Annotated in this window: 118 protein-coding genes and 1 pseudogene (2 of these 119 only partly in view); 44 read left to right on the top strand and 75 right to left on the bottom strand. The window is 64.5% G+C overall.

All coding sequences use genetic code 11. The annotated features are described in order from the left end of the window. From SLT36_RS04940 to SLT36_RS04930, 3 genes are all read right to left on the bottom strand, one after another. Positions 1-234 carry the 5' portion of a hypothetical protein gene (locus SLT36_RS04940; protein WP_067956188.1) on the bottom strand. The gene continues 168 nt to the left of window position 1, outside the view, so 234 of the gene's 402 nt are visible here — the first part of the coding sequence; its start codon is at positions 232-234; the stop codon falls past the left edge of the window. A 5-nt stretch (positions 235-239) separates the two neighbouring features. Next, positions 240-1,250, bottom strand: coding sequence for a glycosyltransferase family 2 protein (locus SLT36_RS04935; protein ID WP_432286135.1), 1,011 nt, complete (start codon positions 1,248-1,250; stop codon positions 240-242). Positions 1,251-1,551: 301 nt separating this feature from the next. Then, positions 1,552-1,821, bottom strand: a complete 270-nt coding sequence (locus SLT36_RS04930) for an exopolysaccharide production repressor protein (protein WP_432286134.1) — start codon at positions 1,819-1,821, stop codon at positions 1,552-1,554. Positions 1,822-2,434: 613 nt separating this feature from the next. On the opposite strand from SLT36_RS04930, the gene SLT36_RS04925 reads away from it, so the two are divergent. From SLT36_RS04925 to SLT36_RS04895, 7 genes are all read left to right on the top strand, one after another. Beyond that, positions 2,435-3,109 (top strand): sugar transferase, encoded by a 675-nt coding sequence (locus tag SLT36_RS04925; protein ID WP_432286133.1) that lies wholly within the window; start codon positions 2,435-2,437, stop codon positions 3,107-3,109. An 89-nt stretch (positions 3,110-3,198) separates the two neighbouring features. Continuing rightward, complete coding sequence (locus tag SLT36_RS04920; protein ID WP_432286132.1) at positions 3,199-4,449, top strand: polysaccharide biosynthesis/export family protein; 1,251 nt, start codon at positions 3,199-3,201, stop codon at positions 4,447-4,449. 18 nt (positions 4,450-4,467) lie between these two features. Beyond that, complete coding sequence (locus SLT36_RS04915) at positions 4,468-5,763, top strand: O-antigen ligase family protein (RefSeq protein ID WP_432286131.1); 1,296 nt, start codon at positions 4,468-4,470, stop codon at positions 5,761-5,763. A gap of 45 nt (positions 5,764-5,808) precedes the next feature. Further along, on the top strand, positions 5,809-6,015 hold the full coding sequence (locus SLT36_RS04910) for a hypothetical protein (protein ID WP_432286130.1): 207 nt from the start codon (positions 5,809-5,811) through the stop codon (positions 6,013-6,015). Between the two features lie 346 nt (positions 6,016-6,361). Continuing rightward, positions 6,362-6,793 (top strand): hypothetical protein, encoded by a 432-nt coding sequence (locus SLT36_RS04905; RefSeq protein ID WP_432286129.1) that lies wholly within the window; start codon positions 6,362-6,364, stop codon positions 6,791-6,793. Between the two features lie 188 nt (positions 6,794-6,981). After that, a complete protein-coding gene (locus SLT36_RS04900) occupies positions 6,982-8,223 on the top strand; it encodes an MFS transporter (RefSeq protein WP_432286127.1) in 1,242 nt (413 codons plus the stop codon). A gap of 144 nt (positions 8,224-8,367) precedes the next feature. Next, entirely contained in the window at positions 8,368-8,829 is a 462-nt protein-coding gene (locus SLT36_RS04895) for an SgcJ/EcaC family oxidoreductase (RefSeq protein ID WP_432286126.1), read from the top strand. Positions 8,830-8,832: 3 nt separating this feature from the next. Here the strand turns inward: SLT36_RS04895 and SLT36_RS04890 are convergent, their stop codons facing one another. From SLT36_RS04890 to hemC, 6 genes are all read right to left on the bottom strand, one after another. Further along, positions 8,833-9,543, bottom strand: coding sequence for a glutamine amidotransferase (locus tag SLT36_RS04890; RefSeq protein ID WP_432286125.1), 711 nt, complete (start codon positions 9,541-9,543; stop codon positions 8,833-8,835). A 6-nt stretch (positions 9,544-9,549) separates the two neighbouring features. After that, positions 9,550-10,029 carry a TerB family tellurite resistance protein gene (locus SLT36_RS04885; protein WP_192313220.1) on the bottom strand — a complete coding sequence of 160 codons (480 nt, stop codon included), beginning with the start codon at positions 10,027-10,029 and terminating at the stop codon, positions 9,550-9,552. Positions 10,030-10,076: 47 nt separating this feature from the next. Continuing rightward, on the bottom strand, positions 10,077-11,657 hold the full coding sequence (locus SLT36_RS04880) for a heme biosynthesis protein HemY (RefSeq protein ID WP_432286124.1): 1,581 nt from the start codon (positions 11,655-11,657) through the stop codon (positions 10,077-10,079). Positions 11,658-11,667: 10 nt separating this feature from the next. Continuing rightward, complete coding sequence (locus tag SLT36_RS04875) at positions 11,668-13,038, bottom strand: COG4223 family protein (protein ID WP_432286123.1); 1,371 nt, start codon at positions 13,036-13,038, stop codon at positions 11,668-11,670. A 121-nt stretch (positions 13,039-13,159) separates the two neighbouring features. Continuing rightward, positions 13,160-13,876, bottom strand: a complete 717-nt coding sequence (locus SLT36_RS04870; protein ID WP_432286122.1) for a uroporphyrinogen-III synthase — start codon at positions 13,874-13,876, stop codon at positions 13,160-13,162. Beyond that, the gene (gene hemC, locus SLT36_RS04865) at positions 13,877-14,806 is read right to left on the bottom strand and encodes a hydroxymethylbilane synthase (RefSeq protein ID WP_192313208.1); all 930 of its coding nucleotides are present in this window, start codon (positions 14,804-14,806) and stop codon (positions 13,877-13,879) included. 98 nt (positions 14,807-14,904) lie between these two features. Here hemC and tsaD point away from each other — a divergent pair, with 98 nt between their 5' ends. The 5 genes from tsaD to SLT36_RS04840 are packed head-to-tail and all read left to right on the top strand — an operon-like array spanning position 14,905 to position 18,415. After that, on the top strand, positions 14,905-15,990 hold the full coding sequence (gene tsaD / locus SLT36_RS04860; protein WP_432288243.1) for a tRNA (adenosine(37)-N6)-threonylcarbamoyltransferase complex transferase subunit TsaD: 1,086 nt from the start codon (positions 14,905-14,907) through the stop codon (positions 15,988-15,990). Further along, the gene (locus SLT36_RS04855; protein WP_432286121.1) at positions 15,987-16,970 is read left to right on the top strand and encodes an NAD(P)H-dependent glycerol-3-phosphate dehydrogenase; all 984 of its coding nucleotides are present in this window, start codon (positions 15,987-15,989) and stop codon (positions 16,968-16,970) included. The genes tsaD and SLT36_RS04855 overlap by 4 nt, the downstream gene beginning before the upstream one ends. Before the next feature lie 23 nt (positions 16,971-16,993). Further along, positions 16,994-17,290 carry a YciI-like protein gene (locus SLT36_RS04850; protein ID WP_432286120.1) on the top strand — a complete coding sequence of 99 codons (297 nt, stop codon included), beginning with the start codon at positions 16,994-16,996 and terminating at the stop codon, positions 17,288-17,290. A 22-nt stretch (positions 17,291-17,312) separates the two neighbouring features. Continuing rightward, positions 17,313-17,747, top strand: coding sequence for an EVE domain-containing protein (locus SLT36_RS04845; protein WP_432286119.1), 435 nt, complete (start codon positions 17,313-17,315; stop codon positions 17,745-17,747). Then, positions 17,702-18,415, top strand: coding sequence for a class I SAM-dependent methyltransferase (locus SLT36_RS04840; RefSeq protein WP_432286118.1), 714 nt, complete (start codon positions 17,702-17,704; stop codon positions 18,413-18,415). Before SLT36_RS04845 ends, SLT36_RS04840 begins: the two co-directional genes overlap by 46 nt. A 90-nt stretch (positions 18,416-18,505) precedes the next feature. Here the strand turns inward: SLT36_RS04840 and gcvA are convergent, their stop codons facing one another. Beyond that, positions 18,506-19,423 carry a transcriptional regulator GcvA gene (gene gcvA / locus SLT36_RS04835; RefSeq protein ID WP_432286117.1) on the bottom strand — a complete coding sequence of 306 codons (918 nt, stop codon included), beginning with the start codon at positions 19,421-19,423 and terminating at the stop codon, positions 18,506-18,508. A gap of 134 nt (positions 19,424-19,557) precedes the next feature. Here gcvA and SLT36_RS04830 point away from each other — a divergent pair, with 134 nt between their 5' ends. After that, on the top strand, positions 19,558-19,809 hold the full coding sequence (locus tag SLT36_RS04830) for a hypothetical protein (RefSeq protein ID WP_432286115.1): 252 nt from the start codon (positions 19,558-19,560) through the stop codon (positions 19,807-19,809). An 82-nt stretch (positions 19,810-19,891) separates the two neighbouring features. On the opposite strand, the gene SLT36_RS04825 is transcribed toward SLT36_RS04830, so the two are convergent. After that, positions 19,892-20,359: a L,D-transpeptidase family protein gene (locus SLT36_RS04825; protein ID WP_432288241.1), complete on the bottom strand. Its 468-nt coding sequence runs from the start codon at positions 20,357-20,359 to the stop codon at positions 19,892-19,894. Positions 20,360-20,570: 211 nt separating this feature from the next. Between SLT36_RS04825 and SLT36_RS04820 the strand changes: the two genes are divergently transcribed. Both SLT36_RS04820 and SLT36_RS04815 read left to right on the top strand, forming a co-directional pair. After that, the gene (locus SLT36_RS04820; RefSeq protein WP_067956144.1) at positions 20,571-21,254 is read left to right on the top strand and encodes a response regulator transcription factor; all 684 of its coding nucleotides are present in this window, start codon (positions 20,571-20,573) and stop codon (positions 21,252-21,254) included. A 126-nt stretch (positions 21,255-21,380) separates the two neighbouring features. Next, positions 21,381-21,836 (top strand): Crp/Fnr family transcriptional regulator, encoded by a 456-nt coding sequence (locus SLT36_RS04815; protein ID WP_432286114.1) that lies wholly within the window; start codon positions 21,381-21,383, stop codon positions 21,834-21,836. A gap of 169 nt (positions 21,837-22,005) precedes the next feature. Here SLT36_RS04815 and SLT36_RS04810 read toward each other — a convergent pair whose 3' ends face one another. From SLT36_RS04810 to SLT36_RS04800, 3 genes are all read right to left on the bottom strand, one after another. Beyond that, positions 22,006-22,812, bottom strand: coding sequence for an exodeoxyribonuclease III (locus SLT36_RS04810; RefSeq protein ID WP_432286113.1), 807 nt, complete (start codon positions 22,810-22,812; stop codon positions 22,006-22,008). 185 nt (positions 22,813-22,997) lie between these two features. Continuing rightward, a complete protein-coding gene (locus SLT36_RS04805; protein WP_432286112.1) occupies positions 22,998-23,654 on the bottom strand; it encodes an outer membrane lipoprotein carrier protein LolA in 657 nt (218 codons plus the stop codon). A gap of 118 nt (positions 23,655-23,772) precedes the next feature. Further along, on the bottom strand, positions 23,773-26,430 hold the full coding sequence (locus SLT36_RS04800; protein WP_432286111.1) for a DNA translocase FtsK: 2,658 nt from the start codon (positions 26,428-26,430) through the stop codon (positions 23,773-23,775). 253 nt (positions 26,431-26,683) lie between these two features. On the opposite strand from SLT36_RS04800, the gene SLT36_RS04795 reads away from it, so the two are divergent. The 3 genes from SLT36_RS04795 to SLT36_RS04785 all read left to right on the top strand — a co-directional run bounded on the left by SLT36_RS04795 (position 26,684) and on the right by SLT36_RS04785 (position 28,482). Next, positions 26,684-26,935 (top strand): DUF1344 domain-containing protein, encoded by a 252-nt coding sequence (locus tag SLT36_RS04795; RefSeq protein ID WP_432286110.1) that lies wholly within the window; start codon positions 26,684-26,686, stop codon positions 26,933-26,935. Positions 26,936-27,069: 134 nt separating this feature from the next. Continuing rightward, positions 27,070-27,489 carry a hypothetical protein gene (locus SLT36_RS04790; RefSeq protein ID WP_432286109.1) on the top strand — a complete coding sequence of 140 codons (420 nt, stop codon included), beginning with the start codon at positions 27,070-27,072 and terminating at the stop codon, positions 27,487-27,489. Positions 27,490-27,675: 186 nt separating this feature from the next. Continuing rightward, complete coding sequence (locus SLT36_RS04785; protein ID WP_432286108.1) at positions 27,676-28,482, top strand: sulfotransferase family 2 domain-containing protein; 807 nt, start codon at positions 27,676-27,678, stop codon at positions 28,480-28,482. A 163-nt stretch (positions 28,483-28,645) separates the two neighbouring features. Here the strand turns inward: SLT36_RS04785 and SLT36_RS04780 are convergent, their stop codons facing one another. From SLT36_RS04780 to SLT36_RS04770, 3 genes are all read right to left on the bottom strand, one after another. Next, the gene (locus SLT36_RS04780) at positions 28,646-30,028 is read right to left on the bottom strand and encodes an ammonium transporter (protein ID WP_154386726.1); all 1,383 of its coding nucleotides are present in this window, start codon (positions 30,026-30,028) and stop codon (positions 28,646-28,648) included. 30 nt (positions 30,029-30,058) lie between these two features. After that, positions 30,059-30,397: a P-II family nitrogen regulator gene (locus SLT36_RS04775; RefSeq protein ID WP_055975214.1), complete on the bottom strand. Its 339-nt coding sequence runs from the start codon at positions 30,395-30,397 to the stop codon at positions 30,059-30,061. 221 nt (positions 30,398-30,618) lie between these two features. Then, positions 30,619-31,491 (bottom strand): acyl-CoA thioesterase, encoded by an 873-nt coding sequence (locus tag SLT36_RS04770; protein WP_067956138.1) that lies wholly within the window; start codon positions 31,489-31,491, stop codon positions 30,619-30,621. Positions 31,492-31,584: 93 nt separating this feature from the next. Between SLT36_RS04770 and SLT36_RS04765 the strand changes: the two genes are divergently transcribed. Continuing rightward, a complete protein-coding gene (locus tag SLT36_RS04765; RefSeq protein ID WP_432286107.1) occupies positions 31,585-32,847 on the top strand; it encodes a ubiquinone biosynthesis hydroxylase in 1,263 nt (420 codons plus the stop codon). Positions 32,848-32,880: 33 nt separating this feature from the next. On the opposite strand, the gene SLT36_RS04760 is transcribed toward SLT36_RS04765, so the two are convergent. Continuing rightward, positions 32,881-33,237: a YciI family protein gene (locus tag SLT36_RS04760; RefSeq protein ID WP_432286106.1), complete on the bottom strand. Its 357-nt coding sequence runs from the start codon at positions 33,235-33,237 to the stop codon at positions 32,881-32,883. A gap of 190 nt (positions 33,238-33,427) precedes the next feature. Here SLT36_RS04760 and SLT36_RS04755 point away from each other — a divergent pair, with 190 nt between their 5' ends. Further along, positions 33,428-33,853 (top strand): OsmC family protein, encoded by a 426-nt coding sequence (locus SLT36_RS04755; protein ID WP_154386728.1) that lies wholly within the window; start codon positions 33,428-33,430, stop codon positions 33,851-33,853. Between the two features lie 43 nt (positions 33,854-33,896). Here the strand turns inward: SLT36_RS04755 and SLT36_RS04750 are convergent, their stop codons facing one another. Together SLT36_RS04750 and SLT36_RS04745 are read right to left on the bottom strand one after the other, a co-directional pair. Beyond that, on the bottom strand, positions 33,897-34,871 hold the full coding sequence (locus tag SLT36_RS04750) for an AraC family transcriptional regulator (protein ID WP_432286105.1): 975 nt from the start codon (positions 34,869-34,871) through the stop codon (positions 33,897-33,899). 488 nt (positions 34,872-35,359) lie between these two features. Continuing rightward, positions 35,360-36,283: pseudogene (locus tag SLT36_RS04745) on the bottom strand (IS481 family transposase); the annotation flags it as partial. A 227-nt stretch (positions 36,284-36,510) separates the two neighbouring features. Here SLT36_RS04745 and SLT36_RS04740 point away from each other — a divergent pair. Continuing rightward, positions 36,511-37,629, top strand: a complete 1,119-nt coding sequence (locus tag SLT36_RS04740; protein WP_432286104.1) for a Glu/Leu/Phe/Val family dehydrogenase — start codon at positions 36,511-36,513, stop codon at positions 37,627-37,629. 117 nt (positions 37,630-37,746) lie between these two features. Here the strand turns inward: SLT36_RS04740 and SLT36_RS04735 are convergent, their stop codons facing one another. From SLT36_RS04735 to sdhC, 7 genes are all read right to left on the bottom strand, one after another. Then, positions 37,747-38,388, bottom strand: a complete 642-nt coding sequence (locus tag SLT36_RS04735) for a YceH family protein (protein WP_432286103.1) — start codon at positions 38,386-38,388, stop codon at positions 37,747-37,749. 3 nt (positions 38,389-38,391) lie between these two features. Then, entirely contained in the window at positions 38,392-39,171 is a 780-nt protein-coding gene (locus SLT36_RS04730) for a succinate dehydrogenase iron-sulfur subunit (protein ID WP_067956123.1), read from the bottom strand. Positions 39,172-39,181: 10 nt separating this feature from the next. Continuing rightward, a complete protein-coding gene (locus SLT36_RS04725) occupies positions 39,182-39,634 on the bottom strand; it encodes a DUF3052 domain-containing protein (protein WP_432286102.1) in 453 nt (150 codons plus the stop codon). Beyond that, positions 39,631-40,482: a glycosyltransferase family 25 protein gene (locus SLT36_RS04720; protein WP_432286101.1), complete on the bottom strand. Its 852-nt coding sequence runs from the start codon at positions 40,480-40,482 to the stop codon at positions 39,631-39,633. Before SLT36_RS04720 ends, SLT36_RS04725 begins: the two co-directional genes overlap by 4 nt. A gap of 113 nt (positions 40,483-40,595) precedes the next feature. Further along, a complete protein-coding gene (gene sdhA / locus SLT36_RS04715; RefSeq protein WP_432286100.1) occupies positions 40,596-42,431 on the bottom strand; it encodes a succinate dehydrogenase flavoprotein subunit in 1,836 nt (611 codons plus the stop codon). A gap of 4 nt (positions 42,432-42,435) precedes the next feature. Continuing rightward, on the bottom strand, positions 42,436-42,831 hold the full coding sequence (gene sdhD, locus SLT36_RS04710; protein WP_432286099.1) for a succinate dehydrogenase, hydrophobic membrane anchor protein: 396 nt from the start codon (positions 42,829-42,831) through the stop codon (positions 42,436-42,438). A gap of 1 nt (position 42,832) precedes the next feature. After that, positions 42,833-43,249, bottom strand: a complete 417-nt coding sequence (gene sdhC / locus SLT36_RS04705) for a succinate dehydrogenase, cytochrome b556 subunit (protein WP_067956116.1) — start codon at positions 43,247-43,249, stop codon at positions 42,833-42,835. A gap of 413 nt (positions 43,250-43,662) precedes the next feature. Between sdhC and SLT36_RS04700 the strand changes: the two genes are divergently transcribed. Next, positions 43,663-44,013, top strand: a complete 351-nt coding sequence (locus tag SLT36_RS04700; protein WP_432286098.1) for a hypothetical protein — start codon at positions 43,663-43,665, stop codon at positions 44,011-44,013. Positions 44,014-44,030: 17 nt separating this feature from the next. On the opposite strand, the gene SLT36_RS04695 is transcribed toward SLT36_RS04700, so the two are convergent. From SLT36_RS04695 to SLT36_RS04685, 3 genes are all read right to left on the bottom strand, one after another. Continuing rightward, positions 44,031-45,248: a GGDEF domain-containing protein gene (locus tag SLT36_RS04695; RefSeq protein WP_432286096.1), complete on the bottom strand. Its 1,218-nt coding sequence runs from the start codon at positions 45,246-45,248 to the stop codon at positions 44,031-44,033. A 166-nt stretch (positions 45,249-45,414) separates the two neighbouring features. Next, entirely contained in the window at positions 45,415-46,824 is a 1,410-nt protein-coding gene (gene leuC, locus SLT36_RS04690; protein WP_432286095.1) for a 3-isopropylmalate dehydratase large subunit, read from the bottom strand. A 290-nt stretch (positions 46,825-47,114) separates the two neighbouring features. Next, positions 47,115-48,008, bottom strand: a complete 894-nt coding sequence (locus tag SLT36_RS04685; protein ID WP_432286093.1) for a haloalkane dehalogenase — start codon at positions 48,006-48,008, stop codon at positions 47,115-47,117. Positions 48,009-48,079: 71 nt separating this feature from the next. Here SLT36_RS04685 and SLT36_RS04680 point away from each other — a divergent pair, with 71 nt between their 5' ends. Continuing rightward, positions 48,080-48,559, top strand: coding sequence for a MarR family winged helix-turn-helix transcriptional regulator (locus SLT36_RS04680; protein WP_432286091.1), 480 nt, complete (start codon positions 48,080-48,082; stop codon positions 48,557-48,559). Here the strand turns inward: SLT36_RS04680 and SLT36_RS04675 are convergent. From SLT36_RS04675 to SLT36_RS04650, 6 genes are all read right to left on the bottom strand, one after another. Continuing rightward, the gene (locus SLT36_RS04675) at positions 48,556-49,101 is read right to left on the bottom strand and encodes an MgtC/SapB family protein (protein WP_432286089.1); all 546 of its coding nucleotides are present in this window, start codon (positions 49,099-49,101) and stop codon (positions 48,556-48,558) included. The two genes, SLT36_RS04680 and SLT36_RS04675, sit on opposite strands and share 4 nt — an antisense overlap. Before the next feature lie 75 nt (positions 49,102-49,176). Next, positions 49,177-49,593, bottom strand: a complete 417-nt coding sequence (locus SLT36_RS04670; RefSeq protein ID WP_067956108.1) for a CopD family protein — start codon at positions 49,591-49,593, stop codon at positions 49,177-49,179. Next, positions 49,590-49,919, bottom strand: a complete 330-nt coding sequence (locus SLT36_RS04665) for a DUF3817 domain-containing protein (protein ID WP_432286088.1) — start codon at positions 49,917-49,919, stop codon at positions 49,590-49,592. The genes SLT36_RS04670 and SLT36_RS04665 overlap by 4 nt, the downstream gene beginning before the upstream one ends. 75 nt (positions 49,920-49,994) lie before the next feature. Further along, on the bottom strand, positions 49,995-50,630 hold the full coding sequence (locus SLT36_RS04660) for a class I SAM-dependent DNA methyltransferase (RefSeq protein ID WP_432286087.1): 636 nt from the start codon (positions 50,628-50,630) through the stop codon (positions 49,995-49,997). Next, positions 50,627-51,436 (bottom strand): amino acid ABC transporter permease, encoded by an 810-nt coding sequence (locus tag SLT36_RS04655; RefSeq protein ID WP_154386737.1) that lies wholly within the window; start codon positions 51,434-51,436, stop codon positions 50,627-50,629. Before SLT36_RS04655 ends, SLT36_RS04660 begins: the two co-directional genes overlap by 4 nt. Continuing rightward, entirely contained in the window at positions 51,433-51,792 is a 360-nt protein-coding gene (locus tag SLT36_RS04650) for a winged helix-turn-helix transcriptional regulator (RefSeq protein ID WP_432286085.1), read from the bottom strand. The genes SLT36_RS04655 and SLT36_RS04650 overlap by 4 nt, the downstream gene beginning before the upstream one ends. A 76-nt stretch (positions 51,793-51,868) precedes the next feature. Between SLT36_RS04650 and SLT36_RS04645 the strand changes: the two genes are divergently transcribed. Further along, positions 51,869-52,318 carry a hypothetical protein gene (locus SLT36_RS04645; RefSeq protein ID WP_432286083.1) on the top strand — a complete coding sequence of 150 codons (450 nt, stop codon included), beginning with the start codon at positions 51,869-51,871 and terminating at the stop codon, positions 52,316-52,318. On the opposite strand, the gene SLT36_RS04640 is transcribed toward SLT36_RS04645, so the two are convergent. The 3 genes from SLT36_RS04640 to rplS all read right to left on the bottom strand — a co-directional run bounded on the left by SLT36_RS04640 (position 52,300) and on the right by rplS (position 54,377). Further along, positions 52,300-53,097, bottom strand: coding sequence for a basic amino acid ABC transporter substrate-binding protein (locus SLT36_RS04640; RefSeq protein ID WP_432286081.1), 798 nt, complete (start codon positions 53,095-53,097; stop codon positions 52,300-52,302). The genes SLT36_RS04645 and SLT36_RS04640 overlap by 19 nt on opposite strands. Before the next feature lie 157 nt (positions 53,098-53,254). After that, positions 53,255-53,773 carry a GNAT family N-acetyltransferase gene (locus tag SLT36_RS04635; RefSeq protein ID WP_432286080.1) on the bottom strand — a complete coding sequence of 173 codons (519 nt, stop codon included), beginning with the start codon at positions 53,771-53,773 and terminating at the stop codon, positions 53,255-53,257. Positions 53,774-53,840: 67 nt separating this feature from the next. Next, positions 53,841-54,377, bottom strand: coding sequence for a 50S ribosomal protein L19 (gene rplS / locus SLT36_RS04630; protein ID WP_192313151.1), 537 nt, complete (start codon positions 54,375-54,377; stop codon positions 53,841-53,843). A gap of 362 nt (positions 54,378-54,739) precedes the next feature. On the opposite strand from rplS, the gene SLT36_RS04625 reads away from it, so the two are divergent. Then, entirely contained in the window at positions 54,740-55,495 is a 756-nt protein-coding gene (locus SLT36_RS04625) for a sulfite exporter TauE/SafE family protein (RefSeq protein ID WP_432286079.1), read from the top strand. 75 nt (positions 55,496-55,570) lie between these two features. On the opposite strand, the gene trmD is transcribed toward SLT36_RS04625, so the two are convergent. Continuing rightward, positions 55,571-56,272 carry a tRNA (guanosine(37)-N1)-methyltransferase TrmD gene (gene trmD, locus SLT36_RS04620; RefSeq protein ID WP_192319786.1) on the bottom strand — a complete coding sequence of 234 codons (702 nt, stop codon included), beginning with the start codon at positions 56,270-56,272 and terminating at the stop codon, positions 55,571-55,573. Beyond that, the gene (rimM, locus tag SLT36_RS04615; protein ID WP_432286078.1) at positions 56,269-56,865 is read right to left on the bottom strand and encodes a ribosome maturation factor RimM; all 597 of its coding nucleotides are present in this window, start codon (positions 56,863-56,865) and stop codon (positions 56,269-56,271) included. The genes trmD and rimM overlap by 4 nt, the downstream gene beginning before the upstream one ends. Positions 56,866-56,934: 69 nt before the next feature. Between rimM and SLT36_RS04610 the strand changes: the two genes are divergently transcribed. Both SLT36_RS04610 and SLT36_RS04605 read left to right on the top strand, forming a co-directional pair. Further along, positions 56,935-57,873, top strand: coding sequence for a tyrosine recombinase XerC (locus SLT36_RS04610; protein ID WP_432286077.1), 939 nt, complete (start codon positions 56,935-56,937; stop codon positions 57,871-57,873). A gap of 122 nt (positions 57,874-57,995) precedes the next feature. Then, entirely contained in the window at positions 57,996-59,066 is a 1,071-nt protein-coding gene (locus tag SLT36_RS04605; protein ID WP_432286076.1) for a TraB/GumN family protein, read from the top strand. On the opposite strand, the gene SLT36_RS04600 is transcribed toward SLT36_RS04605, so the two are convergent. Then, complete coding sequence (locus tag SLT36_RS04600; protein WP_432286075.1) at positions 59,063-59,533, bottom strand: DUF2867 domain-containing protein; 471 nt, start codon at positions 59,531-59,533, stop codon at positions 59,063-59,065. The two genes, SLT36_RS04605 and SLT36_RS04600, sit on opposite strands and share 4 nt — an antisense overlap. 189 nt (positions 59,534-59,722) lie before the next feature. Between SLT36_RS04600 and SLT36_RS04595 the strand changes: the two genes are divergently transcribed. Further along, complete coding sequence (locus SLT36_RS04595) at positions 59,723-60,076, top strand: hypothetical protein (protein ID WP_083948376.1); 354 nt, start codon at positions 59,723-59,725, stop codon at positions 60,074-60,076. Positions 60,077-60,153: 77 nt separating this feature from the next. Here SLT36_RS04595 and lpdA read toward each other — a convergent pair whose 3' ends face one another. The 11 genes from lpdA to mdh all read right to left on the bottom strand — a co-directional run bounded on the left by lpdA (position 60,154) and on the right by mdh (position 71,992). Then, complete coding sequence (lpdA, locus tag SLT36_RS04590; RefSeq protein ID WP_432286074.1) at positions 60,154-61,560, bottom strand: dihydrolipoyl dehydrogenase; 1,407 nt, start codon at positions 61,558-61,560, stop codon at positions 60,154-60,156. A 26-nt stretch (positions 61,561-61,586) separates the two neighbouring features. Beyond that, a complete protein-coding gene (locus tag SLT36_RS04585; RefSeq protein ID WP_432286073.1) occupies positions 61,587-62,342 on the bottom strand; it encodes an SDR family oxidoreductase in 756 nt (251 codons plus the stop codon). After that, positions 62,339-62,833, bottom strand: a complete 495-nt coding sequence (locus tag SLT36_RS04580) for a hypothetical protein (RefSeq protein ID WP_432286071.1) — start codon at positions 62,831-62,833, stop codon at positions 62,339-62,341. The genes SLT36_RS04585 and SLT36_RS04580 overlap by 4 nt, the downstream gene beginning before the upstream one ends. Continuing rightward, a complete protein-coding gene (locus tag SLT36_RS04575) occupies positions 62,833-63,477 on the bottom strand; it encodes a LysE family transporter (protein WP_432286069.1) in 645 nt (214 codons plus the stop codon). Before SLT36_RS04575 ends, SLT36_RS04580 begins: the two co-directional genes overlap by 1 nt. Continuing rightward, positions 63,474-63,932, bottom strand: coding sequence for a VOC family protein (locus tag SLT36_RS04570; protein WP_432286067.1), 459 nt, complete (start codon positions 63,930-63,932; stop codon positions 63,474-63,476). The genes SLT36_RS04575 and SLT36_RS04570 overlap by 4 nt, the downstream gene beginning before the upstream one ends. Before the next feature lie 35 nt (positions 63,933-63,967). After that, entirely contained in the window at positions 63,968-64,381 is a 414-nt protein-coding gene (locus SLT36_RS04565) for an MAPEG family protein (protein ID WP_432286066.1), read from the bottom strand. Between the two features lie 126 nt (positions 64,382-64,507). Then, positions 64,508-65,779, bottom strand: a complete 1,272-nt coding sequence (odhB, locus tag SLT36_RS04560; RefSeq protein ID WP_067956082.1) for a 2-oxoglutarate dehydrogenase complex dihydrolipoyllysine-residue succinyltransferase — start codon at positions 65,777-65,779, stop codon at positions 64,508-64,510. A gap of 22 nt (positions 65,780-65,801) precedes the next feature. Next, a complete protein-coding gene (locus SLT36_RS04555) occupies positions 65,802-68,792 on the bottom strand; it encodes a 2-oxoglutarate dehydrogenase E1 component (protein WP_432286064.1) in 2,991 nt (996 codons plus the stop codon). Between the two features lie 121 nt (positions 68,793-68,913). Then, positions 68,914-69,810, bottom strand: coding sequence for a succinate--CoA ligase subunit alpha (gene sucD, locus SLT36_RS04550; protein WP_115730175.1), 897 nt, complete (start codon positions 69,808-69,810; stop codon positions 68,914-68,916). A gap of 4 nt (positions 69,811-69,814) precedes the next feature. Then, complete coding sequence (gene sucC, locus SLT36_RS04545) at positions 69,815-71,011, bottom strand: ADP-forming succinate--CoA ligase subunit beta (RefSeq protein WP_432286062.1); 1,197 nt, start codon at positions 71,009-71,011, stop codon at positions 69,815-69,817. 12 nt (positions 71,012-71,023) lie between these two features. Then, entirely contained in the window at positions 71,024-71,992 is a 969-nt protein-coding gene (gene mdh / locus SLT36_RS04540) for a malate dehydrogenase (RefSeq protein ID WP_115730173.1), read from the bottom strand. Between the two features lie 229 nt (positions 71,993-72,221). On the opposite strand from mdh, the gene SLT36_RS04535 reads away from it, so the two are divergent. Next, on the top strand, positions 72,222-72,680 hold the full coding sequence (locus SLT36_RS04535; protein WP_432286061.1) for a GNAT family N-acetyltransferase: 459 nt from the start codon (positions 72,222-72,224) through the stop codon (positions 72,678-72,680). Positions 72,681-73,071: 391 nt separating this feature from the next. Here the strand turns inward: SLT36_RS04535 and SLT36_RS04530 are convergent, their stop codons facing one another. Both SLT36_RS04530 and acnA read right to left on the bottom strand, forming a co-directional pair. Then, positions 73,072-73,746, bottom strand: coding sequence for an outer membrane protein (locus SLT36_RS04530; protein WP_432286060.1), 675 nt, complete (start codon positions 73,744-73,746; stop codon positions 73,072-73,074). A gap of 664 nt (positions 73,747-74,410) precedes the next feature. Further along, entirely contained in the window at positions 74,411-77,101 is a 2,691-nt protein-coding gene (gene acnA, locus SLT36_RS04525) for an aconitate hydratase AcnA (protein ID WP_432286058.1), read from the bottom strand. A gap of 284 nt (positions 77,102-77,385) precedes the next feature. On the opposite strand from acnA, the gene ccmA reads away from it, so the two are divergent. The 5 genes from ccmA (at position 77,386) to SLT36_RS04500 (ending at position 80,759) form a co-directional block, all read left to right on the top strand. Further along, positions 77,386-77,997 (top strand): heme ABC exporter ATP-binding protein CcmA, encoded by a 612-nt coding sequence (ccmA, locus tag SLT36_RS04520; protein WP_432286057.1) that lies wholly within the window; start codon positions 77,386-77,388, stop codon positions 77,995-77,997. Positions 77,998-78,219: 222 nt separating this feature from the next. Continuing rightward, positions 78,220-78,885, top strand: a complete 666-nt coding sequence (gene ccmB / locus SLT36_RS04515; protein WP_432286056.1) for a heme exporter protein CcmB — start codon at positions 78,220-78,222, stop codon at positions 78,883-78,885. 120 nt (positions 78,886-79,005) lie between these two features. Next, positions 79,006-79,170: a heme exporter protein CcmD gene (gene ccmD / locus SLT36_RS04510; protein WP_115730167.1), complete on the top strand. Its 165-nt coding sequence runs from the start codon at positions 79,006-79,008 to the stop codon at positions 79,168-79,170. Continuing rightward, positions 79,167-79,745, top strand: a complete 579-nt coding sequence (locus SLT36_RS04505) for a DsbE family thiol:disulfide interchange protein (protein WP_432286055.1) — start codon at positions 79,167-79,169, stop codon at positions 79,743-79,745. Before ccmD ends, SLT36_RS04505 begins: the two co-directional genes overlap by 4 nt. 123 nt (positions 79,746-79,868) lie before the next feature. Further along, positions 79,869-80,759, top strand: coding sequence for a bile acid:sodium symporter family protein (locus SLT36_RS04500; RefSeq protein WP_432286054.1), 891 nt, complete (start codon positions 79,869-79,871; stop codon positions 80,757-80,759). 121 nt (positions 80,760-80,880) lie between these two features. Here SLT36_RS04500 and SLT36_RS04495 read toward each other — a convergent pair whose 3' ends face one another. The 7 genes from SLT36_RS04495 to dapF form a co-directional block, all read right to left on the bottom strand. Next, on the bottom strand, positions 80,881-81,048 hold the full coding sequence (locus SLT36_RS04495) for a hypothetical protein (protein ID WP_432286052.1): 168 nt from the start codon (positions 81,046-81,048) through the stop codon (positions 80,881-80,883). Positions 81,049-81,179: 131 nt separating this feature from the next. Further along, complete coding sequence (locus SLT36_RS04490; RefSeq protein ID WP_432286050.1) at positions 81,180-81,713, bottom strand: NADPH-dependent FMN reductase; 534 nt, start codon at positions 81,711-81,713, stop codon at positions 81,180-81,182. Positions 81,714-81,755: 42 nt separating this feature from the next. Continuing rightward, positions 81,756-82,370, bottom strand: coding sequence for a pyridoxamine 5'-phosphate oxidase family protein (locus SLT36_RS04485; RefSeq protein WP_432286049.1), 615 nt, complete (start codon positions 82,368-82,370; stop codon positions 81,756-81,758). A 9-nt stretch (positions 82,371-82,379) separates the two neighbouring features. Further along, on the bottom strand, positions 82,380-83,027 hold the full coding sequence (locus SLT36_RS04480; RefSeq protein ID WP_432286048.1) for a septation protein A: 648 nt from the start codon (positions 83,025-83,027) through the stop codon (positions 82,380-82,382). Positions 83,028-83,030: 3 nt separating this feature from the next. Then, a complete protein-coding gene (gene ftsY / locus SLT36_RS04475; RefSeq protein WP_432286046.1) occupies positions 83,031-84,773 on the bottom strand; it encodes a signal recognition particle-docking protein FtsY in 1,743 nt (580 codons plus the stop codon). Positions 84,774-84,786: 13 nt separating this feature from the next. Further along, a complete protein-coding gene (mtaB, locus tag SLT36_RS04470; protein WP_432286044.1) occupies positions 84,787-86,070 on the bottom strand; it encodes a tRNA (N(6)-L-threonylcarbamoyladenosine(37)-C(2))-methylthiotransferase MtaB in 1,284 nt (427 codons plus the stop codon). After that, complete coding sequence (dapF, locus tag SLT36_RS04465) at positions 86,070-86,954, bottom strand: diaminopimelate epimerase (RefSeq protein WP_432286042.1); 885 nt, start codon at positions 86,952-86,954, stop codon at positions 86,070-86,072. The genes mtaB and dapF overlap by 1 nt, the downstream gene beginning before the upstream one ends. A 220-nt stretch (positions 86,955-87,174) precedes the next feature. On the opposite strand from dapF, the gene SLT36_RS04460 reads away from it, so the two are divergent. Further along, entirely contained in the window at positions 87,175-87,720 is a 546-nt protein-coding gene (locus SLT36_RS04460) for a protease inhibitor Inh/omp19 family protein (protein ID WP_067956044.1), read from the top strand. A 23-nt stretch (positions 87,721-87,743) separates the two neighbouring features. Then, positions 87,744-88,931 (top strand): cell division protein ZapE, encoded by a 1,188-nt coding sequence (zapE, locus tag SLT36_RS04455; protein WP_432286040.1) that lies wholly within the window; start codon positions 87,744-87,746, stop codon positions 88,929-88,931. Here the strand turns inward: zapE and SLT36_RS04450 are convergent. Further along, positions 88,917-89,642, bottom strand: a complete 726-nt coding sequence (locus SLT36_RS04450) for a ceramidase domain-containing protein (RefSeq protein ID WP_432286039.1) — start codon at positions 89,640-89,642, stop codon at positions 88,917-88,919. The genes zapE and SLT36_RS04450 overlap by 15 nt on opposite strands. 200 nt (positions 89,643-89,842) lie before the next feature. Between SLT36_RS04450 and SLT36_RS04445 the strand changes: the two genes are divergently transcribed. The 4 genes from SLT36_RS04445 (at position 89,843) to SLT36_RS04430 (ending at position 93,070) form a co-directional block, all read left to right on the top strand. Beyond that, entirely contained in the window at positions 89,843-90,619 is a 777-nt protein-coding gene (locus SLT36_RS04445) for a DUF1223 domain-containing protein (protein ID WP_432286038.1), read from the top strand. 373 nt (positions 90,620-90,992) lie between these two features. Continuing rightward, a complete protein-coding gene (locus SLT36_RS04440; protein ID WP_432286037.1) occupies positions 90,993-91,379 on the top strand; it encodes a DUF2794 domain-containing protein in 387 nt (128 codons plus the stop codon). Positions 91,380-91,529: 150 nt separating this feature from the next. Continuing rightward, the gene (locus SLT36_RS04435) at positions 91,530-92,048 is read left to right on the top strand and encodes a GNAT family N-acetyltransferase (protein ID WP_432286036.1); all 519 of its coding nucleotides are present in this window, start codon (positions 91,530-91,532) and stop codon (positions 92,046-92,048) included. Next, positions 92,045-93,070 (top strand): histone deacetylase family protein, encoded by a 1,026-nt coding sequence (locus SLT36_RS04430; protein ID WP_432286035.1) that lies wholly within the window; start codon positions 92,045-92,047, stop codon positions 93,068-93,070. Before SLT36_RS04435 ends, SLT36_RS04430 begins: the two co-directional genes overlap by 4 nt. Here the strand turns inward: SLT36_RS04430 and SLT36_RS04425 are convergent, their stop codons facing one another. Further along, positions 93,071-93,622, bottom strand: coding sequence for a DUF308 domain-containing protein (locus SLT36_RS04425; RefSeq protein ID WP_432286033.1), 552 nt, complete (start codon positions 93,620-93,622; stop codon positions 93,071-93,073). It abuts the gene before it with no gap. Positions 93,623-93,856: 234 nt separating this feature from the next. Here SLT36_RS04425 and SLT36_RS04420 point away from each other — a divergent pair, with 234 nt between their 5' ends. Then, positions 93,857-95,923 (top strand): putative bifunctional diguanylate cyclase/phosphodiesterase, encoded by a 2,067-nt coding sequence (locus tag SLT36_RS04420; protein ID WP_432286032.1) that lies wholly within the window; start codon positions 93,857-93,859, stop codon positions 95,921-95,923. Positions 95,924-95,936: 13 nt separating this feature from the next. Here SLT36_RS04420 and SLT36_RS04415 read toward each other — a convergent pair whose 3' ends face one another. From SLT36_RS04415 to SLT36_RS04390, 6 genes are all read right to left on the bottom strand, one after another. Beyond that, the gene (locus SLT36_RS04415) at positions 95,937-96,800 is read right to left on the bottom strand and encodes an SDR family NAD(P)-dependent oxidoreductase (protein ID WP_432286030.1); all 864 of its coding nucleotides are present in this window, start codon (positions 96,798-96,800) and stop codon (positions 95,937-95,939) included. 37 nt (positions 96,801-96,837) lie between these two features. Continuing rightward, the gene (locus SLT36_RS04410; protein WP_432286029.1) at positions 96,838-97,281 is read right to left on the bottom strand and encodes a nuclear transport factor 2 family protein; all 444 of its coding nucleotides are present in this window, start codon (positions 97,279-97,281) and stop codon (positions 96,838-96,840) included. Between the two features lie 21 nt (positions 97,282-97,302). Next, a complete protein-coding gene (locus tag SLT36_RS04405) occupies positions 97,303-98,208 on the bottom strand; it encodes an NAD-dependent epimerase/dehydratase family protein (RefSeq protein WP_432286027.1) in 906 nt (301 codons plus the stop codon). A gap of 77 nt (positions 98,209-98,285) precedes the next feature. Further along, positions 98,286-99,932 (bottom strand): copper resistance protein CopC, encoded by a 1,647-nt coding sequence (locus SLT36_RS04400; RefSeq protein WP_432286025.1) that lies wholly within the window; start codon positions 99,930-99,932, stop codon positions 98,286-98,288. Between the two features lie 4 nt (positions 99,933-99,936). Further along, positions 99,937-100,467, bottom strand: a complete 531-nt coding sequence (locus tag SLT36_RS04395) for a copper chaperone PCu(A)C (RefSeq protein ID WP_432286023.1) — start codon at positions 100,465-100,467, stop codon at positions 99,937-99,939. A 93-nt stretch (positions 100,468-100,560) separates the two neighbouring features. Then, positions 100,561-100,941, bottom strand: a complete 381-nt coding sequence (locus tag SLT36_RS04390) for a hypothetical protein (RefSeq protein ID WP_432286021.1) — start codon at positions 100,939-100,941, stop codon at positions 100,561-100,563. Positions 100,942-101,127: 186 nt separating this feature from the next. On the opposite strand from SLT36_RS04390, the gene SLT36_RS04385 reads away from it, so the two are divergent. Then, positions 101,128-102,072: a thioesterase family protein gene (locus SLT36_RS04385; protein WP_432286019.1), complete on the top strand. Its 945-nt coding sequence runs from the start codon at positions 101,128-101,130 to the stop codon at positions 102,070-102,072. Between the two features lie 97 nt (positions 102,073-102,169). Here SLT36_RS04385 and amaB read toward each other — a convergent pair whose 3' ends face one another. Next, complete coding sequence (amaB, locus tag SLT36_RS04380; protein WP_432286018.1) at positions 102,170-103,684, bottom strand: L-piperidine-6-carboxylate dehydrogenase; 1,515 nt, start codon at positions 103,682-103,684, stop codon at positions 102,170-102,172. Positions 103,685-104,241: 557 nt separating this feature from the next. Between amaB and SLT36_RS04375 the strand changes: the two genes are divergently transcribed. Next, the gene (locus SLT36_RS04375) at positions 104,242-104,880 is read left to right on the top strand and encodes a protein-L-isoaspartate(D-aspartate) O-methyltransferase (protein ID WP_432286017.1); all 639 of its coding nucleotides are present in this window, start codon (positions 104,242-104,244) and stop codon (positions 104,878-104,880) included. Positions 104,881-104,884: 4 nt separating this feature from the next. Here SLT36_RS04375 and SLT36_RS04370 read toward each other — a convergent pair whose 3' ends face one another. The 4 genes from SLT36_RS04370 to SLT36_RS04355 form a co-directional block, all read right to left on the bottom strand. Beyond that, positions 104,885-105,460, bottom strand: coding sequence for a GNAT family N-acetyltransferase (locus SLT36_RS04370; protein ID WP_432286015.1), 576 nt, complete (start codon positions 105,458-105,460; stop codon positions 104,885-104,887). Positions 105,461-105,610: 150 nt separating this feature from the next. Next, on the bottom strand, positions 105,611-106,390 hold the full coding sequence (locus tag SLT36_RS04365; protein ID WP_432286013.1) for a Bax inhibitor-1/YccA family protein: 780 nt from the start codon (positions 106,388-106,390) through the stop codon (positions 105,611-105,613). Positions 106,391-106,585: 195 nt separating this feature from the next. After that, entirely contained in the window at positions 106,586-109,129 is a 2,544-nt protein-coding gene (locus SLT36_RS04360; protein WP_432286012.1) for an ABC transporter permease, read from the bottom strand. Positions 109,130-109,352: 223 nt separating this feature from the next. Beyond that, on the bottom strand, positions 109,353-110,060 hold the full coding sequence (locus SLT36_RS04355) for an ABC transporter ATP-binding protein (protein ID WP_432286010.1): 708 nt from the start codon (positions 110,058-110,060) through the stop codon (positions 109,353-109,355). 64 nt (positions 110,061-110,124) lie between these two features. Here SLT36_RS04355 and SLT36_RS04350 point away from each other — a divergent pair, with 64 nt between their 5' ends. Further along, a protein-coding gene (locus SLT36_RS04350) for an arylesterase (RefSeq protein ID WP_432286009.1) crosses the window boundary here: on the top strand, positions 110,125-110,565 show its 5' portion. The gene runs 192 nt beyond the window's last position; 441 of the gene's 633 nt are visible here — the first part of the coding sequence; the start codon lies at positions 110,125-110,127; the stop codon falls past the right edge of the window.

The raw sequence follows: 110,565 nt of genomic DNA, 5'->3' as shown, positions 1-110,565 counted from the left end.
CATCTGGTCCATCTCACGCGCCCGCAGCACGGAAACCGCTGAATTTTCCATGGCTTCGACAAGGAAAGCAGCATTGGCCGAGACCGCCTCGTAGCGGTTGCGGATGCCGGTTCGTTCCGCCTCGATGCCGGCGGCGAGTTCGTCCAGAGCCCGCGACAGCTGGCCGAAGCGCGCCTCGTCGGTCTGCCGGTCGCGGTCGGGGCTGCGGGTGCGGAATGCAAAGATCGATGCCATGCGCCCTACCCCGCCTTCGCGGCCGAACCGGCCATCAGGTAACGTGGACGTGCAGCGCCACTTTCCATCGCCGACGGATTGCGACGGCGCAGCAGCTCGAGCTTGTCGGATGCCACCCCTTTGGTCACGGCCGACAGGTTCGTCGGCGAGGCGAAGGCAAAGCCCATGGCACCGGAAAGCCCGGCACTGGCCTTGAGATCGAGGAAATGTCGCAGCCGATATTTGTCGCGCACATGCCGCTCATGGCGGCGCAGGACACGTCGCTGTCCGGCTGTCAGACCGGCAAGCGCCAGAAGATCGAGATCGGCATCGGCCAGCCGCCTCAGGTCCTCGGTACGATGCTGGCCGCTCAGCGAATTGGACCGGACCACCGCGCAATAGCCGCAGGAGCGGATCAGTTTGAAGCAGGCACCGAAAGCCAGGGCCCGGGCATAGAGCGCATAATCCTCGCCGAGGCGCAGCTGCTCGTCATAATGCAGGCCGTGCTCTGTGAGCATGGCGCGCCGCATCACCGGCTTGAGAAAACCCAGCTCGCCGCGCCGGGCGCCGCGCTGGGAAATGTTGCCGGCGACGAAGCCGACAAGGTCGAGCTCGGTCGGATCGGCTGCGAACTGCTCGATGCTGCCCGACAGCACGTCGCGCACCGAGGCGTGTTCGGCAAAGACGATGTTGTCGGCGACGAGATCCCAGTCATCGCCGGCCACGAGTTTCGCGAACCGGCCCGGCAGGAAAAAATCGTCGGCGTCGAGGATGCTGATCAGCGGCGCCCTGGAGTGGCGTATTGCCATGTTACGGGCAAAGGACGGGCCGCGATTGACGTCGAGCCGCAGCACCAGCAGCCTGCCGCTGCCGTCATCGGCGGCGCGCGCCACCGCCTCGGTCGCATCGGTCGAAGCGTCGTCCACGACGACCACCTCGGCCACCTCCGGCTCCAGCAGAGCGGAGGCAATGGCCGTCGTGATCGTTTCGGCTGCGTTGCGCGCAGCAATGATGACACAGACGTCGGTTCCGCTCACGTCGGTTGCCTTTCGTCATAGCCCGCCGACGCAAGAGCTATATTGCACCTGCTAACAAGGGAACCCCAACTTTTATTACGGCGGTTCACGGGAGGCGCTACGGGCACCGGCAGCTGCCATCGGCAAGCCCCGGCTTTCCAAGGGCTGCAGGCCGCTTCGTCCGATCACATATGACGGTTTCATCACACCGAGGCCGCCAGGGCCGCCTTCGGATTGGCAGCGTCGCGTCTTGCTTACATATACGGGCTGGACGGCAACGATTCTGCCGGAACAGGCGGCAGCGCACGCCGATCTTGTCGGTCTAGTGCGCGCTGCCTTTCGGGGTCAGGTCGTCGGCTGGAACAGTGGCGGTACCATCAGGCGCGGTCTTCGACTTGCCGGTTTCCACCGGTTTCGGCCCGGCGCGCGCCACCATTGCCAGCACGACGAGAAAGTATCCGACCTGAAGAACAACCGCGCATATCACCGCGCGCAGCAAGATCGTGCCCCAGCCGGCAGCATCCATGTAGGACCACAGCGCCACGACAGCGATGACCATCGCCATGCCGAACACGAATTTGGGTAAAGTCATGTCAGCTGATCGTCAGGCCGGAGGCATCGGCACTGATTTCGTCGCCATGTTGCTTGCAACTCCCCTTGCCCTGAAAGCTTCCGCCCTTGTCCGTTCCTTCGTTTTATTTTGATGCCTGCGCGGCCCCAGCCGGTCGGCCCGAAGAACGTCATTCCACTATATTGGCCCGCCCAACTGTCAGCAAGCGGAGCCTCTTGGAGAGCGAGTCTAGACGGCAAAGATGAATGCTGCATTGCACCGTCCGGCGATGCCCCAAGTCGAAACGATTTTTGCCTTTGATGGCGTTATTTCAGAAATTTTGGCGATATCAGCCGCCTGAAACAATATGCTCGTATCTCGCGACGCACTTTGTTCGACTAAACAGCAGCACGACGAAGATATAATTTCAGGCATTTCCACCTGATGGACCGAATTGATTCTGCATACGCATTAATCTTGAGGACACAAAACTGTCGCAATGGACTCTTTTTGTGCACGCCATGCACGGTTCTTGGACATCTACTGGCGCAAATATTTCACGCGTCAAAAAAACGTGTGTTGCGGCGCAGCATAGCAATCCTATCCTGGCACGGGGCGATTCTGGGGCGATTTATCGACCAATTGGAGTTGCAGCATGAGGGATCTAGCCAAGTCGAGCAGCTTGGAGTTTCCACATATGGCCGCCGACCTTCCTCCGCTCGGTGGCGTGGCCAAGCGCGGATTCGACATCGCCGGTGCCGGTCTCGGCATCGTCGCGCTGAGCCCGTTGTTCCTGCTCATCGCACTACTGGTGAAAGTCTCCGACGGCGGCTCGGTCTTCTACGGCCATCGCCGCATCGGCCGCGGCGGCCGTATCTTCCAGTGCCTCAAGTTTCGCACCATGGTTCGAGACGGCGATGCAGTTCTGGCCGCTCATCTGCGCAACGATCCTGAGGCGCGGGCCGAGTGGGAGGCAACGCGCAAACTCAAGGACGACCCGCGCGTGACCCGCGTCGGCACCGTGCTGCGCAAGCTCAGCCTCGACGAGCTGCCGCAGATCATCAACATCCTGCTCGGCGACATGAGCATCGTCGGCCCGCGCCCGGTGGTCCGCGACGAGCTCGAATATTACGGCAAGGCCGTCGTCTTCTACCTCAAGTCGCGGCCGGGTCTCACAGGACTGTGGCAGGTCAGCGGCCGCAACGACGTCTCTTACGACAGCCGCGTGGCCTTCGATCGTCACTATGTCGAGAACTGGTCGCTCGTCGAAGATATCCGCATCATCCTGAAGACGGTTCCGGCCGTCTGCATGTCGCGCGGCAGCTACTGATCCTGCCGCAATCGGGCTGCGCCGGCGCGCGCGGCCACTCCCAGCCGCGCATCCCCGGAGATTTCGCGGCACAGGAATGGACGATACCGTTGAACACCATCAGCACTCCCAAGCGCGCAAAGCGCCTGCTCGGCATGGGCGGCGCGCTCTGTCTTGCCCTCGCTTTCGCGACAACCCTGGCCGCGGCCGAGGACTACAAGCTCGGCACCCAGGACAAGCTGACAATCCGCGTCGTCGAATGGCAGACCGTCGAAGGCGCCTTCCGCGACTGGTCCTCGGTCAGCGGCGACTACACGGTCGGCCCCTCCGGCAAGCTGTCGCTGCCGTTCGTCGGTGAGACCGAAGCCGCGGGCAAGACGACGGCCGAGATCGCCGAGACCATCGGCAAGACCCTGCAGGACAAGTTCGGCCTGTCCGATCGCCCCGAGGCTTCGGTCGAGGTCGCGCAGTTCCGCCCGTTCTACATCTCCGGCGACATCCAGAGCCCCGGTCAATATGCCTATGCGCCCGACCTCACCGTGCTCAAGGCGGTCAGCATCGCCGGCGGCATGCGTCGCGGCGCCGACGGCGCCCGCACCGAGCGCGACCTCATCAACGCCGAAGGCAGCCACGCCGTGCTGTCCGACGAGCAGCTCCGCCTGATGGTGACGCAGGCGCGCATCGACGCCGAACTCACCGGCAAGACCGAATTCGCCGCCCCAAAGGACATCGCCTCCTTGCCTCGGGTGGACGGCATGGTCGCCAACGAGACCGCCATCATGGCCTCGCGCCAGAACAAGCTCACGCTCCGGCTGCAGGCGCTCGACAACCTCAAGGGCCTGCTCGAAAGCGAGATCGTCTCGCTCGGCCAGAAGGCCGAGACGCAGAAACGCCAGGTCGAACTCGCCAGAAAGGAACTCAGCGGCATCGACACGCTGGCGCAGAAGGGGCTCGTCGTGAACACACGCGTGCTGTCGACCGAACGTTCGATCGCCGAGATGGAAGGCAAGATTCTCGACCTCGAGACCGCCACGCTGCGCGCCAAGCAGGACGTCAGCAAGGCCGAGCAGGAAGCGATCGATCTCAGGAACGACGCCGAATCCGAACTCGCCGTCGAGCGCCAGAAGACTGTCGGTGAGCTCAATGCGGTGACGCTCAAGCTCGGCATGCAGAAGGGCCTGATCGCTGAAGCCGGCGGCACGGCGTCTGCGGCAGCCGGCATCGAGCAGCCGACGTCCTTTGTCCTCGTCCGCAAGGGCAGCGATGGCAAGAGCAAGGAAATCACGGCTGCCGAAGACACGTCCATCCTGCCCGGCGACGTGATCAAGGTCGTGCGGTCGGGTAGCCCGCTCGTCCAGTAGCTGATCGGGTCAGGCACGATGCGGATCAGGAAGTCGTCACTGGTCGAACCCGGCAGCAACACGCTCTACGGCGCGTTCGCGGTCGCCGTCTCGTTCTTCGTCTTCGCCTATTCCTTCCGCATCGGCCAGATCTCGATCCTGATGTATTACGCGGTGTGGCTGCCGCTGGTGCTGGTCGACTACCGTTTCACGCTCGGCCGCCTTGCCCGGTCGCCCCAGCTCCTGGCCTTCGCGTTCTTGGCATGCCTGTCCTATTTTTGGTCAGACGCGCCTGACGTCACGTTGCGCGCAGCCCTCCAGTACCTCACACATGTCGTCTGCGCCGTTATCGCCGCCCGTGTCATCGATGCGCGCACCTTGTGCATCGGCGCCATCGCAGGCATCGCTGTCATTCTCGGTTATTCGATGCTGCAGGGCGGCTATGTCTACGACGCGCTCGACGGCAGCTACAGCTTCGTCGGCGCCTTCGGTTCCAAGAACCAGCTCGGCTTCTACGCCTCGCTGGGCGTGCTGCTGGGCTGCTATTTCGCGCTGTTCCTGACCCGCAGCCGCATCGCTCGCCTCCTTGCGCTCGGCGTCGTCGCCCTTTCGGCCGCGTCGCTGGTGCTGTCGCAATCGGCGACATCGATGCTCGCCACGCCCGCGGCCATCGCCATGGTCATCGCCATCGCCGGACTGGAGGCATTCTCGCCGACACATCGCCGGATCTTCTTCGCCGCCGGCCTCGCGCTTGCCGGCACGGCAGTGCTGGCCGCCCTCAATGTCGGCGCCGTCGACATGGTGCTCGGCGCCTTCGGCAAGGATTCGACACTGACGGGCCGCACCTATCTCTGGCAGCAGGGCATCGATGCGGCGGCCAACACGCCACTGCTCGGCGTCGGCTACGCCGCCTACTGGGTGCAGGGCTTTTCCGAGGCCGAGCGGCTGTGGAACGAGTTCTACATCCCCGCCCGCACCGGCTTCCACTTCCACAACACCTATATCGAGGCGCTGGTAGAAACAGGCTATGTAGGCGCGGTCATGATCGTGCTGCCGCTGCTCGCCATCCTCAGGCTCTGCATCGCGCGCCTTTTGTCCGACGGCGACTGGACCGAAGCCCTGCTGCAGACCGGCCTGCTCGCGCTCTTGGTCATTCGCTCGTTCTTCGAGGTGGATATCCTCCAGCCCTACGTCATCGGCTCGTTCCTGCTCTACTACTGCTGGGCCCGCGCCAAGGAACCGGCGGCGCTGCGACGGCCCAGTTCGGCAGCGGACTGGCGCCCGCCGTCGCCTTCGATACCGTCGAACGGCATCGGTCCAGGCATCCAGGCGTAACGCAGCCTGCCTGCACCAGCCTTCTGTCAAATCCTGGTCGACGTCATGGAACTGTCGGTCGTTTCGGGAATTGAATCAGCTGACATCGCTGGAGCCGACACCATGCCGACGCCACTTCAACCGCAACGCCCCGAAAAAGGCGAACAGCGCATAGAACTCTATTTCGTCGCGGCCACGATGCTGGCGATGGCAACAACGATGCTCCACACCAACGCCACTGCTTTTGTCCTGGTGCTGCATCTCTTGCAGTGACCAGCGTCGCCAGTTGTCGGCGTCCGGGCACCGAACCGGCCTTGCAATGCAACTACCGCCGAACACGCAGTATCGGCGGACGCGGTCGTTGCGTGGCACGCCCTATCTCAGGAGTCATCGATGGATTGGACAGACTGGTTCTATCTTGCCGTGGTGTTCGGGGCGTCGAGCGCGGTGCTGTGGATGATGGGCGCCTGATCGGCGACACCCGGCTTTACTCTCTGCCCGCACCTTTCGTCCGACGTCACCCGAAACGGCATTTTCGCGGAACGGAAACCGGCCCGGTCGGTTAGTCACCTGGGCGGCAGCCAGAAATTTGAGAGGCCGGAAATTTGAGAGGAAAGAGATGAAACATGCACAGGCTATCGCGATCCTGATCGCGTCGGCAACGCTGGCGGTACCCGCCGCCGCCGAGGACGCCGCCAAGCCGGCTGCGCAGCTGGATAGGTCCACGACGGCCAGTACCGGCGCAATGGCCGATCTCGCCACCGTCATGTCGGCCATCGAAGCCAGCCGGAGCACTGCAACGGCGATCCAGGCCATGACGACCGTCGGCAGCGTCCGTGTCGTCAAGGTTTCCGACATCGTCAGCCCCAGCGACAAGCAGGTACTGGACAAGGCCGTGTCGGACAACGAGGCCGATATCACCGGCGTGCAGGCCGCGATCATGGCCAACAGCGCTTTGAAAAGGCAGATCGACGCCAACACGGTCGACACCTCGGCCATCGTGGCCGCCAGAATCGCCGAAGATGGCGCGGTGACAGTCTTCGTCAGGTAGCAAAGCTGGCCGGGACCATGCGGCGTTGGCCCGGTGGCGTGATGTGCCGGGCCACGCTGGCCAGCCGACCCGGAAAAACTTGATCCAGCCGATTTTGTCCGCCCGCCCGTCCGCAAACTGCGCTATGCAGCGCGTGTCGGCTGGCGCGATCCGGACCGGCGCCGCAACAGGTGCATTCGCCCGCCCCGATGACATCCCAGACCGCCACGGCACCCGATCAGCGTTTCGCCGCCTTCCGCCATGGCGCGTTCTCGCGCTACTGGGTGGCGCGCTTCCTGGGCACGTTCTCGACCCAGATCATTTCGGTCGGCGTCGGCTGGCAGGTCTATGACCTGACCCGTGATCCCTTCGATCTCGGCCTCGTCGGCGTCATCCAGTTTGCCCCGGCGCTGCTTCTCGTCCTTGTCACCGGCGTCGTGGCCGACCGTTTCGGCCGCAGGCTGATCATGGGCCTGTCCGCCCTGGTCGAGGCCGCCTGTGCGGCGGCACTGCTGGCGCTGACCTACCACGGCCTTGCTAGCCCGTTGCCGATCTTCGCCGTGCTGGTCGTTTTCGGCATTGCGCGTGCCTTCTTCGGTCCGGCCTCGGCGTCGTTGGTCGCCAACCTCGTGCCATCAGAGGACTTCGCCAACGCGGTCGCCTGGAACTCGTCGGCCTGGCAGACCGCGACGATCGTCGGCCCGGTCGCCGGCGGCCTGCTCTACGGCCTGTCGCCCGAGATCGCCTATGGTGCGGCCGCCGTCCTGATGCTGGCATCGACGGCGTTGATCTTCTCCATCCCCAGGCCGGTCCAGCGCAGCGAGACCGACAAGCCGTCGGTCGAGACGCTGTTCGCCGGCTTCCGCTATATCTGGGGCGAAAAGGTCGTGCTCGGCGCCATCTCGCTCGACCTCTTCGCCGTGCTCCTGTCCGGCGCCGTGGCGTTGCTGCCGGTCTATGCGCGCGACATTCTCGACCTCGGGCCGTGGGGTCTCGGCCTGCTGCGCGCCGCCCCCGGCGTCGGCGCCATCATTGTCGCCGTCTGGCTCGCCGGGCACCCGATCCGCGACCATGCCGGCAAGGTCATGTTCGTCTTCGTGGCGCTGTTCGGCGTCGCCACGGCGATCTTCGGCATCTCGACGATCCCCTGGGTCTCCATATCGGCACTTGCGCTGCTCGGCGCCACCGACATGGTCAGCGTCTACATCAGGGAAACGCTGATCCAGTTGTGGACGCCCGACCATGTCCGTGGTCGCGTCAACGCGGTCAACGGCGTCTTCGTCGGCGCCTCCAACGAACTCGGCGAATTCCGCGCCGGCACCATGGCCGCTCTGATCGGCACCGCGCCCGCCGTGGTCTTCGGCGGCATCGGCGCCATTGCCGTTGCCGGCATCTGGGCCTGGACGTTCCCTGCCTTGCGCGAGGTCAGGCACCTCGACCGGCACGTCTGAACTTTCCATTGCCCGGTTGCTTTGCCGGCGTTGCAAATGTCGCAACGTGTTCATACATTCTTCTACATCGGTCAGGGGATCGCGATGCTTGCCCGGCCTGATCACCGCAAGAAGAACACTGCGCGAGCCTCAGAATAGTTCGGAATGACCATGGCCAATGTGGATGACAACGACCTCGCCTTGATCAACAAGCTGATCACCGAAGTCGAGCGCTCGCAGAACGAACGCTCGGCGGACGATTTCCTCGCCCTGTTCCGTCCCGACGCCGTCTGGGTCACCGCCTTTGGTCGGCGGTTCAGCAGCAAGGCCGAGATTTCCGACTTCGCCCGCAAGGTGTTGACGCCTGACCTGGGCGACCAGTATGCCCGCTACGACGTCGCTCATGTCACGATGCTGAGCCCCGACGTGGCCGCGGTGAATGTCCGCCAGCGCCCGATCCACAAGGACGGCACGCCTATCGAAGGCGAGCTCGAAGGTTCGCCGCTCTATGTGCTGGTCAAGGAGAACGGACGCTGGATGGTCGGCGCCGGCCAGAACACCAAGGTGCAGACAGCGGCAATCGACACCCAGCAGAGCGAAATCGACGCCCGCGAGGGCAAGAAGTAAGCCTCAGCCCTTGGCCGGTTCGCCGAAGATCCTGACCAGGAATTCGTCGAGCCAGCGCTTGAGGTGCATGTCCCAGATCAGCCGGCCGCCGAGATGGTCGCGGCCGGGCTGGGCGCCTGGCAAAACGAAGCGTTCGGCCCCGCGCACCACCCAGCGCTGCATCATCACGCGCGTCAGTTCGGCATGGAACTGGATGCCCCAGGCGTTGTCGCCATAACGGAAGGCCTGATTGGGATAACTCTCCGACGACGCCAGCAGCACGGCATCCCCAGGCAGCGAAAAGCCCTCGCGGTGGAACTGGTAGACCATCTCGGGCCAGTGCATCAGCTTGCGGCCTTCCTCGGTCGCCTTGATCGGATACCAGCCGATCTCGACAAGCCCCTCGCCATGCCCTTCGACCTTGCCGCCGAGGTGATTGACCAGCATCTGGGCGCCAAGGCAGATGCCGAGGAACGGACGGTTTTCCTTGAGCGGCACCGCCAGCCAGTCGGTCTCGCGTCGAACGAACTCATCCTGGTCGTTGGCGCTCATCGGGCCGCCGAAGACCACGGCGCCGGCATGCCCGTCGAGCGTGTCGGGCAAGGGATCGCCGAGCGGCGGCCGGCGGATGTCGAGATCGAAGCCACTCTCGATAAGCACATGGCCGACGCGGCCGGCACTCGAATGCTCCTGATGCAGCACCGCCAGGATCTTGGGTCGCGCCTTGCCCGGCATTTACGGCTACTCGTCCGCTTCGGGTCCGATCTGGCGCTGCGCCTTCTGAGCCGCCTTGCGCTTGGCCTCGACGCGGTCGCGGCTTTCCACGCCGATCAGTTCGGCGATGCGCCAGATGGTGTTGTCCTCCATCTCGTGCAGCTCGCCGTCGGCATAGACGATTTCCCACATCATGCCGATGAAGTCCTTGCGCGCCTGGTCGTCGAGGCTGCGCTTGAGCACGCTGGTGAAGGCATAGAGATCGATCGCTTCGTTGTCGGCCTGTTCGCCCGCCTTGACCAGCCGGTCGAGCTCGGCACCCGAAATGCCGTAGCTCTGGCTCAGCAACTGCTTGACCCGCTCCCATTCGACGTCCTGCCGGTCGCCGTCGGCGTCCATGACATGGTACATCAGCGCCGCCGCGGCAACGCGCGGATCGTCCTCGCGGCTCGCCTTGGACCCTGCCGCCGGCAGGTCCTTCAGAAACGAAATCATGCGTTCGAACATCGTCGGTTCCTGTTTGGGCCAAGCCTAGATCTAGGGTCGAGCTGACATCAAAACAAACGGAACCGCTTCTGGGCGTTTTCCCGCTCCACTTCCGGATCGACGCCGGGGTCGTCGGGCAAGCGGATCGGTTCGGCCATGTCATCCTCGTCGGTCAGGGTCGCGCCGTCGGTCGCCGGCGGCACCGCGCGCGGGGGCACGGGCTGCACTGCCGCAGTCTCCGGCACCACCTCGTCCTCGACGATCACGTCGACGATGTCGTCGCCGGCGGGCTGCGCTGCCGGAATGCTGGGGATCGACACCCGCTCTTTCGGCGCGTCGTCCTGCTCGATCAGGTGGCCGAGCCGCTCTTCCGGCGCCTTCCATTCGAAAGCGTCGAGCCGGCCGGTGACGGGTGAGAACGGCGCCCAGCGTTCGGAGACCACGCCGTCCGCCACCCAGGCCGGGTCGCGCGGCGCGCGCACGGCCCGCGACAGCCACTGTCGCACCTTGCCCTGGTCGCCACCCTGGGCTTCCTCGATGTCGGCGAGCAGGAGATAAGCACCCTCGCGCGGCTGCATCCGTGCGGCGGCCTCGGCCTCGGAGCGCGCCAGCTTGTAATCCTGTGCTTCCAGTGCCGCCCGCGCCACGGCGAGCGAGGATTCCGGATGGTTCTGCTTCAGCGATTGCAATTTCTTTGCCCGCGCCAGCCGGTCGAGCACGGCATCGCCTGGGCGACCATGGACGTAGAGCTCGGCGATGTCGGGCAGCGGTTCCGCCTTCCACGCCGTCTCCAGCACCTTCGAGCCCTTGCGCACGTCGTTCTGGCGGAACAGCGCCTTTGCGGCAATTGCAGCCGCCGGACCGAAACCGGGCCGCAGCCGATTGGCCTCAAGCGCTGCGGTCCGCGCCGCATTGAAATCGCCTTCGAACAGCGACATCGCCTTGGCGGTCAAAAGCACCGCGCGCTTGTTGTTGGCAACGTCGCGCTCGATCTGGCGCGTCGACTTCTGCGCGTTGATCAGCGCCAGCGCGCCGTCCCAATCGCCGCGTTCGCACTTTTCCTCGAGCGTCGAATCCGCCGCCCAGCCGAGCTGCGGCGCAAGGCCGGCGGCGCGGCCGGCATAGTGGCGTGCAGCGGCCCGGTCGCCGAGCCGTTCGGCTTCGAGATAGAGCCCGCGCAGGCCGAGCAGCCGCATCTCGGGATCGTCCAGCATCGCCTCGAACTTCTGCCGCGCCGTGTCGTGGTCGCCCTCCAGCAGCGATGCCTGGGCATCGAGCAGCAGGATCAGCGGCTCCTGGTCGGAGTTGATCAGCTTGGCGGCTTCCTTGTTCTTCTTGCGCGCAAGTGCGGCGTCGCCCGCTCCGGCGGCGATCATGCCGGTCGACAGCGCCTGATAGCCGCGGTCGCGCCGGCGAGCGCGAAAATGCCGGGCGATGGTGAAAGGGCTATTCCAAACCGCTTTGGTGAGCCACCAAGTCAACATCGTTGCCGCAACGATCGCGGTGATCGCCACCGCTGCCACCATCAGGCTGACCTTGTACTGGTAGCCGCTGAAGGTCACGACCATGTCGCCGGGACGGTCCGCCAGCCAGGCAAAGCCCAGCCCGAGCGCAAAAACGATGGCCAGATAGAACAGGATACGGATCATCTGGCGTCCCTCATGCCTTCATCGCGCCGGCGACAAGCTTGTCGACCAGCGTTTCGACATCGAGCCGCGCCTTGAGCTTGGCAACGAAGTCGGCGCCCGCAGCCTTCGCCGTCTCGGGCAGCGTGTCATATTCGGCCAGCGCCTTGGCGAAATCGCCTTGGTTGACCGCCACCTCCATGCGCGCCACCGTCTCCGGAACGCCGGTGCCCTCGACCGCCCCGATCGGCCGCACCTGAACCAGCTGCTCGGCGCTCGACACCAGCCGTTCGAGGATGCCGGCATCCTCGTTGACCGGCTTGGCTGCAGCGATCATCGCATTCGCCGCCGCATCGGTTTCGGTCACGATATCGGCGCGTGTCGGCACGCCCTTTTCGGCATGAGCCCTGAGGGCCGCCAGTTCCGGCGCCTCCGGGGAAATCGCGGCGAAAGTTTCGAGCTCGGCGCCGAAGCCCGCACCCCGGTCGACAGCCGCCTTCAACGCCGAAGCGGCGATCGCCAGCGCGATCTTGGGCTGCGACGCCTGTGCGTCGACCTTCGAGGTGAGCGCGGAGATGGACTGCTCCAGCGTCGCGATCTTGCCGTCATCGACCGTCGCTGCCTCGCCCGCCGACTTCAGCGCCGCGTCAAGGCCGCTGACGCGCTCGGTGAGTGCTGCGATCTCGCTCGAAGCGCCGTTGTTCTGGCTGAGCGAGGTCACGGCCGTTTCAACCTGCGCGATGCGGCCGTCGAGCGTGGCAAGGGCCTCATTCGACCCGGCCTGGCCGGCCGTTGCTTTCAGCGCCTCGATGTCCGACTTCACCTGCTGGACGGCAGCGGCGAGGCCGTCGACGTCACCCTTCAGCGCCGCACCGCCATTGGCGGCAGCACCGAGATCGGCCAGCTGCGACTTCAACGAGGCGATTTCGGCCTGCATCTGTCCATTGTCCCCGGTTCCGGGACCGGGGGCACCCAGCACGCCGGCATATTGCAGCCCACCGGCCACCAACAGCGCGATCACGCCGCCGGCCAGGCCCGGCAGCAGTCCGGATGCTGATTGACGATTCGATGATGCAGCCGAGGCTGCAGCACTTGTTGCCCGCGACCCAGCCGAACTCGACGAAGCAGCACGCGACAACGCCTCGGCCTTGGGCTTTTCGGCCGGCTTGTCGTTTTCGAAGCTGTAGTCATAGGAGGCATAGGCGCTGTCTGCCTTCGCCGCCGTCTCCTCTGGCGGCGTCTCTGCCGAGGTTAGGGCTTCTTCGCCGGCCGTCGCCGCGACCGCCTCCGTCTCAGCGTCAGGCTTGGCGGCCTCTTCGACGCGCGACACCGCGCCCGGCTCCAGTTCGATCGTCACCGGATCGCGATGCGTCTTCGAATGGCGCGTCTTCGGCGTCTTGACCATGCTGGGGGCTCCGCGATTTCGTTGGCATAAATCCCGCGGCAGATGCGGGTTCGAAGATCAAAAACCAGTAACACCCACCGTCCCGCGAAAAAAGGCCGGTTGATGGCAAGTAGCCTTTCCGTCAGTCGGGATCGCCGAGAAGCGCCAGCAGCGCATCCTCATTGGGATCGCGCGCGACCTCGACCCTGATACCGCCGACCAGCGCCGAAGCGATGCGGCCGGACAGGCAAAGGCAACGCGCGTTGCGCATCAGGAAATCCGCCTCGGCGTGCATTTCCATCAGCGAACCGAAGGCGGCTGCGGCACGCGCCGAGTAAACGAGCACGGCGTCGATTGGTTGCCCGCCAAGCTGCTGGCGCACGAAGGAAGGGGCCGGAGTGAGCGCGACAGTGTCATAAGTTTCGATCGGCACCACCCGCACCCCGTTGACGCCGAGGCGACGTTCGAAGTCCGGCATCCGTACCCGGCCGCACAGATAGGCAACCGTCGCCTTGCCGAGTTCGATTGCTATCATGTCGGCGAGCGCGGCAGCGTCGCCAGGACCTTCGTTGACGGAGTAGAAGCCGGCTTTGCGCGCGCTTTCCGCGGTCTTTGCGCCAACGGCGTGACAGGGCAGGCCCCGCAGTCGCTCGACAAGCCCGCTCGGCGCGTGTCGCAATGCGTTAGCGCTTGTCACCGCGATCGCCGTCGCGCCGGACGGGACGCTTTCACGCGCCACCGGCAGCGGTCGCGTTTCGGAAAGTGGCAAAAGCACAGGCTCGAAGCCGAGCGCCTCGAGGCGCCGCGCGGTGCGGGTTGCGCCGGGTTCCGGCCTCGTCACCAGCACCCGCTGTGCCATCTAGCTCCATCCCTCGAAGAATGTGGTGCCGGCCCGTGCCCGCACCTCGTCGCCGGCATTCCGGCCGATCTCAGCGGCATCCGCCGCCCGGCCGTCGGCCTTGGCTTCGTGCCACAGCGTACCATCCGGGGTCAGGATAAGCCCGGCAAAAGACAGCCTGTCGCCGTCGATCTCGGCATATCCGGCGATCGGCGTGCGGCAAGAGCCGTCGAGTGCGGCCAGAAACGCCCTTTCGCAGGCCAGAGCCTGCCCGGTCGGCTTGTGATCAATCGCCTGGAGCATGTTGGTGACAGCAGTATCGCCAATGCGGCTCTCGATGCAGATCGCACCCTGCCCGGGGGCCGGCGGGAAGGCGTCGAGCGCCATCAGATCGGTGATGACCTCTTCGAGCCCAAGCCGGCGCAGACCGGCATTGGCGAGGATCGTGCCCTCGGCCACCCCCTCGTCAAGCTTCCTCAGGCGGGTCTGCACGTTGCCGCGGAACATCACCACGTCGAGGTCGGGCCGCATGCGTCGGATCAGCGCCTGTCGCCTGAGCGACGAGGAGCCGACGACGGCACCTTGCGGCAGTTCCATGATGCTGGGTGCCGCGCGGCCGATGAACGCATCCCTTGGGTCCTCGCGCGGCAGGAACGCCGACAATTCGAGCCCGTCGGGCAGCTGCGTCGGCATGTCCTTGGACGAATGCACGGCGATGTCGATCTCGCCGGCATACATCGCCTCTTCCAGTTCCTTGGTGAACAGCCCCTTGCCGCCGGCGAGCGACAGTGGCCGGTCCTGGATGCGGTCGCCGCTGGTCGAAATCGTCACGATCTCGAATGCCTCTTCCGGCAGGCCGTGCGCTGCCATCAGCCGCGCACGCGTCTCGTGCGCCTGGGCGAGCGCCAGCAGGCTGCCGCGGGTTCCGATTCTCAAGGCTCTAGTTTGCATAGCGCTTGGTCCGTGATAACCCCGCGCTGGCGGGGCGGTCCCGTACCTCCTATCTAGGAAATTACCACCGGGCAATCATGCAGGGTAGCGACCAATTGATCCGTGTTCTTGGCATCGAGACAAGCTGCGACGAAACCGCGGCCAGCGTCGTTGCGCTCAAATCCGGGCAGCCGCCGCGCATCCTGTCGAACACGGTATTCAGCCAGATCGACGAGCACGCGGCCTTTGGCGGCGTCGTGCCGGAGATCGCCGCGCGCGCCCATGTCGAGGCTCTCGACGGCATCGTCGAGGCGGCGCTCAAGGATTCCGGCGTTGCCCTTGAAGACATCGACGCCATTGCCGCCACGGCCGGTCCCGGCCTCGTCGGCGGGCTGATCGTCGGGCTGATGACGGCCAAGGCGATTGCCGCTTCAGTGGGCAAGCCGCTGATCGCCATCAACCATCTCGAAGGCCACGCGCTGACGGCGCGGCTCACCGACGGCCTCGCATTTCCCTACCTCTTGCTGCTCGTCTCCGGCGGCCACACCCAGATCGTCCTGGTCAAGGGCGTCGGCGACTATCAGCGCTGGGCGACCACCATCGACGACGCGCTCGGCGAAGCCTTCGACAAGACCGCCAAGATGCTGGCCCTGCCTTATCCAGGTGGCCCCAATGTCGAAAAGGCAGCCCAGTCGGGCGACGCTTCACGCTTTGTCTTCCCGCGCCCGATGAAGGGTTCAGCCCAGCCTGATTTCTCCTTCTCCGGCCTCAAGACCTCGGTGCGCCAGGCAGCAACATCGGTGGCACCCCTCAGCGACCAGGACGTCGCCGACATCTGCGCCTCCTTTCAGGCAGCCGTCACTGATACACTCGGCGACCGCGTCAAGCGCGCGCTGGCCCGCTTCCGTGACGAGTTCCCCGACACCGCAGCTCCGGCCCTCGTCGTCGCCGGCGGGGTCGCCGCCAACAAACAGATCCGCGCCATGCTGGAAAAGCTCTGCGCCAAAAACGGTTTTGCCTTCATCGCGCCACCGATGGCGCTGTGCACCGACAATGCCGCAATGATCGCCTGGGCCGGCATCGAGCGCCTGCGCGCCGATCTCGTCGAACCCAACGCATTCGATTTTGTACCGCGCTCGCGCTGGCCGCTGGACAGCGTGTCAGCCCCGGTCGTCGGTTCCGGCAGGCGGGGAGCCAAGGCATGAGCGCATACAAGGTCACGGTTCTCGGTGGCGGCGCCTGGGGCACGGCACTTGCGCTCGCCATGCTGCGCGCCGGCCATGCCGTCACGCTCTGGGCCCGCGACACAGACAGCGTCACGGCGATCGCCACGGGCACCAACCCACGCTATCTCGCCGGCATCGTCTTCGAGACAGGAATCGCCGCCACAACCGACCTTGCCCAGGCGCTTGCCGGCACCGATTGCGTGCTGGTCGTCACCCCGGCACAGGCCCTGCGCAGCGTGCTGACCGAGGTCAAGCCGCATATCTCCGACGATGTTCCGCTGGTGCTCTGCGCCAAGGGTATCGAGCGCGACACCGGCCGCCTGCTGTCCGACATCTCCAGCGCAATCTTGCCCGACAACCCCGTGGCGGCACTGTCCGGCCCGAGTTTCGCCACCGACGTCTCGCGCGGACTCCCCACCGCCGTCGTCGTCGCTGCCGAAGACGAGGCGCTGGCCTCGGCTCTGGCGGTGCGCTTCTCGGCAGCCAACCTGCGCTGCTATTCCAGCGACGACCTGATCGGTGTCGAAATCGGCGGTGCGCTGAAAAACGTCTTTGCCATCGCCGCCGGTGCCGTCACCGGGGCCGGTCTCGGCGCCTCGGCCCAGGCAGCGCTGGTCACCCGTGGCTTCGTCGAACTGCGCCGCATCGGCGCCGCCTTCGGCGCCCGCCCCGAAACGCTGATGGGCCTGTCCGGCCTCGGCGACCTGATGCTGACCTGCTCGTCGGTGCAATCGCGCAATTTCGCTTATGGCGTGGCACTAGGCAAAGGCGAAGAGCTTGCCGGCCGCCCGCTCGCCGAAGGTGTCGCCACTGCCCACATCGCCGCCCGCATCGCCCGTGAACGTGGCCTCGACGCGCCGATTATCGAGGCGGTCGCTGCCCTGCTCGACAATGCCATTACCATCAACGAGGCCGTCGCCGGGCTGATGACCCGCCCGCTGCGCGCCGAAGCCGACTGAACGTCCAAATCGAGAGGGACAACATGCTTTTCGCACTGATCTGCAAGGACAAGCCGAACCATCTCCAGGTCCGCCTCGACGCACGGCCCGACCATGTCGCCTTCCTCAACGACCTCAACGCCAAGGGCGCGCTGAAATTCGCCGGCCCCTTCCTTGATGCCGACGGCAAGCCGGATGGTTCGCTCGTCGTCATCGAAGCCGCTGACGCGGAGGCTGCCCAGGCAATCGCCGGCACCGACCCCTACGCCAAGGCCGGCCTGTTCGAGAGCGTCCAGATCCGGCCGTGGAACTGGGTCTTCAACAACCCGGCCGGCGCCTGACCACAAGCCAAGAGGGGACGAGATGAGCGAGAAGAAATACTGGCTGTTCAAATCCGAGCCGTTCAAATTCTCCTTCGAGATGCTGAAGGCCAAGGGCAAGGAAGGCACGCAGTGGGACGGCGTGCGCAACTACCTCGCCCGCAACAACATGCGCGCCATGCAGATCGGCGACCTCGGCTTTTTCTACCACTCCAATGAGGGGCTCGAAGTCGTCGGCATCGCCGAGGTCTGCGCGCTCGCCCATCATGACACAACGACTGAAGACCCGCGTTGGGAGTGCGTCGACATCCGCTACCACAGCCCTGTCCCCAAGCCGGTGACCCTTGCCGACGTCAAGGCCAATCCGAAGCTCGAAAAGATGGCGCTCGTCACCTCGATGCGCCTGTCCGTCCAGCCGGTGACGCCTGACGAATGGCAGGAGGTCTGCCGCATGGCGGGCCTCGACAAGGCGCCGTGACCACGGTTTCCCCGACACGGCTGACATCAGAGGGGGCGGCAAGCTTCATCCGCGCCAACACGGCGCTGATGCGGCCGCCGCATGTGCCCGAGGTCGCGCTCCATCTCGCCGACGAAGCCCACGACCTCTGGCATCGCACCGAGGAAGAGCTGTCCGAGATCGGCCTGCCGCCGCCCTTCTGGGCCTTCGCCTGGGCCGGCGGCCAGGGTCTGGCCCGCTACGTGCTCGATCATCCCGAAACCGTGGCCGGCAAGCGCGTGCTCGACTTTGCCTCCGGCTCGGGTCTCGTCGCCATTGCTGCGATGAAGGCAGGTGCAGCACGTCTCACCGGCGCCGACATCGACCCGTTCTGCGAGGCGGCGATCCGCCTCAACGCCGAGGCCAATGCCGTCGAAGTCGGCTTCGTCGGTGCCGACCAGGTCGGGCGCGACGACGGCTGGGATGTCGTGCTCGCTGGCGACGTGTTCTACGAAAAGCCCTTCGCCGACCGGCTGGTGCCCTGGTTCGAAGCGCTTCGGACCCGCGGTGCCGACGTGCTCGTCGGCGACCCCGGCCGCTCCTACCTGCCCAAGGACCGGCTGCAAGAGCTCGCCACCTACGAGGTGCCGGTCACCCGCGCCCTCGAGGACGCCGAGGTCAAGCGCACCACCGTCTGGCGATTTGCCTGAACCGAGCTCCCCGCGATCGTCATCCCGGGCGGTTGGGTCGGGATAAGCTGCGCTGCGCTCCGGTTACCGGGATGACGTGCATCGACGCACTCAAATCTCCGTCTTCGCCGCCTCCTCGATGATCCAGTCTCGGAATGCTCCGATGCGCGGGTCGCCCTCCGAGGTCTTGGGATAGACCAGGAAATAGGCGAACTCGCGCGACACCCGGATGCCCAGGTCGAATGGCCGGACCAGCCGCCCCTCCGACAGGTCGTTGGCGACCATGGCGAAATCGGCAAGCGCCACGACGCTGCCGTCGATCGCCGCCTGTACCGCGTCCGACGAGGTGGTGAAGACGATGGCGCGGCTGTCGTCGAAATCGTCGACGCCGGCAGCTGCCATCCACATCCGCCAGTTCGGCCAGGTCACGCCCTGCTGCGACCACTCGATATGCACCAGTGTGTGGTGGAACAGGTCGCGCGGCACCTTGAGCGGCGGCCCGGATACCAGGAGCCGTGGGCTGCACACCGGGATGATCATGTTGTCGAACAGCCGGTCGGCGCGCAGGCCGGGATACTTGCCCATGCCGAAGCGGATCGCCACATCGACATCGTCGAGGTCGAAGTCGCGTACCTCGTAGCTGATGTCGAAACGCAGTTCGATGTCGGGATGCAGCTTGCGGAACCCGTCGATGCGCCGCATCAGCCATTTCGAGGCGAACTGCGCGTCGAGCGTCACCTTGAGCAGCGCCGTGCCGCGGCTGAGCTTGCGCGCACGAGACACCGCGCGGTTGAGCACGTCGAGCGCATCGACCGAAGCGTCGACCAGCGCCGATCCTGCCTCGGTCAGCCTGATGCTCCGACTGGTGCGGATGAACAGGGTGACGCCGAGCTGGTCCTCGATTTCCTTGATCTGGTGGCTGACCGCAGCCGGCGTCAGGCCGAGCTCGTCGGCGGCGCGGGTGAAATTCAGATGCTTGCCGGCGGCCGCCAGCGTTCGCAAAGCACGTGTCCCAGGTACGAAGCGCATTGCCGGATCTTCAAATTTGGTTTGATGGTCGAGAAAGAACTACTCGTTTCTCTTTTGCCTTTCAGCACTGCATCATGAGCCCAGTTCAACCAATGTCAAACCGGATTTGATGTCCGGACGAAACGGAAATGACCATGTCCACCGCTGTCTTGAGAACCACCTTTGTCCAGCCGTCGCGGCTGCAGCCGGTTTTCGACTGGCTTCGCCAGATGCGGGCAGCACTCAACGTGCCTGCGCCGCAGGATGCGGCCGAGCTGTCGGAGCATTATCGCCGCGACACCGGCATCGCCCAAAAGGATATCGCCAGGGCCGTCGATGCGGATCTCGGCCGTCTCGGCCTGCTCGACATCGGCTGGCAGCAGCCCCGCCGCCAGAACCGTCACTGATTCCCATCTCCCAAGCTCACTCTGGGAGCACGCTCGGCCCGAGGATCATGTCTCCCGATCTTCGGGCCGCTTTCTTTCCATCCTAGCGCACCACCTTCAGCACGGTCCGGCGCGACAGTTGCGGCAGAAGCCGCGCCATCACCTGCGCCGTCACCGCGACGCAGCCTTGCGTCGGCGGGAAGCCAGGCCGCGCCAGGTGGAAGAAGATCGCACTGCCGCGCCCGCGCCGCCTTGGCCTGATATTCCAGTCGAGCACCAGGCAGGCGTCGTAGAGGTTGTCGTCGCGCTTCAACCGCTCATGGCTGGCGCCGTAAGGTATCTTTACCGGCCTGTTGTAGTTGCGGTCGTCCGGCACCTCGCACCAGCCGAGATCGGCGCTGATCGGGCTCATCGGCAGGCGGCTCTGCCCCGCCACGAACTGGTCGCGGCGGACATAGCCCGACAACAGCCGCATCGACGCCAGCGGCGTGCCGCCGTCGCCCTCGCGCTTGCTCGCGGTGATGCCTCCGCGCCCCAGCGCGCAGGGAAACACCAGCCCGCCGACCTGCATCAGCCCCTTGGTCGGGTCGCCGGGCTTGGCCCGCACGACGATTGTCGAAATGCCATTGCGCAAAAATGCACCCGCCCCAATTACGCCTTTGATTTTTCTTGTATGATCGCCTTGCGGAACAAATCACTACCGCTGAAAGTTGTGGCGATCAGCTTCCGCATTCGATTGCCGCGGTCAACTGAATACTGATTTTGAAACAACGGATTGATCCATGACCTCACGCACCATCCTCATCGTCGACGATGACGACGATCTGCGCAGCACATTGGTCGAACAGCTGGCGCTCTACGAGGAGTTCGAAGTCCTTGAGGAAGCGACGGCAGCCAAGGGCGTCAACGCGGCGCGCGCCGGCCTCATAGACCTGCTGATCATGGATGTCGGCCTGCCCGACATGGATGGACGCGAGGCGGTCAAGATCCTGCGCAAGGGCGGCTACAAGGCGCCGATCATCATGCTGACCGGCCACGACACCGATTCCGACACCATCCTCGGCCTCGAAGCCGGCGCCAACGACTATGTCACCAAGCCGTTCCGCTTCGCCGTCCTGCTCGCCCGCATCCGCGCCCAGCTGCGCCAGCACGAGCAGAGTGAGGACGCCACCTTCTCGGTCGGCCCCTACACGTTCAAGCCGAGCCAGAAGCTTCTCATCGACGCCCGCGGCGGCAAGGTCAGGCTGACCGAAAAGGAAGCCTCGATCATCAAATATCTCTACCGCGCCGACCAGAAAGTGGTCACCCGCGACGTCCTTCTCGAGGAAGTCTGGGGTTATAATTCGGGGGTCACGACCCACACGCTGGAAACCCATGTCTACCGGCTGCGCCAGAAGATCGAGCGCGATCCTTCCAATGCTGAAATTCTTGTGACAGAAAGCGGCGGATACAAGCTGGTCCCCTGACTGGTTTGCTGAATCGCCCCAAAATCAGCTTTGGTTTTCGGGGGGATAAGCGGAATATGTTGTTAGTTTGGAACGGGGAACCGGCTAACAACGGGAGGGGAGCCAGTCTGAGAAGTCGGGGACATAATGGCGCTGGATGACGACATCCGCATCCTGTCCGGCGTGAGGCTGTTTGAGGGCTTCACACAAGAACAGCTGCGTTTGCTGGCCTTCGGTGCGGAGAATGTGAACCTCCCCGCCGATCGCAAGCTCTACCGCGAGGACGACGAGGCCGATTCGGCCTATGTCGTGATATCGGGACGTATTGCGCTTTACCGCGAGATCGACGGCGTGCGCGCCGATCTTGGCTCCGCCGGGCCCGGCTCGATGCTCGGCGAGCTCGCCCTCATCGCCGACACCAGGCGCCTGACCAGTGCCGCTGCCGCCATTGATTCGGAAATCATCCGGCTCAACCGCAAGATGTTCCACCGCATCCTAGAGGAATACCCCGAACTCGCAGAGCGGCTGCACCAGCACATCCTCGAAGACCTCCAGGACATGATCGCCCGCATCGAAAGCATGGCGCCGCGATTCGGGAAGTAGTCGGCCAGCCGTCAATTCAATTCGGCCAGCTGGGCGCGGCCGGATCAGGCCAGGCCGAGCCGAGCCGAAAATGATGGATTTCGAGAACCGGAGCGGAGCGGACATTCAGGTCCGTAAGCACCGGAAGCGCAGAAAGCCGCCATTTGCAGGCCGGCCTCGCCAGAATCCCTCAGTCCAGGTCGAAGCGCGCTATGACTGGCACATGATCCGACGGCCGTTCCCAGCCGCGGGCGGCGCTCAGGATGTCGATGCCGGCAAGCTTGGGCGCGAGATTGGCCGAGGACCAGACGTGATCGAGCCGTCGGCCGCGGTTGGAGGTCTCCCAGTCCTTCGCCCGATAGCTCCACCAAGTGTAGATCTTCTGGTCGTCAGGCACGTTGAGCCGCATCAGATCGACCCATTCGCCGGCCTTGCGCATCGCCTCGAAACTCTCGGTCTCGACCGGCGTGTGGCTGACGACGTTGAGCAGTTGCTTGTGCGACCAGACGTCGTGCTCCAATGGCGCAATGTTGAGGTCGCCGACCAGCACCGAAGCCGAACCTTCGTCATGGTCGGCGCGGATGGCGTTCATCTCCGAAACGAAGCCGAGCTTGTGGCGGAACTTCAGATTGATCTCGACATCCGGCTCGTCACCGCCGGCCGGAACGTAGAAATTGTGCAGCGTCACCTTCTTGCCGCCGGCCTCGAAGCGCACCGACAAATGCCGACTGTCGTCGATCTCGCAGAACCGCCGCTTCTCCACGATCTCCAGCGGCCGCCGCGCCACAGTGGCGACGCCGTGGTAGCCCTTCTGGCCATGGAAGGCGATGTGCTCGTAGCCTGCCTTGCGGAACGCCGCCGAGGGAAACTGGTCGTCGGGACACTTGGTTTCCTGCAGGCACAAAACGTCAGGCGCCTGCTCGCTCAGCAGCCGCTCGACCAGCGGCATGCGCAGGCGCACGGAGTTGATGTTCCAGGTGGCGATGGAAAAGGGCATGGCAGGTTCCGGCAACAGGTTGCGGCGGAACCTGCCAGCACCGACTTGAGATGACAAGGCACGATGCCCGATGCGGCGCCCGAGCCGCCGATGTCCACAACTAAGCCGGGCAGTCCAGCGAATGAGGCCGCGCACATAGCTTGCCCCGCCAGATGGCCGGCAAGGTAGAGTTGGCTGGCAGCCTGTTAGTCGCTCTTCTTCTGCGCGTTCAGCTCACGATTGAGCTTGTAGTCGATCTTGAACGTATCGCCCGGGAAGGAACCGCCCTGCTTGACGTTGAACACCATGACGGTGGTGTCCTTGCCCTGCGCGTCGGTGATCGTCCACTGGCGCAGTTCGTAGGTCTTGGGGTCGAACATCATGGTGATGGTCGAATTGCCGAAGACCTGCTTGTCCGACAGCTTGATGGTGGTCAGGTCATCCTCTTCGGTGACGCTCTTGACCTTGTTGCCGCTGAGGTCGATGCGCTCGTCGAGCAAAAGCTTCAGCGGCGTTTTCGACAGCGGATAGAGGTCGGAGGTGCGCATCTTCGAGTTGAGGATGACCACCGACTGGCCGTCGGAAATCACCTTGAAGTTCGACGGTGCCTCGTAGTTGAAGCGGATCTTTCCCGGACGCTGCAGGAAGAACTTGCCGCCGGTCTGTTCGCCGCGCGGACCAAACTGCACGAACTCGCCCGACATCGAGCGCACGCTCGAGAAATGATCGGCGATGCGCTGGGCTGCATCGGAGCCTTGTGCCTGTACCGGGCCGTTGAAGGCCACCAGCGGCGTCGCGGTCAGCGCGATCGCGGCCGCGAAGCCGAGCAGGCGTCGGCGGGTCGGAGTGCGGATATCGTTCATGCCGGTTACTCTCTCATTCAAGTTCGACGGTTGTATCGGCACTTAGTAGGGCTGAAGTTTGACATGGTTCACGGCCTCGCGCACTGAACGCGAAAACGTGATCGCCGGTTCCCCGATCCTACATCTTGTCGTCTTCCGTCGGCACCAGAATCTCGCGCTTGCCGGCATGATTTGCCGGACCGACGATGCCCTCCTGCTCCATTCGCTCGATGATCGACGCGGCGCGGTTGTAGCCGATGCCGAGGCGGCGCTGGATGTAGCTTGTCGACGCCTTGCCGTCGCGCAGCACCACCGAGACCGCCTGGTCGTAGGGGTCGTCCGAATCCTCGAAGTTGCCGCCGCCATTGCCGCCGCCCTTGCCCGACGGCTCGTCCTCGTCCTCGCCGTCATCCTCGGTGATGGCGTCGAGATATTCCGGCACGCCCTGCAGCTTGAGATGGGCGACGACCTTCTCGACCTCGTCGTCGGCGACGAACGGGCCATGGACGCGCTGGATGCGGCCGCCGCCAGCCATGTAGAGCATGTCGCCCATGCCGAGCAGCTGCTCGGCGCCCTGCTCGCCGAGAATGGTGCGGCTGTCGATCTTGGACGTCACCTGGAACGAGATGCGGGTCGGGAAATTGGCCTTGATGGTGCCGGTGATGACGTCGACCGACGGACGCTGGGTCGCCATGATGACGTGGATGCCGGCCGCGCGCGCCATCTGCGCCAGGCGCTGGACGGCACCTTCGATGTCCTTGCCGGCGACCATCATCAGGTCGGCCATCTCGTCGATGATGACGACGATGTAGGGCAGCGGCGCCAAATCGAGATTTTCGGTTTCGTAGATCGCCTCGCCGGTCTGACGGTCGAAGCCGGTCTGCACCGTGCGCGAGATCTGCTCGCCCTTCTTTTCCGCCTGGCTGACGCGCGCGTTGAAGCCGTCGATGTTGCGCACGCCGACCTTGGACATCTTGCGGTAGCGGTCTTCCATCTCCCGCACCGTCCATTTCAGCGCCACCACGGCCTTCTTTGGATCGGTGACGACAGGGGTCAGAAGATGCGGGATGCCGTCATAGACCGACAGTTCCAGCATCTTCGGATCGATCATGATCAGGCGGCATTCCTGCGGCGTCATCCGATAGAGCAAGGACAGGATCATGGTGTTGATGGCGACCGACTTGCCCGAGCCGGTGGTACCGGCGACCAGCACGTGCGGCATCTTGGCGATGTCGACGATGACGGCCTCGCCATTGATCGTCTTGCCAAGTGCCAGCGCCAGCTTCGACTTGGTCGTCTCGAAGTCGCGGCTCGCCAGAATCTCGCGGAGATAGACGGTTTCGCGCTTGGCGTTCGGCAGTTCGATGCCGATCGCATTGCGCCCCGGCACCACCGCGACGCGGGCGGCAATCGCGCTCATCGAGCGGGCGATGTCGTCGGCGAGGCCGATGACGCGACTCGACTTGATACCGGGCGCCGGCTCCAGTTCGTAGAGCGTGACGACGGGGCCGGGACGGACATGGATGATCTCGCCCTTGACGCCGAAATCTTCGAGCACGCCTTCCAGCAGGCGCGCATTCTGTTCCAGCGCATCCTTGGAAAGCGAGGCGTCACGCACGACGTTCTTGGGCTCGGCCAGGAAATGCAGCGACGGCATCTCGAATGTCTCGGTGCCGATCAGCGTGGTCTGGGCCTCGCGCTGGACACGGGCTCCTGGTGCCGGCCGCGGGGCCGGTGCGGCGACACGCGCGGCGGGAGATCCAGCCTCCGGCGAGCGGAAATTCTGCACCTGGGCATTGGCGCCCCGGCGCTCGGACGACACCGGCGGCATGTCCATGTCGTCGTCGTCACCGAAGACATCCTGGTCGTTGGGGTCGACCGAAACCGAGCGTTCCGACACCATCTGGGCAAAGAATTCGGGTTCGACGCGGGCGCGGCCGCCTGTCGTAACGCGCTGCTCGGCGCGCTCGGCCGATTCGACGCGCTCGGCCGCCTGCCGCCAGGCGCTCTCGCGCTTGACCGGCGGCAGGTCGTAGCCTTCCAGCTCGCGCCGCTTGGCGGCGCGGCGGCGCATCCAGGCCCTGGCCGACAGCCACCAGTGGGTGATGGCGCCCAGCGCCAGCACGCCCTCGTTTTCGTCCTCGTCCTCGTCGTCGAAGCTGGCGAAATCCTGCTCGCGCATGTCGGGCTTGGGCTTGGGATTGACCACTGCAAAGCCGTTCTCGCGGTTGAGCAGGCCGGCGCCGAACGCAAACAGCCAGATCGCCGGCGCAATCAGCAACACGCCAATGACGGTGGCGATCAGCCCGGTTGGATAGCCGCCGATGAACAGCCCCGGCACCTTGAGCACCATGTCGCCGAACACGCCACCGAGACCGGTCGGCAGCGGCCAGGTCGGCGGTGCGCCGACACAGCCGGCAATGGCCGCGCCAAGAAGTGCCGAGCCGAACCAGACCAGACCGCGCTTGGGCATGCGGTCGACGCCGCGCGCGGTGACGAACAGCACGCCCCAGATCACCGCCGGCATCAGGGCAGCGACCGAGGCAAGGCCGAAGAACTGCATGGCGAGATCGGCGAACACCGCACCCGGATACCCCATGGCGTTGGTGACGGGATTGTCGGTGGCATGGCTGAAGCTCGGGTCGGCGACATTCCAGGTGCCGAGCGCCGCCAGCCCGAAGGCCACGAAGGCAAACAGGCCCAGACCCGCCGCGCGGCCTGCCTGCCGTCGCGCGAATGCCTGAATGCCGTGCCCCGTCTCGGTCAGCGCGAGCGGTGAGGAAACCCCAGAACGCATGCCTCGTCCCCGTCCATTGATGCCGTGGCCCGCATGCGGACGCATGGCGGGCAGATTCGTTTGTCAGACTATCGAAGCGAAGGTTAAGGCGGCATTAAGGTTAAGCCATTGTTCACGCAACAGCCCCTTGGACGCTTCCGCGAGCGGCGGCAAACACCGCGTCACTCCTCCCCGGCATAGGCATTTTTGATGCAACCATCCTGTCTCCGTGGCGTTGGGTCTGCCGGAAGGGATCAGAAACGAGGAGAATAAAATGAGAAAGCTCATTTTGGCGTTGGGTGCCGCAGCCTTGATGGCTGGCGCCGCCTGGGCAGCTTCGGCCGACGGCGTGATCAAGGAGTTCAATAAGGACACCCGCGTGATTACGCTCGAGGACGGCAAGAGCTATACCGTCCCGGCTGACGTGGCGCTTCCCGCAGATCTTGCGGCAGGCATGAAGGTGTCGATCACCGTTGCTGATGACGACGCCACCAAGGTGACCGCCGTCATGACGTCGGCGATGTAACGCCCCCCGACGGGGCTCGCAGAAACCCCGTCCCGACAGGGCGGGGTTTTTGCATGTCCGGGTTCAAAACAGGCTTGCCGCAGAGACCGCAGCGCCATAGTTTTCCATATTAGGAAAATCTAATGGAGGCAGCGATGAAGCACCATAGCATCGAGCAACTGCAGGCCTTCGCAGACATCCAGCCGCTCAGCCCCTATCTGCCGCTGACGCGTACCGAGCGTCTCGAGCGCTGGGCGCAACTGCTGGAAGATCAGCCGGAACGGCGCCTCGGCACACTTTCCGGCACCGAATACGCGCCGCGCGCCGAACGGCTCGCCATGCGCGTGCCGGGCTCGCCCATCACCGTGGCATTCGAGGATCCCGCCTTCCGGGCAGCCGGCCTCGAAGACGACAGCTATGGGGCTGCCAAGCGCTTCTTCGACCTATCCGACCGGCAGCTGCACAACATCGTCTGCTACTGCCATTTCGGCGACGCGGTCAGGGGCGCGAGTGCTGCCCGCCGTGTCCGGGCAGCGATCAGCATGTGGACGCGCATCCGGGCGTTCTTCGCCTGAAGGCGCGCAAGGCACTCCAGAATCCAGCTAAGGGCCCGGCTGGCTCGGGCCCCGGTGGACGCTGCGCCTGCTGCCATCGGGTAGACACATTAGGATGTACACATATAATCGACTGACCGGGTAACGACCCGGATCGCGCGACGTACCTCCGTCGCTTTGCCCCCTTGGAATCAAGCCAGGAGCCAGATGCCGACAGGATTGAGATTCTTCGACGCCACTTATTATCCCGTGCCTAAGAGCGGCAGCAGCAGCGTCAAGTACCTGCTCATGCAGGTAGCAGGCGCCGGCCAGGCCCTCAACAATCCCGACGACGACGTCCACCACCACCTCGGCACCAATCTGGTCGATCCGTTTCGCCCGATGCACAATGCCGACGCCAAGCCCTTTACCATCGTCAGGGACCCGGTCGAGCGGCTGCTGTCGGCCTATTCCGACCGTGTCGTCAAAGCCGGCCTGCTGACGTCAGATGAAGCCGACAGCCCGCTGGCCCGCGAGCTCGGCCTGTCGCTCGAACCGGACCTCGAGACGTTCATCCTCAGGGTCGAGGACTATTGCCGCATCTGCGCCGACGTCCGCTTTCACGTCGCCTCGCCGCGCTACTTTCTCGGCAGCAACCTTTTCCTCTTCGACCGGGTGTTCAAACTCGAGAAGATCGACCAGGTCGCGGCCTATATCAGCGAGATCGTCGGCCAGGATGTGTCGATGCCGCACATCCACGTCTCGAGCGGCCAGGCCAGCCCGTCCGACCTGTCGCCGGCAGCACTCGCCAAGGCGCTGCGCTTCTGCCGCTACGATTACGCCTTCCTCGTCGACCTCTACGACGCCGGCCGCTGGGGCACCATTCCGCGCGGCACGCGCCGCGATCCATCGACACTGAGCGTCTATCGCGACCCGGCGAAATATGAGGGCGACAGCTATCCCCGCACGCCGCGCAACCTGCGCAATTTCCTGAGCAAGCGTCCGCTCGATCCGGCATTGCCCAAGGCCGACTAACAACTCCAGACAAAAAAGGAGGCCCGGATTGCTCCGGGCCTCAAAGCGCAGCTGCCTTGAGGGCGGCCACGACGGGATTAGGGAGGATGTTGCGCGGCCAGGGCCGTCGGCCGCGCGGCGCCGGAGCACGATCCCTAGGGGGAGGACCGCGCTCCAACAGGCATCAGGAGTGGTAGGCCACTTCACCATGCGAGGTCAGGTCGAGGCCCTGGCGTTCGGCTTCGACGGTCGGGCGCAGGCCGACGAGCAGGTCGACCAGCTTGTAGAGTACCAGCGAGCCGATGCCGCACCAGATGACGGTCACCGAGACAGCGAGGAACTGCGTCCAGACCTGGCCGCCGATCGACATTTCGCCGTAGCCGATGCCGCCGAGCGCCTTGGCGTTGAACACGCCGGTGCCGATGGCGCCGACGATGCCACCGACGCCGTGGATGCCGAACACGTCGAGCGAGTCGTCATAGCCGAGCTTGATCTTCACCACCGCCACGAAGAAGTAGCAGATCACCGAGGCGATGGCGCCGAGCGCGATGGCGCCGACCGGACCGACGAAGCCGGCGGCAGGCGTCACCGCGACGAGGCCGGCGACCATGCCGGAAGCCGCACCCAGCATCGACGCCTTGCCGCGGGCAACCACTTCGATGATCACCCAGGCGAGGATCGCGCCGGCAGTGGCGGTGAAGGTGTTGATCATCGCAAGTGCCGCACCGCCATTGGCTTCGAGGTTCGAGCCGGCATTGAAGCCGAACCAGCCGACCCACAGGATCGAGGCGCCGACCATGGTCAGCGTCATCGAGTGCGGGGCCATGTTGTCCTTGCCGTAGCCCGTGCGCTTGCCGATCACCAGGGCGCCGACCAGGGCGGCGATGCCGGCATTGATGTGCACGACGGTACCGCCGGCGAAATCAAGCGCGCCCCAGCCATAGATCAGGCCATCCGAATCCCAGACCATGTGGGCGATCGGGAAATAGACGACCGTCACCCACAGCGCGACGAACAGCAGCACCGCCGAGAACTTGATGCGTTCGGCAAAGGCGCCGACGATCAGCGCCGGCGTGATGCAGGCAAAGGTCATCTGGAAGACGATGAAGACGTATTCGGGGATGACGATGCCCTTGGTGAAGGTCGCCGCCATGCTCTCGGGCGTCACGCCGGCCAAAAATGCCTTGCCGAGGCCGCCCCAATACGGGCTCGGCGCGTCGCCGAAGGCCATCGAGTAGCCCCAGAACGTCCAGATCACGATCACCAGCGCCACGATCATCGTGCACTGCATCAGCACCGACAGCATGTTCTTGGCGCGCACCAGGCCGCCATAGAACAGCGCCAGGCCCGGCAGTGCCATGAACAGCACAAGCAGCGACGAGGTCAGCATCCAGGCGACGTCGCCCTTTTCCATGACGTCGGCAGGCGCCGGCGCGGCTGCAGCGGCATCTGCTGCTGCGGGTGCGGCTTCCTGGGCGAAGGCCGCGACCGTTCCCAGGGCAGTCAGTGCGAGCGTGCCGACAAGGGCCGTCCGCGCCGCCGTCTTCAATGAGGTTGGAATTTGCATTGAGGTCTCCATGAGAATTGGTTGGCCTGCTCAGAGCGCGTCGGTGTCGGTTTCGCCGGTACGGATGCGCACGGCCTGGTCGATGCCGAAGACGAAAATCTTGCCGTCGCCGATCTGGCCGGTCTTGGCGGCCCCGGTGATCGCCTCCACGGCCTTGTCGACGAGGTCGGTCGAGACGGCGACTTCGATCTTGATCTTGGGCAGGAAGCTCACGGCATATTCGGCGCCGCGGTAGATCTCGGTATGTCCCTTTTGCCGTCCGTAGCCTTTGACTTCGGTGACGGTCAGGCCCTGGATGCCGACATTGGTGAGCGCTTCGCGCACCTCGTCGAGCTTGAACGGCTTGATGATGGCCATCACGATTTTCATCAGGTTTCACCCCTTTCTGATGCGGGTCCCCCGCGTTGCAGACGTCGCCAGCGGACCCGAAGACCACCGGTGAGTGACCAAGGCTATTCAAGCTCCGTGCCAGTTTGCCCCAGCGCAAGCCAACCATTTGAAATTTAATGAAAATGCGCTGCGCGCAGGCGACATCCTTCGCAGGTGCAGCAAAGCACCTGCTCACAGAATGTGCAAAATATCTAAAATGCCTATTTCGTAGGCTTGGTCCGCAGGCGGATCAGCCCCTCCTGTGCCACCGAAGCGACCAGCGTGCCGTCCTGGGCATAGAGCGCGCCGCGCGTGAAGCCGCGCGAACCCGAAGTCGAAGGGCTGTCTTGGGTGTAAAGCAGCCAGCCGTCGAGCGCATGCTCACGATGGAACCACATCGCGTGGTCGATACTCGCCGCCTGGATGTCGGGATCGAAGATGCCACGGCCATGGGCAAAGGTTGCCGTATCGAGCAGCGTCATGTCGGAAAGATAGGCAAGCACCGCACAGCGCAGTGCCCGGTCGTTCGGCACCGGGCCGGTCAGGCGGATCCACACCTTCTGCAGCGGCGGCAGCTTGTCGCGGCTCGAATAATGCTCGGCATAGACCGGCCTCAGCTCCAGCGGCCGTTCCTTGGCCCAGAACAGCCTGATCTGCTCGGGCACATGGGTGGCCTCAGCCAGCAGCTCGCGCTGCGACTTGAGCTCTTCCGGCGGCGGCACGTCGAGCGGCATCGGCATCTGGTACTCCAGGCCCTGCTCCTCGACCTGGAACGACGCTTCGAGCGAAAAGATCGCGTGGCCATGCTGGATCGCCACCACGCGCCGCGTGGTGAAGCTGCCGCCGTCGCGGATGCGGTCGACCTCGTAGATGATCGGCACGGTGATATCGCCGGGCCGCATGAAGTAGCCGTGCAGCGAATGCACGTGCCGGTCCGGCTCGACGGTGCGCTGTGCCGCCACCAGCGCCTGGGCGATGGTCTGGCCGCCAAACACGCGCTGCCACTGAACCTGCGGGCTGCGACCACGGAACAGGTTGTGTTCCAGCTTCTCGAGATTGAGAATGCTGAGAAGCTCTTGTATTCCGGCCGGCATGCTTTTCCCCTTTTCGGGACGAAGTATATCCGGTTTCCAGCAGGAAGCCCCCGTCGAGTCAAGGCGGGAAGCCTAGCCGTAAAGGACGCCGCCATGGTCACGCGCGAATCTGACGACAAGAAATCGACACAGCTCGACGTGCTCGTCGCCGGCGCCGGTTATGTCGGCCTCGCCACCGCCGTTTCGATCAAGCAGGCACGACCCAATCTGCACATCGCCATCGTCGACGCGGCTCCCGCCGAGGTCTGGCGCAAGGACGGCCGCGCCTCGGCCATCGCGGCTGCTGCCTGCCGCATGCTCGACCAGCTCGGCTGCTGGGAGGAGATCGCACCCGAGGCGCAGGCGATCACCGACATGATCATCACCGATTCGAAGAGTGCCGATCCGGTCCGTCCGGTGTTCCTCACCTTCGACGGCGAGATCGGCGCCGGCGAGCCCTTCGCCCACATGATCGAGAACCGGCTGCTCAACGGCGCCCTGCGCCGCCGCGCCGGCGAGCTCGGTATCGACATCATCGAAGGCGTCGCCGTCCAGGCCTTCGAGGCCGGCAACGCCGGGGCCAAGGTCCATCTCGCCGACGGTATCAGCATCGACACGCGCCTTCTCATCGCTGCCGACGGCGTCAACTCCAGGCTGCGCGACATGGCCGGCATCAAGACCGTGCGCTGGGAATACGGCCAGTCCGGCATCGTCTGCACCGTAATCCACGAGCGCCCGCATGGCGGCCGCGCCGAGGAGCATTTCCTGCCGGCCGGCCCCTTCGCCACGCTGCCGCTCAAGCCGACCAAGGACGGCACCAACCGCTCCTCCATCGTCTGGACCGAACGCACCGAGGACGCCGACAAGCTGGTTGCGGGCGACCCGTTCGTCTTCGAGATAGAGCTCGAACAGCGTTTCGGCCTGAAGCTCGGCGAGATCCGCGTCGAAGGCAAGCCGCGTGCCTGGCCGCTCGGCCTGACCCTGGCGCGCGCCTTCGTCGCTTCCCGCTTCGCGCTAGCCGGCGACGCCGCCCACGGAATCCACCCGATCGCCGGCCAGGGCCTCAATCTCGGCTTCAAGGATGCCGCAGCGCTTGCCGAAACCATCGTCGAGGCCGATCGCCTGGGACAGGACATCGGCGCCATCGACGTGCTCGAGCGCTACGAGCAATGGCGCCGCTTCGACACCGTGCGCATGGGCATCACCACCGACGTGCTCAACCGGCTGTTCTCCAATGACATCGCGCCCGTCCGTGCCATCCGCGACATCGGCCTCGGCCTCGTCGACCGCGTGCCCCGGCTCAAGGACTATTTCATCCGCCAGGCCTCAGGCCTGACAGGCGAAACCCCGCGCCTGCTCAAGGGCGAGGCGATCTGACCGCGGCAGTTCGCCATCCAGGCAGCTACAGCATCAAGCACCGGGAATGTCGTAGATCGGCCTGACCTCGACCTTGCCCATCGCCGCCAGCGGGATGTTCGAGGCGATCTCCAGGGCCTCGTCCTGGTCGGCCGCCTCGATCATCACGAAGCCGATCAGCTGTTCCTTGGTCTCTGCGAACGGCCCGTCGGTCACCAGCCGCTTGCCGGCGCGTCGCATGACCGTCTTCGCTGCCCTCACCGACTGCAGCGCCTCGGCCGCGATCAGCTTGCCCTTGGCTTCCAGCTGCCTGTCATAGGCCAGAGATTCTGTGTCGAGCTTCTCTTTCTGTTCAGGCGACAGCGTCCCGAACAGGCCATCTTCGAGATAGACCAGGCAGGCATATTTCACGGTTGATCTCCTTGGGTTGACCTGACGCCACAAGGACGCAGCTGGCGAAGACAAGCAGACATTTCGGCGCAAGACTTTTTTCGCGCGATGTTTGCTTTCCCGACGACGGAACGCTGGCGGGCACGCGAGGCGGCGCTATAGTCTCACCCGGTTGCCGCACCTGGCCCCGTCAGAAATCATGGAGAACGTCATGAACCACAGCGCCAACGCCGTCTGGAAAGGCAATCTGAAGGAAGGCTCGGGAACGCTCGACACCCAGAGCGGCGCGATCAAGGGCCAACCCTATTCGTTCAAGGCCCGCTTCGAGGACGAAACCGGCAAGTCCGGCACCAATCCCGAGGAGCTGATCGCCGCCGCCCACGCCGGTTGCTTCGCCATGCAGCTGTCGCACTTCTTGGCCGAAAACGGCACGCCCGCCGACAAGCTCGACGCCAAGGCGGTGGTGACGCTGATCCCCGGCACCGGCATCACCGAGAGCGCGTTGACGCTTGTCGGCACCGTGCCCGGCATCGACAATGCCAAGTTCCAGGAACTCGCCACCAAGGCCAAGGAGAACTGCCCGGTTTCCAAGGCGCTCGGTGCGATCAAGGTTTCGCTGACCGCCAGCCTCGCCTGAACGGCACTCTGGGCGCCGGTCAGGCATCGGCGCCCTCGCCGCCTCAGGCGGCCAGCCCGTCCGCCCGCACCTCGGACGGTGTCGCGTCGAAGCGGCGGCGAAACACCCGGTTGAAGTACGACAAATCGTTGAAGCCCGCCTCATAGGCGATGTCGGTGATGCTGCGCTGCGCCCACAGCGGGTCGGCCAGCATGCGGTGTGCTCGCTTCAGCTTCTGGCCGAGCGCGAATTCGGTGAAGGACAGCCCCTCGCTCTCGAACAGCTTCCTGACATAGCGCGGCGACAGCTTGTGCTCGGCCGCGATCGCCTCGGCCGACAGTCCGCGCAGGTCGCTGCGCGCCGAAATGTCCGACTTGATTGCCGCCAACCTGGCGGCTCGCAGCCCACGCCCCAGCGCCACCTGTTCGGCGTCGCGCTCGGCCCCAAGCGTCAGCGCGGTCAGGTCGAGCAGATGGCTCGCCACCATGCGCGCCATGTTGCCCGGCAGCGGCTCGTCCAGCTTCTGCAGCGCCGTGGCATAGGTGATCAACAACTGCATCGGCCCTTGGCTGATCGGAATTGGCCGCATCATCATTGCGGAGACGTCGCCGAGCAGCGGCTGCAGTGCCTTCCTGTCGAAGCGCAGGTTGACATAGGTAAAGCCCGGCCGCGTGATATTGGCGCCGACCCGTCCACCGGGCACGAACATCGCGCAACCCGGACGGATGCTTTCGTCCTGGCCGCCGACCTGCATGTGGCTGCCGCCCGACAGAGCGGCGAGCAGGATCACATCGTCATTGTCGATCATCTCCTTGCCGATGCCGACCTTGATCGGCGACGCCGAGCCGGTGGCGATGCCGACGCCCGGCAGCAGTCGCACCCGCATGTCCATGTGGACGGGCGCACCTTCCAACGGCTCGAGATCGGCATTGAGGATGGTGCGGCCATAGACCTCGCGCAGAACGGCAAGCCGCTCCTGCGCCGGGAGGTCGTCTGTCAGCACGCGAAAGGAGGCATTCTGCCCGTCAGGATTCGTCATTGGTCTACTCAACGATACACAACCAAGGCGGGCAGACGCTCTTTCTATTTCGCGCGGATGAATAGGTCAAGCCCGTACCGCCGAAACCCTGAGAATGGGCCGCGCAGTCCAAGAACGGCACTGCTCGCCCGTCTAGTTTGCGCTCGCGAATCGAAGTGGTCAGTCCAGCGAACGAGGTAACGGACATGTACCGCCTGCAATTCTGGAAGACGCTCGCGGCTCTTGCCGCGGCCGGCTTCAACCCGCGCGCTTTCCTCGCCCCCATGGCGCTCGGCGGCAAGCTCCCCGATCCGGCTGAGAAGCGGCAGCCGAAGGAGCACAACGAACCGAAAGCCTGACCGCACGGACAGGCTTGAAGCGCCGGCGCCTTGCGCCGGCGACGGCGGAGTCTGGCTGCAAGGACTGCCAGGGCAGTGGCATTCCGACCAGCCGGCAGGCCGGGCGCGTGGGGGGCAGACCCGCGTCCGGCCACCCCTAGCTGTCGTTTCCAAGAGGTTGTTCAGTCTTTGGAACGGGCTGATGCCGCCAAGGGCGGAATGTGGGCGTTCCAGGTTGTAGTTGGCTGCCCAGTGGTGGATGGCTTTGGCGCGTTCATTCGATGAGGCGTATGGCCTTGCATAGGCCCATTCGCGCAGCGAAGTCTGGATGAAGCGCTCGGCCTTTCCGTTGGTGCGCGGAGTATAGGGCCTGGTGCGGATGTGTCGGGCACCGGCACCTTGGAGCGCCTGGGCGAACAGTTTGGAGCGATAAGCCGAGCCGTTGTCGGTCATCACCCGCTCAACCCTGGCGCCCAGCCTGGCATACCAGGCCAGTGCCCGGTTGAGGAAACCGGTGGCATCTTCCCGGCCCAGGCTTGGCAGCAGTTCGACATAGGCGAGGCGCGAGGCATCGTCGATGGCGACATGCAGGTGTTCGTAGCCGATGCCGCGGGCGCGATGATGGCCCTGGTGCTGGCCCGTGATCCGGTGGCCAACGCCGTCGATGCGGCCCAGGGTCTTGATGTCGATGTGGACCAGTTCGCCCGGCCGCTGCCGTTCGTAGCGCAGCACCGGCGGCCGGGGATCAAGCCAGGCCAGCCGGTTCAGTCCCAGCCGGCGCAGCACCAGGCCCACCGTCGAGCGCGCCAGGCCCAAGGACCGGGCAATCGCCGGCCCCGTCATACGCTGGCGGCGCAACTGCTCGATCCGAGACACCTGCATGGCTGCCAGCCGATGCCGGCAGCGGTGCGGCGCTGAACTGCGATCGTGCAGAACCCGGTCGCCGGCCCGGTAGCGGCCGAGCCAGCGATAGGCCGTCCGTTCCGAAACCCCGGCCGAACCGGCAGCACGCCGCACGCTCCAGCCCTGTTCAATGCGTTGAACCAAAAGCACTCGACCTGAAGGCGTCAAAAGCGCATTCTTATGAACGTTCATTCGGGGAGGTCCACTGAAGGTTGGTTGGCTTCGCAACCCCAGCTTCTCAGTCCCTCCTCGAATGAACAACCTTCATAGCTTCGACACCTAGATCACCCACTTTGCGTTTGTTGCGCGGCAAAGCGGCAGCGCGCAATGCGCGGTCGCGCCGCGCCCCGTCTTCGAAACCAAAAATCGCCGAAAATGTTTAGCTTGCGTGGGGACCAGCGCACCCGGGAGGAACCCTCATGCTCAACGTCCTTGAACCGCGTCATCCGCAGCCGTCGGTCGCGACGACGCTCGAAATCACCGACATCACCGCAGACGTTCGTCATCTCCAAGGCTTCGACCATCACGAGCAGGTCTGGCTCGGCCGCGACACGGCACGCGGGCTGACCGCCATCGTTGCAGTCCACACCACCGTTCTCGGGCCAGCCCTCGGCGGCACGCGCATCTGGCCGCACACAAGCTTCGAAGCCGGCGTCGTCGACGCGCTGCGCCTGTCGCGCGGCATGACCTTCAAGTCGGCCATCGCCGGCCTGCCGCTCGGCGGCGGCAAGGCGGTCATCATCGCCGACGCCAAAACCGAAAAGACGCCGGCCATTCTCGAGGCCTATGCCGAGATGCTCAACACGCTTCAAGGCCAGTACATCACCGCCGAGGACGTCGGTATGACGCTCGCCGACGCCGACTTCCTCGCCGAGCGCGCGCCCAATGTCAGCGGCACCACCAAGGGCGGCAGCGGCAACCCCTCGCCCTTCACCGCCGAAGGCACTTTCATCGGGCTCAAGGCGGCCCTGCGCCACCGCACCGGCAGCGACGATCTTGCTGGCGTCCGCGTCGCCGTCCAGGGCCTTGGCTCGGTCGGCTGGTCGCTGTGCCAGAAGCTCCACGCCGAAGGTGCCGTCCTGACAGTCTGCGATCTCGATGCGGTCAGAACCGCCCGCGCCGCCGAGACCTTCGGCGCAACCGTCGTGTCAGGCGAAGCGATCGTCGCAGCCGACGTCGACATCTTCGCGCCCTGCGCGCTGGGCGGCATCCTGTCTGCCGACACCATTCCGCTGCTCAAGGCGAAGATCGTTGCCGGCGCCGCCAACAACCAGTTGGCCAACGCCGAAGACGGACAGCGCCTCGTCGACCGCGGCATCCTCTACGCCCCCGACTACGTCATCAATGCCGGCGGCGTCATCAACGTCGCCGCCGAGATGGCCGATGGCGGCTACGACGTCGCAACCGTCACCCCGCGCGTCGCCCGCATCGCCGACACGCTGTCGGCCATCTTCCAGCGCGCCGACCGCGAAGGCCGCACCACCGACGCCGTCGCAGAAGCGATGGCCGGCGAGATCGTTGAAGCGGCGAGGAAGTAAGGCCAGCTCTTCCCCTTCTCCCTTGCGGCAAAAGAAGGCAAGTCGCGCTCTCTCCCAAAAAGCAAAACGGCCCGGTTGCTTTCGCAACCGGGCCGTTTTCAATTGTTCTTCGATCGCCTATCCGCCAACCGCATCGAGCCGCGCCTTGAGTGCCGCCACTTCCTCTTCCAGCAGCCGGACGCGTTCCTCGAGTTCCGAGACAACGGGCGAGGACGCGCTCGGTGCCCGGCTCGTCGCGACGATCGCTGCTGCCTCGACATCGCCTGACAAAAGATGCGCGAAGCGATCCTCGCACTGGCCGGGGGCGCGGCCGATTTCCTTGACCAGCGCCGGCCGACGGCCGATCAGCATGTCGAGTTCGCTGCGCACGGCATCGGCATCGGCGAAATTCGCCATGCGTTCCGCGCGTGCCTGCAATTCATAGATGGTCTGCGGTCCGCGCAGCAGGAGCAAACCGATCAGCGCGCTCTGGTTGCGCGTCAGCGAGAATTTCTGCGCCATCTGGTGTTCGTAGCGCTCGACGCGCGAGGCGAATTGCTGCTTCGCCAGCCCCTTCGACTGCAGCGAAGCAAGCGCCCGCGTGATGTCCATCATCTCCAGTGCCATCACCGGCTCGCGCGACGTTTTCTGGTTCGCGGCGGCGACCAGCGCATTCGACGTCATCGGATAGACGTCGGGCGTCAGTTCCTTCTTCTCGATCAGGCAGCCGAGCACACGTGCTTCGACCGGTGTGAGATGAGGAAGCTCCGTATCCGTCACGACTTAGACCCGCCGCTCCACCATCATTTTCTTGATCTCCGCGATCGCCTTGGCCGGGTTCAGACCCTTGGGGCAAGTCTGGGCACAGTTCATGATCGTGTGGCAGCGATAGAGCCGGAACGGATCCTCGAGATTGTCGAGGCGCTCACCCTTGGCTTCATCTCTGGAGTCGATCAGCCAGCGATAGGCCTGGAGCAGCACAGCCGGGCCGAGATAGCGGTCGCCGTTCCACCAGTAGCTCGGGCACGAGGTCGAGCAGCAGGCGCACAGGATGCATTCGTAGAGGCCGTCGAGCTTCTGGCGGTCCTCATGGCTCTGCAGCCATTCCTTCGCCGGCTCCGGCGACACCGTCTTCAGCCACGGCTCGATCGAGCGGTGCTGGGCGTAGAAATTGGTGAGGTCGGGAACCAGGTCCTTGACCACGGGCATGTGCGGCAGCGGGTAGATCTTCACCGCGCCGGAAATGTCGTCGCAGCCCTTGGTGCAGGCGAGCGTGTTCGAGCCGTCGATGTTCATCGCGCAGGAGCCGCAGATGCCTTCGCGGCAGGAGCGGCGCAAAGTCAGCGTCGGGTCGATCTTGTTCTTGATGTAAAGCAGCGCGTCCAGCACCATCGGGCCGCAATCGTCGACGTCGACGAAATAGGTATCGATGCTCGGGTTCTCGCCGTCGTCGGGCGACCAGCGGTAGATCCGGTACTCGCGCAGATTGGTCGCACCCTCCGGCTTCGGCCAGGTCTTGCCCTGCTTGATCTGCGAGTTCTTGGGGAGTGTTAGTTCGACCACGATCGGTTCCTCACAGCTTGGCGCGCAGTTCTTTGCGGATGACGAGCTTGAGCCCGCTCCACACGGCATCCACGGCACAGACCTTTACGTCCACCAGCCCGGCGGGCAGCACGACGTCGCGAATGACATCCTCGGTGATGTCGGTGGCGATCTTCGCTGCCTTCTTGGGCCAGGAGATCCAGACAGCGCCGTCGGGCGCGATCATCTTCTTGAATGTCTCGACATGACCTTCGAGATCGGCGCGCTTGCCGGTGAAGGCATGAACGATGTCATGCCGCCCTCCCGCCTCGCCGAGTACCGCCCAGTCGGTTTGCGCCACAGCCGCGAAGTCGCGGGCAGTTACCAGCCCCTGGAGATCGCCAGGCAGGTTCACGAAGACCACGCTCTGGCCGTCCTTGAGGCCGAGCTTGGCCGCAAGCGGCACAGCCGAATATCCTGCATCGGGCAAGGTCGCGGCCATCATGCCCGCACCGCCAGCCGACGCATCTGCTGGCCGACATCGACAGGCGACCATGGCGCCCTATAGAGCCCGAACAGCGACATCGGCGAGTGCATGGCGTTGAGCCAGAGCTGGATCCTGAGCCTGCCGCGCACCAGCCCCTGCTGAAGGAAATGGAACGGGTCACGCCGTTTGACGTGGCGGTGCGGCGTCCTGAGATCGCCCATCGTCGTGTCGGCACCGGCCTGCGCGATCAGCCAGGGCGAAGTGTGCATCACGTCGCAGCCGTGGAGGCCGGCGTTGGAAATGAAATCGTCGACTGGCACGGCCAGCTTGCCGGCCCTGGCGAGCAGTTGCCCGGCAGCCTTGCGCGTCACCAGATAACCGGCGCCACCCGAAGACGGGCGCAGCGAACGCACCAGCTTCGCAGCCCCCAGGTCGGCGACCGGTAAGGACAGCCTGCCGCCGCTGCGGACGATGCCTTCCATCTTGACGATGTCGAAGGCGATGCCGCTGGCAAGGAGCCGGCGCATCGTTTCGGCGAAACCGTCGAGCGGGACCGCGTCGTCCTCCAGGATCACTGCATGATCGTGGCCGGATGCCAGGAACGCCTTCAGCGCCAGCATGTGGCTGGCAAAACATGCCTCCTCGACCAACGCAAACATGCGGTTGCGCAGCGGGTTCCAGCCGATGCCGTTGGGCGGCATATCAAGCTTCTGGCCGCGCACCGCCAGCACCTCGTCGGGGTTGCGCACATCGACTGCGGCAACACGTTCGAGTGGCCACGGCATCGCGCCGAACAGCCGCTGGATTTCGGCCCAGCGATGCGGCGAGCGGTCGAGATTGATGGCGAAGAAAGCCAGTTCGCTCATCGCCGGCACTCCCGGCGCCAATTCTTCAGGCGCTGGTTGGCGCGCGCGCAAGCGAGGACGGCCGTGTCAGGCCCTCCAGCTTGTCTTGCGCTGCGCCGCGTCTCGACCATGGCTCAGTACACCCGCGCCTTGGGTGCGATCTTGGCCAGGCTGATGCCGCCGTCTTCTTCCTTGAGCAGCGGCTCGGTGTGCACCGGCCGGTAGGTCAGCGTCACCTTGCCGTCCTCGGCGACGTGGGCCAGCGTGTGCTGGCGCCAGTTCTCGTCGTCACGGGCCGAGAAGTCCTCGCGGGCATGCGCGCCACGGCTTTCCTTGCGTGCTTCCGCGCCATAGACGGTGGCGATGGCGTTCGACATCAGGTTTTCGAGCTCCAGCGTCTCCACCAGGTCCGAGTTCCAGATCATCGAGCGGTCGAAGACCTTGATGTCCTTCATCTCGCCCCAGATCTTGGAGATGCGCTTGCAGCCCTGCTCCAGCGATTCCTGGGTGCGGAACACGGCAGCGTCCTCCTGCATCGCCTTCTGCATCTTCTCGCGCAGCACTGCCGTCGGCGTGCCGCCATTGGCGTGGCGCAGGCGGTCGAAACGATCCATGATCTTCTCGACCGAAGCGGCGTTGGGCGACGGGATCGGCGCGTTGCGGTCGACGACCTGGCCGGCGCGGATGGCGGCGGCGCGACCGAACACCACGAGGTCGATCAGCGAGTTGGAGCCGAGACGGTTGGCGCCATGCACCGAAGCACAACCGGCCTCGCCGACGGCCATCAGGCCGGGCGACACGCGGTCCGGGTTCGCCTTGGTCGGGTTCAGCACCTCGCCCCAATAGTTGGTCGGGATGCCGCCCATGTTGTAGTGCACCGTCGGCAGCACCGGGATCGGCTCGCGGGTCACGTCGACACCGGCGAAGATCTTCGCCGATTCCGAGATGCCGGGCAGGCGTTCATGCAGGACCGCCGGATCGAGGTGGTCGAGATGCAGGAAGATGTGGTCCTTGTTCTTGCCGACGCCGCGACCGTCGCGGATCTCCAGCGTCATGCAGCGCGAAACCACGTCGCGCGACGCCAGGTCCTTGGCCGACGGGGCGTAGCGCTCCATGAAGCGCTCGCCTTCGGAGTTGACGAGATAGCCGCCTTCGCCGCGTGCCCCTTCGGTGATCAGGCAGCCCGAGCCGTAAATGCCGGTCGGGTGGAACTGAACGAACTCCATGTCCTGCAAAGGCAGGCCGGCGCGCGAGGCCATGCCGCCGCCGTCACCGGTGCAGGTGTGGGCCGAGGTCGCCGAGAAATAAGCGCGGCCATAGCCACCGGTCGCCAGCACCACCATCTTCGCCGAGAAGCGATGGATGGTGCCGTCGTCGAGGTTCCAGGCCACGACGCCGGTGCAGGTGCCATCCGGCTCCATGATCAGGTCAAGGGCGAAATACTCGATGAAGAACTGCGCGTTGTTCTTCAGCGACTGGCCGTAGAGCGTGTGCAGGATGGCGTGGCCGGTGCGGTCGGCGGCAGCGCAGGTGCGCTGCACGGGCGGGCCGTCGCCATAATTCATCATGTGGCCGCCGAACGGCCGCTGGTAGATCTTGCCCTCTTCAGTACGCGAGAACGGCACGCCATAGTGCTCGAGCTCATAGACCGCAGCCGGCGCTTCGCGCACCAGATACTCCATCGCGTCGACATCGCCGAGCCAGTCGGAACCCTTGACGGTGTCGTACATGTGCCACTGCCAGGAGTCGGGGCCCATGTTCTGCAGCGAGGCGGCGATACCGCCCTGAGCCGCAACCGTGTGCGAGCGGGTCGGGAACACCTTGGTGATGCAGGCGGTCTTCAGCCCCTGCTCGGCCATGCCGAGCGTGGCACGCAGGCCGGCACCGCCGGCACCGACGACGACGACGTCGAACTTGTGATCGACATAGGTATAGGCGGAAGCTCCGCTGGTCTTGCCGTCCTTGGCCACCGTTTCAGCCTCCAAATGCAAGTTTGAGCAGGGCGAAGAGCGAAGCGACGCCGACAGCTACGGTAAAGAAAGTGTTGAGCATGATGAGCGTCACCTTGAGCAGCTCGCCATGAACGTAGTCTTCGATCACCACCTGCATGCCGAGGCGCATGTGGTAGAGGCCAGAGACCAGCATCAGCGCCAGAACAAGCGACACCAGCGGATTGGCGAACGAGGCGCGCACGGTGGCGAAATCGGCACCGTTGAGCGCGATCAAGAGGCCGACGAAGAACAGCATCAGCGGAATGTTGGCGACCGCCGTCAGGCGCTGGCGCCAGAAATGTTCGGTACCCTCGCGGGCCGAACCCAGGCCGCGGACCTTGCCGAGCGCGGTGCGCATGTCGTTGTTCGAGCCGCTCATCTTATGCTCCCCGCACCATGTAGCCGACGATCCAGACCGCCGCGGTCAGCACTACCGAACCGACGAGCGTCGCCCAGGCGAACCTGGAGGCGGTTTCCTTTTCGAGCGCAGCACCGGTGTCCCAGACCAGGTGGCGGATGCCGCCCAGCATGTGCAGCATCAAGGCCCAGGTGTAGCCGAGCAGCACCAGCTGGCCGATCCAGCTGCCATAGACCCAGCTGACGAAGTCGAAATATTCCTGCGACGTCGCCGCCGCGATCAGCCACCAGGCGACCAGCAGCGTGCCGAAATACAGCGCGCAGCCGGTGATGCGGTGCAGGATCGAGGTCGTCATCGTCACCGGCGGACGATAGATGCTCAGGTGCGGCGACAAAGGCCGCGCACGCGATGTGGCTTGGGTTGCTTGTGATTTGCTCATGGCTCCCCCGGTCTGCATCCGAGCGTGGCTATGTTTGAATACGGCGACGTCGCACCGTTTTGCGACGTCGGACTGCGCGCTTTCTAAAGCTCTTTTTGCACCGCGTCAAAGTCAGAAAACCGTTCTGGCGCACCTATTTAGTCGCATCACGGCTTCAATCGATTGAACAAATGCCGCCACTACCCCAGTGGGTGAGTCGTCACCAGATGTGCCGACGAAACAGGCAATGACGGCATCCCCCATCGGGACGATATCAGGCTACCCGTTCGTTGGCTTGGACAGGCTGCAGGCATATCAGCGGAACAGAAAATTAACCATGTTTGTTAATCTTTTCCGTCCAGGCAGACGCCAAGCCTTAACAATGATTAAGAAACGGTTAATCTCCGGTTCGATCGAACAGGGAGATTTGCCCGATGCGTCCCGCACTGGCTTTGACCGCATTTGCGTCTTTCATGCTTGCCGCCGGCGTCGCGCTGACCTCTCCGGCCGCCGCAGGAGGCAGCCATGACCGCGTCTATGCCGATTCGTTCGGCAACCTGATCGTCGAGAGCACCACCGGCTACAAGCGCATCATCGTCGGCGAGGGCGCTTCGGCCCGCAAGCTCGCAGCCTACACCGGTTCGACCGGACCGAAGGTCGTCTATCTCGACGGCTCCAGCGCGCAGCGCCACTGCTACCGCCCGCCCATGCTGCTCAAGGGCCGCAGCCACATGTATGGTTTCTCCGAAGGTGAAATCCCGCAGCCCGGCCTGGTGTGCCGCTGAAACTGCGCGGCGCCGGGCTACCTACCTTGCGGCTTCATGCCGAACGGCACCACTGTAGAGTCGGAAAACAGCTGCACCGCGCCCCACACCCGGACGCAGTCGCGCCCGTCTTTCTTGGCCTCGTAAAGCGCTGAGTCGGCCCGCACCATCAACTGGTCGACGCTTTCGCCGGCAACCAGCTCGGCAACACCGAAGCTCGCGGTGAAGCGGCAATCGGCCGGCAGGCCGTCGATCGGCATGCCGGAGAATGCCGAGCGCGCGCCTTCGGCGAACAGCCGCGCCGAGGCCAGATGCGCGCCGGGCAGGATGATCGCGAACTCCTCGCCGCCGATTCGGCCGGCAACGTGATGCCCGGCCATCGATTCGCGGATGAACTGCGCGAACGCTTCGATGACGCGATCGCCCGAAGCGTGGCCGTAGCTGTCGTTGATCGACTTGAAATGGTCGAGGTCGGAGATGACGAGCGTGATCGGCAGGCCCTGGCGAACCGCATCGCGCATCGCGCTAGCCGCCCGGCGCTGGAAGCCGCCGCGGTTGAGCAGGCCTGACAGCGCATCGGTTTCCGACTTCTGCGTGGCGTCGAGCAGTATGTCGCGCACCAGGATCACCAGCAGCATCAGTGCGATCGACAGCGCGAAAACCGTGCCCAGCGCCTGCGAGATCATCGCATAGGTGCTCTGCAGATAATGATGCGGATCGGCGCCCGGCCCGCCGACGGCGAGCGCTAGATAGGGCTTGGAGAAGAACTGCAGCGCGCTGGCCAAGAGCACCCCCGCCAGGACGTAGTCGAACTGGCTGAGCTGCCGGCGCGAGCGCAGCACGGTCGCCGCACCCACCGCCTGCGCGATCGCATAAGGCGTCTGGTAAGTCATCATGCGCAGCAGCGAATCGCGGGCGAAGCCCTGCGTGGCAAACACCGCCAAGGTCGTCACGACGAGGAACGCCGCCATCAGGCCCCATGCAGGCTGCGACTCGTAGCGGGTCGCTAGCCCAACATTCATGAACATCAGCGTTGCGAGGAAGGCGACGAAATTGGCGGTGACGATGAACCGCGTGTCCGCAAACATCGGGATCGCGAATTCGGTGCCGATATAGACGACGCCTGTGAGATAGCAGAGCGCGAACCAGCGCGCCGAATTGCGTCGCCCGTCATAGATGGCGATCGACATGAAAGCGCCGGCCAGGAGGCCGGCAACGAACACGTTGATCGCAAGAATGAACTCGGCCCCGGTCATCGTCGACTGCAGTCTCCTTCGCGCGGATAAGACCACAGCCCGGCGAAAAAGACGTTAACGCAAGGGACGAAATACCGGTCATCCCAGAGGCTTGAAACGACAGAGGCGGCGGAGCAGGTGCTCCGCCGCCTCGGCGATTTCTGCTGCGGCCCTGAGGCCGCCGTCGTCAGTGCCAGTCGCGGATGTCGACGAAGTGGCCGGCGATGGCAGCGGCCGCAGCCATGGCCGGCGACACCAGATGGGTGCGGCCCTTGAAGCCCTGGCGGCCCTCGAAATTCCGGTTCGAGGTCGAGGCGCAGCGCTCATGCGGCTTGAGACGGTCGTCGTTCATGGCGAGGCACATCGAGCAGCCCGGCTCGCGCCAGTCGAAGCCAGCCGCCACGAAAATCTTGTCGAGGCCTTCGGCTTCCGCCTGTTCCTTGACCAGGCCGGAGCCCGGCACGATCATCGCGCTGACCGTCGAGGCGACCTTCTTGCCTTCGACGACCTTGGCGACGGCGCGCAGATCCTCGATGCGGCCATTGGTGCACGAGCCGATGAAGACGCGGTCGACTGAAATATCGGTTATCTTGGTGCCGGCAGTCAGGCCCATATAGTCAAGCGCACGCTTTTTGGAGTTGCGCTTGTTCTCGTCCTCGATCACTTCGGCATCCGGCACCACGCCGGTGACGGCGACGACGTCCTCGGGCGACGAGCCCCAGGTGACGATCGGCGGCAGCTTGGCTGCGTCGAGCACGATGACCTTGTCGAAATGCGCGCCTTCGTCCGAATGCAGCGTTTTCCAGTATTCAAGCGCCATGTCGAAGGCCTTGCCTTTCGGCGCGCGCGGCTTGTCCTTGACGTAGGCGTAGGTCTTTTCGTCGGGCGCAATCAGGCCAGCGCGGGCGCCGCCTTCGATCGACATGTTGCAGATGGTCATTCGGCCTTCCATCGACAGCGCGCGGATCGCCTCGCCGGCATATTCGATGACGTAGCCGGTGCCGCCGGCGGTGCCGATCTCGCCGATGATGGCAAGCACGATGTCCTTGGCGGTGACGCCCTCCGGCAGCTGGCCATCGACACGCACCAGCATGTTCTTGGCCTTCTTCTGGATCAGCGTCTGGGTGGCCAGCACATGTTCCACCTCGGAAGTGCCGATGCCATGCGCCAATGCACCAAAAGCACCATGCGTCGAGGTGTGGCTGTCGCCGCAGACGATCGTCATGCCGGGCAAGGTGAAGCCCTGCTCGGGGCCGACGATATGGACGATGCCCTGGCGCTTGTCGTTCTCGGAATAGTACTCGACGCCGAAATCGGCCGAGTTCTTGGCCAGCGCCTCGACCTGGATACGGCTTTCCTCGTTCTTGATGCCGTTCTTGCGATCCGGCGAGGTCGGCACGTTGTGGTCGACGACGGCAAGCGTCCTTTCGGGATGACGGACCTTGCGGCCAGTCATGCGCAGGCCTTCGAAGGCCTGCGGGCTCGTCACTTCGTGCACGAGGTGGCGGTCGATGTAGAGCAGGCAGGTGCCGTCTTCCTGGCGGTCGACGACGTGGTCGTCAAAGATCTTGTCGTAGAGGGTACGCGGTGCGCTCATGGCTTTGGATCCGTCGATATGAAACTTGGGAAGGCTAAAGGGCGCGCCAAAGGCCCGTCGGCTCGGCGCAAGCGACTAGATAAGTCGGCTGGTCAACGCGCCTGAAATCCGGGCAAAGAATCGAGACGGCAGGCGCTTGTGGTCCTGCAGCACGAAACCCTTGTAGGCCGGATCTCCAAAGAGTGCTTCCATAAGCGGCTCAATACCAATCTTTTGACGTTCCGGCAATCGCAAGCTCCGCCTGGTCCAAGCGGCAAGATGGCGGAGCGTCCACGGATGCCCGCAAGCAGCTATACGATGCGCGCCAGCGCAGCCTCGCCGCGGCGCAGCCCATGCCGGTCGGCCCAGCCTGAAACAGCGGCAGCAATCGCTTCCGGCTGGTCTTCCGGCGCCGCATGCCGGGCTGGACCGCAGTTCTCGATCTCGAGGCTGGCAATGTTGTCGGCGCACCACCGGATCATCTCCTCCCCGATCATCAACGTCTCCACCGAACCTTCGAAGGTTAAAAGCAGCTTGGGCACGCCGCCGCTCGCCGCCAGCCAGCGGTCATAGGCCTCGATGCGGGCAATCACATCGGCTGGCTCGCCGTCGATCGGCATGGCGCGTGGCCAGGCGAGCAGTGGCCGCCGGCTTTCGCGGGTCGGATAGGGCTTGCGATAGACGTCGAGATCCCCGTCGCTCAGCCCATTGAGCACGGTGGCGCGCAGGGCGAACTCTATGAAGAAGTTCTCGTCCAGCACCTTGGCCTCGCCGGTGCCCGCGCCGCGCAGTGCCTCATAGCGTGGCCTGGCGCTTTCAGGGAAATCGGCCCATGTCATGGGCCGCACGATCGTCTCCATCACGGCAATGCCGCGCACCCGCCCGGGATGGCGCGCCGCCCAGTCGAAGGCCAGCGCCCCGCCCCAGTCGTGACCGACAAGCACCACCTCCTCCAGCCCCATCGCCTCGAACCAGGCGTCGAGATAGCAGGCGTGATCGTCGAAGCTGTAGGCAATGTCAGGTTTGCCCGAACCGCCCATGCCGATCAGGTCGGGCGCAAGCCGGCGCACGCCATCGCCCATGCCGGGCAGTACGTTGCGCCACAGATAGGACGATGTCGGGTTGCCGTGCAGGAACACGAACGGCGCGCCGTGTCCCACATCCACATAGGAGATTGTCGAGTCGAGTACGCTGACTGTAGGCATCTGGCTTTCCTTCCCGTCGCTCAAGTAGTAAGGTGCCTGTCTAATATCAATTAGTCAGGCACCTGTCTATCTTGAAAGAGACGATCCCGGAAAATCCGCCGCTCGGCCTGTTGCTGCGCCTGGTCCACCAGCATTGGACCCAGGCCGTCGACACCGCCCTCGACGCCGCCGGATTCGGCGACATTCGTCCGCCGCACGCCAACGTCTTCACCTTCACCCCATCGCAAGGCATCCAGGTCAGCGAACTGACCAAGCTCGCCCATGTCCGCAAGCAGACGATGGCCCAGGCGGTGGAGGAGCTGGAGAAGCTTGGTTATGTCGAGCGCCGACCCGATCCCAACGACGGCCGCGGCCGGCTGGTCTTCCTCACGGAACGCGGCAAGGCCGTGCGCCCTGTCGCCGCCGCCACCGGGCGCAAGGTTGACGAGCGCTGGGCCGAACTGACCAGCCCGCAAGAGATGGAGGCGTTGCGGCAGGCGCTGCGGCTGCTGTTCGAAAAGGTGCGCGACGACGTGACGACCCGCCCAGGCGATGAGACGAAGGCTGACTAGCCGGCCTTGCCCTTGGCCGGGCTGCGCGCACCCGGCTTTGCGTCGCGTTTGTCCTCGCTGAGGTCGAACTTGACTTCGAAGCGGTGCAGCAAGCCGAGAACGCACAGTGCGAGCAGGGTGACGAAGGCCGCGATCTGCCAGAGCCCAAGGCCTGCGGCGAGGCCGATGGCGCCCGCCAGCCACATACCGGCACCCGTCGTCAGCCCCTGCACCTCGCCCCTGCTGAAAAACACCACGCCCGCGGCAAGGAAGGCGACGCCGGCGGTCACCGCCTCGACGACGCGGATCGGATCGACCTTGGCGCCGTCCTTCAGTACCTCCGGTCCGAACATCGGCGCATGCACGATCTCGATGGTCAAAAGCGCGAAGGTCGCCGCCGCCACACAGACGAGGATATGTGTCCTCAGACCCGCCGGCCGGTTGCGCCATTCGCGCTCGAAACCGATGGCCGCGCCGAAGACGGCAGCCAGCAGCATGCGCGCGACGATGACTGGAAACGAGGTGTAGGTCGGATGGCCGAATTCTTCGACGAGCTGTTCCATGGGGGCCTCATGATTGGTTCGGCTCCCAACGCGCCATGGCAAGGGTGGTTCCCCGCCCTGAACAGCCCGCTTCGCTCAGAACGGCTTGATGATCACCAGCCCGACAATGCCGAGCAACAGCAGGCCAACCAGCCAGTGCAGCTTCAGCACGATGCCGGCAGGCTTCGCCAGCCTGGCGCCTGCGAGCTGCCGCAACTGGCCCGACAGCACGCCATGCAGGCCCGACATCGCCACGACAAGCGCCAGCTTGGCGTGCAGCCAGGCGTCGCCGAAAGAGCCGAGGTCATAAGCGAGATAGAGCCCCAGCGCCCAGACGATCATCATCGCCGGCGTCGACAGCATCGAGAAGCCGGCGCGCAGCTGCGCCGCCTGCCGTGAATCGATGCCGCCATTCCGGGCCATGTGCGACAATGCCAGCGGCACTGATATCATGCCTGACAGCCAGACCACCATCGCCACGACATGCAAGGACTTGATGACGAGATAGCTCATTGCCCTGCCGTCTGGTTGGCCGCCCTGGCGGCGAGGAAGCGATCATTGATGAAGGTGCCGAAGGGCACGAGGCAGGCGAGGCCGGTGCGCAGCATCTCCCTGGGCGACCAACCGCCGCCGGAGAAATTGTCGACCAGGCACACGACGTAGAAGACGAAGGCGAGGCCGTGGACCGGCCCGGCCGCGCTGACGATTGCGGGATAGCGGGCCAGATGTTTCATCGGGACAGCAAACAGCACGAGGAAAAGCAGCGTGCTTCCCTCGAACAGGCCCGCGAAGCGCAAGCGGGAGAGTGGATTGGAGAGGATCTTGCGGATGGTTTCCATGCCGCGAGATTTGTCCGCGGCCGTGCCGCTCGCAACCGTCCATCCGGTCGCAGAGACCGAATGACGCGCGACATTTCAGACAACCCTGAATATATACGCCTTGACCAGCACATCCGGTTCGGCCACGGCAAAGGCCCGGAAAGCAGGGCTCTCCTCGACCGCCTGCCATCTTCCGGTCGCCACAAGTTCAGTGAACTTATCCTGGAAACCGCCCGCTTCCAGGACCACGTCGCGGACAGTGAAGATGACGAAGCCACCCGGCCGCGTGATCCGGACCAACTCGTCCAGGCTCGATGCCGGCGCATGGCCCGCCGTGAACACGCCGGTCGAGAAGACGGCGGCGAAATGCCGGTCGGCCCAAGGCAACGGACCGCCGAGTGCGGCCTGCGTCAGCGCGCTGTAGCCGCCGCGTGCCCGCGCCAGTTCGAGCATTTTCTCGGAGAAGTCGAGCCCTTCGATGTCGTCATATCCAAGCGCCTGGAGATACGGCCCCGACAGTCCGGTGCCGCAACCGGCATCGAGCAGCGGTCCTTCGCCCTTGGGCACGTGCCGCGCCACCCACGCCGCGATCACGAAGGGCAAGCAGTATCCCAGCGCCGCTGTCTCGGTGTCGTAGCCGTTCGCCCAGGCCGCATAGGCCGCCGCCAGCTGCATTTCTGTCTCTGCCGCATAGACCATGTCGAGCGCAGTCTTGTCGGCACCTCCGGTCATGGCGTGAAATCCCTGCGCATCCGCCGCTCCAGCGCCCGCAGGCTGAGCGACAGCCCGACGGTCAGGAGCAGGTAGACATAGGCTACGATGGAGTAGGTCTCGAAGAAGCGGAATGAGCCCGAGGCATAGACCTTGGCCATCTGGGTGATGTCGGCGACGCCAAGCACCGACACCAGCGAGGAATCCTTCACCATGGCGATAAAGTCGTTGCCATAGGGCGGCAGGATGGTCCTGAATGCCTGCGGCCAGACAATCAGCCGAAAGCGCTGGGTGCGCGACAATCCCAGCGCCTTCGCCGCCTCGATCTGGCCGACATCGACGGCCTGGATGCCCGCGCGGAAGATTTCGGCGATGAAGGACGAATAGGCGATCGTGAGCGCGATGATCGCCCGCCACAGTAGCGAGAAGTCGCGCACCTGCATCGGCTCGACCAGCCCCGCCGATTGCAGCGGTAGCGTCACCCAGTTCCACGCCACGACGAAGGCCGGCGCACCGACGAAAGCGATCCAGAACAGCAGCACCAGGATCGGCAGGCCGCGAATGATCTCGACATAGAAACGCGAAACCTGGCGCAGCAGCTTGGAATTCGACAGCCCGAGCAGGGCGATGAGCAGCCCGAGCGCCGAGGCCATGGCGAAGGCGACGATGGTGACGAAAAGTGTTACCCAAAGCCCTTTGACGAGGGTCGACAGGATCTGGCCGTAGACGTCGCTGGCCGCGATGGTCACCGCCGAAACCACACCGATCGCCACGGCAGCCACCAGCCACCACGGGAAATCGTCCTTCTTGACCCGGTACTGGCTCATGCTGCGTCCTGCCGCAGCCCGGCAAAAGAATGCGGCAGCGTCTCGAACTGGTCGAGCAGGGCGACCACCCGGCGACCGCCCGCCGTCAACGAATAGACGACGCCGCGCGGGAAAGCTGAAACTGCGTCGCGCTCGACAAGGCCGCGTCTCAACAGGCCGTCCAACCGCTCCGACAGCACCTTGGCGGTGACCCCGGGCAGCCGTGCCATCAGGTCGCCATGCCGCTTCGCGCCCACCGACAGCCGCCACAACACCAGCGCGTTCCAGCGATGGCCGAGAAAAGAGAGCCAGTCTTCAACCGGACATAGCTCCGGCCGTCGCGGCATCGGCACCTCGCGCTCGCTGGTCGCGGTCATCTCTGCACTCATTCGGGGTACCCATTTGGATAGTTCTGCAACGGCATGTTCTGGTCGCCGAAACAGGAGAAAGCCAATGTCATCAAAAGTCTACCGGCCGGCCGACATGAACGAAACTTTTGCCGCCATCCGCAACAGCGGCGATGTCGAGGCTCTGCTTGGGCTCTACGAGGAAGATGCCCGCCTGCTGGTCGATGCCGGCGGCGAGGGCCTTGCCGGCAAGGCCGGCATCGCCGAAGAACTTGGGCGGCTCGTGCGCATGCCCGGCACGATGGGTCGCAAAACACCTTCTGCGTCGAGCATGGCGACCTGGCGCTGCTGCGCGCCGATTTCGCGATCGTCGATGAGGAAGGCACCCTCTATTCCGGCTTCACTGCCGAGATCGTGCGCAGGCAGGCCGACGGCACGTGGCTCTATGTCGTCGACCATGCCGGCGCCAGCCGCTACCGAGCCTAGGCTCGACCAACAGTTTGCCGTCTCCGCCAGGTGGAGGAGACGGCAGCGCAATCACTGGCCCATCTTGTAGTCGAGGAACCACTTCTTGTTCAGCTTGTCGAAGGTGCCGTCAGCCTTCAGCGCCGCGATCGCCTGGTTGATCGGAGCGACGAGGTCCGAACCCTTCTTGAAGATGAAGCCGAAATCCTCGCTGCCCAGCGGCTCGCCCACCACCTTGAGCTTGCCTTCCGAGGCGTCGACATAACCCTGGGCGGCGACGCTGTCGGTCAGCACGAGGTCGACGTCTCCGGCCTTGAGCGCCTGCACGGTGGCGCCGAAGGTCTCGAACAGCTTGATGCGCGGGTTCTGCTCGTTGCCGTCGAGAATTTCGTAGACGGCGGTGTAGAAAGGCGAGGTGCCCGGCTGTGCCGCGATCAGGCCGTCCTTGAGCGCGCCGAAACTTTTGGCATCGGTGAAGCGGCTTTCGTCGGCGCGCACCAGCATGAACTGCTGAGAGCGCATGTAAGGATCGGAGAAGTCGACCTTCTCCTTGCGCTCGTCCTTGATGGTGATACCGGTCATGCCGATCTGGTACTGGCCGTCCGACACCGCCTGGATCATCGCGTCCCACGAGGTGTTCTGGTACTCGATCTTGAAGTTCAGACGCTTGGCGATCTCGTCCATCGCGTCGTACTCCCAGCCGATCTGCTTGCCGGTCTTGGGGTCGATGAACTGCAGCGGCGGATAGGCATTTTCGGTCACCACGACGACCGACTTGCCGCCAAGATCCGGCAGGCTCTGGGCCATGGCGGCCAAGGGCAGAAGCACGACAGCCAGCGCGCCGGCCAGCGACAGTTTGAAATTGGACATGATGCGTTCCCCGAAAACACAGGACCGGCGGCGCCGGTCGATTTGCGCCAGACTTTAGCCGTCCCAAGCGTGCTTGCAAGCATGGACGATGCGCTGGCACAGCCGAATGCACTGTATCTGTTTCGCTTTTGGCCCGTTTGCGAAACAAACCCCGGCCTCAGCCACCCGGCTGGTAGATCAGCAGATGCTCGTCATGAAACATGCCGTCGACGAGAAGTGCCCTCGGCTCGACGCCGTAGCTGACGAATCCAAGACCGAGATAGAGCCTGAGTGCCGGCAGATTGTCGGCGATCACATGGGCATGCAGTGCAAGGCCGCGTTCGGTCGCATGGTCGATCACCTGCCGCACCAGCGCCCGGGCGGAACCCGTGCCGCGCCAGGCCGGATCGACATAAACGCCGAACATCGCGCCCTTGTGCCGTGTCTTGCGCCGCTTGTCGCCGATGAAGGTCGCGACGCCGACGAGCTCGCCATCGCCAAACACGCCATACACTGCATCGGGTTCGGCAAGGCTGATCCGCGCCTCGAAATCGGCGTCGGTCAGGTGCGCCTCGTCTTCCGGGCTCGAGCTGAAGGCGAGCGGCGCATTCACAAGTGCTGCGCGCCTCAGCTCACGAAAGGCAGCGCCCTCGCCCGGCACCAGCCGCCGAACAATGAAATCCCGCGTGCTCGCCATCAAATCCTCTCCGAAACGAAAAAGGGCGGCACGAGGCCGCCCTTTCGAAATCTGGTAGCGACAGCGATTACTCGGCGGCGGCTTCAGCTGCCTTGGCGGCCTCGGCTGCTGCCTTCTTCTCGGCGGCTTCCTGAGCGGCCTTCTCGGCGGCCAGCGCCTGGGCTGCGGCAACCTTCTCGGCTTCGATACGGGCCTTCTCGGCGACCAGCGCGGCACGCTCGGCGTCGTTCAGCTTGCGGGCGCGGACGCCGGTGTTCTCGGTGATACGAGCCGACTTACCGCGACGATCGCGCAGGTAGTAAAGCTTGGCGCGACGCACCTTGCCGCGACGGACGATCTCGACGCCCTCGATCATCGGCGAATAGACCGGGAACACGCGTTCCACGCCTTCGCCATAGGAGATCTTGCGGACGGTGAAGTTTTCCTGGAAGCCCGAGCCGGCGCGCGCGATGACGACGCCTTCATAGGCCTGGACGCGGGTACGCGAGCCTTCGGTGACGCGCACCTGGACGCGCACGGTGTCGCCCGGCTGGAATTCCGGCAGGGTGCGCTTGGCTTCGATCTTGGCGGCCTGTTCGGCCTCGAGCTGGCGGATGATATCCATCTCAAAAATCCACTTCTTGTTCTTCCGACAGCCAGAGCGCCCAACGCTCGCCTTGCAGTTCCAAATGACCGCTTGGGTATGCCTTCTTCCCTTGCGGGCCTTCTGGCAGGGGCGACTACACCGTCACTGTTGACGGGTCCGGTCGATTATTCGTCCGGTTCGGGCGGGCACATAGCGCTATTTCGGCCATTTGTCACGCCTTTGCCGCTTCTTTTTTACGCGCCTTGCGTGCAGCGGTCCAGCGAAGGATGGCGGCCGGCGGCCACAAAGCCAGTTTCGCCGAGGTATGGGACAACATGCCTTGCCTTCCCTGCGTCAGCTTCCTAGAGAGCAACGAACGCAAACCACCTCTCAGGCAGCCCGTGTCCCTCGTCACAATTGGCATCCTCTTCCTCGCCGGCTTCCTATCGGGAGTCGTCAATGCCATCGCCGGCGGCGGCACCTTCCTGACTTTCGGCGCCATGACCATGCTCGGCGTCCCGCCGATCTCGGCCAACGCCACCTCGTCGATCGCCCAGTTCCCCGGCTACATCACGTCGACCTGGGCCTACCTGGCCGACATCAGGCAGATGTGGCGCGGCGCCGTCGCCTTTGCCATCATTTCGGCCGTTGGCGCGCTGGCCGGAGCGCTCATCCTGCTCTCGCTCGACAACGTCGCCTTCGGTGCGCTCGTGCCGTGGCTTCTGCTCGCCGCCACCGCCCTCTTTGCCGCCGGCCCGTGGCTGCGCCCGAAGAAGCTCGCCGCGCGCGCCGCTGATGCACCGGCCTCGCTCGCCGGCCGCATCGTTCAGTTCTTCACCTCGATCTATGGCGGCTTCTTCGGCGCCGGCATGGGCGTGATGATGCTGGCCACCCTCGGCCTCACCGAAGGCGGCGACTACCACCGCCTCAACGCGTTGAAGAACATGCTCTCAATCGTCATCGCCGCGGTTGCCATCATCATCTTCGCCTCGGGCGGTGTCGTCGCCTGGACCCATGCCGCGATCATGGTGCCGGGCGTCGCGCTCGGCGGCTACGCCGGCGTCTGGACCGCCCGCCGCGTCCCCCAAGCGCTCGTACGCATCTTCGTCGTCGCGGTCGGGCTGTTTCTTGCGGGCTATTACTTCACAAAAGGCTGAAGCGCCGTCGCTTCTCAGCTCTCCCCGTTCACGGGGAGAGGGTGCTCACAGGCAGATGAGGGGCGGGGCTAACGCCTAGCCCTTCTTCCCCGCACGCCCGGCCCACAAATCCGGTCGTCGTGCCTGCGTCAGCTTCTCGGCCTCCGCCCGCCGCCATTTGGCGATCTTTCCGTGATTGCCCGAGGTCAGCACCTCGGGGATGGCGCGGCCCTCGAACTCCTGTGGCCGGGTGTAATGCGGGTGCTCGAGCAGCCCACCCTCAAAGCTCTCTTCGTCACCCGAGACGTCGTTGCCCATCACGCCGGGCAGAAGCCGCACCACCGCGTCGAGCAGCACCAGTGCTGCCGGCTCGCCGCCGGAGAGGATGAAGTCGCCAACTGAAATCTCTTCCAGCTCGCGTGCATCGATCACGCGCTGGTCGACGCCTTCAAAGCGCCCGCACAGGATCACAGCACCAGGCCCCGCCGCCAGCTCGCGCACCCGCTCCTGGGTCAGCGGCTTGCCGCGCGGGCTCATCAGGATGCGCGGACGTTCGTCACCCTCGGGCGAAGCGTGGTCGACGGCCTTGGCGATGATGTCGGCACGCAGCACCATGCCGGCGCCGCCGCCGGCCGGAGAATCGTCCACGGTCCGGTGCTTGTCGGTGGCGAAGTCGCGGATCTGCACCGCCTCCAGCGCCCAGTCGCCGCGTTCCATCGCCCGCCCGGCCAGGGACAGCCCCAGCGCGCCCGGAAACATTTCCGGATAAAGCGTGAGCACGGTTGCTCGGAACATCAGCGATTGCCCCCGGCGTCCTTCGGGCCGCGCGGCCGTTTGTCGAACTCGCCATCGGAGGGTGCGTCTTCGTCGTCCTCGTCATCGACAAGTCCGGCCGCCACAGTGTCGATGGCCACGAAGCCGCCTGATACATCGACGACCGGCACCGCGGCCTGGGTGAACGGGATCAGCACACCCTTGCGGCCCTGGTACTGGATTTCCAGAATGTCGCCGCCGCCATAATTCTGCACGGCAAACACCTTGCCCACCGGTGCGCCGGTTTCATCGCGCACCTGAAGGCCGACCAGGTCGGCGTGATAGAACTCGCCCTCGTCACCATCGTCGGGCAGCGCCGAACGGTCGACGAACAGCTCCGTGCCCGTCAGCGCCTCGGCCGCATTGCGGTCGGCCACGCCCTTGAAACGCACCACCACCACCTCGTTGGCAGGCCGGATCGCGGCGATCTCGAAAGCGCGCCCGTCCCTGGCATAGAGCGGGCCGTAGTCGGCCAAAGCCAGCGGGTCGCCGGTAAAGGTCTTGACCCGCAACTCGCCCTTGATGCCATGGGCGGCGCCGATCACGGCCATCTGGATAGGATTTTGGGGTTTGGCCATCGCCTGCTTCACTGCTTGTCAACTTCACGCGTTCAACACTGCCATATTCCAATCGGACGCCCGCTGCCAATGCAGGAATTCCTCATCGCCGCAAAACCCGACCTGCAGGCCGCCCGCGAAGGCTGGCTGAAGGCGCTTGCCGGAGAACGTCGCCTCTCGGCAGCAACGGTCGATGCCTATGAGCGCGACACACGCCAGTTCCTGCAGTTCCTGACCGGCCACAATGGTGGCCCACCCGGCATTTCCGACATCAGCGACCTGCGCCCGGCCGACCTGCGCGGCTTCCTTGCCTCGCGCCGCGCCGACGGCGCCGGTGCCCGCACGCTCGGGCGCGGCCTTGCCGGCGTCCGCTCGCTGCTGCGCTTCCTCGAACGCCAGGGCCTGGTCAATGCAGCCGGTTCGTCGGCACTCAGGGCGCCGAAGCAACCGAAATCGCTGCCCAAGCCCCTCACCGCAGTCGATGCCAAGCGTGTCGTCTCGGCAGGCGAACAGCTCGCCGAAGAGCCATGGATCGCCGCGCGCAATGCCGCCGTGCTGACCCTGCTCTATGGCTCAGGCCTGCGTATTTCCGAAGCACTCAACCTGTCCGGCGCGGAACTGGCCTCGCCTGCCGACACCGTGCTGCGCGTTTCGGGCAAGGGCGGCAAGACCCGTCTCGTGCCGGTTCTATCAGTCGCACTCCAGGCAGTCGCCGAATACCGCAAGCTCTGTCCCTACCATCTTGGTCCCGACAGTGCCCTGTTCCGTGGCGCGCGCGGCGGTCAGCTCGATCCGGCGATCATCCAGCGCGAAATGCGCAAGATGCGTTCGGCGCTCAATCTGCCCGACACGGCAACCCCGCATGCTTTGCGCCATTCCTTTGCCACCCACCTGCTCGGCCGCGGCGGCGACTTGCGCACCATCCAGGAACTGCTCGGCCACGCCAGCCTGTCGACGACCCAGATCTACACCGGCGTCGACACGGCGCGGCTGCTGGAAATCTACGAAGCCGCCCACCCGCGTGCCTGACGCCTCGTCCGAAAGTCGCCCCCGATTTCCGGAGCATATTTCGCCTGCAACAGCTCTTGCAGCTCGACAATTGTCACCACCGCATTAACCGTTTTGCCGTTTTTGACCGTTACACCAGCAGCATGACACGTCTCGCTGCCATTGCCGATCGCACCTCGCTGTTGTCGTTGAAGCTGCTTGCAGCGCTCAACATGCTGTTCTTCATCCTGTTCTTCGCCATCGCCTTCCTGCTCGCCGACAAGGCACATGCCGAGGCGCCTGTTTGCACTGGCTCCGACATGCTGGCCGAGTTGCAGAAGAGCGACCCGGCAGCGCTCGCCAGGATCGAAACCGAGGCCAGGGACACGCTCAACGGCCAGGGCCTGTTGTGGAAGCTGGAAAAGCCCGGGCAGAAGCCGTCCTGGCTCTACGGCACCATGCATGTCACCGATCCGCGCGTCACCGTGCTTGAGCCGGCGGCGCAAAAGGCCTTCGACGGATCGCACACGCTGGTCATCGAAACCACTGATGTGCTCGACCAGCAGGCGATGGTCGCCGGCCTGATGAAACAGCCCGAATTGATGATGTTCACCGATGCGACGACATTGCCGTCGTTGCTGTCGGCAGAGGAAGCAAAGATCGTCAATGCGGCGCTGGAAGCGCGCGGCATCCCGCCGGCAAGCGTGACCAAGATGAAGCCGTGGATGCTGTCGGCGATGGTCGCCCTTCCAGCCTGCGAGCTCGCCCGCAAGTCCGGCGGCGCGCCGGTGCTCGACATCCTCTTGGCCCAGCAGGCCAAGGCGGCCGGCAAGCAGGTCAAGGGCCTCGAAAGTGCGGCCGACCAGCTCTCGGCGATGGCGTCGCTGCCGATCGAATTCCATATCAAGGGCCTCGTCGAAACCCTCAAGCTCGGCAACCGAATGAACGACGTCATCGAAACGATGGTCGTGCTCTACCAGCGCGGCGACACCGGCATGTTCTGGCCGCTGTTCCGCAATGCGCTGCCGAGTTCAGCCGGCGACGAAACCAGCTATGCCGCCTTCGAGGAAGCGATGGTGACGACGCGCAACAAGACCATGGTCGAGCGCGCCGGGCCGCTCGTCGGTCCGGGCGACGCCTTCATGGCCGTCGGCGCGCTGCACCTGCCCGGCCCCGCCGGGCTGGTCGAATTGTTCCGCAAGGCCGGCTACACGGTCACCGTCGCCGACCGCTAAACCTTCGCCACCTGCGCCAGCATCGCCGGCACGATGATCTTGTGGAACGGCGTGACGATGGCCAGGTAGACCCGCCCGAACATGTTGTGCGGCTTGACCAGCGTCAGGGCGCTGACTTCCTGGCGTCCTTCGCCCATCTCCCTGACCTCGACCAGCAGCCGGAAGTCGAGATGCCGATCGTCCAGTCCAAGGACGATCTGCGAAGCGGACTGATCGATGACGGGGAACATCCCCTTTCGCTCAGCGGTCGATATGTCCTCCTCGCGCGTCTTCAGGCCGAACGGCCGGACGAGAACGTGGCGCAGCGCCATCAGCGCGCCGATCCAGGCCGGCTTCCTGCCGAAGGCCCGACTGGCGGACGTCGCCGCGTCGAGGGATTGCCCTGTCACGATAATGACGAAACGGTCGGAGAAACTCGCGCCGGGCAACAGGTCATCTGTGTTGGCAAGGCTTGGCATCACGGGCATGGTCTTGGCCTCTGCTCACTGCAACCTGGCCGAGCTTATTCCTGATTCACCGCCTTTGAAGCGTGGCGAAACGCCGCCGCTGGAACGTTCGTTTTGAAATTTTCACGTCGAAGTGAAACCGAAAGGCGCCTCGCGCGTTGATTGCGATGTTCACGCAACGATTGCGGAGCGCAGCTGAGGGAGATCTCAATGGTGAACAATCCAGATCCAGGACGCCCGGCCGGCCAGTCGAGCATGGGCAGCACGTGGCTGATAGCCATCATCGTCGTGCTGCTCGCAGCGGTGGCCTACTACATATTCGGTCCCAAGACCGCCGAAGCTCCGGCACCCGCCGAGCCACCGGCAGCGACGGCCCCGGCACCAGCTCCGGCCGAACCTGCTGCTCCGGCACCGTCGGGCACGATGGCGCCCGCGCCTGCTGAACCGGCCCCCGCGCCGGCACCTGCCGAGCCTGCGCCCGCACCGGCCACTCCGGCTCCGGCCGAGCCAGCGCCTTCGGGCGGCGGCACAACGGCTCCGGCCCCGGCACCTTCCGGCGGCTGACGGCCAAAGCTGACATGAAAACGGCCCGCTCATCGAGCGGGCCGTTTTCACATCGCTTCGAAACGAACTGCGGACTATCACATGTGGATCGGCTTGAAGAAGGTGGCGAGTGCCGCTTCCTTCACCGCTTCCGACATCGTCGGGTGGGCATGGCAGGTGCGGCCGAGATCTTCCGACGAGCCGCCGAATTCCATCAGCACCGCCGCTTCGTGGATCATTTCGCCGGCGCCGAAGCCGACGATATGCACCCCCAGCACCTTGTCGCTGTCCTTGTCGGCCAGCACCTTCACGAAGCCGTCGGTGTGCAGCATCGCGCGGGCACGGCCGTTGGCCGTGAACGGGAATTTGCCGACCTTGTAGGCTACGCCCGCTTTCTTGAGCTCTTCCTCGGTCTTGCCGACCGAAGCCACTTCGGGGCTGGTGTAGACCACACCGGGTATGACGTCGTAATTCACATGGCCGGCCTGGCCGGCGATGATCTCGGCAACCGCCACGCCCTCGTCCTCTGCCTTGTGTGCCAGCATCGGGCCGACGACGACGTCGCCGATGGCATAGATGCCGGCGACGTTGGTGCGCAGGTGGCCATCAGTCTTGACCCGACCGCGCTCGTCCATCTCGACGCCGGCTTCCTTCAGGCCGAGGCCATCGGTGTAGGGGCGGCGGCCGGTGGCGACCAGCACGACATCGGCTTCGATGGTCTCGGCGGCGCCACCTTTCACCGGCTCGAAGGTCACGGTCGCGCCCTTCTTGGCCTTGGCGACACCCGTCACCTTGGAGCCGAGCTTGAACTCGAAGCCCTGCTTGGCCAGCATGCGCTGGAACTGCTTGGCAACGTCGCCGTCCATGCCACCCAGGATGGTGTCGAGATATTCGACCACGGTCACCTTGGCGCCGAGGCGCGCCCAGACCGAGCCGAGCTCGAGGCCGATGACGCCGCCGCCGACAACCACCAGATGAGCAGGCACCTTTTCCAGCAACAGGCCGCCGGTGGACGAGATGATCACCTTCTCGTCGAACTCGACATTGACGCCCGGAATGCCGGCGACGTCGGAGCCAGTGGCGATGACGATGTTCTTGGTCTCCAGTTCCTGGGTCTTGCCGTCGGCCCCGGTCACGGCAACCTTGCCGGCGCCCAACACCTTGCCGATGCCCTGGAAGCTTTCGATCTTGTTCTTCTTGAACAGGAACGACACGCCGTTGACGTTGGCCGCGACGGTCGCATCCTTGTGCGCCATCATCTTCTTCAGGTTCATCTTCGGCGTGCCGACCTCGACGCCGAGCGCGTCGAAGGAATGCTGCGCCTCGGCCAGCATTTCCGACGCATGCAGCAGCGCCTTGGAGGGAATGCAGCCGATGTTGAGGCAGGTGCCGCCGAAGGTCGCGTTCTTCTCGACCACGGCGACCTTCAATCCGAGCTGCGCCGCCTTGATGGCGCACACATATCCGCCTGGGCCCGAGCCGATTACGACGACGTCATATGCCATTGTTCTTTCCTTCTTGCCTGGGGCGGTCAGCGGCCGCCGCTCACGTTCAAAATCGAGCCCGTCGTATATGATGCCTCATCCGACAAAAGCCAGATGACGGCATGGGCAACTTCTTCAGCCTTGCCTTCGCGTTTCATCGGCACGAGGCCGCGAATGACGGAGATCCGGTCCGGCTGTCCGCCCGACGCGTGGATTTCAGTGTCGATGATGCCGGGACGCACCGCGTTGACGCGCACACCCTCCGTTGCCACTTCCTTGGCAAGCCCGATGGTCAAGGTGTCGATCGCGCCCTTGGAGGCGGCATAGTCGACATATTCGCCGGGCGAGCCGAGCGAGGCGGCCGCCGACGAGATGTTGACGATGGCGCCACCCGCGCCACCATGCAGGCTCGACATGCGCTTCACCGCCTCGCGGGCGCACAGGATCGAGCCGACGACGTTGATGCGCATCATGCGCTCGAGTCTGAAGGCGCTCATCTCGTCGACGCGCGCCTTCATGTCGACCACGCCGGCATTGTTGACGAAGGCGTCGAGCCGGCCATAGGCGCGGTCAACCTCGGCAAACATGGCGAGCACGTCGGCCTCGTTGCCGACATCGCCCTTGATGGCAAGGGCTTCGGCGCCTGAGAGTTTCAGTTCGGCCACCAGGGCGTTTGCAGCGGCATCGTTCGAGACGTAGCTGAACGCCACGCGGTAGCCGGCGCTGGCCGCCAGCCTGCAGATCGCAGCGCCGATGCCACGGCTGCCGCCAGTCACCAGCAACACTTTTCCCTGAGCGCTCATTCCTGGCACCCCTTCAGCTCGAACACGTCCCACGGCACTTTGGAAAAGCCATCCGGACCATAGGCCGCAGATGTCCTGAGCCCATGGCCGAGATCGGAAAAGATCAGTTTCTTCGGCGCTGCCGCCGCGATGCGCTCGCGTGGCAAAAGCCCGACATTGCCCTGCTCATCGACGCTGTAGATCACCCCCTGCCATACCGTGCAGGCTTCGATCTCCTCGCCGGTCACGTCGCCTTCCGGGCACTGGTGCATCAGCATGCCGTTCGGCCGCGCCACGTCCTGCGACCACATCACCACGCCGTCGAGCACGATGGAATTGTCCATCACCATCTTGAAGCTGTTGGTCACTGTTGCCGATTCCAGCGTCGGCCGGAAGTCGATCTCGGCGGCACCGTCGCGGTCGCCATAGACGGCAAGCTCGATCGGGCATGCCGCTTGCGCCACCGTCGCCGACAGCACCGCAACAGCCGCGATAAGTGCCTGAAGCCGCATCAGCCGGCCTGCACGGTCGCGAGCTTCACGCCAAGCCCGATGAAGATCATGCCGGTTACCTTGTTGAACCAGCGGCCCCAGGCGACGAAGCCCTCGCGCACCGAGGCCATGGTGAAGAACATCGACACGCCGACAAACCATGTAATCAGCACCACGGCCATCAGCAGCCCGTAGACGCCCTTCACCGCGGCGGGCGTCTCGTGGCTGACCATCGCCGTGAACAGCGGCAGGAAGAACAGCACCGCCTTGGGGTTGAGCGCATTGGTGACGAAGCCCGTCAGGAAGCAGCGCACAGCAGAAATTTCCCGGGTCTCACTTGCGCCCGCCTGCACCTCGACTGACGCCATCTCCATCGGCCCGGCACGTAGCGCCTTGATGCCGAGATAGAGCAGGTATGCGGCACCGGCCCACTTGATCAGCGAAAACAGCAGCAGCGACTTCGACACGATCAGCCCGATGCCGAGGATGGTGTAGCTGACATGAAACAGCAGCGACACGCCGATGCCGAAGCTGGTGATGATGGCGGCGCGGCGGCCATGCACGATGCTCTGGCGCACCACCATGACGAAATCGGCACCCGGCACCACCATCAGCACCGAGAACACGGCCAGCAGGCCGGCAAATTCGAACGCATATTGCGTCATGCCTTGTCACTCCCCGACTGCGCGCCCAGTGATGCATTGCCCAAGGGCGCATTGAACGCCCAGACATGACCGAACGGATCCTGAATCTTGGCGTAGCGTGCGCCCCAGAACATGTCGTCTGGCTCCATCACAGTCTTCGCACCAGCCGCCACCGCGCGCTCGACCGCCTGGTCGACCTCGCCGGGCAGCTTCAAATTGATGTTGACGGTCATGCTGGCGCCGCCGCGGGAGAGCGGCGACAACACATCGCCGCCGAATTCGGGAAACTCGTCATGCAGCATCACCTCGCTGCCGAACATGGCGAGGTTGGCATGCAGCACGCGCACGCCGTCATCGGCCATCTGCTCGAAGGTCTCGACCGCGTCGAACGCCTTTTCGTAGAAGGCGATCGCCTCCTTGCCCTGCTTGACGCAGAGATGGACTTGGATCGGGGGAATGTCGGGTTCGAAAGCCATGCGACCGTCTCTTTCGGTTTCTTCAGGCAGCGATGTTACGTCATCAGGCGCACGACCATCAGGACCAGCCCGGCGATCGAAACGAACCAGACGAGCGTACGCAGCACCGGAATTCCGGCCACGTACAGCAAGGCATAGACAAGGCGGGCGACGATCCAGATCACGGCGCCCAGGGCACCCAGTTCGCCTGTCTTGCCTGTCACCGCCAGCGCCAACGCCAGCGCGATGAAGGCGGGATAGGTCTCCAGCATGTTGTTGAGCGACCGGATCAGACGCCCCGAAACGATGCTCTTAGGCACGCGGCCGTCGTCACGCGAACTGAGCAGATACTTGATGCTGAAATCGCCCGACAGGTCGAGCGAAAGCGCCTGCACCAGTATGTGCGCGATCAGCAGCACGACACTCCAGCCCAGAACCCAGATTTCAGTCGATGCTGCTGCGGCTTCCATCACCACTACCGCCCTCGAAGCGCAAGATAGCTGATCAGTACGGCGTCTCCGGCCGCTGGCAAGTCCGGCATTAGCTCAGGAAAGCAAAGGGGCCAGGTCAGCCGGGCCCCTTGAAGCCTTTTTCGATCAGAGGTCGAGAACCAGACGCTCCGGATCTTCCAGGCTGTCCTTGACGCGGACCAGGAAGGTCACGGCTTCCTTGCCGTCGACGATGCGGTGATCGTAGGACAGTGCAAGATACATCATCGGGCGGATGACGATCTGGCCGCCGACAACGACCGGACGGTCCTGGATCTTGTGCATGCCGAGGATGCCCGACTGCGGTGCGTTCAGGATCGGCGTCGACATCAGCGAGCCGTAGACGCCGCCGTTGGAGATGGTGAAGGTGCCGCCCTGCATGTCGGCGACCGACAGCTTGCCATCGCGCGCGGCGAGACCGAGGCGGCCGATTTCCTTCTCGATCTCGGCGATCGACATCTGGTCGGCATCGCGCACGACCGGAACCACCAGGCCCTTTTCGGTGCCGACGGCAACGCCGACATGGGCGAAGTTCTTGTAGATGATATCGGTGCCGTCGATCTCGGCGTTGACGGCCGGGATTTCCTTCAGCGCATGGGTCACCGCCTTGGTGAAGAAGCCCATGAAGCCGAGCTTCACGCCATGCTTCTTCTCGAAGATGTCCTTGTACTTGGTGCGCAGCGCCATCACCGCGCTCATGTCGACCTCGTTGAAGGTGGTCAGCATGGCAGCCGTCGACTGCGCTTCCTTGAGGCGGCGCGCGATCGTCTGGCGCAGCTTGGTCATGCGCACGCGCTCTTCGCGCGGAGCGTCTTCGGTTGACGAGGGAACGCGTGCCGCAACCGGTGCGGCGGCAGCGGCCGGTGCAGCGGCGGGCGCCGAAACGCCCTTGGCAATGGCTTCAAGCACGTCGCCCTTCAGCACCTGGCCGCGCTTGCCGGAGCCGGCGACCTGGTCGACCGACAGGTTGGTCTCGGCCAGAATCTTGGCAGCTGCCGGTGCCGGCGGCATCTTGCGTTCTTCGATGGGCGGCGAGCCGGCAACCGATGCGGTCTGCGCGACAGCTTCCTTGACGGTCGATGCCGCGTTCGGCGCCGACGCCTGGGCGACAGCTGCGGGCTTGGCAGCGGGCACGGCGCCATCTCCGGCACCGATGGTGCCGAGCAGCGCGCCGACGCCGACGGTTTCGCCTTCCTTGACGGTCAGCTCGACCAGCACGCCGGCGGCAGGCGCCGGCACTTCGATGGTGACCTTGTCGGTCTCGAGCTCGACCAAAGGCTCATCGGCGGCGATCACGTCGCCGGCCTTCTTGAACCACTTGCCGATGGTTGCCTCGGAAACGGATTCGCCGAGGGTAGGGACACGGATTTCGGTAGCCATTTTTTGCCTGTCCGTTCTTTGTTTATTCGCCGAGGGCGTCGTCGAGGAATGCCTGGAGCTGCGCCAGGTGCTTGGACATCAGGCCCGTCGCCGGGGAGGCGGCAGCCGGACGGCCGGTGTAGCGCACGCGCTGGTGCTTGGCGTCGATATGGGCGAGCACCCATTCCAGATACGGGTCGATGAACGACCAAGCGCCCATGTTCTTGGGCTCTTCCTGGCACCACACCATTTCGGCGTTGCGGAAGCGGCTGAGCTCGGTGATCAGCGCCTTGGCCGGGAACGGATAGAGCTGCTCGACGCGCAACAAATAGATGTCGTCGATACCGCGCTTTTCGCGCTCCTCGTAGAGGTCGTAATAGACCTTGCCGGTGCACAGCACGACGCGGCGGATCTTCGAGTCCTTGACCAGCTTGATCGGCTGATCGCCGAGATACTGGGCGTCGTCCCACAAGAGACGGTGGAACGAGCTCTCGCCCGAGATCTCCGACAGCGACGACACGGCACGCTTGTGGCGCAGCAGCGACTTCGGCGTCATCAGGATCAGCGGCTTGCGGAAGTCGCGCTTCAGCTGCCGGCGCAGGATGTGGAAGTAGTTGGCCGGCGTGGTGACATTGGCCACCTGCATGTTGTCTTCGGCGCAGAGCTGCAGGAAGCGCTCGAGGCGCGCCGACGAGTGCTCGGGACCCTGGCCTTCATAGCCGTGCGGCAAGAGGCAGACGAGACCCGACATGCGCAGCCACTTGCGTTCGCCAGACGAGATGAACTGGTCGAACACCACCTGGGCGCCGTTGGCGAAGTCGCCGAACTGCGCTTCCCACAGCGTCAGCGCTTTGGGCTCGGCGAGCGAGTAGCCATATTCGAAGCCAAGCACGGCTTCTTCCGAGAGCATCGAGTTGATGACCTCGTAACCGGCCTGCGCCGCCGACAAATTGTTGAGCGGGATGTAGCGGTTTTCGTCACGCTGATCGTAGAGCACGGTGTGGCGCTGCGAGAAGGTGCCGCGCTCGGAATCCTGGCCCGACAGGCGGATCGGATTGCCGTCGAGCAGGATCGAGCCGAACGCCAGCGATTCCGCCGTTGCCCAGTCGATGCCTTCGCCCGATTCGATCGCCTGGCGGCGGTTTTCGAGGAAGCGGCCGATGGTGCGGTGGACTTCGAAGTCCTTCGGCACCTCGGTCAGCTTCTTGCCGATTTCCTTCAGCGTCTTTACCGGCACCGCGGTCTTGCCGCGGCGCTGTTCGTCCTGGTTGTCGGCCGTGCGCATGCCCGACCACGCGCCATCAAGCCAGTCCGCCTTGTTCGGCTTGTAGGCCTGGCCCGCCTCGAACTCGGCTTCAAGGAAGCCGCGCCAGTCGGCGCGCATCTTGTCGACCTCGGCCTGGTTCATCAGGCCTTCGGCCATCAGCTTCTCGGCATAGGTCTGCACCGTGGTCTTATGGGTGCGGATGTTGCGGTACATGATCGGCTGCGTGAAGGCAGGCTCATCGCCTTCGTTGTGGCCGAAGCGGCGGTAGCAGAACATGTCCACGACAACCGGCTTGTGGAACTTCATGCGGAACTCGGTCGCGACCTTGGCCGCGAACACCACAGCTTCCGGATCGTCGCCGTTGACGTGGAAGATCGGCGCCTCGATCATCTTGGCAACGTCGGACGGATAGGGCGACGAACGCGAGAAGCGCGGGTTCGTCGTGAAGCCGATCTGGTTGTTGATGATGAAGTGCAGCGTGCCGGCGACGCGATGGCCACGCAGGCCCGACAGGCCGAGGATTTCGGCGATCACGCCCTGACCGGCGAATGCCGCATCGCCGTGCAGCAGAAGCGGCATCACCTTGGCGCGCTCTTCCTGCGGCACGATCTCGCCGCGGGCGCGGCCGAACAGCTGGTCCTGCTTGGCGCGTGCCTTGCCCATCACCACCGGATCGACGATCTCGAGATGCGAGGGGTTGGCGGTCAAGGACAGATGGACCTTGTTGCCGTCGAACTCGCGGTCCGACGAGGCACCAAGGTGGTACTTCACGTCGCCCGAACCCTCGACGTCGTCAGGCGCGTAGGAGCCGCCCTTGAACTCGTGGAACACCGCGCGATGCGGCTTGGCCATGACGTTGGTCAAGACATTGAGGCGGCCGCGGTGGGCCATGCCGAGCACGACCTCCTTGAGGCCGAGCGAACCGCCGCGCTTGACGATCTGCTCAAGTGCGGGGATCAGCGACTCGCCGCCGTCGAGGCCGAAGCGCTTGGTGCCCTTGTACTTGACGTCGATGAACTGCTCGAAGCCCTCGGCCTCGATCAGCTTCGACAGGATCGCCTTCTTGCCCTCGGGCGTGAACTCGATCGCCTTGTCCGGACCTTCGATGCGGGCCTGGATCCAGGCCTTTTCCTCGGGATCGGAGATATGCATGAACTCGACGCCGAGCGTCGAGCAATAGGTGCGCTTCAGGATCTCGAGCATCTCGCGGATGGTCGCGTATTCGAGGCCCAGCACATGATCGATAAAGATCGGCCGGTCGTAGTCGGCGGAGGTGAAGCCATAGGCCTCAGGCGACAGCTCGTTATAATCCTCGAGCGGCTTGGCGATGCCGAGCGGGTCGAGATTGGCATGCAGGTGGCCGCGCATGCGGTAGGCGCGGATCATCATGATGGCGCGCACCGAGTCGCGCGTCGCCTGCAGCACATCGGCCTTGGACGGCTCGGTGCCGGTTGTGGCGACAGCCCTGTCCTTGACCTTCTTCTCGATCAGCTTCTCGACCATGCCCCAGTTGCCGTCGAGCGCGGAAACCAGTTCGCCATTGGCCTGCAGCGGCCAGCTCGGCGTCGACCACGAGGCGCCCTTGGCGTTCTTGCGGATGTCGCCGGCGTCGTCCTTCAGCGCGCCGAAGAAGTCGCGCCACTCCTGGTCGACCGCTTCAGGGTCGTCGAGATAGGCGGCGTGCAGCGCCTCGATATAGTCGGCATTGCCGCCATAGAGGAACGAGGTGAGGGAAAATTGGTCGTTGGCCTGATCGGATCGTGCCATCTTTGTCCTGCGGAGCCTCTGGCTCCTCTCCTGTTTTGAAGGGAGTAGCGCAGTAAGGCAGTAGGGCAATGATCTGGAATTCCTACTGCCTGTACTGCCCTACTCCCCTATTCACTTGGCCTTAGCCCTTGATCGCCTCGACCAGCGTGGTGCCGAGACGTGCCGGCGACGGCGACACGCGGATGCCCGCTGCCTCCATGGCCGCGATCTTGTCTTCCGCGCCGCCCTTGCCGCCGGAGATCACTGCACCGGCATGGCCCATGGTACGGCCTTCCGGTGCGGTGCGTCCGGCGATGAAGCCGGCCATCGGCTTCTTGCGGCCGCGCTTGGCTTCGTCGATGAGGAACTGCGCTGCATCCTCTTCGGCCGAGCCGCCGATTTCGCCGATCATGATGATCGACTTGGTTTCGTCGTCGGCCAGGAACATCTCGAGCATGTCGATGAATTCCGTGCCCTTGACCGGGTCGCCGCCGATGCCGACTGCCGTCGACTGGCCGAGACCGGCATTGGTGGTCTGGAACACCGCCTCATAGGTAAGCGTTCCCGAGCGCGAAACAACGCCGACCGAACCCTTGCGGAAGATGTTGCCCGGCATGATGCCGATCTTGCATTCGTCGGGCGTGACGATGCCCGGGCAGTTTGGGCCGATCAGGCGCGACTTGGAGCGGTCGAGGCGCGCCTTGACCTTGATCATGTCGGTGACCGGGATGCCTTCGGTGATGCACACGATCAGCGGGATCTCGGCGTCGATCGCCTCGATGATCGCAGCAGCGGCACCTGCCGGCGGCACGTAGACGACGGACGCATTCGCGCCGGTCTTTTCCTTGCCTTCGGCAACTGTCGAGAAGATCGGCAGCGGCACGGAACCGTCCCACTTCTCGCCGCCCTTCTTGGGGTGGATGCCGCCGACCATCTTGGTGCCGTGATAGGCCAGCGCCTGTTCGGTGTGGAACGAACCGGTGTTGCCGGTCAGGCCCTGCACCAGGATCTTGGTGTTCTTGTCGATGAGAATGGACATTGGCTCAGTTTCCCTTCACCGCAGCGACGATCTTCTTCGCCGCGTCGTCGAGGTCGTCGGCCGAGATGACGTTCAGCCCGCTCTCGTTGATGATCTTCTTGCCCAGCTCGACATTGGTGCCTTCGAGGCGCACAACCAGCGGAACCTTGAGGCCGACTTCCTTGACCGCGGCGATAACGCCCTCGGCAATGACGTCGCACTTCATGATGCCGCCGAAGATGTTGACCAGGATGCCTTCGACGGCCGGGTCGGCGGTGATGATCTTGAACGCCGCCGTCACCTTCTCCTTGGAAGCGCCGCCGCCGACGTCGAGGAAGTTGGCAGGCTCGGCACCGTAGAGCTTGATGATGTCCATCGTCGCCATCGCCAGGCCGGCGCCGTTGACCATGCAGCCGATGTTGCCGTCAAGCGCGACATAAGCGAGGTCGTATTTCGACGCCTCGATCTCCTTGGCGTCCTCTTCGGTGGTGTCGCGCAACTCCAGCACGTCGGCGTGGCGGAACAGCGCATTGTTGTCGAACGACACCTTGGCGTCGAGCACGCGCAGGCGGCCGTTCTTCATGACGATCAGCGGGTTGACCTCGAGCAGGCTCATGTCCTTCTCGACAAACGCCTTGTAGAGGATCGGGAACAGGCTCTCGCCGTCCTTGGCCGCCTCGCCCGAAAGCTTCAGCGCCGAATTCAGCGCCTTGAGGTCTTCAGCCGTCACGCCCTTTTCCGGGTCGATCGCAACGGTGATGATCTTCTCCGGCGTGTCATGGGCGACAGCCTCGATGTCCATGCCGCCCTCGGTCGAAACGACGAAGGCGATGCGGCCGACCGAACGGTCGACGAGGATCGACAGATACAGCTCGCGGTCGATGTCGGCGCCGTCCTCGATGTAGAGGCGGTTGACCTGCTTGCCCGCCGGGCCGGTCTGCTTGGTCACCAGCGTGTTGCCGAGCATTTCCTTGGCAAACGCCACGACCTCGTCGACCGACTTGGCGAGGCGCACGCCGCCCTTGGCATCGGCCGGCAGTTCCTTGAACTTGCCCTTGCCGCGGCCGCCGGCGTGGATCTGGCTCTTCACGACGTAGAGCGGGCCCGGCAGCGCCTTGGCGGCAGCTTCCGCTTCCTCGATCTTGAACACCGGCACGCCGTCAGCGACGGGAGCACCGAAACCCTTGAGCAATTGCTTGCCCTGATACTCGTGGATGTTCATGCCCGTTGTCCCTTACTTCTTGGCGAGGTTCGGTGCGATGGCGACGCAGGCCTCGCACAGGCCCTTCACCGCTTCGACCGACTTCTCAAACATCTTCTGCTCGGCCTTGTTGAAGTCGAGCTCGATGATGCGCTCGACGCCACCGGCGCCGATCACCACGGGAACGCCGACATACATGTCCTTGACGCCATACTGGCCCGACAGGTGCGTCGCGCAGGGCAGCACGCGCTTCTTGTCCTTGAGATAGGCTTCGGCCATCTGGATCGCCGACGAGGCCGGCGCGTAGTAGGCCGAGCCGGTCTTGAGCAGGCCGACGATCTCGCCGCCGCCCTTGCGGGTGCGCTCAACGATGGCGTCGAGCTTGTCCTGGCTGGTCCAGCCCATCTTGACGAGATCAGGCAGTGGGATGCCGGCAACGGTCGAATAGCGCACCATCGGCACCATATCGTCGCCGTGGCCGCCCAGGGTCATCGCCGATACGTCTTCGACCGAAACCTTGAACTCTTCCGACAGGAAGTAGCGGAAACGCGCCGAGTCGAGCACGCCGGCCATGCCGACGACGTGGCTCTTGGGCAGGCCCGAGAACTTCTGCAGCGCCCACACCATGGCGTCGAGCGGGTTGGTGATGCAGATGACGAAGGCCTTCGGGGCATACTTCTTGATGCCGGCGCCGACCTGTTCCATGACCTTGAGGTTGATGCCGAGCAGGTCGTCGCGGCTCATGCCGGGCTTGCGCGGCACGCCGGCGGTGACGATGCAGACATCGGCACCCTCGATGCCGGCATAGTCGTTGACGCCGGTGTAGCGCGAGTCGAAGCCATCGACCGTCGAAGACTGGGCGATATCGAGACCTTTACCCTGCGGGATGCCTTCGGCAATATCGAACATGACCACGTCGCCGAGGTCCTTGAGGCCAACCATATGGGCGAGCGTGCCGCCAATCATGCCGGAGCCGATGAGGGCTATCTTGTTGCGTGCCATGAAGGAATTTCCCTTTGCCTGTAACGACGCCGTGGCGGCGGGGTGGAGTAGGTTTGGGCCAGAGAGGCCGCGGAAATGCAGCCAGAAATAGCGGCTCGCAATAGCTCCATGGCCAAAAAAATTCAACCGATTATTTTGACCTCAACTTTTTCAATCGGTTAGAAACAACGGGATTTACGTAAACGTCAAAGTTTTGTGACGACTTTACGAAGAAATGGTGAAGAGAACGATGCCTCCCCTCGAGATCCGCAGACTGGGTCCTGGCGACGAACGCTTGTTCGATATCGTCGCCGCAGACGTCTTCGACGAGCCGGTCGACCCGCTCCGCCTGAAGGCCTGCCTCGCCTCCCCGGGCCATCTGCTCTTCGTCGCCCTCGATGATGGCCAGGTTGTGGCGCAGGCAGCCGGCATGATCCACCACCATGTCGACAAGCCGTCGGAGCTCTATGTCGACGAGGTCGGCGTCTCGCCGGCCTGGCAACGCCGCGGCATTGCCAACCTCCTGATGGACGCCCTCTTCGCCGCCGGTCGCGAGGCGGGCTGCGCGGAAGCCTGGCTCGGCACCGAACCCGACAACCTCCCCGCCCGCGCCCTCTATGACGGGCGCAAGGAGCCGGCCGAGCCGGTGGAGACGTTTGTGATGTATCTCTACAATCTGAAGGAAGGAACGGCGGGGAAGGCGACCTGATCCAATTGCGGGCGCGAGGATGGCATTTCCACTCGTTCGCGCATTTCGGCTTCCACCGCCGTGATCCTTCGCACCCCCCTCTGGCCTGCCGGCCATCTCCCCCACAAGGAGGGAGATCACGCCTTAATGCGCGTCTCGGCCAACCACAGTCGATGCAAGAGTCTTCCCAGCACAGAACGGGCGCCGCCGCCGGCGAGACTAATCTCCCTCCTTGTGGGGGAGATGCCCGGCAGGGCAGAGGGGGGTGCGAAGGATCGCGACCGCTGCCATTTTTCTTGACCTCCAGCCAAGCTGCTCAGTCACGGCATCACCATTGGCAACCGGCACGGACCGTCTAAAAAGACAAAACCCCGGCGCGAGGCCGGGGTTCAAATTGGCAGCCGGGCCGCCCTCAGAACCTGTAAGCGACACCGATCCGCACATCGTGCGTCTTGACCTCGGCCGTCGCGATCGGCGAAAGCTCGAAGCTGCCAAAATCCGCATAGCGATACTCCACGCGACCGATGAGATCGTCGGTGAAGGCGTATTCGACACCGGCGCCGACAGTCCATCCGACCATCGTATCGCCAACGATCGGGCTGATCCGGACGCCGTCTTCGATCGCATGAACGTTGACGTCGGCGAACGCCACGCCGCCGGCAACATAAGGCAGCAGCCGGTCGATTGCGTAACCGGCCTTCACGCGCGCCGCGCCGGACCAGTTGAGCGCATACACGTCGCCGATCGCGGGCGGCGGAAACGGGACTCCCCAGACATACGCCTCCCCGAAACCATCGGCATTGCTGACGGCGAGGTCGGCTTCGACACCGATGACGATCTGGTTGGCCAGCTGATGATTGTAGCCGGCATAGACGCCGCCAAGCCAGCCGTCGACATCGGGCTCGGAACTCAAGCCGGGTTCGGACGTCGTCCGCCCGGTGCCCCAGAGATGACCGGCCTGCACGCCGACATAACCGCCCGACCAGTCGAAGCCGGCTGCCGGCTGCGGCGACGTTGCATCCGCGGCCAATGCCGCACCGCCGGACAGGACAAGCAACCAGGCCGCCCCAAGCGTCATCAACCTCATCAGACCCGCTCCTCAATCTCGACCCGCGAAGACGGGTCCGTCAGGTGGGCAGATGTCCCGGCAGCAGCCGTCTGGACAATACGGCATATGGCGTATTTCGACGTGTCGTTGATGTCGTCAGTAGCTTTGCCAACCCCACCTGCTTCTGCGTCGGCCACCTGGGCACGGACTCCGCAGAATTGCGTTTCACCGTCGCGATCCTTCACACCCCCCTCTGGCCTGCAGGCCATCTCCCCCCAAGGAGGGAGATTAGTCGCGTTGCCGGCGTCGCTCATCCTGCACCGCCATAAACAGCGCTCTCCAAGGCGCTTTGCGGCATTCGCGATTGGCCGGGGCGCCGATGAAGGCGTGATCTCCCTCCTTGTGGGGGGAGATGGCCGGCAGGCCAGAGGGGAGGTGCGGTGGATCACGGCGCCAAAGGTTTGCTTCGCAAAGCACAACCGCGCACGCGCTCATTGTCAGCATCTCGATCACCATCCCGCGTGGACAGCCCTCCCTTCTCGACGCCCGAAAGCGAGCGTGGCAGTGAGGAGATTTGGCAACTGCCGCCGCCGCGGACATCCCGCCTGAGCGAAGCGAGAGCCGGGGGTAACGCGCCTTCTCAAAACAAAACCGCCGGAGCTTTCGCCCCGGCGGTGTGTTTCACATGAATCGCTGCGAAAACTTACGCGGCGAGGTCGCGCAGAACGTACTGCAGAATGCCGCCATTCTTGAAGTAGTCGAGCTCATCAAGGGTATCGATGCGGCAGAGGATCGGAACGTCCTTCACCGAACCGTCGGCGAAGGTGATCTTGGCCACCATCTTCTGGCGCGGCTTGATCGTCTCGAGGCCGTCGATCGTCACCTGCTCGTCGCCCTTGAGGCCGAGCGTCTTCCAGCTGGTGCCCTCTTCGAAGGTGAAGGGGATCACGCCCATGCCGACCAGGTTCGAGCGATGGATACGCTCGAAGGACTGGGCGATGACGGCGCGAACGCCGAGCAGGTTGGTGCCCTTGGCAGCCCAGTCGCGCGACGAGCCGTTGCCGTACTCGACGCCGGCGAAAATCACCAGCGGCGTACCTTCGCTACGATACTGCATGGCGGCATCGTAGATCGGCATCTCTTCCTTGGACGGATAGTGGAAGGTGTAGCCACCCTCGCGACCGTTCTCGCCCAGCATGTGGTTGCGGATACGGATGTTGGCAAACGTGCCGCGCATCATCACTTCGTGGTTGCCACGACGCGTGCCGTACTGGTTGAAGTCGGCAACGCCGACGCCGTTGTCGGTCAGGTACTTGCCGGCAGGTGAAGCCGCCTTGATGGAACCAGCCGGCGAGATGTGGTCGGTGGTGATCTTGTCGCCGAACAGGCCGAGCACGCGCGCGCCCTGGATCTTGCCGATCTGGCCCGGCTTCGAGCCCATGCCGACGAAGTAAGGCGGGTTCTGCACATAGGTCGACTTGTCGTCCCAGGCATAGGTCTGGCCTTCCGGCGCCTTGACGTTCTGCCAGTTCTCGTCGCCCTTGAAGACGTCGGCATATTTGCGGGCAAACAGCTCGCGGGTGACGTTTTCGGCGATGAACTGCTCGATCTCGACATTGGTCGGCCAGATGTCCTTCAGGAACACCGGCTTGCCGTCACGGTCCTCGCCGATCGGCTCGGAGGTCAGGTCCAGGGTCACAGTGCCGGCGAGCGCGTAAGCGACCACCAACGGCGGCGAGGCCAGGTAGTTGGCCTGCACGTCGGGCGACACGCGGCCTTCGAAGTTGCGGTTGCCCGAGAGCACGGCCGCACCGATCAGGCCCTTGTCGTTGATGGTCTTGGAGATCGGCGCCGGCAGCGGGCCGGAGTTGCCGATGCAGGTCGTGCAGCCGAAGCCGACGAGGTTGAAGCCGATCTGGTCGAGCTCCTTCTGCAGGCCCGACTTCTCGAGATACTCGGCAACCACCTGCGAACCGGGAGCCAGCGAGGTCTTCACCCACGGCTTCTGCTTGAGGCCGATGCGGTTGGCATTGCGGGCCAGAAGGCCAGCGCCGATCAGCACGCTCGGGTTCGAGGTGTTGGTGCAGGAGGTGATCGCAGCGATCACCACGTCGCCATGGCCGAGGTCGAATTTTTCACCCTCGACCGCATAACGCTTGGCGGTGTCGACGGTCTTCTTGTACTCGGCTTCGAGCGCGGTCGCGAAGCCCGAGGCGATGCCTTCGAGCGGGATGCGGCCTTCGGGACGCTTCGGGCCGGCCATCGATGGAACGACTGACGCCATGTCGAGCTCGAGCAGGTCGGTGAAGACAGGATCGGCCGACGAAGCGTCGCGCCACATGCCCTGCGCCTTGGAGAACTCCTCGACCAGCGCAATGCGGTTTTCGGCGCGGCCCGACATGTTGAGATAGCGGATGGTCTCGGAATCGACCGGGAAGAAGCCGCAGGTCGCACCATATTCCGGCGCCATGTTGCCGATGGTGGCGCGGTCTGCCAGCGTCATGTTGCTGAGACCGGGGCCGAAGAACTCGACGAACTTGCCGACGACGCCCTTCTTGCGCAGCATCTGGGTGACGGTCAGCACCAGGTCGGTGGCGGTGACGCCTTCCTTGAGCTTGCCGGTCAGGCGGAAGCCGATGACCTCGGGCAGAAGCATCGAGACCGGCTGGCCGAGCATCGCGGCCTCAGCCTCGATACCGCCGACGCCCCAGCCGAGCACGCCCAGGCCGTTGACCATGGTGGTGTGCGAATCGGTGCCGACGCAGGTGTCGGGATAGGCGGTCGTCACGCCATCCTCGGTGTTGGTCCAGACCGTCTGGGCGAGGTATTCGAGGTTGACCTGATGGCAGATGCCGGTGCCGGGCGGCACGACGCGGAAGTTGCGGAACGCCTGCTGGCCCCACTTCAAGAACTTGTAGCGTTCTTCGTTGCGCTCATATTCGAGCTCGACATTGCGGGCAAAGGCCAGCGGAGTGCCGAATTCGTCGACGATGACCGAGTGGTCGATGACCAGGTCGACCGGAACCAGCGGGTTGATCTTCTGCGGATCGCCACCCAGCGAGGCAAGGCCATCACGCATGGCCGCAAGGTCGACGACGGCCGGAACACCGGTGAAGTCCTGCATCAGAACGCGGGCCGGGCGGTAGGCGATCTCGACGCCGGCGGTGCCCTTGTCGACAAGCCAGCCTGCAACCGCCTGGATGGCGTCCTTGGTGACGGTGCGGCCGTCTTCGTTGCGCAGCAGGTTTTCCAGCAGCACCTTCATCGAATAGGGCAGCTGGGAGATGCCGGTCAGGCCGTTCTTCTCGGCCTCGATGAGGCTGTAATAGACATAGTCCGTGCCTGCAGCGGTGAGCGTGCGGCGGCAATTGAAACTGTCGAGTGATTTGGACACGTGCGATCCATCCTTGTCTGTTCAGCCTGAAAGGGAACGGACTCCGATGGGCATGCAATCACGCGCAAAGGTGCGGGTACGGCCATTTCCGCTGTCCGGTCCCAAGCAACCCGAGCCGTTCAAGGCGGCGCGTGCGCTGGTTCGGCGCAAATTCTGTTTCCATGCCGACCGCTGGCATGGTCGAGTGGCATATAGAGAATTTATTGGAATAGTTCTAGACGGAGATTCGCCTATTTTGCTGCGACGCAATGCGGCAGCGAGATGGTCTCGGCGACGGGGGAAGAATGCGGCTTATCGCCGAAAAACTCAGCGGTGAACGAGGTGGCGAGCCGGTTTTCGAAGACATCGGCTTCACGCTGGAGAACGGCGAGGCGCTGATCGTCACCGGCCCCAACGGTTCGGGCAAGTCGACCCTGCTGTGCGTCATCGCCGGGCTTTTGCCGCATGCATCGGGACGAATCAGCATCGAGGACGGCGGCGAGGAGTTTCCGGCCGTTGCCGCAGCCTGCCACTATCTCGGTCATCAGAACGCAATGAAGGCCGCATTGACGGTTCGCGAGAATCTCGAATTCTGGCGGAGCTTTGCGGGCAGTGGAAAGCTGGGCATTGCTGACGCCCTGGACGATGTCGGCCTCGGCGGCCTCGGCCACCTGCCCTTCGGCTACCTCTCCACCGGCCAGAAGCGCCGCGCCGCGATCGCCAAGCTGCTCATCAGCCACCGCCCGGTCTGGCTGCTCGACGAGCCGACAGCGGGTCTCGACAAGGCGTCGGACGCGCGCTTGGCAGGGCTGATGCGGGATCATTGCGCGGCGGGCGGAATCGTCGTCGCCGCGACCCATCTGCCGCTTGGGCTGGAGGGGGTGAAGGCGCTGGAGATGGGGCGGGTGCATGTCTGAAAACGCTGCCCTTCTTAGCACCTCCCTCTGGCCTGCCGGCCATCTCCCCCGCAAGGGGGGAGATTGGCGGCTCCGACCCCGACGCCCCTTCTGCAACATCGGCGATTGGCAATGGCCAGCCCACTGCGTGATCTCCCTCCTTGCGGGGGAGATGTCCGGCAGGACAGAGGGGGGTGGGAAGGAACGCCACCTCTCCGAACAGATCGACGGAAGGCAGCTCCCATGCTAGCCCTCTACCTCCGCGATCTCCGCATGGGCGTCCGCGCCGGCGGTGGCGCCTTGACGGGCGTGCTGTTTTTCCTCGCCGTCATCGTCACCATCCCCTTCGGCGTCGGGCCCGATCTCAACCTGCTTGCCCGCATCGGCCCGGCAATTCTCTGGATCGGCGCGCTGCTGGCCAGCCTGCTCGGCCTCGACCGGCTGTTCCAGGCCGACCGCGAGGACGGCTCGCTCGATCTTCTGGTGCTCAACGCAGACCGCCACATGCTGGCGCTGACGGTGCTGGTCAAATGCCTGGCGCACTGGACAGCAAGCGTTTTGCCGCTGGTCATCGCAGCCCCCCTGCTCGGCCTGTTCATGAACATGGAGCCCATCGGCATCGGTGCTGCGGCGCTGACGTTGCTCGTCGGTACGCCGGCCATCGTTTTCATCGGTGCGACGGGTGCAGCCGTCACCGTCGCCCTGCCGCGCGGCGGGCTCTTGATCTCGGTGCTGGTGCTGCCGCTGGTCATCCCGGTGCTGATCTTCGGCGTCACGGCAAGTTATGGCGCTGTCAACGACCCCGACCCGTTCACCCCTCCGTTCCTGATTCTCTGCGCGCTGACGATGTTTCTGGCCGTCATCGGCCCGTTGGCGGCGGCGGTAGCACTTCGCTCGGGCACCAACTGATCACGTTTCCTTCAACCACAGCGGTGCGGCGCGGCGTCAGATTGCGCAGCGGCACGCTCGCCGCTAAGTGAATGACATGCTCGGAAACAGCGACACGACCAAGCCTTGCCAGGGTGCCCGATGAGCGCCCACGCCCTCTATGTCACGGCGGCTTACGCCGTCTCGGCGATCGCCATCACAGGGCTGGTATTGTGGATCCTGGCCGACCAGCGCGCACGCAAGCGCGAGATGGCCGAACTTGAGGCCGCCGGCCACCGCCGTCGTTCGGACAAGGCCAAGGCATGAGCATCGACAGCCCGAAGCAGGCGGCGCGTCCGCGCAGGCTCATGGTTCTGCTGCCGCTGCTGATTTTCATGGGCCTCGCCGGCCTGTTCCTGGCGCAGCTGCTGTCCGGCCGCGACCTCACCGCGGTGCCCTCGGCGCTGATCGGCCAGATGGCGCCAGAGACCGACCTGCCGCCGCTCGAAGGCATGCAGGTTCCCGGGCTGAACTCAGCCGACTTCGCCGGCAAGGTCACGCTGGTCAATGTCTGGGCGTCGTGGTGCGCGCCATGCCGCGAGGAACACCCGGTGCTGCTCGAACTGTCGAAGGACCAGCGTTTTTCCATCGCCGGCTTGAACTACAAGGACAAGCCCGAGAACGCCCGCCGTTTTCTCGGCGACCTCGGCAGCCCCTACAAGGCGATCGGCGTTGACCAGAACGGCCGCACCGCAATCGACTGGGGTGTCTATGGCGTGCCGGAAACCTTCCTTCTGGGCAAGGACGGCAAGGTTGCCTTCAAGCATGTCGGACCGCTGTCGCCGGAGGCGGTGAGCACGACACTCATGCCCGAAATCGAGAAGGCACTGGCGGCGCAATAGACCGGATCGTGGCCGGCTCGCGCACCACGTGCGAATCATCAAGATTTCAACTACGTTTTCATACAACCGCTGGGGAGAGGCGCGCCGTGACGGCGCGACCGGTGGCTGTTGGGGGAGACGTCAATGCAAGACAGTTCCGCGCTCATCATTTTTCTGCCGTTGGCGCTCGGCGTCATCATGCTCGGCCTCGGCCTGTCGCTGACGACGGAGGATTTTCGCAACGTCCTGCAAAAGCCCAAGGCGGTGATCGTGGCGCTGCTCTGCCAGACCGTCATCCTGCCGCTTGCGTGTCTCGGGCTGGTCTACGTCTTCGGCCTCGAACCGGCATTGGCTGTGGGCATGATGCTTTTGGCGGCAAGCCCCGGCGGCACCTCAGCCAATCTCTACAGCCACCTGGCCGACGGCGACGTGGCGCTCAACATCACGCTGACGGCGATCAATTCGGCGCTGTCGATCGTGACGCTGCCGCTGATCGTCAACTGGTCGCTGATGCATTTCATGTCGGGCGACCAGGCGATCCCGCTGCAATTCGCCAAGGTGATGCAGGTGTTCGTCATCGTGCTCGGCCCCGTGCTTATCGGCATGTGGCTGCGCAGCCGCTTCCCTGATTTCGCCGAGCGCATGGCGCGGCCGGTGAAGATCTTCTCGATGCTGTTCCTGTTCGCCGTGGTTGCCGTGGCGCTCGTGCAGGAGTGGGAAACGCTCAAGGCCTGGGGACCGATCGTCGGCCTGGCCGCACTTGCCTTCAACCTCGTCAGCCTCGGCGTCGGCTATTTTGTGCCCCGCGCCGCCGGCGTCGAAAAACGGCAGGCCACCGCGATCGGCATGGAGATCGGCATCCACAACGGCACGCTGGCAATCGCCATCGCGCTGAGCCCGCTGCTGCTCAACAATGCGACAATGGCGGTTCCGGCAGCGATCTACGGGCTGATCGCCTTCATCACGGCGGCAATCTTCGGCTACTGGCTGAAGCGGGCTCATGGAAGCGCCACAGCGACGATGCCGGTGCACTGAGGCCACTGCGGGGCCCACGATGCTGCAAACGAAAAAGGCGCTTGCGGCATCCCTTGAGGGTGCCCCTGGCGCCTTGTCGCAACGGCCGGTCAAAAACCGGCCGGACATTTCTGGCTAGGAATTAGCCGTAGACCTGCTTGTAGGCCTGGAACAGCATCTCGCTGCGGTCGGCGCGCATATCGGCCAAGTCGCGGCTCGAGAAGCCGTCGATTTCGGCAACGAGGCGCTTGTACTGCTTGCGCTTGGCGGCGCTCTGGCGCGCGCGGGTCAGAAGGTTGTCGAACATCATCTTGCGTTCCTTTCGTCTGCCGCCCAATGCGGCTTGAACCGACCTCCCTGATCGATCCGAACATGACATAGGAACTGTTGCGCTGCAAAATAAGATGCTGCAACGCAGCAATGCACGACGCGCATAACGAGTTAACGAGTGCAAACAAAACTGGAAAACGCCGCCAACCTGTCCCGCATCAATGCAATGCTGGCCGCGTCAGCAAGGATCTCGTCCATCTCCTGCGGTCTCTTGCCGAGCAGCGTAATGGTCAGGTCTTGCCCGTCAAAAAGGTCGAAGGACATTGTTTTCATGATCTCGGCAAGGGCAGCGCGGGCAAATTGCGACCGCGGCGAAGCATGCACCTGCATCGCCGGCTTGCCGACGGCGGCGTCACGTGAAACCAGCCAGTCCAGCGCGTTCTTCAATCCGCCAGACACCCCATGGGCGTATTCAGGACAAGAGACGATCACGGCGTCGGCTCGCGTAACGGCATCGATGAGCGCAGTCACCTCCTTCGGCGTGCGTTCACCCTCGTCATCGGGATTGAAAATCGGCAGGCGGCCAAGACCGTCATAGACGCTGACATGGCAGCCCGGTGGCGCATTGCGCGCCAAGGCGACAACAAGCGCAGTGTTGGTGGAGGCTGCCCGCAGGCTACCGGAAATGGCGAGGATATTGATCAAGGCAAGGCCGCCAAACGTCGGACGAATCGTGTCCGGCGAAAGCTACCACATGCTCTTGCGATAGGATTCGTCCAGTGAGCGGTCGAGCGTTTCGGCATTGTCGGCAAGCGCCAGCTGGTCGCGCAGAATCTGCCCCAGTGTCGGCAGGCTGGCGCGCTCGGGCCATGTGCCGGATGCCCACAGCTCGGAACGCATGAACGCCTTGGCGCAATGCATGTAGACCGCCTTGATGGCGACGACCATGACGGTAACAGGCAGCTTGCCCTCGGCGGCGAGCCGCTCGCGCAACGCCGGATCGGCGGTCAGGCGCGCATCGCCATTGATACGCAGCGTCTCGTTCATGCCCGGGATCAGGAACAGCAGGCCGACAGCCGGGTTGACGAGGACGTTTTCGAGCGTGTCGAGCCGATTGTTGCCCGGCCGGTCGGGAATGGCGATGGTGGCATCGTCGAGGATGGCGACGAATCCCGGCTTGTCGCCCTTGGGCGTGACGTCGGCGTTGCCCCTGTCGTCGGACGAACCGATCAGCACGAACGGGCTGCGCGCCAGGAAGCCCTTGGCGTGATGGTCGAGGCGGCGGAGCTCCTTGCGCACGGCGCCATCACCCGGCGCGCGATAATGTTGACGCAACGCCTGGCGGTCGGTGATGAACTCCATGATGCCCTCTTACTTATGGTCTTCCAGCGAATGGCGCATGATGAGCGGCATCTGGCTGAAAGTGAAGAGCAAGGTTATCGGCATGATGCCCCAGACCTTGAATGCCACCCAGGTGTCGGTCGAAAAAGACCGCCAAACAACCTCGTTGACCACGGCAAGAAACAGGAAGAACAGGCCCCAGCGAAAGGTCAGCTTGCGCCAGCCTTCGGCATCGAGGCGGAAGGCGGATGCAAAGACGTAGCCGAGCAGCGACTTGCCGAACCACAGGCCGCCCAGCAGGATGGCGCCGAACAGCGTGTTGACGATTGTCGGCTTCATCTTGATAAAGACGTCGTCCTGCAGATACAGGGTCAGCGCGCCGAAGACGAAGACGACGATGCCGGAAATCAGCGGCATGATCGGCAGCGAGCGTGTCAGCAGCCACGAGGCGGCCAACGCAATCGCCGTTGCCGCCATGAACAGGCCGGTGGCGATGAAGATCGGTCCGCCGAGCTCGGCAAGCGTCGGGAAGCGCGACGCAAGCCATTCGCCGCGCGCATTGGCAAAGAAGAACACCACCAGCGGCCCAAGTTCCAGCACCAGCTTGAGCAGCGGGCTGACCTCTTCCTTCTTGGTTTTCGGGTCGGAAGGATCGCGTTCGAGGATGGGTGCGTTCATGGATCAGGCGACTCCTGCGATCGCCTTGGCGAAATCGCTTGCCGAAAAGGGTTCGAGATCGTCGACCTGCTCGCCGACGCCGATGAAATAGACCGGCAGCTTATGTTTGGCGGCGATTGCGACCAAAATACCGCCGCGCGCCGTGCCATCGAGCTTGGTCATGACCAAACCGTTCACACCTGCGACATTGCGGAAGATCTCGACCTGGTTGAGCGCATTCTGGCCGGTGGTGGCGTCGACGGTCTGTAGCACCGTGTGCGGCGCTTCGGGATCGAGCTTGCCGAGCACGCGCACGATCTTTTCGAGCTCGGCCATCAGTTCGGTCTTGTTCTGCAGGCGGCCGGCCGTGTCGATGATCAGGACGTCGGAACCCGCAGCCTTGGCTTGTTCGAAGGCATCATAGGCAAGGCCCGCTGCATCCGCACCGAGCTTGGTGGCGATGACGGGCGACTTCGTCCGCTCGCCCCAGATCTTCAGTTGCTCGATGGCTGCGGCACGGAAGGTGTCGCCGGCGGCGAGCATGACAGACAGCCCGCCTTCGGTCAGCTTGGCGGCAAGCTTGCCGATGGTCGTGGTCTTGCCGGTGCCATTGACGCCGACGACAAGGATGACATGCGGCTTGTGCGACAGGTCGAGCTCCAGCGGCAGCGCCACCGGCTTCAGCACCTTCTCGACCTCGACCGCCATGATGGAGCGGACCTCGTGGTCGGAAACGTCCTTGCCATAGCGGCTCGCCGCCAGAGCGTCGGTGACCCGAAGCGCCGTCTCGACGCCGAGATCGGCGCGGATCAGCACGTCTTCGAGATCCTGCAGCGTGTCTTCGTCCAGCTTTCGCTTGGTGAAGATGCCGGCAATGTTGCCCGATAGTTCCTTGGACGAGCGCGACAGGCCCTGGCGCAGGCGCTGGAACCAGCTCTGGCGTGGCGCGGGCGCCGCCACTTCGACGATTTCGGCCTTCTGCTCGACCTTCTTCTGGACGGTGACCTTGCCGGCCGAGGGTTTCGGCTCAGGCGCAGGGGAAGCCTGTACCGGTTCAGTGGGAGCGGGAACGACAACAGGCGCAGGCTTGGAAACAGCATCGCGCAGCGCGGCTACCGGCTGCGCTTCCTCGACCGCCATCGCCACCGGCTCGGGCGCTTCGACTGCGATCGGCGCAGGCTCCTCGTCGACTGGCTCGACGGGACGTGGTTCAGCCACAGGTTCCGGCGGTACAGAGGCAGGCGCCTCGACGACGGGCTCTTCGACAACCGGCTCCGTTTCAGGGGCACGCATTGTCGGCTCGGGCGCAGAGGGCACCGGCTGGGCCGGAACTTCTTCGGGCAACTCCGGCGCTGCCGGCTCAACCGGCGGCAGCGGAACCTCCGCCGGCGCTGGCTCCGGCTCGACCGGGCTCGGCGCAGGCACGGGCTGCTCGGCTGGCTTTTCCGGCTCGACGGCAGGTTCTTCCTGCGGAACGGGCTGCGGCCCGGGCTCGACCGGTACCGGCTGTTCGGCCGGCTTTGGCTCCGGCACCACTGGCGGCGTCGGCGGCGTTTCTGGAGCCGGCTCCGGCGTCGGTTCTTCGATCGGAACGGCCGGTGTCTCCCCGGCAACAGGCGTTTCCGCTGCGGCCGGCACCTCTTCCGCCGGCTTCAACGCTTCCAGAGCGTCAAAATTCAGCGGCGGCAGAACCTCGTTCTCGGCCGGCTGCTCGACCGTCTCCTTCTTGCCGAAGGAGAAAACTTTCTTGATGAACCCGAATGCCATGCGGTCGCTTTCGTCAGGCCGCACGCGCGGCGGCCGGTGCCGCTGTCAGCCGCTCGCCGTCATGTCCGGCGATGTCGACTTCCATGATTTCACCCGCCGTGCCCCTGTCGATCGCAACGAGCGTAAAACCTTCCGTCCGGCCGAGCCCCTCGCGCTCGACAAGCACCTTCTGGCGCGAGCCCTTGAGGCTTTCGAGATGGTGCGTATAGGCGACGTCTCCGGCAGCGCGCAGGCGGGCAGCGCGCTGCTTGACGATGTCGCGACGAACCTGCGGCATACGCGCGGCGGGCGTGCCCTCGCGCGGGCTGAACGGGAAAACGTGGAGATGGGTCAACCCACACTCCTCGACGATGCGGATCGAATTCTCGAACATCTCGTCGGTCTCGGTCGGAAAACCGGCAATGATGTCGGCGCCGAAGACAATGTCGGGGCGAAGCTTGCGCACATCGGCGCAAAACTGGATCGACTGGTCGCGCAGGTGGCGGCGCTTCATGCGCTTCAGGATCATGTCGTCGCCCGACTGCAGCGACAGATGCAGATGCGGCATCAGGCGGGTCTCGGTGGCAACCGCCTCGAGCAGGTCCTCGTCAGCCTCGATCGAATCGATCGAGGAGAGACGCAAACGCTGCACATCAGGCACCTGGCGCAGAATGGTCTTGACCAGTTTACCCAGTCGCGGCGCGCCCGGCAGGTCGGCGCCGTAGCTCGTCATGTCGACGCCCGACAGCACCACCTCGGCATAACCGTTACCGGCAAGGCGCTTTATCTGCTCGACCACCGCGCCCATCGGCACCGAGCGCGAATTGCCGCGGCCATAGGGAATGATGCAGAAGGTGCAGCGATGGTCGCAGCCGTTCTGCACCTGGACGAAGGCGCGTGCGCGGCCTTCGATGGCATCGACCATGTGGCCAGCCGTCTCGCGCACGGAAAAGATGTCGTTGACGCGGGCCTTCTCGAAATCGTTGACGCCGAAGTCCGGCAGCGCCCGGTAATTGTGCGCCTTGAGCTTTTCCTCGTTGCCGAGCACGAGGTCGACCTCGGCCATGTCGGCAAAAGCCGCCGGGTCGGTCTGGGCGGCACAGCCGGTGACGATGATGCGCGCGTCAGGGTTCTCGCGGCGCGCCTTGCGGATCGACTGCTTGGCCTGGCGCACCGCTTCGCTCGTCACTGCGCAGGTGTTGAATATGACCGCGCCGCCCTTGAGTTCTTCAAGGCCTGCGGCCTTGGCCTCGCGCTTCATCACCTCGGATTCGTAGGTGTTGAGGCGGCAGCCGAAAGTTACGACGTCCACCGCCATCAAGCGACGTCCTGCTGATCGCGACGCCAGGCGCCGGTCGCCGGATTGAAGCGGCCGGAGAATTCCCACTCGGCGGGACCGGTCATGACGACATGGTCGTCGTTGCGCCAGTCGATCTGAAGCGTACCGCCGCTCGGCACGGTGACGGTCACGCTACGGCCGGTACGGCCGGTGCGCGCAGCGGAGACGGCAGCAGCACAGGTGGCCGAACCGCAGGCCAGCGTCAGGCCGGCGCCACGCTCCCAGGTGCGCAGGTTGAGCGTCCCGGGCGAGGTCACCTGGGCGATCGAGATGTTGGCACGCTCGGGAAAGATCGGATGGTTTTCGAGCAGCGGGCCGAAACGGTCGAGATCGTAGGACCAGACGTCGTTGTCGACCCAGAAAATGGCGTGCGGATTGCCCATCGAGGCGACCGAGGGCGAATGCAGTACAGGCTGGTCAATCGGCCCGATCTGCAACTCGATGGCGCGGGTGTCGCGGAATTCTTCCGCCAGCGGGATGTCCTGCCAGCCGAAGCGGGGAATGCCCATGTCGACCGAGATCGAGCCGTCCTCATGCTCTTCGGCATTGAGGATGCCGGCGACAGTCTCGAAGGTGAACACCTTCTGTCCGGTCTCGGCGGCCAGCGCCTGGACGACGCAGCGCGTGCCGTTGCCGCAAGCCTGGGCATGGGTGCCGTCGGAGTTGATGATCTCGATGTAGTTCACGGTGCCCGGGGTGCGCGGGTCGTGGATCGCCATGATCTGGTCGAACTTGGTCGCCGGATCGGCGGCAAGCGCAATCGCCGCGGCAGGCGCAACGCGGTCCGCGCGACCGCGCATGTCGGCAACGATAATGTCGTTGCCGAGCCCGTTCATCTTGGCGAAAGGGGCCTCAATGGCCATGGTCGGTAAGTCTCGCGGCTGTTCGGGGCCTATATGGCGGAAACATCACCGAATTACCAGTCTCGCGGCACGTTGGCCTATTGAGACAATTTTGCAACAATTTCATACGCAAACCCTATTTTAACCATATCAGGTTGAAATTCTGCCAACTTCGCCGCTTTAGAGGCGAATTGTCGATCGCGCGGGGGCGCCCCCAGAACTGCCCCACGGAGGGAATGCAATGGCTTTTTCGAAAACCGGCCTGCTGGCCGCATCGCTGGTGGCGCTTCTGGCTGCAGCTGGCTGCAACAGCACGCGCCTTTCCTCGATGGACACCCAGCCGGCCCCGCTGCCCGCAGCGCCCGCAGGCACTGTCACCAGCGGCCAGCTGCCGCCGCCCTCGGCACCAGGTGCCGCCGCAGGTGCTTCGCAATTCCCGGCCGCGCCGGCACAGACCCAGGTCGCGGCCCTGCCCGCCGACGGTGGCGCTGCCGCCGCCAACGCACCCGACATCACCGCAACCAGCGTGGCTGGGGTGTGGAGCGCGTCGGTTTCCGGCCAGAGCTGCAAGGTGGCGACGCCGCAGACCAAGTTCGGCCAGGGCTTCCGCGCCGGCCCGCTGCGCTGCCCGGCACCCATCGACGGCGTCAAGTCGTGGAACGTCGCCGGCAAGCAGCTGACGCTGTTCGATGAAAGCGGCTCGCCGCTGGCCAGGCTCTATCAATCGGGCGAAGGCCGCTTCGACGGCCAGACCTCGAACGGCCTGCCGATTTCGCTGAACCGCTGACATCTCGGCAGCCAGAGTAAATCATGCACGTTCGTGACGGCCTGCAGACCCATGTGACCGTCAGGCAGCGTTATGACCACCTGGTCGAGAGCGGCAGCATCCGCAGCGACCAGGCCCAGCTTCCGATCGTCGCCGCACTGGACCGGCTGATCGACGAGATTTCCGAGAAGAGGCTGGCGCGCAAGTCGAGCGCGCTGGGTTGGCTGTTTGCCCGGCGCAAGCCGCAGCACGAACACGTCAAGGGTCTCTACGTCCATGGCGGCGTCGGCCGCGGCAAGACCATGCTGATGGACATGTTCTTCGAGCTGGTGCCGGTCAAGCACAAGCGTCGCGTCCATTTCAACGACTTCATGGCCGACGTGCACGACCGCATCCAGAGGCAGCGGGCGGCGCGCAAGAACGGCACCTCGCGCGATGACGACCCGATCCCGCCGGTGGCGGCGGCACTGGCCGAAGAGGCCTGGGTGCTGTGCTTCGACGAGTTCTCGGTCACCGACATCGCCGACGCGATGATCCTGTCGAGGCTGTTTTCGGCGCTGTTTGCCCTAGGCGTGGTGCTGGTCGCTACCTCCAACGTCGCGCCGCGCGATCTTTATCGCGACGGGCTCAACCGCCAACTGTTCCTGCCCTTCATCGGTATGCTCGAGCAGAACACCAACGTGCTCAACCTCGATGCCGACACCGATTACCGGCTGGAGAAGCTCGACCGCGTGCCTGTCTATATCAGCCCGCTCGGCGAGGCTGCCGACAAGGCGATGGACAAGGCCTGGGCCAGGATGACCCATGGGGCCGCTGCCGAAGCGGCCACCGTCGCGGTCAAGGGCCGCAAGGTCGCCGTGCCGGCGGCCGTTCCCGGCTGTGCGCGCTTCGGTTTCGCCGATCTGTGCGAAAAGCCGCTTGCGGCGCGCGACTATCTGGCGATCACCGTGCACTACAAGACCATTTTCGTCGACCATGTGCCGGTTCTGGCAGAAGCCAATCGCAACGAGGCCAAGCGCTTCATCCTCTTGGTCGACACGCTCTATGACCAGCAGATCAGGCTGGTGATCAGTGCCGCCGCCACGCCCGACAAGCTTTATGTCGGAAAGCGTGGACACGAGGCCTTCGAGTTCGACCGGACGTCGTCGCGGCTTATCGAAATGCAAGGCGCCGAATGGCTCGACGGCTGGGCCGAAAGGCACGCCGAGCCGGCAGCTTCACTGGCCGGGTAAGGCACCGTCCGCCGTCAAACGTGCTGGATTTTCATGACCTGCCCGCTCTGTACGTGGCCTGCCGTAGCGTGTCGTCGCGGCAAGCAGCACGCCGAGCATCAGCCCATCGAGCATATGCCACATGAAATGCGTGCCGATCGGCATGGCGTCGCAGACCAGCGGGTCCATGACCCGGCAGATGACGGCGCCGAGGAAGATGACAGCAGCGGCGATGTTGTACCAACCGGCGCGACTACCGCTGGCGATGACCACGCAGCCGAAGAAGATCAGCGCCAGGAACGGCGGCAGATAGCCGGTGGTGCCGTTGGAGGCGACCCGCAGCCAGTCCGGCACCATATAGGTGATGAAACCGACAGCGACGTAGAAGCCGAAGAAAATCGTCAGCGCTTTGGGCCATCCCATGCCGGCAAAGCGGCGCAGGTTGAACAGCGAATAGACCAGCGTGAAACCGGCGATCGGGACGATGTCGCCCCATTTGGTCGCCTGGTTGGCAAAGGTATGGAACAGCGTCGAGCCGATGCCGATCGCCACCACCCACCAGCCCAGCACCTCGGCGAACGTACCGGCATCGCGCCGCCGTGCCTCATAGACGCCCCACAGGCCGGCGAGGAAAAAGGCGAGATTGCTGACGGCATTGAACGGCTCTGCCCACAGACCGATGTCAGTCCGTTCGCAATAGAGATCGAGATGTTGGCTGAACTGTTGCAGCATCACCTTGCCTCGTCACGGCCCAATTCTAGCGCCAGCCGCCCGATTTCATAATGGTAATTTGTCCCAACAGCCTGACGCAGCGGAAACTTCACTTGTTGAAAATTTCACCGCAACGTGACTTCCCGTTGAATGGCGCTTCTGCCACATATTTCAGCAACTACAAAAAGGCCGGCTTCGCTGGCTGAGGATCTGGATCGGTCATGGAGTTTCGCAGATATTTTCGGCTGGCGGCCGTGGCGCTGGCCTTTGCCGGGTTTACCGGCGCAACGCATGCCGACTCGACAACCAAGGCACCCGTGCGCCCGCTCGGCGTCATCGAACTCTTCACCAGCCAGGGCTGCAACTCCTGCCCGCCGGCCGACGAACTGTTTGCCAAATTCGCCGCCCAGGACGACATGGTCGCGCTCGCCTATCACGTCACCTACTGGGATTATCTCGGCTGGCAGGACGAACTCGGCAGCAAGGACAACACCGAACGCCAATATGCCTATATGCGTGCCTTCGGCGCGCGCTCGGTCTACACACCCCAGGCCGTCATCAATGGCCGCACCCATGTAAATGGCGCCAAGAGCGAGGATGTGAACGGCGCACTCGCCAACCTCGCCGAGACCGGCCAGGGCATGAATGTCGACCTCAAGGTGACCGACAATGGCGACACCTTCACCATCGAGGTCGGCGCCGCCACCGGCCCGGCCAGCCCGGCCCATGTGGTGATCGTGCATTATCAGCCGCCGCAGGTCGTCGACCTGCAGAAGGGCGAAAACAAGGGCCGCAGCGTCACGTACTGGAATGCCGTCACCGACCTGCACACCGCCGGCATGTGGCACGGCCAGACGCAACGGTTCGAGCTGCCGAAGAGCGAAGTGGAAAAGAAGGGCGGCTGCGCCGTGCTGTTGCAGGCTGTCGGCAAGGATGGCGTGCCGGGCCCGATTCTCGGCGCGGCTGTCGTGCGCAAGCCGTCGAAGACGGCGCTGTAGACGCAAAAAAGCCGACGCAGGCTTGTGGCCAGACGTCGGCTTCAGATTTTGGGATCGTCGCCCTCGTCCTGAAAAGGAACCGAGGTTGGTTCGATCCGACTCTAGCCCGTGGGCGGGGGGCTTGGGGTTTACGAGCCGGTGCCGGACCGAACCGTCTCAGGCAACACGGGTAAATTCGTCGGACAATGGGGCGTCAGCGCGGATAAAAAACGGCAGGAATGTGGCGAGTCATCACCAATTCCGACAGTCTGTTTCGCAAACGTTACCGCTACGGCAAGCTACCTTACACTCTTCATACAGGTGTTACTTGTTGCATTTCGGGTGCGAATGCGCGATTCTTTAGCCGAGGTCATGTTCTGCAAGGGAACGATTGATGACTGATCGCGGTGCTGGGGTGGAGGATGGCGAGCCATCCGCGGTTTTGATCCCGCTCCATGAGGCCCGTCGGGAGCGACAAGAACTCCCGGTGGCATTCGAGAGACGGGAACTCGACCAGATTCTCAGGCTCTATGGACGCATGGTTGCCGCCAACGAGTGGCGCGACTACGCCATCGACCATCTCAGCGACCGCGCCGTATTTTCGGTATTTCGCCGCACCAGCGAAACGCCGCTGTTCCAGATCGTCAAGGATCCCAGGCTCGCCCGCAAGCAGGGCGCCTTCTCGGTCATCGCCGCCGGCGGCCTGATCCTCAAGCGCGGCCACGAATTGGCCCGTGTGCTCGGCGTCTTCGACAAGCGCCTGAAGGTGGTCGAAGCCTAAAGTCGTCTCGACCGGCGCGCCAAGCGCGAGTTTCTGCTATTTGCAGCGCATCGGGCCATGATGCCGCGATGCTTGCGCCAGAGACCGAATCCCGCTCCCCCGCCCTTTCCTCGATGCTATCAATTCCGCGACTGAATGCGGAACAAGCCGATGGGCACCAAGAAGACAGAACCAGCCGCCATTTTCATCCGGCCGGCAACCATTGACGATTCGCCGTTGCTGATGAAGGCGATCATCGGCCTTGCCGCGCATGTCGGTGAGGCTGACGGCATCGCCTGCACGGAAGACGACATCCGGCGTTTCGGCTTTGGCGAAAAGCCGGCCTTTGAAGCGGTCATCGCCGAGATCGACGGCGCTTTCGCCGGCATGTGCCTGTTCTTTCCGATCTTCTCGACCTGGTATTGTCGTCCGGGCGTCTTCGTGCAGGACCTGTTCGTCGACCAGCAGTTCCGCAGCTTCGGCATCGGCGAGCGGCTATTGCGCCATGTCGCCCGGCTTTGCCGTGACAGAGGCGGCGTCTACGTCAGGCTCGCGGTCGATGAGGACAATGCGCGGGCCCATCCCTTCTACACCAGGCTCGGCTTTGCCTGGACGAAGGACCAGAGGTCCTACATTGCCAGCGGACCGACATTCCAGGCGCTGAGCCAAACAACGGGGGAGCCGGAATGAAGACCTTCTATGCCGAGGAGCAGAAGCGGCACGACCCCAGGGCGTTCCTGTCGATGGGAATGCAAAAGCCCAATCCGGAACAGCCCGAACGCGTCGAGCGCCTGCTGGCGGGCTCCCGGGCGGCCGGCTCGACGATCCATCGCCCGGCCAGCTACGGCCTCACCCCGATCGCTGCGGTCCACACGCCCGAATACATCGAGTTCCTCACCCGCATCTTCGAGCGCTGGCAGCGCATGGAGGGCGCTTCCGCCGAGGTCATTCCCAACATCCATCCTTTTGCCCGCAACGGCAGCTACCCGGCGGGTGCGGCCGGCCAGGCCGGTTACCACATGGCCGACACCGCCTGCCCGATCTCGGCAGAGACCTTCGACAGCGCCTGCTGGAGCGCCTGGAGTGCCGTCGCCGCCACAGAGGCGGTGATGTCGGGTGAACCGGCGGCATACGCGCTGTGCCGCCCGCCCGGCCATCATGCCTTTGCAGACGTCGCCGGCGGCTTCTGCTTCTTCAACAATTCGGCCATCGCCGCGCAGAGGCTGCGGGCAACGGCCTCGCGCGTCGCCATCCTCGACGTCGACCTGCATCACGGCAATGGCACACAAGGCATCTTCTACGCCAGATCCGACGTGCTGACGGTGTCGCTGCATGCCGATCCGAGCCGCTTCTACCCGTTCTTCTGGGGCCATGCCGACGAGCGCGGCGAGGCTGCGGGTCTCGGCTACAACCTCAACCTGCCCTTGCCGCGCAAGTCTGGCGATGCCGAATTCCTGGAGGCACTCGACCTCGCCGTCAGCCGCATCCGGGCCTTCGCACCCGACGCGCTCGTCGTGGCGCTCGGGCTCGATGCTTTCGAAGGCGATCCGTTCGGCGGCCTGTCGGTGACGACGCCGGGTTTCGCGCGCATCGCCGAGGCGATAGCCCGGCTCCGCCTGCCGACTGTCATCGTCCAGGAGGGCGGCTATCTCTGTGACGCGCTTGGCGACAACCTGACCGCCTTCCTCACCGGTTTTTCCGGCCCGAACTAGTTAGCGCGCCGCGCGAATGCCCCAGGCGCGATAGAACAACAGCAGCGCATAGGCGAGCATCAGGATCATGGCGATGCGCAGCAGCGTTTCAGCGCTTGAAAGCGGCACGAACATCAGCGCCAGGCCAAAGGCGGCATAGACCGCGCCGCCGACAAGTGTCGGCCACAGCCGCGTCTGCCACTCGCTGTCGAGAAAGCTCGACGCCATCTCGATCAGGCCGACGAGCAGCGCCAAAAGGCCGACGATCCATGTCAGCGCCGACAAGGTGAAGATGCTGGTCAACAGGCCACTGGCGATAACGATCGCGCCCGCGGCAATCGACAACAGGTTGCGGACCAGACCGAGCGTCTGGCCGGTCGTGCGTGGCGGCGAGCGGTCGAGCGTCACCAGGCCCAAAATGCCGTCGACGAGCAGCAGCCCGCCACCGACCAGCACCAGCAACTGCACCGCCTGGGACGGATAGAAGAAGGCGACCAGCGCCGCCGCCGCAATCAGAACTCCCCGCAACGCCGTCAGCGTCGCGTCGAACCGCTTGGTCTTGCCGTCGGCCATGCCCTGCTCCTAAGACTGAGACAACCATTTGTCGAAGAAATGCGCGCGGTTCGCAACCGTGATGCTGTGAGAACCTTCCTGCGGCGGACAGCTCGCGGGCAGCGCGCACACCGCGACCAGATGCGCGTACCGCGTGAACAAAAGCCTGCTTAGATTAGGAATTTCTTTCATCTTTCGGGAGGAGACTTAGCCACGGCCTGACCAGACAGTCTTGGCGGGCATGGGGGCGTGGCAATGTTCAAGGTCATTTCCTGTCTTGCTTACGAGCATGACTATTCGTTCGTCGTGGTTGCCGCGATCGTCTGTATTGCCGGCGCGGCCATGACTATTCGGCTTTTCGAGCGTGCCTCTCGTCTCTCGGCCAGCGCCCGCTCCTCTTGGATCATGCTTTCCGGCATCGCCTGCGGTGCCGCGATCTGGACCACACATTTCGTTGCCATGCTTGGCTTCCAACTGCCATTCGAGGCAGCCTTCGACCCGCTTCTGACCATCGCCTCGCTGCTCATCGCCATCGCCTTCACCGCCGCCGGACTGCATCTTTCAGCGAGCCCGCCCAATGGACTGCCGGTCGAGACGGGCGGCGCGGTGATCGGCGCCGGTGTGGTTGCCATGCATTTCACCGGCATGCGCGGTTTCGAGATCGCCGGCCGCATCGAGTGGGATGCCGGTCTCGTCGAGGCCTCGATCCTGTTTGCCGTAGCCTTCGGCGCACTCGCCATGCATCTGGCGGCGCGGCAGCGCATTCGCTACGCCAAGCCGCTCTCGGTGCTGGCTCTCGTGCTTGCCATCTGCGCCATGCATTTCACTGCCATGGGCGCTGCCACCATTGTGCCCGATCCGTCGGTTCCGGTGCCGACAAAGGTGTTCTCGAGCGAATTCCTCGCCGTTCTGGTGCTCGCCACCATGGCAATCATCGCCGGGCTGACGCTTTACGTGATGGACGCCAAGTCGCAGCGCGAACTGGTCGACAGCTTCCGCCATGCCGCCCAGCACGACCCGCTGACCGGCCTGCCCAATCGCGCCTTCCTGTCCGACAACCTGCCCGGCATGCTCAAGCGCAGTGCTGCCGCCGGCAAGGAAGCCGCTGTCATCGTGGTCGACCTCGACCGCTTCAAGGAGATCAACGACGTCCACGGCCACCACGCCGGCGACCTGCTGTTGCAGACGGTCGCCAACCGGCTGAAGATCCTGACCGGCCCCGGTGAACTGGTGGCGCGCGTCGGCGGCGACGAGTTCATCGCCGTCAAGCAGGACATTTCGAGCAAGGAAGAGGTCGATCGCTTCGTCATCAGGCTGATTTCCGGTGTGCTCGACCCGATCCAGAACAAGTCCAAGACGTTGTCCGTCGGCGCCAGCATCGGCATCAGCCTGTTCCCGCACCACGCCAGCGACGCCGACGAGCTGATCGGCGCGGCCGACCTTGCCATGTACCGCGCCAAACGCGCCGTAACAGACAAGGTCTGCTACTACGACCGCTCGATGGACGAGGGCCGGCGCGAGCGCAGCGCGCTCGCCATGGAACTGCGTCACGCGCTGGAGCGCGACGAGTTCGAACTCTATTACCAGCCGCAGCTCGACATGAAGACCGGCGAGGTCACCGCCTATGAGGCGCTGCTGCGCTGGCATCATCGCGAACGGGGCATCGTGGCGCCGGAAGAATTCATCCCCATCGCCGAGGAGAATGGCTTGATCATCCCGATCGGCGAATGGGTGCTGAAGACCGCCTGCGCCGAGGTTGCCGGCTGGCGCAAGCCCTACAAGATCGCCGTCAACATCGCCGCCGCTCAGCTGGTGCAGGCCGACCTGACCAAGGTTGTGCATGAGACGCTGCTTTCGACCGGCCTTGCGGCCTCGCGGCTGGAGCTCGAGATCACCGAGGCCAGCATCATCGAGGACCGCGACCGCGCCCTGCACGTGGTGCGCCAGCTCAAGGCGCTCGGCGTGACCATCGCCATGGATGATTACGGCGTCGGCTATTCCTCGCTGTCGACGCTGCAGATCTTCCCCTTCGACAGGGTCAAGATCGACCGCTCCTTCGTCGAGGACGTCAGCAATGACAGCGCAGCCGCGGCGATCGTGCGGGCAACGATCCTGCTCGCCAACGACCTGCGCATCCCGGTTCTGGCCGAAGGCGTGGAAAAGCGGGAAAGCTTCGAGTTCCTGCGCGCCGAAGGCTGCACCGAGATGCAGGGCTTCCTGTTCGGCCGGCCATTGCCGCTGTCGGAGATTGCAAGCCTCGTCGGTCGCAACGAAGCTCCCGGCAACATGCGCTCGGAACTCCAGCGGTCGAGCGCTGCCTGAAGCCTGTCAGGCCTCAGCGCGCTTCCGGCCGTGGCGCGTAGCCGTCGGACTGGATGACAGGCAGGTGCGTCCAGGCGTCGTTGGTCATGCGCATCCAGGCACCGGCGGCAAGCGCGCCGCCATCGACAAGGATCGTCGTGCCCGACACCCAGCCTGACAGCGTGTCCGACGCCAAGAACAGCGCGGCACCCGCCGAATCCGAACCCTCGCCAAAGCGGCCGATGGGGAACCAGCGCTTGAGGTGCTCGAGGTTTTCCTTGGGCACGCGCGGCGTCGCCACGATCTGCGCCGAATTGGTGGTCTCGGGCGCAATGGCGTTGACGCGGATGCCATGCTGGCCAAGCTCGACGGCGAGGCTCTGGGTGAAGCCGGTGACCGCTGCCTTGAAGGCCGAATAGACAACCGTCATCGGGATGCCGCGGAAGGCCTCGATGGTCGAAACGTTGATGATGCTGCCGCCTTGCCCACTTGCCCGCATCAGCGGGATCGCCGCCTTACTGACATGGAACATATGCAGCAGATTGACGTGGTAGAGCGCGTTCCATTCGACCTCGGTCGACTGCTCGAACGGCGTCTTGAAGCCGAGATAGTCGCCGACATTGTTGACCACCACATCGAGCCGGCCGAAGCGGCCGCGCACCGCCTCGACAAGGCGCGCCACGTCATCCGCCTTGCGTACGTCGGCTTCGACGACGAGGTGATCGGGGCCCAGCGTCTCGCGAATCGATGTCACCCGAGCGGGGTCGATCTCGGCGACAGCAACCTTCATGCCGGCGCGCGCAAAGAGTTCGGCCGTGGCGCGGCCGATGCCAGCGCCGCCGCCGGTTACCAGCGCGACTTTGCCGGCGAGGCCAAGGATGGAGATTTCGTCGGGCATCTTGGTCTCCGCAGTCGATGGTTCCGGCACCGGCAGCTCAGCTCGCCGCGTCCTGCGCCTCATATGTGTGGGTGCCGACCACCACCAGCTCGCGGCGCGCAAGGCGCCATCCGTCAGGGGTGCGGACGAAGCGATCCTGGTAGCGGATGGTCATCTCGTAGCAGAGGTAGCGGCCGGCCGGATCGCGGAAATAGTGTCGTGCGATGCAGTATGTCTCGCCTTCGGCACCGCCCTCGACCGGCCTGACCGCCTGATTGAGCACGGCATGGAAGGTCTTGAGATAGCGGCCGGCGACCATCGCTGGAATGCCGCGCAGCTGGGCGAGACCCTCGAAGGTCCCACGCGGCGCGATGACCACGCCATCGGCGGTGAACTGCGCGGCGAGCAGGTCGCCATCGCCGGTGTCGACGGCATAGGCATAGCGCTCCGACACCCGCCGCAGCGCCACTTCCATCAGCAGATCCGCCTGATTGTCGGCCATGACGTCCTCCCCGGAGCAGCGCTACCGGCCCGAGACCTGCGCGAAGACCTCGCGCAGCGCCCGCTGCACGTCGTTGCGGCGATAGCCGAGCAGCTTGGTCTCCTCGGCCTCAGGCTCGTAGGCGAGGATATTGCCACGGCCCGGAACGATGAACATGTCGGGCAAAAGCGGGTGCTCCTCATTGCGCTCCTCGACCCGGTGCGGATTGCCGACGGCATCGAACAGCGACTGGAAATATTGCTGGAACGTCAGGTTCTCGTCGCCGACCAGATAGGCCTTGCCGCTCTCGGCGCGCTGGAAAGCTCCCCAGATGGCTTCCGCCAGCGACTGCACCGACATGTAGTTGGTGCCGCCGGGCGGCGCGAAGATCGGCATCTGCGTCTCGCCGCGCGCATAAGCCATCAGCGTCTCGTAGCGCTTGGTCGGCAGACCCTGGACATAGCCGACGATCGACGGCGGGTTGAGCGTCGAGACGTTGAAGTCAGCGGTCGCAAGCGCACGCACGCCTTCGTCGGCAAGGCTGCGGCCACGCACATAGGCGTTTGTCTCCACCAGATCCGGCATGACCTGGTGATAGTAGCTGCCGATGTGGACGACGCGACGGACGCCGGCCTTGCGCGCCAGTTCGACGAAGGTCGGCACGCCCTCGATCTGCATCTTGGTCCAGAACTCGTTCTCGTCGACGCCCTTGGGCAGGTGGCGGATGTCGTTGCCGGCGGCAAACAGGATGCCGTCGAATGGCGCGAGGTCGGCAGCCGAGAAATCACCCTTGGTGTAGTCGCCATAGATGGTCGGATAGGCCGCCATCGGGGTCGTCTCGGGTGCCGGCTTGCGTGCCGCCAGCACCACTTCGTTGCCTTGAGCCTTGAGGTAGGCGGCGGTGTGGCCGCCGATCATGCCCGTTCCGCCAATGATGAGGATTTTCATGCGCGCGCTCCCGGGCATCTGCAAAAAAGATGCCCGGACGATAGGCAGCGTTACGGGTGCGGCATCGTCCGTATCGACTACCAGCCGGTAGCAGGACGAATGGCGACCTCGCCGTCCAGAATGACCACCTGCCCTTCCGCCATGTCGATGTCGATGGCGACGGCCCATGTGCCCGGCGCGGGCAGGTCGAGGCTGTCGATTCGCCAGGTGCCGTCGCCGGGCTTGTAGGCGTTGGCCTCGATTTCGGTCGAGCCGGACCGGCTCAGCCGCAGCACGACGCCGCGCGCATCGAGCGGGCCAAAATCGCCAGTCATCACCATGATCGAGGCGCTGACAGCACCGGCATGGCCGGGGCTGAGGGCAAAGTCGGCCATGGCCTCCGGCGTATGGATGTGAATTGCTGCAGGCTCCGCCGCCTCGATGGCCAGAACGCGCGGTGGCGGCGTGAAGCGGAAGCCGGCGACGAGACCGAGGATCGCGACCATCAGCAGCGTCTCGACCAGGATGCTGCGCACCAGCAGGCGCTGTGCCCCACGCTGCTCGGCCAAGGCCGGTTTCGTCAGTTGCCAACGGTTGAAACCGGCGAGCGCAAACAGGGCGAAAGCCAGTACCAGCTTCGCCGACAGCAGCAGCCCGTATCCGGTATGCCAGAGCGCGGGAACTGCCTCGACCTGGATGACTGTCAGCACGAGACCGGCGGCGACCAACGCCGCAACCACATAGGGAATGGCCACCGAAAACCGTCGCAGCGCCAGCTCGGCGCTTTCTCCACCTTCGCGCCAGCAAAAGGCCAGCGGCAGCAACGCCCCGGCCCAGAAGGCGATGCCGGTCCCATGGACAAACACCATCGGACGCGTCAGCCATTGCGGGGCTGCGGCACTGGCATGGCCGCTCGCGGCCAAGGCGGTGCCGACCCCGACGAGGCCGGCAAGCGCCAGCCAACGGGCCAGGCTGGCATCGCTGGCGAGTGCCAGCAGCGCCAGCGACAGGGCGATGAAGGCGATCGCCGCCGTGAAGGCATAGCTGGTCGCAGCCGCCGCCTGCCAGCCCATGCCCTGACCGAACAATGCGAGCGGCGCGCCGAGCGCATCGAGCCCTTGCAGCCCGAACGAAACGGGTGCTGCGACAAGGCCCGCAACGAGCAGCGCGCCGACGACACCGACACCGAAGTGCTTGCCGGGCATGAGCCAGGCGAGCGCGAATGCGCCACCGACGCCAAGGAACAGGCCGAGATAGAGCACCAGCTTGGCGCTCCAGATGGCAAGTCGCAGCGACGTGTCGTTCAGCTCAGGTGCAGCGGGAGGCGTTACACTCGGATTGCCGACCGAAATGGACAACACGCCCGCCACAGGGTGCCCGTCGGAAGAGACGACGCGCCAGGACAAAAGGTAGGTGCCTTCAGCCTTCCAGTCCGGCCAGGCAATCGCCAGGTCGGCGCCATTTGCCTTGGCTGTCAGGCGCGTTTTGGTGCCGTCGGGCCCAATCAGCTCGGTGACCAGCGGCGTCACAGTCTCGCTGAAACCGAGCAAGAGCTCGGCGGGGGCTGCCTGCACCACCGCACCTTCGACAGGCGTCGAGCGCAGCAACGAGGCATGAGCACCTGCGACCGACGTCGTGCCCAGAAAGGCACTGGCGGCCATGATCAGGCCGCACAGGAAAACGAGCAGGCGCGCGCTGTCGCCGACGATGCCGCCCCCGGTCAGGCAAGGAAAGCGCGCGCCCATGATGTCAGTGGCCCGAGTGGTCCTGGGTCTGGCCGCCGATCTTGTCGGCCTGGAACTCGACGGTCACAGTACCTGCCTTTTCGAAGGTCAACGTGCCGGAGAACTTGTCGCCTTCCTTGACCGGCGCCTTCAGGCCGATGAACATGATGTGGTAGGCGCCCGGCTTGAGCGCGACCTCGCCGCCGGCCGGGATTTCGAGGCCGCCGGAGATCTGGCGCATGGTCATCACACCCTTGGCGTCGACCGCCATCTCGTGAATCTCGGCCTTTTCGGAAACGTCGGACTGAATCGAAACCAGGCGGTCGGCCTGGCTGCCGTTGTTCGTGATGGTCAAATAACCGGCAGCGACCTTGGCGCCGGCCGGCGTGGCGCGCGACCAGGGGTGGCCGATCTCGAGATCGCCCGCCTTGAAGCCATGGGCGAGCATCTGCTGGGTCGAAGCGAAGAGCAGCAGCAGCGCAAAGACGGCGATGCCGATACGCTCCTCGAAGCTGCGGAAAAGCGGGCGCGAAAAGGCGCGAGCGGAACGGGTCATGGAAAACTCCGGATGTCTAAGGCGCCGGCACATGCGGCGCAGGGTCTGTCGAGATAAGCGAATTCGTCCGGCTGCAGCTATGCGGCAGCCGTCTCAGACCAGTGGTGGCGGCGCGCGCGGATTTCCGGGGTCGTGCTCCGGCGCTGTCGCCGCATCGGGTCTGAGCGCCAGGAAGACGGTCTTTGTCTCGATCTGGCGCCCGAGCAGAAGACAAGCGCCATCGGGCGGCATCACCGCGAGCGCCGAGACCATGTTGCAGCCAAGCGTGCAGCACGCGGTCAAGGCAGGATGCTCGCTCTTGGCCGGTGCGGTGTGGCCGCTTGCCGAGGTGATGCAGAGCGGGTTGCCGAAAATGTCGAGCGGCGGCGTGCCCTGGCCGAGCGCCACGGCACCCGCCACCGTCTGCAGGACGAGCATCAGCGCCGCGACAAGCGCGACCCCGAACCCAAATCCCTTGCGGCGAAATCCGACCAAGCGTCGCGACCTTTTCTTTTCGGGGCCACTGATAGCATCGATGGCACGAAAGCGAAAATGGACCACGCTGCGACAAATTCTTTGTTCGAGCGAACGCCCGTCTCTCCCGTCGGCCATCGTCGCATCGGACGATGGCCTTCATTGCCATCACCGGTACGACTTGCAGTCGAGCACGGGAGAATACGCATGAAGGCTGGCATATCGGGGTTGCGCGACGTCTGGCGCGGCGGCGTCGCCACCTGGGAATGCGACGAAATGGGCCATATGAACACGCGCTTCTACGTCGCGCGCTGCATGGAGGCCATCACCATGCTGTTCGGCCGGTCTGGCCTGCCCCGCCTGTCGGCGGTCGGCTCGGAGACGACATTGGCCGTCAGGACCATGCATATCCGCTTCCTGCGCGAGGCGCGGGCCGGAAGCTCGATGCACATCTCGGCCGGGTTCGCCGCCATAGGCAACGGCACGGCCGACATCGTTGCCATGATGTTCGACACAGCCTCGAATGATTGCGCCGCGACCTTTCGCATCCGCCTCCATCATGTCGCATCGACGGACGGCAGCGGGCGGCCATGGCCTGAGACCTTCGCCAATCATGTTGCGACCGAGCTCACCGAGACGCCGAGGCTGGCAATGCCGCGTGGCACAGGCGATCTTCCCACGATGATATCCGCATCGGGCGCGCGGGCCGAACAACTCGGCCTGCATCGGCTCGGCCAAGGCGCCGTGCCGCATCAGGCCTGTGATCCCTGGGGCAGGATGCTGCCTTACGCCTTCGTCGGCGCCATGGCCGACAGCGTCCGCAACATCATCACGCCGCTGCGCGAGACCTGCGCCCGTCACAGCGATAGGGCGGGACCACATTTCGGTGCCGCAGCACTCGAGTTCCTGATCCGCGTGGACGGCCTGCCCGCAAGCGGCGACTGCTGGGAGGTGCGCTCCGGCCTCGCCCGCATCGACGGGCGGACCATGAACATCGTCAACTGGATGCTCGACCCGTTCTCCGGAAGGCCGTTCGGCTCGATGGAGGTTGTGGCCATCTGCTTCGACCTGGAAACGCGCAAGCTTCTGCCCATCGCGCCGGCAGCACAAGCGGAGTTGGCGGGATGGACAATCCCCGACCTGACACTCTGAACCGCAAGCGGAAACGCCGCCCGCTTCTGCGGACGGCGCTTGAAATCACGTGGCTGTGGCGTGGCCGATGCCAGCGCCGCAACCGGTGTCGGCTTGCTCAGTCGATGTCGAAGCTGACGCCCTGGGCCAGCGGCAGCGCCTTGGAGTAGTTCACCGTGTTGGTGGCGCGGCGCATATAGGCCTTCCAGGCGTCGGAGCCTGACTCGCGGCCGCCGCCGGTCTCCTTCTCGCCGCCGAACGCGCCGCCGATCTCCGCACCCGAGGTGCCGATGTTGACATTGGCGATGCCGCAGTCCGAACCCTCGACCGAGAGGAAGCGCTCGGCTTCCTGCAGGTCGAGCGTGAAGATCGACGACGACAGGCCGGCGCCGACCGCATTGTGCAGGTCGAGCACAGCATCGAAGTCGGAGTACTTCATGACATAGAGGATCGGCGCAAAAGTCTCTTCCAGCACCGGACCTGTCTGATCAGGCATCTCGACCAAAGCCGGCTTGACGTAATAGGCGCCGTCATGGCCCTGGTCGACGCGCATGCCGCCGGTGATTTCGCCGCCGGCCTCAGTCGCGTGCTTCAGCGCCTTCTGCATGCCGTCAAAGGCCGCCTTGTCGATCAGCGGGCCGACGAGCGCCGAGCTTTCCAGTGGGCTGCCGACCGAGACGCTCTGATAGGCCTTCTTCAGCCGCGGCACGAGTTGGTCGTAGACGCTGTCATGGACGAACAGGCGGCGCATGGTGGTGCAGCGCTGGCCGGCGGTGCCCATGGCGCCGAAGGCGATGGCGCGCAGCGCCATGTCGAGATTGGCCGAAGGACAGACGATGCCGGCATTGTTGCCGCCGAGCTCGAGGATGGCGCGGGCGAAACGTTTGGCCAGACGCGGGCCGACGTCACGGCCCATGCGGGTCGAGCCGGTGGCCGAGACCAGCGGCACCTTGGGGTGGTCGACAAGCACCTCGCCGATGGCGCGGTCGCCGATCAAAAGCTGCGACAGGCCTGCGGGCGCATCAGCGCCAAAACGTTTTGCCGCACGCTCGAAGATCGCCTGGCAGGCAAGGGCGGTCAGCGGCGTCTTTTCCGACGGCTTCCAGACCACCGAATTGCCGCAGACAAAGGCAAGGGCTGCGTTCCACGACCACACCGCAACGGGGAAGTTGAAGGCCGAGATGACGCCTGTGACGCCGAGCGGATGCCAGGTTTCCATCATGCGATGGCCGGGACGCTCGGTGGCGATGGTCAGGCCATAGAGCTGGCGCGACAGGCCGACGGCGAAGTCGCAGATGTCGATCATCTCCTGGACTTCGCCGAGGCCCTCGGAGGTGATCTTTCCGACCTCGATCGAGACCAGGCGGCCGAGATCGGCCTTTGAGGCGCGCAGCTCCTCGCCGAGCAGGCGGACAAGCTCGCCGCGCTTCGGCGCCGGCACGTTGCGCCAGGCTTTGAAGGCGGCATCGGCGCGGGCGATTGCGGCTTCCGCCTCGGCCGATGAGATCGACCTGAGCGCGCCGATCTGGTCGCCCGTCACCGGGCTGCGCACGATCAGGTCGCCGCCGGTGAAGGCAGCTGCCGCAACGCCAAGCCGCTCCAGAAGGGCGGCGGTTTCGCTGGTCATGTTCATGCTGAATTCCTTTCCTCGTTCCTCACCCGCCCCGGGGCCGTTTGTGCGTGTGTTCGCGTCGCCGGTCGGGGCATTATCGCTTCGTTGTCGACGACCTTGGCCGCAAGACGCTCGGCAATGGCTATAGCCTGATCGACCACCTCAGCGCCACATCGGCGATCGCGGTGAGCGTGCTGTCCGGCGAATTGGCCAGACATGGTCCACCGCCACGCGGTACGGGCGGCGAAGCTGACATCGATGTGAGGGAGACTGAAAAAACAACACCCGCCGGGGGAGGAGGTCCGGCGGGTGTCGTATTTGTGGCCAGCGTCTGGGAGGAGGTAGGCGCTGACCTATTCGTCGGAAACCTGGGAGGAGGTAGGCCCGACAAATTCGATGACTGATATCTAGCTCCGCTGCGTATCGATTTAAAGTGTTGATATTGCATAGGAGCTTTGCATTTTGTGCAATGCAGCAAGAGGCGCCGCGCTGCACCATCTTGCGGACGCTGCGTAAGCAGCCCTGATAAGGGAACCTTGCGCAACCGCGACGGTTAAAGGGGCGACGGCAGGAAGGCCATGGTCGACTATCGGGCAGCGCGCCTCAACATGGTGGAGTACCAGATCGCCCGGCGTGGATTGACCGAGCTGGCGGTGCTGGAGGCCATGGCCGCGGTGCCGCGCGAGAAATTCGTACCCACGGCCCTGCGCGACCGCGCCTACGACGATACCGCCCTGCCCATCGCCCACGACCAGACAATATCGCAACCTTACATCGTCGCGCTGATGGCCTGGGCGGCGGAACTCGTGCGTGCCGACAAGGTTCTGGAGATCGGCACCGGCTCGGGCTATGCGGCGGCCGTCATGGCCAGGCTAGCCGGTCGCGTCGTCACCATCGAGCGTATCGCTTCGCTGGCCGACAGCGCCAGGGCTCGGCTGAACAAGCTCGGCCTTGCGAATGTGCAAGTCATCGCGGGAGACGGCTCGGCCGGCTGCGAGGCCGATGCGCCGTTCGACGCCATTCTGTCGGCAGCGGGTTCACGCACCGTGCCGTCGGCGTGGAAGGAACAGCTTGCGATAGGCGGACGGCTGATCATGCCCTTGGGCCCGTTCGGCGACCAGCAATTGGTCAAGATCGTGCGCAACGGCGAAAACGACTATGCGCGCAAGACGCTCGTGGCCGTGCGTTTCGTGCCGCTTCTCGGCGGCACGGGCTGACCGCTCAGCCCTTGCCGCCTTTGGCGACGAAGCGCCGTTCCGGCATCGAGCCCGGATCCGGCGGCAGTGTCGCGCCGCCATTCAGCGCCAATTGCATAAACACGGTGTCGAGCCAGCGGCCATGCTTGTAGCCGGAGCCTTCCATGCGGCCGGTGTGATGGAAACCGAGCCTTTCATGCAGCCGCACCGAGGCGCTGTCGGCATGGCCGTCGCCGATGACGGCGATGATCTGTCGAAAGCCGAGAACAGTTGATTCGTCGATCAGCGCCTGCATCAGCGCCTTGCCGATGCCGGCGCCCTTGGCTTCCGGCGCAACATAGATTGAATCCTCGACGATGAAGCGATAGGCAGGGCGCGCACGGAACGGGCCGGCATAGGCATAACCGATGATGACAGCATCGCGCTCGGCGACAAGGTAGGGATAACCGGCATCCGTCAGGCTGTTGTAGCGCTCACCCATCTCGGCGCGCGAGGGCGGATCTAGCTCGTAGCTCGCCGTGCCGTTGAGCACCGCGTCGGCATAGATTTCGGTGATCCGGTCGAGGTCGTCAGGCAGCGCGTGCCGAATCTTCATGCTCATTTTTTAGGCAGTCCATTATTCTGCCTCCATTAGAGCAAAGCCCGGCACAAATGAAAAGGGCGGCCATTGGCCGCCCTTCGAAAGTCTGATGGTCCAGGCCTGGAGCGCCGCGTGTCCGCCAGGACACGCAAAGGACGCTCCATACCTCTGCTATTCGCGGTTGCCCAGGAACGACAGCAGGAACGAGAACAGGTTGATGAAGTCGAGGTAGAGCGTGAGCGCGCCCATGATCGCCTTGCGGCCGGAGACGAGCACGTCGTCACCCTCGAAATACATCTCCTTGATCTTCTGCGTGTCGTAGGCAGTCAGGCCAGCGAACACCAGCACGCCGATCGCCGAGATGGCGAACTGCAGGGCCGGCGACTGCAGGAAGATATTGACCACCATCGCAATCAGCAGGCCGATCACGCCCATGGTGAGGAACGTGCCCATCGCGGTCAGGTCACGCTTGGTCGTGTAGCCGACCAGCGAGAGCGCACCGAAGGCGGTCGCGGTGATGAAGAAGGTCTGGACGATGCTGGCGCTGGTGTAGACCAGGAAGATCGACGACAGCGACAGGCCCATCAGGCCGGCGAACACCCAGAACGCGGTCTGCGCGCCGGAAACGCTCATCGACTGGATGCGGGCGCTCAGGAAGAACACCATGCCGAGCGGAGCCAGCATGACGACCCACTTCAGCGGCGAACCATAGAGCGCAACGCCAAGGCTGGTCAGCATCTTGCCGTTGCCCATCGTGGCGACAGCGGTGGCTGGATCGTTGGTGGTCGCCAGCATCATGGTGCCCAGCGCTGCAAGACCGGTGATGACCAGGCCGAGCGCCATAAGGTTGTAAACCTTGAGCATGTAGGCGCGCAGGCCTTCGTCGATCGACGCGTCGGTGCGGCTGCCTGCCGTCGCCATGCGCGTCTGGTAGTTTCTAAAGTCGGACATGGTTTCCTCTGTTGCTTCTGCCCCGTCGGGTGTCAGGCCGAGACCCAGGCGCCGCTGGCGGGACTCCAGCATGCCTCCGCCGAAATATGATGTTTCTTTCAGACCTAAACAAGGCCTGTAACGCCTTGAAACCGGCTGTGAGCGCACAATCTCATACAAATGTCGTTGAAGTCCAGCCCGCGCAACGGCATTTCGTCATTCGCTGCGCAGCACCGGCGCCGCCTTGTGGCCGAGCACCCGCCAAGTGCCGACCAGACCGAAGCCGACGGTCAGCACCAGGGCAAAGACGATCGTCGCAACCGCCACCTCCGGCAGGAAGGACGATGGCAGCGTCATGATTCGCGCAACGACGAACCAGGCCGCTACCCCGCCGGCGGCGAGCGCGAAGATGGCGGTGGCGAGGCCGATCAGCATGTATTCCAGCGAAAACGCCGATATCAACGTCCGCCGCGTCGCACCGAGCGTCTTCAGGATGACCGCGTCATGAACCCGGGCACGGTTGCCGGCGGCAAGTGCGCCGGCCAGCACCAGCACCGAGGCGATCAGCGCCACGCCGGCAGCGGCACGGATCGCCGTGCCGAGCTGGGCGACCAGCCGGTTGACGACGTCGAGCGCGTCCTTCACCCGCACGGTGGTGATTGCCGGATAGCTGCGCGTCACCGCGTTCAGGATCTTGATCTCGTCGGCAGGGACAGCCTTGTCTTCGGTCAGCGTCGCCAGCCAGCTGTGCGGCGCACCGGCGAAGGTGTTGGGTGAAAACACCATGACGAAGTTGATGCCCATCGATTCCCACTGCACTTCGCGGAAATTGGCGATCTTGGCCGTGACGTTGCGGCCCAGCACGTTGACGGTGACCATGTCGCCAAGCTTGAGGCCGAGTTCGCCCGCCTCTTGTGCCGAGAATGACACCAGCGGCTCGCCCGAATAGTCAGCCGGCCACCACGTGCCTTGCGACAGCGTCGAATTCTCCGGCAGGTTCCTGGCATAGGTCAGGCCACGATCGCCGCGCAGCACCCAGGCGCCTTCCGGCGGTACGTTGAGTTTCTGCACGTCGGTGCCGTTGAGCGCCATGACACGGCCGCGCAGCATCGGCACCCGCACCAGCTTGCCGCCGGGCGCCTCCGCCTCGACCAGCCTGGCAAAGTCGTCGACCTGGTCAGGCTGGATGTCGACGAAGAAGAAGTTCGGCGCCCGCTCCGGCAGGCTGCCTGATATCTGGCGGCGCAGATTGCCGTCGATCAGCGCCAGCGTGACGAGAAGCGTCAGACCGAGGCCGAGCGACAGCACCACGGACGGCGTCAAAGCTCCGGGGCGGTGGATGTTGCCGACGGCGAGCCTGAGCGCGGTCGAGCGAACACGCGGGCTTTTCCGCGCCAGCCACTGCACCGCAACGGCCACGGCGCGCAGCACCAGAAACGAAAAGATCGTCGCGCCGACAAAAATGGTGGCGATGCGGCGGTCGCCGGCGAACCAGATCGCGAGCGCCGCGAGTATGGCGGCGATGCCCAAAGCGGTCGCGATGTAGACCAGCCGCGGCAGGCCCCGACCTTCAAAACCCATCTCGCGGAACAGGGCGGTGGCCGGCACGTCGCGGGCACGGCCGAGCGGCAGGATGGCGAAAGCAAGCGTCACCAGGACGCCGAACAGAGCGGCCATGGCAAGTGCAGCCGGGTAGACACCTGCTTCGGCCGGGACCGGGATGACCGACTGGAGTGCTGCGCTCGCCGCAAACGGCATCAGCGCGCCGAGCGCCAGGCCGATGGCGATGCCGAGACCTGCAATAAGCAGGATCTGGATGAGATAAACTGTCAGTACGAAGCCGCCCGAGGCGCCCAGGCTCTTGAAGGTGGCAATGACGCCACGCTTGCCGTCGAGATAGGCGCGCACGGCATTTGCCACGCCAACACCGCCGACGACCAGCGAGGTCAAGCCGACCAGCGTCAGGAACTGGGTGAAGCGTTCGATGTTGGCCGACAATGCGGGCGCGGCATTGGTCCTTGTCCGCACGCTCCAGCCAGCCTCGGGGTACTCGGCATTCGCCCGCTCGCGCACATCAGCCACTTCGGCTTCGCTGGTACCGACCGGCATGCGCAGCTTGTAGGCGTGTTCGACCAGACTGCCGGGCTGGATCAGTCCGGAAGTGCTCAACCCTTCCATCGACACCAACAGGCGCGGCGCAAAGCCGAAGCCGTCGGAGACCGCGTCGGGCTCGGTGACCAGCTTTGCCCGGAGTTCGAAGGTCGCGCTGCCGAGCTTGATGCGGTCGCCAAGCTTGAGGTTGAGCCGTTCGAACAACAGATCGGGGGCCGCCGCGCCAAAGACGCCCGAACGCTCGGCAAAGAGTTCGGCGCGGGGCAGCGCCGGCTCCGTCACCAGTTGGCCGTAAAGCGGATAGGCGTCGTCGACCGCCTTGGCTTCGACAAGCGACTGGTCGGAACCGTCTTCCAGCCGCGCCATCGAGCGCATGCCGGCATTGTGCGAGACGGTGCCCACGCCTTCGAGGAAGGTCTTTTCCTTGTCGGTCGCCTCGCGCTGGATCAGCTGGAAACGGATGTCGCCGCCGAGCAACGCCTGGCCCTCGCTGGCGACGCCGGCGGTAATCGCCCGCGCCACCGAATTGACGCCGCCGATTGCCGCCACGCCGAGCGCGATGCAGGTCAGGAAGATCAGGAAGCCGCGCAGGCCGCCACGCATTTCACGCGCGGCAAAGCGGACGGCGAGAGGCAGGTCCTTCAGCATGGGAAGACCTGCGATCCGAATGCCTCATTCCGCAACGCTGGCGCTCTACGTTGCCCCCCTCTGCCCTGCCGGGCATCTCCCCCACAGGGGGGGAGATTGGAGGCGGCGCCCTTGCCGCCGTTCTTGCGGCCTCGAATATTGGCTGAGACGACGGCGAAGGCTGATCTCCCCCCTTGCGGGGGAGATGCCCGGCAGGCCAGAGGGGGGTGCGCAGAAGCGAAAATCATGCCCGGACCTTCTCGGCCAGAGGCGCAACTGTCGCCGTCTCGATCTGCCCGGAGCGCATCGCCACCTGCCGGTCGCAGCGCGCGGCGAGTGCTGGATCGTGCGTCACCAGCACCAGCGTCATGGCGCGTTCGGCGGCCTTGGCGAACAGGAGGTCGGCGATCTGCCGCCCTGTCGCCTGGTCGAGATTGCCTGTCGGCTCGTCGGCGATGAGGATGGCAGGCTCCGGCGCCAGCGCACGCGCAATCGCCACGCGCTGCTGTTCGCCGCCCGAAAGCTCGCCTGGATAGTGCGTGACGCGGTCGGCGAGGCCGACGGCCGCAAGCTCGCGTTCAGCGATGGCAAAGGCGTCGCGCTTGCCGGCCAGTTCGAGCGGCACGGCGACGTTTTCCAGCGCGGTCATGTTGGGGATCAGGTGGAACGACTGGAAGACGATGCCGATGTTGCGGCCGCGAAACGCCGCGATCTGGTCCTCGCTGCGGCCGTTGAGCAGCTCGCCGGCGATCTTGACCGTGCCGCCATCGACACGTTCGAGTCCGGCCAGGACCATCAGCAGCGTCGATTTGCCGGAACCGGAAGGGCCGACGATGCCGGTCGCCTCGCCGGCAGCGACATCGAGGCTCACGCCCTTCAGCACATGCACTGAAGAAGCCCCCGCCCCAAGCGTCAACGACACGTCTCTCAGTTCGATGACTGCTTCTGTCACGGCAAATCTGTCCTATATGAAAATCTAAGAGGCGTGAAATTTTCCGTCATATGGGTTTTAAGACATGGCATTGAAACATCTGACGTTTGCATTCCTTGCCGTTTGTCTTGCCTTTTTCACGACCGCCACACCGGTTTGGGCCGAACCGTTCAAGATCGTCGGCTTCGGCGACAGCCTGATGGCCGGATATGGCCTCAATCCCGGCGAGAGCTTTCCCGAAAAGCTCGAAAAGGCGCTACGCAACAATGGTCACGATGTCGTGATAACCAACGCAGGCGTCTCCGGCGACACGTCAAGCGGCGGCCTGTCGCGGCTCGACTGGTCCGTCCCCGACGGAACGCAGCTGGTCATACTGGAGCTCGGCGCCAACGACATGCTCCGCGGCATCGACCCGGCGCTCGTCGAGCAGAACCTCGACAAGATGCTGGCCCGGCTCAAGGAGCGGAAGATCGAGGTGCTGCTCGCCGGCATGGTGGCGGCGCCAAATCTCGGTCACGCCTATGGC

Origin of the sequence: Aminobacter sp. BA135 (genome assembly GCF_050859125.1) — a bacterium.
In the GTDB taxonomy this organism is placed as follows: Bacteria; Pseudomonadota; Alphaproteobacteria; order Rhizobiales; family Rhizobiaceae; genus Aminobacter; species Aminobacter ciceronei.
This window is presented reverse-complemented; position numbering and strand designations above follow the sequence as displayed.

Coding starts and splice junctions, on each gene's coding strand:
- dapF (WP_432286042.1), bottom strand. CDS start 86,954: ATGGCCATTGAGGCCCCTTTCGCCAAGATGAACGGGCTCGGCAACGAC.
- SLT36_RS04635 (WP_432286080.1), bottom strand. CDS start 53,773: ATGGCGAGCACGCGGGATTTCATTGTTCGGCGGCTGGTGCCGGGCGAG.
- SLT36_RS04485 (WP_432286049.1), bottom strand. CDS start 82,370: ATGGAGTTCATCACCGACCGCCAGGCGTTGCGTCAACATTATCGCGCG.
- sucC (WP_432286062.1), bottom strand. CDS start 71,011: ATGAACATCCACGAGTATCAGGGCAAGCAATTGCTCAAGGGTTTCGGT.
- SLT36_RS04895 (WP_432286126.1), top strand. CDS start 8,368: ATGACCATGGCCAATGTGGATGACAACGACCTCGCCTTGATCAACAAG.
- SLT36_RS04765 (WP_432286107.1), top strand. CDS start 31,585: ATGGTCACGCGCGAATCTGACGACAAGAAATCGACACAGCTCGACGTG.
- SLT36_RS04655 (WP_154386737.1), bottom strand. CDS start 51,436: ATGAGCCAGTACCGGGTCAAGAAGGACGATTTCCCGTGGTGGCTGGTG.
- SLT36_RS04885 (WP_192313220.1), bottom strand. CDS start 10,029: ATGTTCGAACGCATGATTTCGTTTCTGAAGGACCTGCCGGCGGCAGGG.
- odhB (WP_067956082.1), bottom strand. CDS start 65,779: ATGGCTACCGAAATCCGTGTCCCTACCCTCGGCGAATCCGTTTCCGAG.
- SLT36_RS04450 (WP_432286039.1), bottom strand. CDS start 89,642: ATGCTGCAACAGTTCAGCCAACATCTCGATCTCTATTGCGAACGGACT.
- SLT36_RS04850 (WP_432286120.1), top strand. CDS start 16,994: ATGCTTTTCGCACTGATCTGCAAGGACAAGCCGAACCATCTCCAGGTC.
- SLT36_RS04585 (WP_432286073.1), bottom strand. CDS start 62,342: ATGAGCGCTCAGGGAAAAGTGTTGCTGGTGACTGGCGGCAGCCGTGGC.
- mdh (WP_115730173.1), bottom strand. CDS start 71,992: ATGGCACGCAACAAGATAGCCCTCATCGGCTCCGGCATGATTGGCGGC.
- SLT36_RS04535 (WP_432286061.1), top strand. CDS start 72,222: ATGCCTCCCCTCGAGATCCGCAGACTGGGTCCTGGCGACGAACGCTTG.
- ccmB (WP_432286056.1), top strand. CDS start 78,220: ATGCTAGCCCTCTACCTCCGCGATCTCCGCATGGGCGTCCGCGCCGGC.
- SLT36_RS04570 (WP_432286067.1), bottom strand. CDS start 63,932: ATGGCTTTCGAACCCGACATTCCCCCGATCCAAGTCCATCTCTGCGTC.
- SLT36_RS04370 (WP_432286015.1), bottom strand. CDS start 105,460: ATGAGCATGAAGATTCGGCACGCGCTGCCTGACGACCTCGACCGGATC.
- ccmD (WP_115730167.1), top strand. CDS start 79,006: ATGAGCGCCCACGCCCTCTATGTCACGGCGGCTTACGCCGTCTCGGCG.
- SLT36_RS04750 (WP_432286105.1), bottom strand. CDS start 34,871: ATGACGAATCCTGACGGGCAGAATGCCTCCTTTCGCGTGCTGACAGAC.
- SLT36_RS04725 (WP_432286102.1), bottom strand. CDS start 39,634: ATGATGGCCGCGACCTTGCCCGATGCAGGATATTCGGCTGTGCCGCTT.
- rimM (WP_432286078.1), bottom strand. CDS start 56,865: ATGGCCAAACCCCAAAATCCTATCCAGATGGCCGTGATCGGCGCCGCC.
- SLT36_RS04925 (WP_432286133.1), top strand. CDS start 2,435: ATGAGGGATCTAGCCAAGTCGAGCAGCTTGGAGTTTCCACATATGGCC.
- SLT36_RS04395 (WP_432286023.1), bottom strand. CDS start 100,467: ATGACCCGTTCCGCTCGCGCCTTTTCGCGCCCGCTTTTCCGCAGCTTC.
- SLT36_RS04800 (WP_432286111.1), bottom strand. CDS start 26,430: ATGCGTTCTGGGGTTTCCTCACCGCTCGCGCTGACCGAGACGGGGCAC.
- SLT36_RS04795 (WP_432286110.1), top strand. CDS start 26,684: ATGAGAAAGCTCATTTTGGCGTTGGGTGCCGCAGCCTTGATGGCTGGC.
- SLT36_RS04740 (WP_432286104.1), top strand. CDS start 36,511: ATGCTCAACGTCCTTGAACCGCGTCATCCGCAGCCGTCGGTCGCGACG.
- SLT36_RS04500 (WP_432286054.1), top strand. CDS start 79,869: ATGCAAGACAGTTCCGCGCTCATCATTTTTCTGCCGTTGGCGCTCGGC.
- SLT36_RS04420 (WP_432286032.1), top strand. CDS start 93,857: ATGTTCAAGGTCATTTCCTGTCTTGCTTACGAGCATGACTATTCGTTC.
- SLT36_RS04600 (WP_432286075.1), bottom strand. CDS start 59,533: ATGCCCGTGATGCCAAGCCTTGCCAACACAGATGACCTGTTGCCCGGC.
- SLT36_RS04790 (WP_432286109.1), top strand. CDS start 27,070: ATGAAGCACCATAGCATCGAGCAACTGCAGGCCTTCGCAGACATCCAG.
- SLT36_RS04855 (WP_432286121.1), top strand. CDS start 15,987: ATGAGCGCATACAAGGTCACGGTTCTCGGTGGCGGCGCCTGGGGCACG.
- SLT36_RS04555 (WP_432286064.1), bottom strand. CDS start 68,792: ATGGCACGATCCGATCAGGCCAACGACCAATTTTCCCTCACCTCGTTC.
- SLT36_RS04495 (WP_432286052.1), bottom strand. CDS start 81,048: ATGATGTTCGACAACCTTCTGACCCGCGCGCGCCAGAGCGCCGCCAAG.
- SLT36_RS04430 (WP_432286035.1), top strand. CDS start 92,045: ATGAAGACCTTCTATGCCGAGGAGCAGAAGCGGCACGACCCCAGGGCG.
- SLT36_RS04870 (WP_432286122.1), bottom strand. CDS start 13,876: ATGGCACAGCGGGTGCTGGTGACGAGGCCGGAACCCGGCGCAACCCGC.
- SLT36_RS04505 (WP_432286055.1), top strand. CDS start 79,167: ATGAGCATCGACAGCCCGAAGCAGGCGGCGCGTCCGCGCAGGCTCATG.
- sdhD (WP_432286099.1), bottom strand. CDS start 42,831: ATGAGCGGCTCGAACAACGACATGCGCACCGCGCTCGGCAAGGTCCGC.
- SLT36_RS04440 (WP_432286037.1), top strand. CDS start 90,993: ATGACTGATCGCGGTGCTGGGGTGGAGGATGGCGAGCCATCCGCGGTT.
- SLT36_RS04670 (WP_067956108.1), bottom strand. CDS start 49,593: ATGAGCTATCTCGTCATCAAGTCCTTGCATGTCGTGGCGATGGTGGTC.
- SLT36_RS04410 (WP_432286029.1), bottom strand. CDS start 97,281: ATGGCCGACAATCAGGCGGATCTGCTGATGGAAGTGGCGCTGCGGCGG.
- SLT36_RS04530 (WP_432286060.1), bottom strand. CDS start 73,746: ATGAGGTTGATGACGCTTGGGGCGGCCTGGTTGCTTGTCCTGTCCGGC.
- SLT36_RS04820 (WP_067956144.1), top strand. CDS start 20,571: ATGACCTCACGCACCATCCTCATCGTCGACGATGACGACGATCTGCGC.
- SLT36_RS04830 (WP_432286115.1), top strand. CDS start 19,558: ATGTCCACCGCTGTCTTGAGAACCACCTTTGTCCAGCCGTCGCGGCTG.
- SLT36_RS04645 (WP_432286083.1), top strand. CDS start 51,869: ATGTCATCAAAAGTCTACCGGCCGGCCGACATGAACGAAACTTTTGCC.
- SLT36_RS04575 (WP_432286069.1), bottom strand. CDS start 63,477: ATGACGCAATATGCGTTCGAATTTGCCGGCCTGCTGGCCGTGTTCTCG.
- SLT36_RS04805 (WP_432286112.1), bottom strand. CDS start 23,654: ATGAACGATATCCGCACTCCGACCCGCCGACGCCTGCTCGGCTTCGCG.
- SLT36_RS04825 (WP_432288241.1), bottom strand. CDS start 20,359: ATGCAGGTCGGCGGGCTGGTGTTTCCCTGCGCGCTGGGGCGCGGAGGC.
- leuC (WP_432286095.1), bottom strand. CDS start 46,824: ATGAGCGCACCGCGTACCCTCTACGACAAGATCTTTGACGACCACGTC.
- SLT36_RS04640 (WP_432286081.1), bottom strand. CDS start 53,097: ATGTCCAATTTCAAACTGTCGCTGGCCGGCGCGCTGGCTGTCGTGCTT.
- SLT36_RS04425 (WP_432286033.1), bottom strand. CDS start 93,622: ATGGCCGACGGCAAGACCAAGCGGTTCGACGCGACGCTGACGGCGTTG.
- SLT36_RS04875 (WP_432286123.1), bottom strand. CDS start 13,038: ATGGTCAAGACGCCGAAGACGCGCCATTCGAAGACGCATCGCGATCCG.
- SLT36_RS04460 (WP_067956044.1), top strand. CDS start 87,175: ATGGCTTTTTCGAAAACCGGCCTGCTGGCCGCATCGCTGGTGGCGCTT.
- SLT36_RS04445 (WP_432286038.1), top strand. CDS start 89,843: ATGGAGTTTCGCAGATATTTTCGGCTGGCGGCCGTGGCGCTGGCCTTT.
- SLT36_RS04385 (WP_432286019.1), top strand. CDS start 101,128: ATGAAGGCTGGCATATCGGGGTTGCGCGACGTCTGGCGCGGCGGCGTC.
- SLT36_RS04700 (WP_432286098.1), top strand. CDS start 43,663: ATGCGTCCCGCACTGGCTTTGACCGCATTTGCGTCTTTCATGCTTGCC.
- SLT36_RS04405 (WP_432286027.1), bottom strand. CDS start 98,208: ATGAAAATCCTCATCATTGGCGGAACGGGCATGATCGGCGGCCACACC.
- SLT36_RS04480 (WP_432286048.1), bottom strand. CDS start 83,027: ATGAACGCACCCATCCTCGAACGCGATCCTTCCGACCCGAAAACCAAG.
- SLT36_RS04375 (WP_432286017.1), top strand. CDS start 104,242: ATGGTCGACTATCGGGCAGCGCGCCTCAACATGGTGGAGTACCAGATC.
- ccmA (WP_432286057.1), top strand. CDS start 77,386: ATGCGGCTTATCGCCGAAAAACTCAGCGGTGAACGAGGTGGCGAGCCG.
- SLT36_RS04360 (WP_432286012.1), bottom strand. CDS start 109,129: ATGCTGAAGGACCTGCCTCTCGCCGTCCGCTTTGCCGCGCGTGAAATG.
- SLT36_RS04775 (WP_055975214.1), bottom strand. CDS start 30,397: ATGAAAATCGTGATGGCCATCATCAAGCCGTTCAAGCTCGACGAGGTG.
- SLT36_RS04400 (WP_432286025.1), bottom strand. CDS start 99,932: ATGGGCGCGCGCTTTCCTTGCCTGACCGGGGGCGGCATCGTCGGCGAC.
- SLT36_RS04815 (WP_432286114.1), top strand. CDS start 21,381: ATGGCGCTGGATGACGACATCCGCATCCTGTCCGGCGTGAGGCTGTTT.
- gcvA (WP_432286117.1), bottom strand. CDS start 19,423: ATGCGCTTCGTACCTGGGACACGTGCTTTGCGAACGCTGGCGGCCGCC.
- SLT36_RS04610 (WP_432286077.1), top strand. CDS start 56,935: ATGCAGGAATTCCTCATCGCCGCAAAACCCGACCTGCAGGCCGCCCGC.
- SLT36_RS04845 (WP_432286119.1), top strand. CDS start 17,313: ATGAGCGAGAAGAAATACTGGCTGTTCAAATCCGAGCCGTTCAAATTC.
- SLT36_RS04840 (WP_432286118.1), top strand. CDS start 17,702: ATGGCAGGAGGTCTGCCGCATGGCGGGCCTCGACAAGGCGCCGTGACC.
- amaB (WP_432286018.1), bottom strand. CDS start 103,684: ATGAACATGACCAGCGAAACCGCCGCCCTTCTGGAGCGGCTTGGCGTT.
- SLT36_RS04910 (WP_432286130.1), top strand. CDS start 5,809: ATGGAACTGTCGGTCGTTTCGGGAATTGAATCAGCTGACATCGCTGGA.
- SLT36_RS04905 (WP_432286129.1), top strand. CDS start 6,362: ATGAAACATGCACAGGCTATCGCGATCCTGATCGCGTCGGCAACGCTG.
- SLT36_RS04595 (WP_083948376.1), top strand. CDS start 59,723: ATGGTGAACAATCCAGATCCAGGACGCCCGGCCGGCCAGTCGAGCATG.
- sdhC (WP_067956116.1), bottom strand. CDS start 43,249: ATGAGCAAATCACAAGCAACCCAAGCCACATCGCGTGCGCGGCCTTTG.
- rplS (WP_192313151.1), bottom strand. CDS start 54,377: ATGGATATCATCCGCCAGCTCGAGGCCGAACAGGCCGCCAAGATCGAA.
- SLT36_RS04785 (WP_432286108.1), top strand. CDS start 27,676: ATGCCGACAGGATTGAGATTCTTCGACGCCACTTATTATCCCGTGCCT.
- SLT36_RS04890 (WP_432286125.1), bottom strand. CDS start 9,543: ATGCCGGGCAAGGCGCGACCCAAGATCCTGGCGGTGCTGCATCAGGAG.
- SLT36_RS04415 (WP_432286030.1), bottom strand. CDS start 96,800: ATGCCCGACGAAATCTCCATCCTTGGCCTCGCCGGCAAAGTCGCGCTG.
- SLT36_RS04755 (WP_154386728.1), top strand. CDS start 33,428: ATGAACCACAGCGCCAACGCCGTCTGGAAAGGCAATCTGAAGGAAGGC.
- hemC (WP_192313208.1), bottom strand. CDS start 14,806: ATGCAAACTAGAGCCTTGAGAATCGGAACCCGCGGCAGCCTGCTGGCG.
- SLT36_RS04880 (WP_432286124.1), bottom strand. CDS start 11,657: ATGATCCGTATCCTGTTCTATCTGGCCATCGTTTTTGCGCTCGGGCTG.
- SLT36_RS04915 (WP_432286131.1), top strand. CDS start 4,468: ATGCGGATCAGGAAGTCGTCACTGGTCGAACCCGGCAGCAACACGCTC.
- SLT36_RS04580 (WP_432286071.1), bottom strand. CDS start 62,833: ATGCGGCTTCAGGCACTTATCGCGGCTGTTGCGGTGCTGTCGGCGACG.
- SLT36_RS04365 (WP_432286013.1), bottom strand. CDS start 106,390: ATGTCCGACTTTAGAAACTACCAGACGCGCATGGCGACGGCAGGCAGC.
- SLT36_RS04435 (WP_432286036.1), top strand. CDS start 91,530: ATGGGCACCAAGAAGACAGAACCAGCCGCCATTTTCATCCGGCCGGCA.
- SLT36_RS04665 (WP_432286088.1), bottom strand. CDS start 49,919: ATGGAAACCATCCGCAAGATCCTCTCCAATCCACTCTCCCGCTTGCGC.
- SLT36_RS04900 (WP_432286127.1), top strand. CDS start 6,982: ATGACATCCCAGACCGCCACGGCACCCGATCAGCGTTTCGCCGCCTTC.
- zapE (WP_432286040.1), top strand. CDS start 87,744: ATGCACGTTCGTGACGGCCTGCAGACCCATGTGACCGTCAGGCAGCGT.
- lpdA (WP_432286074.1), bottom strand. CDS start 61,560: ATGGCATATGACGTCGTCGTAATCGGCTCGGGCCCAGGCGGATATGTG.
- SLT36_RS04770 (WP_067956138.1), bottom strand. CDS start 31,491: ATGCCGGCCGGAATACAAGAGCTTCTCAGCATTCTCAATCTCGAGAAG.
- mtaB (WP_432286044.1), bottom strand. CDS start 86,070: ATGGCGGTGGACGTCGTAACTTTCGGCTGCCGCCTCAACACCTACGAA.
- SLT36_RS04650 (WP_432286085.1), bottom strand. CDS start 51,792: ATGACCGCGACCAGCGAGCGCGAGGTGCCGATGCCGCGACGGCCGGAG.
- SLT36_RS04605 (WP_432286076.1), top strand. CDS start 57,996: ATGACACGTCTCGCTGCCATTGCCGATCGCACCTCGCTGTTGTCGTTG.
- SLT36_RS04695 (WP_432286096.1), bottom strand. CDS start 45,248: ATGACCGGGGCCGAGTTCATTCTTGCGATCAACGTGTTCGTTGCCGGC.
- SLT36_RS04930 (WP_432286134.1), bottom strand. CDS start 1,821: ATGACTTTACCCAAATTCGTGTTCGGCATGGCGATGGTCATCGCTGTC.
- SLT36_RS04565 (WP_432286066.1), bottom strand. CDS start 64,381: ATGGAAGCCGCAGCAGCATCGACTGAAATCTGGGTTCTGGGCTGGAGT.
- sucD (WP_115730175.1), bottom strand. CDS start 69,810: ATGTCCATTCTCATCGACAAGAACACCAAGATCCTGGTGCAGGGCCTG.
- SLT36_RS04675 (WP_432286089.1), bottom strand. CDS start 49,101: ATGGAACAGCTCGTCGAAGAATTCGGCCATCCGACCTACACCTCGTTT.
- ftsY (WP_432286046.1), bottom strand. CDS start 84,773: ATGGCATTCGGGTTCATCAAGAAAGTTTTCTCCTTCGGCAAGAAGGAG.
- SLT36_RS04810 (WP_432286113.1), bottom strand. CDS start 22,812: ATGCCCTTTTCCATCGCCACCTGGAACATCAACTCCGTGCGCCTGCGC.
- SLT36_RS04780 (WP_154386726.1), bottom strand. CDS start 30,028: ATGCAAATTCCAACCTCATTGAAGACGGCGGCGCGGACGGCCCTTGTC.
- SLT36_RS04685 (WP_432286093.1), bottom strand. CDS start 48,008: ATGCCTACAGTCAGCGTACTCGACTCGACAATCTCCTATGTGGATGTG.
- SLT36_RS04660 (WP_432286087.1), bottom strand. CDS start 50,630: ATGACCGGAGGTGCCGACAAGACTGCGCTCGACATGGTCTATGCGGCA.
- SLT36_RS04720 (WP_432286101.1), bottom strand. CDS start 40,482: ATGAGCGAACTGGCTTTCTTCGCCATCAATCTCGACCGCTCGCCGCAT.